The 115343-nt window shown below is 66.4% G+C and carries 107 protein-coding genes, 1 tRNA gene and 1 riboswitch (2 of these 109 cut by a window edge); of the genes, 43 read left to right on the top strand and 65 right to left on the bottom strand.

Annotation, left to right across the window (positions count from 1 at the left end):
- Positions 1-355, top strand: the 3' end of a protein-coding gene (locus AC3IMC_RS07215; RefSeq protein WP_490917705.1) for an AMP-dependent synthetase/ligase. It extends 1475 nt beyond the left edge of the window; the window shows 355 of its 1830 coding nt (coding positions 1476-1830); the start codon falls outside the window, past its left edge; the stop codon is at positions 353-355.
- A 4-nt stretch (positions 356-359) separates the two neighbouring features.
- Here the strand turns inward: AC3IMC_RS07215 and AC3IMC_RS07210 are convergent, their stop codons facing one another.
- Both AC3IMC_RS07210 and AC3IMC_RS07205 read right to left on the bottom strand, forming a co-directional pair.
- The gene (locus AC3IMC_RS07210) at positions 360-1574 is read right to left on the bottom strand and encodes a TIGR01906 family membrane protein (RefSeq protein ID WP_490917704.1); all 1215 of its coding nucleotides are present in this window, start codon (positions 1572-1574) and stop codon (positions 360-362) included.
- Positions 1575-1699: 125 nt separating this feature from the next.
- Positions 1700-2692, bottom strand: coding sequence for a stage II sporulation protein M (locus AC3IMC_RS07205; protein ID WP_490917703.1), 993 nt, complete (start codon positions 2690-2692; stop codon positions 1700-1702).
- Positions 2693-2763: 71 nt separating this feature from the next.
- Between AC3IMC_RS07205 and AC3IMC_RS07200 the strand changes: the two genes are divergently transcribed.
- Complete coding sequence (locus AC3IMC_RS07200) at positions 2764-3564, top strand: RDD family protein (RefSeq protein WP_490917702.1); 801 nt, start codon at positions 2764-2766, stop codon at positions 3562-3564.
- 1 nt (position 3565) lies between these two features.
- Here the strand turns inward: AC3IMC_RS07200 and AC3IMC_RS07195 are convergent, their stop codons facing one another.
- From AC3IMC_RS07195 to AC3IMC_RS07180, 4 genes are all read right to left on the bottom strand, one after another.
- Positions 3566-4804 (bottom strand): L,D-transpeptidase, encoded by a 1239-nt coding sequence (locus tag AC3IMC_RS07195; protein WP_490917701.1) that lies wholly within the window; start codon positions 4802-4804, stop codon positions 3566-3568.
- Positions 4805-4868: 64 nt separating this feature from the next.
- Positions 4869-6335, bottom strand: a complete 1467-nt coding sequence (gene ahcY, locus AC3IMC_RS07190; protein ID WP_490917700.1) for an adenosylhomocysteinase — start codon at positions 6333-6335, stop codon at positions 4869-4871.
- Between the two features lie 72 nt (positions 6336-6407).
- Positions 6408-6653 (bottom strand): Trm112 family protein, encoded by a 246-nt coding sequence (locus AC3IMC_RS07185; RefSeq protein ID WP_490917699.1) that lies wholly within the window; start codon positions 6651-6653, stop codon positions 6408-6410.
- Positions 6654-6731: 78 nt separating this feature from the next.
- A complete protein-coding gene (locus AC3IMC_RS07180) occupies positions 6732-7118 on the bottom strand; it encodes a DUF3499 domain-containing protein (protein WP_490917698.1) in 387 nt (128 codons plus the stop codon).
- 117 nt (positions 7119-7235) lie between these two features.
- Between AC3IMC_RS07180 and AC3IMC_RS07175 the strand changes: the two genes are divergently transcribed.
- Complete coding sequence (locus tag AC3IMC_RS07175; protein ID WP_490917697.1) at positions 7236-7748, top strand: metallopeptidase family protein; 513 nt, start codon at positions 7236-7238, stop codon at positions 7746-7748.
- A gap of 39 nt (positions 7749-7787) precedes the next feature.
- Here AC3IMC_RS07175 and AC3IMC_RS07170 read toward each other — a convergent pair whose 3' ends face one another.
- The 3 genes from AC3IMC_RS07170 to AC3IMC_RS07160 are packed head-to-tail and all read right to left on the bottom strand — an operon-like array spanning position 7788 to position 13412.
- Positions 7788-9497, bottom strand: a complete 1710-nt coding sequence (locus AC3IMC_RS07170) for a DUF5719 family protein (protein WP_490917696.1) — start codon at positions 9495-9497, stop codon at positions 7788-7790.
- The gene (locus AC3IMC_RS07165; RefSeq protein WP_490917695.1) at positions 9490-12849 is read right to left on the bottom strand and encodes a glycosyltransferase family 2 protein; all 3360 of its coding nucleotides are present in this window, start codon (positions 12847-12849) and stop codon (positions 9490-9492) included. The genes AC3IMC_RS07170 and AC3IMC_RS07165 overlap by 8 nt, the downstream gene beginning before the upstream one ends.
- Before the next feature lie 29 nt (positions 12850-12878).
- Positions 12879-13412, bottom strand: coding sequence for a WhiB family transcriptional regulator (locus AC3IMC_RS07160; protein WP_490917694.1), 534 nt, complete (start codon positions 13410-13412; stop codon positions 12879-12881).
- A 392-nt stretch (positions 13413-13804) separates the two neighbouring features.
- On the opposite strand from AC3IMC_RS07160, the gene AC3IMC_RS07155 reads away from it, so the two are divergent.
- Positions 13805-14506: a TIGR03089 family protein gene (locus AC3IMC_RS07155; RefSeq protein WP_490917693.1), complete on the top strand. Its 702-nt coding sequence runs from the start codon at positions 13805-13807 to the stop codon at positions 14504-14506.
- A gap of 37 nt (positions 14507-14543) precedes the next feature.
- On the opposite strand, the gene AC3IMC_RS07150 is transcribed toward AC3IMC_RS07155, so the two are convergent.
- On the bottom strand, positions 14544-15095 hold the full coding sequence (locus tag AC3IMC_RS07150; protein WP_490917692.1) for a GtrA family protein: 552 nt from the start codon (positions 15093-15095) through the stop codon (positions 14544-14546).
- 174 nt (positions 15096-15269) lie between these two features.
- Between AC3IMC_RS07150 and AC3IMC_RS07145 the strand changes: the two genes are divergently transcribed.
- From AC3IMC_RS07145 to manA, 4 genes are read left to right on the top strand one after another with little or no spacing between them, the layout of a single operon-like run.
- A complete protein-coding gene (locus tag AC3IMC_RS07145) occupies positions 15270-16466 on the top strand; it encodes a 5-(carboxyamino)imidazole ribonucleotide synthase (RefSeq protein ID WP_490917691.1) in 1197 nt (398 codons plus the stop codon).
- On the top strand, positions 16463-17035 hold the full coding sequence (gene purE, locus AC3IMC_RS07140) for a 5-(carboxyamino)imidazole ribonucleotide mutase (RefSeq protein ID WP_490917690.1): 573 nt from the start codon (positions 16463-16465) through the stop codon (positions 17033-17035). The genes AC3IMC_RS07145 and purE overlap by 4 nt, the downstream gene beginning before the upstream one ends.
- A 10-nt stretch (positions 17036-17045) precedes the next feature.
- Entirely contained in the window at positions 17046-18710 is a 1665-nt protein-coding gene (locus tag AC3IMC_RS07135) for an LCP family protein (protein WP_490917689.1), read from the top strand.
- 36 nt (positions 18711-18746) lie between these two features.
- Positions 18747-19991 carry a mannose-6-phosphate isomerase, class I gene (gene manA / locus AC3IMC_RS07130; RefSeq protein ID WP_490917688.1) on the top strand — a complete coding sequence of 415 codons (1245 nt, stop codon included), beginning with the start codon at positions 18747-18749 and terminating at the stop codon, positions 19989-19991.
- Positions 19992-19997: 6 nt separating this feature from the next.
- Here the strand turns inward: manA and AC3IMC_RS07125 are convergent, their stop codons facing one another.
- Positions 19998-21041 (bottom strand): lipid II:glycine glycyltransferase FemX, encoded by a 1044-nt coding sequence (locus AC3IMC_RS07125; RefSeq protein ID WP_490917687.1) that lies wholly within the window; start codon positions 21039-21041, stop codon positions 19998-20000.
- An 89-nt stretch (positions 21042-21130) separates the two neighbouring features.
- Complete coding sequence (glpX, locus tag AC3IMC_RS07120) at positions 21131-22153, bottom strand: class II fructose-bisphosphatase (RefSeq protein WP_221384065.1); 1023 nt, start codon at positions 22151-22153, stop codon at positions 21131-21133.
- Positions 22154-22375: 222 nt separating this feature from the next.
- Here glpX and AC3IMC_RS07115 point away from each other — a divergent pair, with 222 nt between their 5' ends.
- The 4 genes from AC3IMC_RS07115 to AC3IMC_RS07100 all read left to right on the top strand — a co-directional run bounded on the left by AC3IMC_RS07115 (position 22376) and on the right by AC3IMC_RS07100 (position 26381).
- Positions 22376-23056, top strand: a complete 681-nt coding sequence (locus AC3IMC_RS07115) for a DUF4245 domain-containing protein (RefSeq protein WP_490917716.1) — start codon at positions 22376-22378, stop codon at positions 23054-23056.
- 10 nt (positions 23057-23066) lie between these two features.
- Positions 23067-23681, top strand: a complete 615-nt coding sequence (locus AC3IMC_RS07110; protein ID WP_221383980.1) for a carbonic anhydrase — start codon at positions 23067-23069, stop codon at positions 23679-23681.
- A gap of 87 nt (positions 23682-23768) precedes the next feature.
- Entirely contained in the window at positions 23769-25196 is a 1428-nt protein-coding gene (locus AC3IMC_RS07105; RefSeq protein ID WP_308931630.1) for a class II fumarate hydratase, read from the top strand.
- A 147-nt stretch (positions 25197-25343) separates the two neighbouring features.
- Complete coding sequence (locus AC3IMC_RS07100) at positions 25344-26381, top strand: AAA family ATPase (RefSeq protein ID WP_490917686.1); 1038 nt, start codon at positions 25344-25346, stop codon at positions 26379-26381.
- Between the two features lie 60 nt (positions 26382-26441).
- Here the strand turns inward: AC3IMC_RS07100 and AC3IMC_RS07095 are convergent, their stop codons facing one another.
- Both AC3IMC_RS07095 and AC3IMC_RS07090 read right to left on the bottom strand, forming a co-directional pair.
- Positions 26442-26912: an NUDIX hydrolase gene (locus AC3IMC_RS07095; protein ID WP_490917685.1), complete on the bottom strand. Its 471-nt coding sequence runs from the start codon at positions 26910-26912 to the stop codon at positions 26442-26444.
- 29 nt (positions 26913-26941) lie between these two features.
- Entirely contained in the window at positions 26942-27490 is a 549-nt protein-coding gene (locus AC3IMC_RS07090) for a prepilin peptidase (RefSeq protein ID WP_490917684.1), read from the bottom strand.
- Positions 27491-27550: 60 nt separating this feature from the next.
- Here AC3IMC_RS07090 and AC3IMC_RS07085 point away from each other — a divergent pair, with 60 nt between their 5' ends.
- Together AC3IMC_RS07085 and AC3IMC_RS07080 are read left to right on the top strand one after the other, a co-directional pair.
- A complete protein-coding gene (locus tag AC3IMC_RS07085) occupies positions 27551-28342 on the top strand; it encodes a hypothetical protein (protein ID WP_490917683.1) in 792 nt (263 codons plus the stop codon).
- A 53-nt stretch (positions 28343-28395) separates the two neighbouring features.
- Positions 28396-29043, top strand: coding sequence for a GNAT family N-acetyltransferase (locus AC3IMC_RS07080; protein WP_490917682.1), 648 nt, complete (start codon positions 28396-28398; stop codon positions 29041-29043).
- Positions 29044-29088: 45 nt separating this feature from the next.
- Here the strand turns inward: AC3IMC_RS07080 and phoH2 are convergent, their stop codons facing one another.
- Together phoH2 and AC3IMC_RS07070 are read right to left on the bottom strand one after the other, a co-directional pair.
- On the bottom strand, positions 29089-30507 hold the full coding sequence (gene phoH2, locus AC3IMC_RS07075) for an RNA 5'-3' helicase PhoH2 (protein WP_490917681.1): 1419 nt from the start codon (positions 30505-30507) through the stop codon (positions 29089-29091).
- A gap of 238 nt (positions 30508-30745) precedes the next feature.
- Positions 30746-31507: an isoprenyl transferase gene (locus AC3IMC_RS07070; protein ID WP_454481612.1), complete on the bottom strand. Its 762-nt coding sequence runs from the start codon at positions 31505-31507 to the stop codon at positions 30746-30748.
- Positions 31508-31656: 149 nt separating this feature from the next.
- On the opposite strand from AC3IMC_RS07070, the gene trhA reads away from it, so the two are divergent.
- Positions 31657-32403 (top strand): PAQR family membrane homeostasis protein TrhA, encoded by a 747-nt coding sequence (trhA, locus tag AC3IMC_RS07065; protein ID WP_490917680.1) that lies wholly within the window; start codon positions 31657-31659, stop codon positions 32401-32403.
- A 50-nt stretch (positions 32404-32453) separates the two neighbouring features.
- Here the strand turns inward: trhA and AC3IMC_RS07060 are convergent, their stop codons facing one another.
- Complete coding sequence (locus tag AC3IMC_RS07060) at positions 32454-32792, bottom strand: hypothetical protein (RefSeq protein ID WP_490917679.1); 339 nt, start codon at positions 32790-32792, stop codon at positions 32454-32456.
- A gap of 97 nt (positions 32793-32889) precedes the next feature.
- On the bottom strand, positions 32890-33795 hold the full coding sequence (gene mca, locus AC3IMC_RS07055; protein WP_490917678.1) for a mycothiol conjugate amidase Mca: 906 nt from the start codon (positions 33793-33795) through the stop codon (positions 32890-32892).
- Positions 33796-33927: 132 nt separating this feature from the next.
- Between mca and AC3IMC_RS07050 the strand changes: the two genes are divergently transcribed.
- Both AC3IMC_RS07050 and greA read left to right on the top strand, forming a co-directional pair.
- Complete coding sequence (locus AC3IMC_RS07050) at positions 33928-34386, top strand: DUF4307 domain-containing protein (RefSeq protein ID WP_490917677.1); 459 nt, start codon at positions 33928-33930, stop codon at positions 34384-34386.
- Between the two features lie 151 nt (positions 34387-34537).
- The gene (gene greA, locus AC3IMC_RS07045; protein WP_490917676.1) at positions 34538-35032 is read left to right on the top strand and encodes a transcription elongation factor GreA; all 495 of its coding nucleotides are present in this window, start codon (positions 34538-34540) and stop codon (positions 35030-35032) included.
- A gap of 90 nt (positions 35033-35122) precedes the next feature.
- On the opposite strand, the gene AC3IMC_RS07040 is transcribed toward greA, so the two are convergent.
- Genes AC3IMC_RS07040 through AC3IMC_RS07025 form a run of 4 tightly spaced genes read right to left on the bottom strand, consistent with a single transcriptional unit; the run spans position 35123 to position 39315 of the window.
- Entirely contained in the window at positions 35123-35740 is a 618-nt protein-coding gene (locus AC3IMC_RS07040; protein ID WP_490917675.1) for a rhomboid family intramembrane serine protease, read from the bottom strand.
- Between the two features lie 8 nt (positions 35741-35748).
- Positions 35749-36987, bottom strand: a complete 1239-nt coding sequence (gene ilvA, locus AC3IMC_RS07035) for a threonine ammonia-lyase (RefSeq protein ID WP_221383994.1) — start codon at positions 36985-36987, stop codon at positions 35749-35751.
- 3 nt (positions 36988-36990) lie between these two features.
- The gene (locus AC3IMC_RS07030) at positions 36991-38316 is read right to left on the bottom strand and encodes an AI-2E family transporter (protein ID WP_490917674.1); all 1326 of its coding nucleotides are present in this window, start codon (positions 38314-38316) and stop codon (positions 36991-36993) included.
- A gap of 36 nt (positions 38317-38352) precedes the next feature.
- Positions 38353-39315 (bottom strand): aldose 1-epimerase family protein, encoded by a 963-nt coding sequence (locus tag AC3IMC_RS07025; protein WP_490917673.1) that lies wholly within the window; start codon positions 39313-39315, stop codon positions 38353-38355.
- Positions 39316-39417: 102 nt separating this feature from the next.
- Here AC3IMC_RS07025 and galT point away from each other — a divergent pair, with 102 nt between their 5' ends.
- Together galT and galK are read left to right on the top strand one after the other, a co-directional pair.
- Complete coding sequence (galT, locus tag AC3IMC_RS07020) at positions 39418-40575, top strand: galactose-1-phosphate uridylyltransferase (protein ID WP_490917672.1); 1158 nt, start codon at positions 39418-39420, stop codon at positions 40573-40575.
- On the top strand, positions 40572-41759 hold the full coding sequence (gene galK, locus AC3IMC_RS07015) for a galactokinase (RefSeq protein WP_490917671.1): 1188 nt from the start codon (positions 40572-40574) through the stop codon (positions 41757-41759). The genes galT and galK overlap by 4 nt, the downstream gene beginning before the upstream one ends.
- 105 nt (positions 41760-41864) lie before the next feature.
- Here galK and AC3IMC_RS07010 read toward each other — a convergent pair whose 3' ends face one another.
- The 28 genes from AC3IMC_RS07010 to AC3IMC_RS06875 all read right to left on the bottom strand — a co-directional run bounded on the left by AC3IMC_RS07010 (position 41865) and on the right by AC3IMC_RS06875 (position 70922).
- Entirely contained in the window at positions 41865-42791 is a 927-nt protein-coding gene (locus AC3IMC_RS07010) for a Bax inhibitor-1/YccA family protein (protein ID WP_490917670.1), read from the bottom strand.
- Positions 42792-42998: 207 nt separating this feature from the next.
- Positions 42999-43712 (bottom strand): ABC transporter ATP-binding protein, encoded by a 714-nt coding sequence (locus tag AC3IMC_RS07005; protein ID WP_490917669.1) that lies wholly within the window; start codon positions 43710-43712, stop codon positions 42999-43001.
- A complete protein-coding gene (locus AC3IMC_RS07000; protein WP_454481300.1) occupies positions 43699-44664 on the bottom strand; it encodes an ABC transporter ATP-binding protein in 966 nt (321 codons plus the stop codon). Before AC3IMC_RS07000 ends, AC3IMC_RS07005 begins: the two co-directional genes overlap by 14 nt.
- A complete protein-coding gene (locus AC3IMC_RS06995) occupies positions 44661-45908 on the bottom strand; it encodes a branched-chain amino acid ABC transporter permease (RefSeq protein ID WP_490917668.1) in 1248 nt (415 codons plus the stop codon). The genes AC3IMC_RS07000 and AC3IMC_RS06995 overlap by 4 nt, the downstream gene beginning before the upstream one ends.
- Complete coding sequence (locus AC3IMC_RS06990) at positions 45905-46912, bottom strand: branched-chain amino acid ABC transporter permease (protein WP_490917667.1); 1008 nt, start codon at positions 46910-46912, stop codon at positions 45905-45907. Before AC3IMC_RS06990 ends, AC3IMC_RS06995 begins: the two co-directional genes overlap by 4 nt.
- A gap of 153 nt (positions 46913-47065) precedes the next feature.
- Positions 47066-48301 (bottom strand): branched-chain amino acid ABC transporter substrate-binding protein, encoded by a 1236-nt coding sequence (locus AC3IMC_RS06985; RefSeq protein WP_490917666.1) that lies wholly within the window; start codon positions 48299-48301, stop codon positions 47066-47068.
- A gap of 245 nt (positions 48302-48546) precedes the next feature.
- Positions 48547-48620 (bottom strand) — tRNA-Leu (locus AC3IMC_RS06980).
- Between the two features lie 111 nt (positions 48621-48731).
- Positions 48732-50195, bottom strand: a complete 1464-nt coding sequence (locus tag AC3IMC_RS06975) for an NAD(P)/FAD-dependent oxidoreductase (RefSeq protein WP_490917665.1) — start codon at positions 50193-50195, stop codon at positions 48732-48734.
- A 59-nt stretch (positions 50196-50254) separates the two neighbouring features.
- The gene (locus AC3IMC_RS06970; protein WP_490917664.1) at positions 50255-51649 is read right to left on the bottom strand and encodes a S8 family serine peptidase; all 1395 of its coding nucleotides are present in this window, start codon (positions 51647-51649) and stop codon (positions 50255-50257) included.
- Between the two features lie 4 nt (positions 51650-51653).
- Complete coding sequence (locus tag AC3IMC_RS06965) at positions 51654-52601, bottom strand: Ppx/GppA phosphatase family protein (RefSeq protein ID WP_490917663.1); 948 nt, start codon at positions 52599-52601, stop codon at positions 51654-51656.
- On the bottom strand, positions 52598-53269 hold the full coding sequence (locus tag AC3IMC_RS06960; protein WP_490917662.1) for a DUF501 domain-containing protein: 672 nt from the start codon (positions 53267-53269) through the stop codon (positions 52598-52600). The genes AC3IMC_RS06965 and AC3IMC_RS06960 overlap by 4 nt, the downstream gene beginning before the upstream one ends.
- Before the next feature lie 27 nt (positions 53270-53296).
- Entirely contained in the window at positions 53297-53974 is a 678-nt protein-coding gene (locus tag AC3IMC_RS06955; RefSeq protein ID WP_490917661.1) for an FtsB family cell division protein, read from the bottom strand.
- 123 nt (positions 53975-54097) lie between these two features.
- Entirely contained in the window at positions 54098-55378 is a 1281-nt protein-coding gene (eno, locus tag AC3IMC_RS06950) for a phosphopyruvate hydratase (protein ID WP_490917660.1), read from the bottom strand.
- Positions 55379-55496: 118 nt separating this feature from the next.
- Positions 55497-56069, bottom strand: a complete 573-nt coding sequence (locus AC3IMC_RS06945; protein WP_490917715.1) for a MazG nucleotide pyrophosphohydrolase domain-containing protein — start codon at positions 56067-56069, stop codon at positions 55497-55499.
- Between the two features lie 61 nt (positions 56070-56130).
- Complete coding sequence (locus tag AC3IMC_RS06940; protein WP_221384010.1) at positions 56131-57264, bottom strand: adenosine deaminase; 1134 nt, start codon at positions 57262-57264, stop codon at positions 56131-56133.
- Between the two features lie 52 nt (positions 57265-57316).
- Positions 57317-58054: a DedA family protein gene (locus AC3IMC_RS06935; protein ID WP_490917659.1), complete on the bottom strand. Its 738-nt coding sequence runs from the start codon at positions 58052-58054 to the stop codon at positions 57317-57319.
- Between the two features lie 135 nt (positions 58055-58189).
- Positions 58190-58819, bottom strand: coding sequence for a DedA family protein (locus AC3IMC_RS06930; RefSeq protein ID WP_490917658.1), 630 nt, complete (start codon positions 58817-58819; stop codon positions 58190-58192).
- A gap of 6 nt (positions 58820-58825) precedes the next feature.
- Positions 58826-60142, bottom strand: a complete 1317-nt coding sequence (locus AC3IMC_RS06925) for a thymidine phosphorylase (RefSeq protein WP_490917657.1) — start codon at positions 60140-60142, stop codon at positions 58826-58828.
- Positions 60139-60546, bottom strand: coding sequence for a cytidine deaminase (locus AC3IMC_RS06920; protein WP_490917656.1), 408 nt, complete (start codon positions 60544-60546; stop codon positions 60139-60141). The genes AC3IMC_RS06925 and AC3IMC_RS06920 overlap by 4 nt, the downstream gene beginning before the upstream one ends.
- A gap of 5 nt (positions 60547-60551) precedes the next feature.
- The gene (locus AC3IMC_RS06915; protein WP_490917655.1) at positions 60552-61877 is read right to left on the bottom strand and encodes an ABC transporter permease; all 1326 of its coding nucleotides are present in this window, start codon (positions 61875-61877) and stop codon (positions 60552-60554) included.
- Entirely contained in the window at positions 61874-63265 is a 1392-nt protein-coding gene (locus tag AC3IMC_RS06910; protein ID WP_490917654.1) for an ABC transporter permease, read from the bottom strand. The genes AC3IMC_RS06915 and AC3IMC_RS06910 overlap by 4 nt, the downstream gene beginning before the upstream one ends.
- A complete protein-coding gene (locus AC3IMC_RS06905; RefSeq protein WP_490917653.1) occupies positions 63258-64832 on the bottom strand; it encodes an ABC transporter ATP-binding protein in 1575 nt (524 codons plus the stop codon). Before AC3IMC_RS06905 ends, AC3IMC_RS06910 begins: the two co-directional genes overlap by 8 nt.
- Positions 64833-65010: 178 nt before the next feature.
- On the bottom strand, positions 65011-66120 hold the full coding sequence (locus AC3IMC_RS06900) for a BMP family lipoprotein (RefSeq protein WP_490917652.1): 1110 nt from the start codon (positions 66118-66120) through the stop codon (positions 65011-65013).
- Between the two features lie 252 nt (positions 66121-66372).
- The gene (locus AC3IMC_RS06895; protein WP_490917651.1) at positions 66373-67389 is read right to left on the bottom strand and encodes an NADP-dependent oxidoreductase; all 1017 of its coding nucleotides are present in this window, start codon (positions 67387-67389) and stop codon (positions 66373-66375) included.
- Positions 67386-67817: an organic hydroperoxide resistance protein gene (locus AC3IMC_RS06890; protein ID WP_490917650.1), complete on the bottom strand. Its 432-nt coding sequence runs from the start codon at positions 67815-67817 to the stop codon at positions 67386-67388. The genes AC3IMC_RS06895 and AC3IMC_RS06890 overlap by 4 nt, the downstream gene beginning before the upstream one ends.
- Before the next feature lie 62 nt (positions 67818-67879).
- Positions 67880-68314, bottom strand: coding sequence for a MarR family winged helix-turn-helix transcriptional regulator (locus tag AC3IMC_RS06885; protein WP_490917649.1), 435 nt, complete (start codon positions 68312-68314; stop codon positions 67880-67882).
- 176 nt (positions 68315-68490) lie between these two features.
- Complete coding sequence (locus AC3IMC_RS06880; protein ID WP_221384020.1) at positions 68491-69690, bottom strand: amidohydrolase; 1200 nt, start codon at positions 69688-69690, stop codon at positions 68491-68493.
- A 98-nt stretch (positions 69691-69788) separates the two neighbouring features.
- Positions 69789-70922 carry a mannose-1-phosphate guanylyltransferase gene (locus tag AC3IMC_RS06875; RefSeq protein WP_490917648.1) on the bottom strand — a complete coding sequence of 378 codons (1134 nt, stop codon included), beginning with the start codon at positions 70920-70922 and terminating at the stop codon, positions 69789-69791.
- Between the two features lie 265 nt (positions 70923-71187).
- On the opposite strand from AC3IMC_RS06875, the gene sdhC reads away from it, so the two are divergent.
- From sdhC to AC3IMC_RS06850, 5 genes are all read left to right on the top strand, one after another.
- On the top strand, positions 71188-71568 hold the full coding sequence (sdhC, locus tag AC3IMC_RS06870) for a succinate dehydrogenase, cytochrome b556 subunit (protein WP_221384022.1): 381 nt from the start codon (positions 71188-71190) through the stop codon (positions 71566-71568).
- Between the two features lie 3 nt (positions 71569-71571).
- Positions 71572-72033 carry a succinate dehydrogenase hydrophobic membrane anchor subunit gene (locus AC3IMC_RS06865; protein WP_221384023.1) on the top strand — a complete coding sequence of 154 codons (462 nt, stop codon included), beginning with the start codon at positions 71572-71574 and terminating at the stop codon, positions 72031-72033.
- A gap of 108 nt (positions 72034-72141) precedes the next feature.
- Positions 72142-73941: a succinate dehydrogenase flavoprotein subunit gene (gene sdhA / locus AC3IMC_RS06860; RefSeq protein WP_490917647.1), complete on the top strand. Its 1800-nt coding sequence runs from the start codon at positions 72142-72144 to the stop codon at positions 73939-73941.
- 1 nt (position 73942) lies between these two features.
- On the top strand, positions 73943-74725 hold the full coding sequence (locus AC3IMC_RS06855) for a succinate dehydrogenase iron-sulfur subunit (protein WP_221384025.1): 783 nt from the start codon (positions 73943-73945) through the stop codon (positions 74723-74725).
- A gap of 166 nt (positions 74726-74891) precedes the next feature.
- Entirely contained in the window at positions 74892-75662 is a 771-nt protein-coding gene (locus AC3IMC_RS06850; protein WP_490917646.1) for an alpha/beta hydrolase family protein, read from the top strand.
- Here the strand turns inward: AC3IMC_RS06850 and AC3IMC_RS06845 are convergent.
- From AC3IMC_RS06845 to glyA, 10 genes are all read right to left on the bottom strand, one after another.
- Positions 75619-76707, bottom strand: a complete 1089-nt coding sequence (locus AC3IMC_RS06845; RefSeq protein ID WP_490917645.1) for a YihY/virulence factor BrkB family protein — start codon at positions 76705-76707, stop codon at positions 75619-75621. The genes AC3IMC_RS06850 and AC3IMC_RS06845 overlap by 44 nt on opposite strands.
- A 58-nt stretch (positions 76708-76765) precedes the next feature.
- Entirely contained in the window at positions 76766-77464 is a 699-nt protein-coding gene (locus AC3IMC_RS06840; RefSeq protein ID WP_490917644.1) for a 2'-5' RNA ligase family protein, read from the bottom strand.
- Between the two features lie 4 nt (positions 77465-77468).
- Positions 77469-78512 (bottom strand): tryptophan--tRNA ligase, encoded by a 1044-nt coding sequence (gene trpS, locus AC3IMC_RS06835; protein ID WP_490917643.1) that lies wholly within the window; start codon positions 78510-78512, stop codon positions 77469-77471.
- A 19-nt stretch (positions 78513-78531) separates the two neighbouring features.
- Positions 78532-79365 carry an exodeoxyribonuclease III gene (locus AC3IMC_RS06830; protein ID WP_490917642.1) on the bottom strand — a complete coding sequence of 278 codons (834 nt, stop codon included), beginning with the start codon at positions 79363-79365 and terminating at the stop codon, positions 78532-78534.
- Positions 79366-79375: 10 nt separating this feature from the next.
- Positions 79376-79939 (bottom strand): hypothetical protein, encoded by a 564-nt coding sequence (locus AC3IMC_RS06825; protein WP_490917641.1) that lies wholly within the window; start codon positions 79937-79939, stop codon positions 79376-79378.
- 78 nt (positions 79940-80017) lie between these two features.
- Positions 80018-80860 (bottom strand): ABC transporter permease, encoded by an 843-nt coding sequence (locus tag AC3IMC_RS06820; protein WP_490917640.1) that lies wholly within the window; start codon positions 80858-80860, stop codon positions 80018-80020.
- The gene (locus AC3IMC_RS06815; protein WP_490917639.1) at positions 80857-81693 is read right to left on the bottom strand and encodes an ABC transporter permease; all 837 of its coding nucleotides are present in this window, start codon (positions 81691-81693) and stop codon (positions 80857-80859) included. Before AC3IMC_RS06815 ends, AC3IMC_RS06820 begins: the two co-directional genes overlap by 4 nt.
- The gene (locus AC3IMC_RS06810) at positions 81686-82663 is read right to left on the bottom strand and encodes an ABC transporter ATP-binding protein (RefSeq protein ID WP_490917638.1); all 978 of its coding nucleotides are present in this window, start codon (positions 82661-82663) and stop codon (positions 81686-81688) included. The genes AC3IMC_RS06815 and AC3IMC_RS06810 overlap by 8 nt, the downstream gene beginning before the upstream one ends.
- Positions 82664-82793: 130 nt before the next feature.
- Entirely contained in the window at positions 82794-83693 is a 900-nt protein-coding gene (locus tag AC3IMC_RS06805; RefSeq protein WP_490917637.1) for a bifunctional methylenetetrahydrofolate dehydrogenase/methenyltetrahydrofolate cyclohydrolase, read from the bottom strand.
- A gap of 3 nt (positions 83694-83696) precedes the next feature.
- On the bottom strand, positions 83697-84995 hold the full coding sequence (gene glyA / locus AC3IMC_RS06800) for a serine hydroxymethyltransferase (protein ID WP_454481265.1): 1299 nt from the start codon (positions 84993-84995) through the stop codon (positions 83697-83699).
- A gap of 148 nt (positions 84996-85143) precedes the next feature.
- Positions 85144-85229, bottom strand: a riboswitch (ZMP/ZTP riboswitch).
- A 43-nt stretch (positions 85230-85272) separates the two neighbouring features.
- On the opposite strand from glyA, the gene purU reads away from it, so the two are divergent.
- The 3 genes from purU to AC3IMC_RS06785 all read left to right on the top strand — a co-directional run bounded on the left by purU (position 85273) and on the right by AC3IMC_RS06785 (position 87478).
- Entirely contained in the window at positions 85273-86133 is an 861-nt protein-coding gene (purU, locus tag AC3IMC_RS06795; RefSeq protein ID WP_490917636.1) for a formyltetrahydrofolate deformylase, read from the top strand.
- An 83-nt stretch (positions 86134-86216) separates the two neighbouring features.
- A complete protein-coding gene (locus AC3IMC_RS06790) occupies positions 86217-86888 on the top strand; it encodes a class I SAM-dependent methyltransferase (protein ID WP_490917635.1) in 672 nt (223 codons plus the stop codon).
- Between the two features lie 71 nt (positions 86889-86959).
- The gene (locus tag AC3IMC_RS06785; RefSeq protein ID WP_490917634.1) at positions 86960-87478 is read left to right on the top strand and encodes a gamma carbonic anhydrase family protein; all 519 of its coding nucleotides are present in this window, start codon (positions 86960-86962) and stop codon (positions 87476-87478) included.
- Here the strand turns inward: AC3IMC_RS06785 and AC3IMC_RS06780 are convergent.
- On the bottom strand, positions 87475-89205 hold the full coding sequence (locus AC3IMC_RS06780; RefSeq protein WP_490917633.1) for a flavin monoamine oxidase family protein: 1731 nt from the start codon (positions 89203-89205) through the stop codon (positions 87475-87477). The genes AC3IMC_RS06785 and AC3IMC_RS06780 overlap by 4 nt on opposite strands.
- Positions 89202-90728, bottom strand: a complete 1527-nt coding sequence (locus AC3IMC_RS06775) for an amino acid permease (protein ID WP_490917632.1) — start codon at positions 90726-90728, stop codon at positions 89202-89204. The genes AC3IMC_RS06780 and AC3IMC_RS06775 overlap by 4 nt, the downstream gene beginning before the upstream one ends.
- A gap of 98 nt (positions 90729-90826) precedes the next feature.
- On the opposite strand from AC3IMC_RS06775, the gene alr reads away from it, so the two are divergent.
- The gene (gene alr / locus AC3IMC_RS06770; protein ID WP_490917631.1) at positions 90827-92086 is read left to right on the top strand and encodes an alanine racemase; all 1260 of its coding nucleotides are present in this window, start codon (positions 90827-90829) and stop codon (positions 92084-92086) included.
- A complete protein-coding gene (locus AC3IMC_RS06765) occupies positions 92079-93671 on the top strand; it encodes a PucR family transcriptional regulator (RefSeq protein ID WP_490917630.1) in 1593 nt (530 codons plus the stop codon). Before alr ends, AC3IMC_RS06765 begins: the two co-directional genes overlap by 8 nt.
- Before the next feature lie 18 nt (positions 93672-93689).
- Here AC3IMC_RS06765 and AC3IMC_RS06760 read toward each other — a convergent pair whose 3' ends face one another.
- Positions 93690-94514 (bottom strand): nitrilase-related carbon-nitrogen hydrolase, encoded by an 825-nt coding sequence (locus AC3IMC_RS06760; protein WP_490917714.1) that lies wholly within the window; start codon positions 94512-94514, stop codon positions 93690-93692.
- Positions 94515-94762: 248 nt separating this feature from the next.
- Here AC3IMC_RS06760 and AC3IMC_RS06755 point away from each other — a divergent pair, with 248 nt between their 5' ends.
- From AC3IMC_RS06755 to AC3IMC_RS06705, 11 genes are all read left to right on the top strand, one after another.
- Complete coding sequence (locus tag AC3IMC_RS06755; protein ID WP_490917629.1) at positions 94763-95953, top strand: ROK family transcriptional regulator; 1191 nt, start codon at positions 94763-94765, stop codon at positions 95951-95953.
- A 130-nt stretch (positions 95954-96083) separates the two neighbouring features.
- Complete coding sequence (gene mmsA, locus AC3IMC_RS06750) at positions 96084-97643, top strand: multiple monosaccharide ABC transporter ATP-binding protein (protein WP_490917628.1); 1560 nt, start codon at positions 96084-96086, stop codon at positions 97641-97643.
- 44 nt (positions 97644-97687) lie between these two features.
- Positions 97688-98971 carry a multiple monosaccharide ABC transporter permease gene (mmsB, locus tag AC3IMC_RS06745; protein ID WP_490917627.1) on the top strand — a complete coding sequence of 428 codons (1284 nt, stop codon included), beginning with the start codon at positions 97688-97690 and terminating at the stop codon, positions 98969-98971.
- Between the two features lie 49 nt (positions 98972-99020).
- The gene (locus AC3IMC_RS06740; RefSeq protein ID WP_490917626.1) at positions 99021-100118 is read left to right on the top strand and encodes a substrate-binding domain-containing protein; all 1098 of its coding nucleotides are present in this window, start codon (positions 99021-99023) and stop codon (positions 100116-100118) included.
- A 199-nt stretch (positions 100119-100317) separates the two neighbouring features.
- Positions 100318-101748 (top strand): ABC transporter permease, encoded by a 1431-nt coding sequence (locus AC3IMC_RS06735; protein ID WP_490917625.1) that lies wholly within the window; start codon positions 100318-100320, stop codon positions 101746-101748.
- Between the two features lie 2 nt (positions 101749-101750).
- The gene (locus tag AC3IMC_RS06730) at positions 101751-102458 is read left to right on the top strand and encodes an ABC transporter ATP-binding protein (RefSeq protein ID WP_490917624.1); all 708 of its coding nucleotides are present in this window, start codon (positions 101751-101753) and stop codon (positions 102456-102458) included.
- Between the two features lie 143 nt (positions 102459-102601).
- Positions 102602-103672 carry a Gfo/Idh/MocA family protein gene (locus AC3IMC_RS06725; protein ID WP_490917623.1) on the top strand — a complete coding sequence of 357 codons (1071 nt, stop codon included), beginning with the start codon at positions 102602-102604 and terminating at the stop codon, positions 103670-103672.
- A 210-nt stretch (positions 103673-103882) separates the two neighbouring features.
- The gene (locus tag AC3IMC_RS06720; RefSeq protein ID WP_490917622.1) at positions 103883-104815 is read left to right on the top strand and encodes a hypothetical protein; all 933 of its coding nucleotides are present in this window, start codon (positions 103883-103885) and stop codon (positions 104813-104815) included.
- A gap of 89 nt (positions 104816-104904) precedes the next feature.
- On the top strand, positions 104905-106395 hold the full coding sequence (locus AC3IMC_RS06715; protein WP_490917621.1) for a hypothetical protein: 1491 nt from the start codon (positions 104905-104907) through the stop codon (positions 106393-106395).
- A 283-nt stretch (positions 106396-106678) separates the two neighbouring features.
- Positions 106679-107902 carry a serine/threonine-protein kinase gene (locus tag AC3IMC_RS06710; RefSeq protein ID WP_490917620.1) on the top strand — a complete coding sequence of 408 codons (1224 nt, stop codon included), beginning with the start codon at positions 106679-106681 and terminating at the stop codon, positions 107900-107902.
- Positions 107899-108426 carry a hypothetical protein gene (locus AC3IMC_RS06705; RefSeq protein ID WP_490917619.1) on the top strand — a complete coding sequence of 176 codons (528 nt, stop codon included), beginning with the start codon at positions 107899-107901 and terminating at the stop codon, positions 108424-108426. The genes AC3IMC_RS06710 and AC3IMC_RS06705 overlap by 4 nt, the downstream gene beginning before the upstream one ends.
- Before the next feature lie 119 nt (positions 108427-108545).
- On the opposite strand, the gene AC3IMC_RS06700 is transcribed toward AC3IMC_RS06705, so the two are convergent.
- Positions 108546-110765 (bottom strand): NADP-dependent isocitrate dehydrogenase, encoded by a 2220-nt coding sequence (locus tag AC3IMC_RS06700; RefSeq protein ID WP_490917618.1) that lies wholly within the window; start codon positions 110763-110765, stop codon positions 108546-108548.
- 328 nt (positions 110766-111093) lie between these two features.
- Here AC3IMC_RS06700 and AC3IMC_RS06695 point away from each other — a divergent pair, with 328 nt between their 5' ends.
- The gene (locus AC3IMC_RS06695; protein WP_490917617.1) at positions 111094-112062 is read left to right on the top strand and encodes a trypsin-like serine peptidase; all 969 of its coding nucleotides are present in this window, start codon (positions 111094-111096) and stop codon (positions 112060-112062) included.
- On the top strand, positions 112046-112234 hold the full coding sequence (locus tag AC3IMC_RS06690; protein ID WP_490917616.1) for a hypothetical protein: 189 nt from the start codon (positions 112046-112048) through the stop codon (positions 112232-112234). Before AC3IMC_RS06695 ends, AC3IMC_RS06690 begins: the two co-directional genes overlap by 17 nt.
- Positions 112235-112373: 139 nt before the next feature.
- Here the strand turns inward: AC3IMC_RS06690 and purH are convergent, their stop codons facing one another.
- On the bottom strand, positions 112374-114059 hold the full coding sequence (gene purH / locus AC3IMC_RS06685; protein ID WP_490917615.1) for a bifunctional phosphoribosylaminoimidazolecarboxamide formyltransferase/IMP cyclohydrolase: 1686 nt from the start codon (positions 114057-114059) through the stop codon (positions 112374-112376).
- A gap of 142 nt (positions 114060-114201) precedes the next feature.
- Between purH and AC3IMC_RS06680 the strand changes: the two genes are divergently transcribed.
- Positions 114202-115343, top strand: partial view of an MFS transporter gene (locus AC3IMC_RS06680; protein ID WP_490917614.1) — the 5' portion only. Its footprint extends 211 nt past the window's final position; 1142 of the gene's 1353 nt are visible here — the first part of the coding sequence; its start codon is at positions 114202-114204; the stop codon falls past the right edge of the window.

Raw genomic sequence — 115343 nt, 5'->3', positions numbered from 1 at the left:
ACGGCTCCGCGCCCACCAGCTGGTGGGGCACGCCGTCGTCGTCGGCGACGGCAGGCCGTTCGTGTCAGCCCTGCTGACCCTGGACCCGGAAGGCGTCGCCAACTGGCGGTCCGAGCGGGGGCTGCCCCCGCTCGCCCTCCGGGACGCCACCAGCGATCCCCAGATCCTTGCAGCCGTCCAGGAGGCCGTGGACCACGCCAACGAGCTGGTATCCAAGGCGGAATCAGTGCGAACGTTCGCGCTCCTGGACGCCGACTTCAGCGTGGAGTCCGGGCACCTGACGCCGTCCCTGAAACTCAAGCGGGCCGTCGTCGTACAGGACTTCCAGGCGGAGATCGCCAAACTGTACGGCTGAGCCGCTACGCCTTTTCCGCGGCCTCCGGGCGCTCCTGGGCTGCCTGCCGCTCCTTGGGAGCCAGGCCCCGGCGCCGGCGCGTGGGCCAGGTCAGCACCAGGGTCACCAGCGAGGTCACCAGTACAAGGCCGGCGATGGCGATGCCCGCGTCGATCCAGAACTGGCCCGGGAACAGCCTGATCAGCGTGTCATCGAGGCTGAATGTCCAGGACCCGTCGGCGAAGAACATTCGGTGGAATTCTGTGAAGAACTGCTGCCAGCCCAGGGCGGCCAGCGTACCGAGGCCAAGAATCAGGACCAGCGTGATGACCGATCCCGCGAACAGTCCGCGGCGGGTTCCGCCAGTGCTCCGCCTGCGCAGGTAGAGCACGGCAATAAGTGCCAGGAGCAGCAGCGCCGCTCCGGCACCGAAGGTGGAGAGGATAACCACCTTCACGTCCGCCATGTGGCTGACTTCGCCGTCCTTGAACAGTTTGTCGCCGCTGCGGTGCACCAGGTCGCCCAGGTAGCGGGGGCCCGCCCAGTTGCTAAGGTAGTCCACCGCGTAGGAGCCGTACGTCATCCGGTCGTCGGTGCTGAAGCCGTAGCCGTCGCCCGGGAAACCGGGACGGTTGTACTCCACCCACAGGAATAGTGGGCTGGTGACGGCCCGGACGGCCAGGATCAGGAGGATGAACGGGTAGGCAATGGCCAGCAGGACCTGCATGACGCGCGGGGCTACGGGCCGGGCGTTCGCGGCGCTCTCCCGCTGGGCGTTGCGGCGTTCCACCTCTTCCTCGGGAGGACGAACGTGCAGCGCTGATGTGGGCAGGGGCTCCCGGAACACGGAAGAACCGGACTGGTCATCAGGGGCATCCTTGGCGTGCGCGGCGCGGGAAGACACGGTACCGGAAGGTTCGACGGCGGCTTCCGCGGCTTTGCGGTCAGCCCTGCTTTCTGGCTGGGCTGCCTTGCGCACGGCGGCACCGTCCTGCGTGTGGTCCGGGCCGGGCGCCTCCGTCCGGGTAGTGCCTGCTGCGGAGGCAGCGGCGGTGGCGGATGATCCGGCGACGGGGGCCGCGCCGGCTTCGGCGGAGCCTCCGGAGTCCTCGCCGGAGGCTTCGCCACCGGCGGGCTTCAGCCAGGAAAACGCGGGTTCGTCGGAGTCCCCGGATGTGTCCAGGAAAGGTTCCGGCTGCGGCGCAGCGCTTTTGGCGCGGGCCGGTGTTTCGTCGTTCACAGCAGCGTCACTTCCGTTGGGTTCCACGCCGGACCCAGTCCGCCGGCGCCATTCGTTTCTGTTGACGAGCCTACCGTCAGGGACTTCGGCACGGCGAGGAACCACCCCGGCTGGATTACAACGATTCAGGCAGCGATTTCCGTGTAGCCGGAATCCTCGGGCCGAAGATCCCCCCGCTCCCCCGCCAGGTACGCCTTCCTCCCCCACACCAGGACGTAGGCCCAGTACGCAGCCAGCACCGACGCACCGATGCCGATCCGGGCCCAGGCAGGCAATGGGCTGGGGGTAATGAATCCTTCCACCAGTCCCGAGACGAACAGGACCAGGACCAGTCCGAGGGCCACGGTGACCAGGGAGCGCCCCTCCTCCGCCACCGCGCGGCCCCTGGTCCGGACCCCCGGGGAGACCATTGCCCAGAAAATCCGCAGGCCGGCGGCACACGCAACAAAGACCGCGGTGAGCTCCATGAGGCCATGGGGCAGGATGTAGCTGAAAAAGACGTCGGATTTGCCCGCTGCGGCGAAAATTCCAGCAGCAATTCCCACTCCTTGGGCGTTGCTGAACAGGATCATCGGCACCCAGATCCCGGTGATTCCCAGGGCCACGGCCTGCGCGCTGATCCAGGCGTTGTTGGTCCACACGGCGCCGGCAAATGAGGCCGCCGGGTTTTCGGAGTAGTAGCCAACGAAGTCTTCGTCGACATATCGGGCGGCCTCCGCCTCGGATGCAACTGCCCGGAGCGCTTCAGGGGATGTCCCCAGCCAGGCGGCGTAGGCCGCGGCAATGAGGACAAAAGTGGTTCCGCAGGCCAGGGTGAGCCACGTCAGCCGGTACAGCGCTGCCGGCAGGGCCACCAGGAAGAACCGGGCGAGGTCCGCCATCATGTTGGACCTCGCACCGGTGAAGCGCGTCCTGGCGAGGGCGAGGGTGGCGGAAAGTGATGCGGACAGCCCGCTTTCCGGAGCCACGGAGCGGATCAGGGACAGGTGGCCGGAGGCGGCCTGGTACAGCGCCAGCAGCTCATCGGCTTCGCGGCCCGTGAGCCTGCCCTTGGCGGCCAGATCGTGCAGCCGCGCCCATTTGTCCGCGTTGACTGCGGAAAAGGCGTCCATATCCACGGCCTCAGCCTAGCGTCCCGCATTAGACTTTGACCGTCCACACCACCACCGCGAAGAACTTAGGACGCAGCGTGAGCCTGATAGTCACCGGTGAGGCCGTAGTCCTGGATCTGCGGCCTGCGTCCTTTGCGGCGCGGGCGCTGGGCCTGGCCATCGACGTCGTGTTCCATGCGGTCCTGCTCGTGGCAGTCCTGTTGGGCTTGTCGGCGGCCGGGCGGGACCTCGATGACGCGGCCGGGCGCGCCCTGGTCCTCACCGGCGTCGTGTTTTGCCTGGTGGTGGTGCCCGTGGGACTGGAAACGCTGACCCGGGGCCGCTCCCTGGGCAAGCTCGCCACCGGCTTACGGGTGGTCCGCGACGACGGCGGCGCCATCCGGTTCCGGCATGCCGTGATCCGCGGACTGACCGGTTTCCTCGAGATCTATCTGACGTTCGGCGGCCTGGCACTCGCCGTCGCGCTCTTCAATGACAAATCCCGGCGGCTCGGAGACCTGCTGGCCGGGACCTATTCCATCCGCGTCCGGGTTCCGGCCGAGGCCGCTGCTGCAGTCTTCGTTCCGCCAGCCCTCCTGCCGTGGGCTTCGACGGCGGACATCGGCAGGATCCCCGACGCCACGGCGCGCCGCGCCGCACAGTTCATCCGGCAGGCAGGCCGCATGGCGCCGCCATCCAGGGCGGCGATGGCAGCGTCGGTCGCCGTGGAACTGTCAGCGCACGTGGCCCCGTCTCCGCCGCCGGGGACAGGGCCGGAGGATTTCCTGGCCGCCGTCGTCGCCGAACGCCGGAACAGGGACTTCGGCAGGCTGGCCCAGTCCCGCCGCCGGAACAGCGCGGTGGGCGAGCGGCTGCAAAAGCTGCCCTTCAGCGACTGACTTAGTTGTCGTACTCGTTCCAGGGGATGTTCCAGTCCCCGTAGCCGTCGTCAAGGGCTGCGAAGTCGCCTTCGGTATTGATGATCTGGACCACGTCACCGGTGCCCATGTTGTCAAAGACCCAGGCAGCGCCGTCGGGAGCGAAACCTATGCAGCCGTGCGAGACGTTGGTGTTCCCGATGTAGGGGAAGGCAGACGGAAGGGCCTGGTGGATATAGGCGCCGCTGAGGGTGAGCCGGATGGTGTATTCGACGTCCACGTCGCCGTAGTAGGCCGGATCATCCGGCTTCAGCCCGATGCTGGAGGCCCTGAAGTGGTCATAGCGGTTCTTCTCCATCAGCACCGCGTAGCCCTTGGCCGACGGGAAGCGCTTGTCCCCCATGCTGACGGGCAGCGTCTTGACGGGCTGGTCGTTGACGCTGAGCGTGAACGTGTGCGCGGTGGCATCGGCGACCGCCACCTTCTTGTCGCCGATCGAGACGTTGACCTTCTTGTTGAAATTGGCGATCTGCCCGTTGCCCAGGTCCACGCCGAACAACTGCATGTCCATGGAGATGGTGGAGTTTGCGGTCCAGAAGTTCTCAGGCCGGTACCGGACCATGGTGTCGCTGTGCCAGTGGAACGCTCCCGTCTGGCCGGCGCTGCTGGTGACCTTGATGGCCTTTTCCACGGCCTCGCGGTTGACCACCGGCTCGCTGAAGATGATCTGCAGGGGCTGGCCGACGCCAACCTTCATGCCGTTCAGTGGGTAGACCGCGGCATCTGCCTCATGTGAGCTGGACACGGTGCTGAAGGACTGGGTGGTGCTGGTTTCCCGTCCGGCGCCGTCCTTGACCACGTACGTGTAGCTGTACCCGGTGTTGAATTCGAGCGGGCCGGCCGCGGACCATGCGGTCCGGTTCGCATCGATGCTGCCCTGGACGGTCTTGCCGGCGGTGCTGGTCAGGGTGACGCGTTCAATGGTGCCGTTGCCTACCTTCAGGGAGACAGGAGCAGCCGGATTCACCTGCTTGGCGCCGTTGGCGGGTGCGGCATCCAGGCTCACCGGCGGCACCACGGGCGAAGCGATGCCTGGCGAAGTGCGCAGCGCCGATCCGGCCTCGGATTCCACGGGCCCGCCTGCCAGGCCGGGAGCGACGGCGGCGAAAACCCCGCCAACCGCAGCCAAGACGCAGACGGCGGCCACGGCAAGGATCTTCTTCACGGTCCCCCGGCGCCGGGGCTTCACATCAGGCTCCATCTTTCCGATCCTAGGCGCAAAAAATGACGGCCCGGGCGCGTTGCCGCGCCCGGGCCCTCACATCTCAGTAACGGTAATGCTCCGGCTTGTACGGACCGGCGACGTCGATGTCCAGGTATTCAGCCTGGTCCTTCGTCAGCTCGGTGAGTTCAACGCCCAGCGCGTCCAGGTGCAGTCGGGCAACCTTTTCGTCCAGGACCTTGGGGAGGACGTAAACCTCGTTGGCGTATTCCTTCTGGTCCTTCTTGGTCCAGAGCTCGATCTGCGCGATGGTCTGGTTGGCGAAGGAATTGCTCATCACGAAGGACGGGTGTCCGGTGGCGTTGCCGAGGTTCAGCAGGCGGCCCTCCGACAGGACGATGATGGAGCGCTCGGCATCGGTGCCTTCGTCGAAGACCCACTCGTGGACCTGCGGCTTGATTTCCACTTTCCTCACGCCGGGAACGCGGGCCAGCCCGGCGATGTCGATTTCGTTGTCGAAGTGGCCGATGTTGCCCACGATGGCTTTGTTCTTCATGCCCGCCATGTGCTCGGCCATGATGACGTCTTTGTTGCCGGTGGTGGTGATGAAGATGTCGCCCTGCGCCAGGACGGACTCGAGCTTGGCCACCTGGTAGCCGTCCATGGCCGCCTGGAGTGCACAGATCGGGTCGATTTCCGTGACGATCACGCGTGAACCCTGCCCGCGCAGGGCTTCGGCAGCTCCCTTGCCGACGTCGCCATAACCGCAGACGACGGCGACCTTGCCTCCCATGAGCACGTCGGTGGCCCGGTTAATGCCGTCCGGCAGGGAGTGGCGGATGCCGTACTTGTTGTCGAACTTGCTCTTGGTGACGGAGTCGTTGACGTTGATGGCGGGGAAGAGCAGCTTGCCCTGGTCCGCCAGCTGGTAGAGGCGGTGGACACCGGTGGTGGTTTCCTCGCTGACGCCCTTGATCCTGGCTGCCGTCCGGGTCCACTTCTGCGGGTCGGCAGCAATGGAGCGGCGGAGCACGTCGAGGAAGATGCCGTATTCCTCGGAATCCTCGGGGTTGGCGGAGGGGACGTTGCCAACCGCCTCGAATTCGACGCCCTTGTGGACCAGCATGGTGGCGTCTCCGCCGTCGTCCAGGATCATGTTGGGGCCCAGCTCCGGGTTGGACTCAGCGCCCGGCCAGGTGAGGATCTGTTCCGCGGTCCACCAGTATTCCTCAAGGGTCTCGCCCTTCCAGGCGAAGACCGGAACGCCCTGGGGGTCCTCGACGGTGCCCTGGCCCACGACGACAGCGGCTGCGGCCTCGTCCTGCGTGGAGAAGATGTTGCAGGATGCCCAGCGGACCTCGGCGCCCAGCGCGGTGAGGGTCTCGATCAGGACCGCCGTCTGCACCGTCATGTGCAGCGAGCCTGCGATGCGGGCACCCTTGAGCGGCTGGCTGGGGCCGTATTCCTCACGCAGGGACATCAGTCCCGGCATCTCGTGCTCGGCCAGGCGGATCTGGTGCCGCCCGGCTTCCGCCAGGGAAATGTCGGCAACCTTGTAGTCAAACGTCATGGGTGGTCCTTTGCTTCATCCGGGTTCCGTCCGGTTCCCGTGCTGCTGAGTCTGAAAATCGTGCGGGCTGAACTATTCCCTGGCGGCGCCACTGTTGCCTGGGGCGCCGGGATCGTGCTGGTCCGATCCGGCCGTGGCCGCTGCGGCCAGCAGTTCCGGTGGCAGCAGCAGGGGGATTCCATCCTCGATTGCGTAGCGGTTCTTCACGCCGTCCTCGCCGGCCGTGGTGGCCACCAGCTCTTCGCCCTCCTGGACCAGGGGCGAGCCGGTCACGGGGCAACGCAGGACGGACAACAGCTCGGAACTGATCTTTGGCATTAGTTCATGCTCCCTGGCGGGCGCGCTCGCGCCGGTAGCGGAAAGATGTGCAGCTTCAAGCCTACCGCCAGATGGACGTCAGGACGGTTCGCGGAGGATCCTCAGATGCCCGCGGCGGGCCCCTTCAGCACCCGGCGGCGCCTCAAGCGCGGAGTGGTGCCCGCGCTGCGCCGGCGGCTGCACCTCCGGGGGAAGGGCTGCGGCATCCCGTACGGCGTTGGCGAGGGCCAGCAGGTCGTCCGGCCCGGGCTGCTGCGGCGTTGACGGCATTGCCAGGCGGAGGACTTCCCAGCCCCGGGGAACAGTCAACGAGTCGGCATGCTGTTCACAGAGGTCGTAGCAGTGCGGCTCGGCATAGGTGGCCAGCGGACCCAGGACTGCGGTGGAATCCGCGTACACGTACGTCAGGGTGGCCACCGCTGATTGGCGGCATGCAGACCTTGAACACTGACGGATAGCTCCCACGACATCCCAGACTACCCCGTCGCACCAGTGAACCAGCGCATTGGCGCCCGGTTGGACACGTCTTTGCTGCCCTGGGGATGTATCGCGTAAATCCACGCCCGGGTTTAGAGTCGATGTATGCAGTCATCGAACCATGAATCAGGTTTTTCGGTCCGGTTGGCTGACCCGGATGCCCCGGTTGCTCCGGGCACGGAGCCCGCGCGCCGAAGCTTCTCAAGGCGGCGCCGCAACCGCCATGGACGGGGCCTTCGCGGTGAGGTGGTTCTTCCCACCCACCCCGGCCACCGGACACGGTCTGACCGTTTCGACGACATGGTGCTGGACTCCGCCCAGCGACTGCACGATATCTGGGGTAAGACCCTTGACGGCGTACGGTTCGGCGTCGATGAGATTCCGCCGGAGCTTGAGGAACTGGCAGCCAATGCAGCCCCGGTTCCCATGGGCTCCTACACCCCCGCCGCCGGAGGGGAAGGACCAATGATCACCGTTTACCGCCGGGTGGTTGAGCAGGCATGCTCAAGCGTGGAGGAACTCCAGGACCTGGTCCATGACGTGGTGGTGGAACACACCGCAGAGATGCTGGGCGTGGCTCCCGAGACCCTCGACCCCGTCTATCGCCGGCGTTACTGACCAGGGCCGCAGGCCAAGCCTCTGGCGGGTGGGACAGCGCTAATAGCCCAAACGGACGGGAACTGTTTCCTGGCCCGCGGCCGCCGGCAGGAACGCCAGGGCCGAGACATCGTTCCGGCCGTCCTGCCCCAGCAGCACCGCTCCGTACGCGGCGTCTCCGGAGGCGGACACCACATAACCCACGACGTCTGATTCTTCCGACTTTTCCGGGATCGCGATGGCAGCGGTGGTTCCGCCGGCGATATCGGCGGTGGCAGCCGCCCTGACCTTTCCGTCGGCGGTAATCGGGGCGTAGGTGATGGTGGCCCTGGTATCCAGTGCGCCGAACACCAGCTGGCGAAGACCGCCCTTGGGGACAGGGACGACGTGCTGGCTGCCCAGCCGTACGCCGGCCGGCACCCAGGCCACATCTGAAGCCTGGCCGGGCTGCAGCCCCCGGCTCATGCGCGCCCCGGCGATGAAGGAGACATCTGATGAGGCCGCAATGGTGTACTGCCCGGCCGGGACACCCGCCAGCGAAACCTCGGTCACGGCGCCGGCTTTCGCCGTGACGACGCCGCCAGACGGCAGGGCCTTTTGGCCGTCCCGCCCGTACAGCTTGACTTCCACCACCGCATCGGAGGCGCCCGGAACCGTCAGCTGCAGGGAGGGCCCGGCGTCTTCGTATCCGGGGCGGCCGGTCAGGGCTGAAATTCCGGCCGGGTCCTGGATGTCGACGCCGGTGACGACCTGGCGGACGGCCGGGGCAGTGCCCGGCGCGATGAAGTCCACCCCGCCCGGGGTCAGGCCCCGCAGGACGCTTTGCTGGATGGACGCGGCCACCGGGCCGCCGGCGCTGCGCACATGCACACTGAGCTGGGATTGGTTTGCCGCGAGCCCCGCCAGGACAACCGACCGGGTGGTTCCCGGGGCAACCAGCAGGCCGCGGCTGGCGGGCGCCTGGATTTGTCCGTCAGGACCAAACAGTTCAAGACTGACCGTCGCCGGGGTGCTGGACGCATTGGTCAGCGCCAGCACCGACGTGCGCCCCACAGTAGTACTCGCTCCGGCGAGCCATTGGTCGTTGGAGGGCTGCGCGCAACTGGCCGCGGCACTGCCCTGCAGGTCACCGTCGCCCGCAGTGTATTTCATGGCAGCCGCTGCGGACGCATTCTGGTTTGCCACCGCGTTCGCGCTGAGGACACCCACTTGATCCGCCGGCTTGTCCGCTACAACCCCGGCGCGGAGTTCCTGTGGTGGAGCGGTGGCGGGCGCCGCCCCCGGATCCTTGGCGATCTCTACTGCGCCGCTTCCATCAAGGCGCGCGAGGCGGCTTCCCGGCACCACACCGCCGGCACCGAGCACGGCGGCGGTCACCGTGGTCGCGGCGGTCGCCGACTCCGGCCGGAACTGGGCGTCTGTGCCTGCTCCTGTGCCCTCCAGCAGCCTCGCCGGGCCGGGACAGACTCCAACGCTGGCGCCGGCGGGAACAGCGGCTGCCGCCGCCGGAAGGCTCCTGCTTGACTCCGGAACGGGGAGCAATGCGCCGGCCGCCACCAGGGCGGCGCCGCCCGCAAGGATGATAACGCCCGCTGCCACACCGGCAACTGCTGCGGAGCGGGTCCTGCCCATGGGCAGCGCGGTGGCACCGCTGCCGGCGGTCTTGCCGCTTCCGCCTTTCCCGGCTTCGGCGGCCGCCGAAGCACTGGCCGGGAGCTCCGTTGCGGCCGCGCCCGGCTTTTTGGCGGAGGCCGGTGTCTGCTCATGCATTCTGGTGTTCCTTACGCAGGGAGCCCTCATCGCGTGAGAGGCCGGTCCGCGGCCTTTGCGCGGGCATGGGAATGGCCAGGATGACCGTCAAACCGATCACGGTTATTTGGGCAGCGGCAGCCCACCATGCCCAGGGATTCTCGTAGCGAATGCTGAGTTGGCCGCCCGATGCCGGCAGGGTGAACGCCTGGGACCAGCCGGAGGTGGTTGACGTCAGCTTCCTGCCGTCAAGCCAGGCGCTCCAGCCGGGATCGGCACGCTCGGCCAGAACCACCAGGCGGCCTTCCGGCCCCGCCGGGACAGGAGCCTCGACCTCGTCCCTGTTCGAAAGGACCTGCCCCACTGTGGCTCCCTGCGCATCGACAATCCGTACGCGGTGGGCGACATCGGCGGCCTGGACCGCGGGCTGGTTGAGCGGGCTGATGCGCCAGAGCCAGCCAACGTCCGTCTGCCCCACGGCAACCAGGCCGGGCACGGCATCCATCCGGCTGGCTGTGAGCTGGGCTGCGGTATCGGCAGACCGGAGCACGACAAAACCGGCGCCGAGCTGCTCAAGGTCACGTCGCGGGTCCACGCCCTGGCCGGCCACCAGGGTTGCGACAACCCGGCGGATGGAGGCAGTCACGTCGTCGTCACTGCGCACTTCCTCGGCCCCGGGGGCACCGAGGATATTGCGTGCGGATGCCACGGCGGAGAGGCTGTCCAGGGTGGTTCCTGCACCCCGGACGAGGGACGCGGAGAACGTGCCGTCGGCACCTGTGCTGACCAGGAGCGTGCGTGTCTGTTCCGGACCGGTGCCACGGTCGATGGCGGTGGCAGGAAGGGTCCGCGCCGTGCCGGCTTCAACCAGCCGCGGTGTACCCAGCGCTCCCCCGGCGCCCGCTTCCGCTGCGGACCGGCCCTCGCCCGTCCCCCCTGCGGAAGTGGCAGACGTGGCAGCCGGGCGCAGCACGTTCTGGGCGGACCAGACAGCCATGCCGGCGAGCGGGCCGGCGAGCAGTAACGCCATAGCCAGCGCGGCGCCCGCCCTCACGGCCCTCCGCGGCTTTGCCCCCCGGGCAGAGGTGGCGTCCCCCCGGGCCAGCAACTGCTCAGCCCCGAGGAGCGCGGCCGCAAGAAGGGCGAACCCGGCTGCGGACACGGCAGGCCCGGTAAAGGGTGTCACTAAACTGTCCGCGTTCATGCCCGTGACGACGTGGCTGGCGAGCCAGCCCGACGCCAACGCGATGACCGCTGCGATCCAGAACCACCTGGCTGCGCCGTTCCGGCGCCCTGGGATGAAAAGGCCGACGATGGCAAGGACCAGTACCGGCGCTGCCACGAGAACGGCCAGCAACAGGGCCCATGGCCCTGTCCCGCCGGCAAAGGCGGCCAGTCCCTGCAGGCCGGCCGCCGGATCGAATTGCAGTGGCTGGCCCAGGAACTGCTGCCACAGCGGGGCGGCGCTGAACGCCAGCGGCAGCCCCGGGTCTGCCAGGAGTGCGCGGGGCCGGTCAAGGGCGGTGAGTGCAAACGGGATGAACAGTGCGGCACTGGGCAGCAGCGCCCACCACACGGTACGGCCGCGCCGGCCCAGCAGCAGGCCGCAGAGCACGATGAGGACGGTTGCGGGAATGAGCAGTGAGGGCGCCGACGCCGTAGTGGCCGCCAGCGCCAGGCCTGCCGCTGCGGCGGCCGTCCAGGATGGCGTCCCGTTGACGCCGGGTTTGCCGGCAGAGGGTTCGGCCGCTCTCTGCTCTCCGGAGGACGACAGGAGGAAGCGCCCGTGGCCTGTTGCCGAACCTGTGGCACGCAGCAGGCCAAGGACTACCAACGGGATCATGACGTGGGCAACCAGGGCACCTGCACGCCCCTGGTTCAGGGCAGCCTGCAGGGCGGGGGCAGCCGCCCAGAAGAGGGCGGCCGTCAGGCGAAGGCGGCGCCGGACGGTGAGCCCGCCGGCGGCAAACCAGGCAGTGAGCGCCGAGAGCGGCGCCGCCAGCAGGAGCAGCCAGGCCATGGCAGCGTTGGCATCTCCGCCGCCGAGGACGCCGAGGATCCAGAGCACGTAGCCGAACGGATCCCCCCGTCCGGGAAGCCCGGCGCCAAGGCTCACCCACCAGCTTGAGGCGTTGTGCCAAATGTCACCCAGCGTTGCCGAGACCGGAATCAGGGCACCGCCGGTGACGGCATCGGCACGGAACAGGCCTGCCAGAGCCAGGAGCGAGGCTACTGAGGCGATGATAATGGCCGCCAGTGCACCATTGCCCACCCAGCCCCGTTTGCTTACTGCCAGGGATGCAAAGTCGTCTGCAGCGTCGCCGGTGGGCTGGTGGGCCAGGGGATCCTGGACGAGGTCATCGGCGCTCGATCCGTCCGATCCGAGCGCCTCCATCAGGGACCGGCGGTGGCTCCAGACCTCGCGGCGGGGGGTCTGCAGCTTGCGGATGACGGACCTGCGGATCCGCCGGGTCCGGCGCGCTGCCAGCCTTGCCTTGGTCACGGCCCGCGGCCGGCCGAGGGCAGCGCAGGTGGCAAGGAGTTGGCTGATGCCGTGCCCCGGATCCTTGACGACAATGCTCAGAATGACTTTGAAGAGACTGCCGAGAAGCGCGCCGACGGCATGGACGGGGACCATCCATGGTGTGCTGTGCTTCAGGCGCAGGTGGACCTGGGCCTTGCGTGCCGCCGCGGGGTTCCCCAGTGCATGCGGGCGGTGGGCCACATGGAACATCCGGGCGGCCGGGACCACCACCACGCGGTGGCCCGCTAGCCGGTTCCGCCAACAGAAGTCGACGTCGTCGCCGCTGCCTGGCAGGGCGGGGTCGAAGCCGCCGAGGTGTTCCCAGACGTCCCGGCGTACCAGCATCCCCGCGGAGTTAACCGCGAAAGTGTCCGTGCGGCCGTCGTACTGTCCCTGGTCCAGCTCATCAGCGTCAATGAGGGTGAGCCGCTCAGCCCAGCGGCTGGTGGATAGTCCTACGTCTATCAGCTTCCGGGGTTCGTGCCAGTCGAGTTGCTTGCAACCGGCCACGGTGACCGAGGGAGCCCGCTCTACTGCGCCCAGGAGTTCAGCGAGGGCTTCCGGCGCCGGGGCGGCGTCATCGTGGAGCAGCCAAATCCACTCGGTCCTGTCTTCCAGGGTTCCGTGGGACTGCGCAAGGGTTTCAAGGGCAGCCGAGACGGCCGCCCCCATGCCGCCCTTGCCCCGGTGCTGGATAACACTGGCTTCGCCCAGGGCTTGCCCGAGCAGGGCCATCGACTCATCGGCGGACCCGGTGTCAACGCCGATGGTACGGTCAACCGGCCGGGTTTGATTCGCCAGGGCTGACAAAGTTCTGGGCAGATAGGCACTGCCGTTGTGGGCAACCACAACGGCAGTGACGTGAACATCCTGAAGAATTAGATTGCTCGCTTCCTTAGCCGCCGGCGCTCACGCTCGGAAAGGCCACCCCAAATACCGAACCGCTCATCGTTGGCCAGGGCGTACTCGAGGCACTGGGACCTAACGTTGCAGGCACCGCATACCTTCTTGGCGTCGCGGGTGGAGCCGCCCTTTTCCGGGAAAAAGGCCTCCGGGTCGGTCTGGGCGCACAGGGCATCCGTTTGCCAGCCCAGTTCGCCCTCGTCGTCGAAATCCTGCTGGAGGGGCAGGCCGATCCATACCGGCTGGGCCGGTCCACTGGCAGGCAATTCCATGGGCGGGTCGAGGTCGTCCTCAAGGTCCCCGCCGCCTTCCAGGAGTGCCTCATGCGCTGCCAGGAACGCAGTGGCCTGATCCTCCAGGACGCTGCTGGAGTTCCTGTTGTAGCGCTCTGCCGCATCAGGATCCGCGGGGTCCACATACCAATCGCTTGGCACCCCCCGGGCACGGTATTTCGCCGTTGCCTGACCGGCTACGACGGCATCTTCCTGGATACGCTCTGCTTGCCCCATGGCGACCCTCCTGATGTTGCAGCCCTTGCCTGGATACGTGGACACTCGGTTTGTGTGCCGGTATTTACGCAATTGCTTTAGTTACCTAATTACACGTGTGTAACTAGGGCGAGTCAAGCCGTGGCCGGGATAATAATCAGTGGAACCTGGGAACATCCGGCACGCCACGCCCGGGAATTTTTGAGACCAGGCGCAGGCATGGAGCCCAGCCAGGGGCAACCGGGGACTTTTACCCCGAAAAAACGCTCAATAGCGGGAAAATACCCGCTCCGCCAGAAAATAGCAAGCACGCTTAGCATCGGATGTGATAAGAATCACTTCGCCTTCGCTCCGTCCCCGGCAGGCATGCGGACCGCAGTGACGTCCCACGGTGCCAATGGCAGGATGGAGCCATGACGACTATCCCCGCCACCGACCTGACGGCACTCCTGCGCTCGGGCAATTCCACCGCACCGCGCCTCACCTGGTACGGCCCCGACTCGGAGCGCGTGGAGCTTTCCGGCCGGGTGCTGGACAACTGGGTGGCGAAGACCAGCAACCTGCTGCAGGACGAGCTCGACGCCGAGCCAGGCATGCGGCTCCGGCTGGGCCTTCCGGCCCACTGGAAATCCATGGTGTGGGCGCTGGCCGGCTGGCAGCTTGGACTCGAACTGATACTTGACGACGCCCCGGCGGATTTCCTGGCCACGGATGAACCGGCCCAGGTTAAGGAACAGTACGGCGCCGTCATCGCCGTGGCGCTGCCCGCACTCGCCATGAGGTGGACCGGGGACCTTCCGCACGGCTGCATCGACTACGCAGCAGAGGTACGTTCGCACGGCGACGTGTTCATGCCGCACGGCGATCCTGATCCGGAAGCCTGTGCACTGGTGACCCACGACGGGCGCAGGATTACGCACGCAGATCTACTCAGCGGCTTTGCCCTCCCCCACGAGGAGGGGGTCCGGCTGCATGTCTCCGCGGAGCGGGGGCTCGAGTCAGCGCTGTCCGATGCCCTCGGGGTGTGGCACCAAGGGGGCTCCGTAGTACTGACGCACCCTGACGTGCCGCTCACGGACAGACTGCTGGCCGACGAGCGCATCCACGGCAGCTAAGCGCTCCCGGCTGCAGCCGGGCACCCCGCCCCTGGGCTTAGGCCTGCGGCCTTCGGTCGGCGGTCGGCTGGCGCTCGGCGGCCGCATGTTCCTTATGCGGGTGCGCTTCGATGAGTTCGTGGTCGTGGGAGAACTCCGGTTCCTGGTCCAGTTCCTGGTTGAAGACAAGGAAGCGGTAAGCAAAGAAGCGGACCACGGTAGCCACGAGGATGCCGGCCACGCCGGCCAGGAACAGCAGGTTCTTGTTATCGATCCCGAGCCCGTACTTGGCCAATGCCGTGAAGCCGGTCGAAATACCGATGCCGATGCCATTGATAAGTACGAACATCGCAAATTCGCGGAGGATGTTGGCCTGCCGCCGGTGCCGGAAGGTCCAGAAGCGGTTGGCAATCCAGGAAAAGACTGTGGCGACGGTGGCGCCCACAAAACGGGCTTTGGCCTCGCTGTCGGACATGGGGCCATGCATGAGGTAGTACGTCAGACCGTTGTCGATGACGAATGCCACACCGCCTACGGCGCCGAATTTTGCCACTTCGCGCCAGAAGAGTGAGGCAAGCCCCCGAATACGATCTGCAAGTGTGCTAAACATGACCCTCCATGGCCGTGACGAACTGTGGGCCACTTGGCCAAAGACCCATTTTAGCTCCCAAACCTTGGGGCTTCCCCGGCGACCGCAGTTGGCGGGCGCGGCAATACGGGAAATGTCTCCCCCGACAGAGCCCAAAAGCGGGATACCCTTGCCGACTTCGGTAGGCTGGCACATGTGACTTTTCCAGTGATAGGTGTAGTTGGCGGCGGCCAGCTCGCGCGCATGATGGCCCCGGCCGCGACAGCCCTCGGTTTTGAACTCCGCGTTTTGGCAGAGGGCCACGACGTCTCCGCGGTTTCCGCTGTACCGGAGACCCCGGTGGGTGACTACAAGGACCTGCAGACCCTCCTGGACTTCGCCCAGGGCCTGGATGTGCTGACGTTCGACCATGAGCACGTGCCGACGGAGCACCTGCGCGCCCTCCGGGAGGCGGGCGTCAACGTCCAGCCCGGACCCGAAGCCCTTGAGCACGCGCAGGACAAGCTGGTCATGCGTGCGGCTGTGGACCGGCTGGAGTTGCCCAATCCCGCCTGGGCTTCGGTCGACGATGTCCCGGCCCTGGTCCGCTTCGGCGAGGAGACTGGGTGGCCGGTGGTGCTGAAGATGCCGCGCGGCGGTTACGACGGCAAGGGCGTCCGCATCATCTCCTCCGCGGAGGAGGCGGAAGGCGCCGCGGATTGGTTTGCCGCGATGAGCCCACTGCTGGCCGAGGCAAAGGTGGAATTCACCCGCGAGCTTTCAGCGCTGGTTGCCCGGACGCCGGACGGCGAAGCCCGGGCGTGGCCGGTGGTCCACACCGTCCAGGTGGACGGAGTCTGCGACGAGGTCATCGCGCCGGCCCTGGACATCCCGGTGGAAGTGGCCGCAGCTGCAGAAGACGCCGCCCTGCGCATCGCCGCCGAACTGGACGTCACCGGCGTCCTGGCCGTGGAACTCTTCGAGACGCCCGGCACGGGGGCCGGCTTCCTGATCAACGAACTGGCAATGCGCCCCCACAACACAGGCCACTGGACCCAGGACGGCTCCATCACCAGCCAGTTCGAGCAGCACCTTCGCGCGGTCCTTAATCTGCCCCTGGGCGCCACCGATGCGCTCGCGCCCGTGACGGTCATGAAGAACTTCCTGGGCGGCGGGAACCAGGACCTGTATGCCGCCTTCCCCTTGGCCCTGGCCAGCGAACCGGCCGCCAAGGTCCACTGCTACGGCAAGTCCGTTCGTCCCGGCCGCAAAATCGGCCACGTCAACCTGGTGGGAAGTTCGACGGCGGATGTCGACTCAGTGCGCCGGCGGGCGGCTGCGGTGGCAGCCATCATCCGGGACGGACGCCCCGGGACAGAGGAACCGCCCGTAATTTTCGAGGAGAACGCATGAGCGCCGAAGCCGCCCCCGCAACCAGTCCCCTGGTCGGCCTGGTGATGGGTTCCGACTCCGATTGGCCCGTCATGGAGGCTGCGGCGGACGCCCTGGCCGAATTTGGAATCCCGTTCGAGGCGGACGTGGTCTCGGCCCACCGGATGCCCACAGAGATGATCCGGTATGGCCAGACGGCGCACGAGCGCGGCTTGCGGGTGATCATCGCGGGTGCCGGCGGTGCCGCGCACCTGCCGGGCATGCTGGCCAGCGTGACGCCGCTCCCGGTCATCGGGGTTCCGGTGCCATTGAAGACCCTGGACGGCATGGACTCCCTCCTTTCCATTGTCCAAATGCCTGCCGGAGTTCCAGTGGCAACCGTGTCCATCGCAGGGGCCCGCAACGCAGGTCTCCTGGCCGTGCGCATGCTTGCCTCCGGCACGGATGAGCTCGCCGCTTCGCTGCGTGCGGATCTCCTGGACTTCGCCGCCGACCTGAATGCCGTGGCCAGCCGCAAGGGCGCCAACCTCCGGCAGAAAGTGAGCGAGGTCTTCGCCGAAGGCCCGGGCACCCTCCGGGGCAGCCGTTAGGGCGGCGGGCATGGCCAGCAGCAACGTGCCGCAGACCGGGCCGGGAGCGCTCCTGACGGACCCCGTACGGTATCCGGCCAGCGCCTCCCCCAAGGTCCGAACCAAACGCGCGTTCGTGCTGGTCCTGCTGACGCTCCTGGTCCCCGGCAGCGCCCAGCTGGTGGCCGGCGACCGCAGGCTGGGCCGGATCGCACTGCGCGTGACGCTCTGCGCCTGGGTGGCCCTTCTCCTGGCACTGGTCCTGCTGCTGCTTAACCGCACCCTGCTCATCAGCATCATCACCAACCCTGTCACGTCGCTGCTCGTGGTGCTGCTCCTGGCGGCCCTCGCTGTGGGCTGGACGGTCCTGTTCGTGAACACCCTCCGCCTGATCCGCCCCGTCCTGCTGGCACCGTCGGCGCGGCCCGCCGTCGGCATAGCCCTGGTGTTGGCGCTGGTCCTGGGCAGCGGCTCCCTGGGTTACGCGGCCTACTTGCTGAACGTGGGCCGGAACGCGATTGGCAGCATCTTCTCGTCGGGCCCCGCCATCGAACCGGTGGAGGGACGCTACAACTTCCTGATGATCGGTGGTGACGCCGGTGACGACCGCACCGGGCGCCGCCCGGACAGCCTTTCCGTGTTGAGCGTGGACGCCAAGACCGGCCAGACAGCCATTATCTCCATCCCCCGGAACTTCCAGAACGCCCAGTTCAGCGCTGATTCGCCCATGCGCAAGATCTACCCCGACGGGTATGACTGCGGAGACGAGTGCCTCATCAACGCCATAAACACAGAGGTCACCAACGAACACGCCGACCTCTACCCCGGCGTTGCCGATCCCGGCGCACAGGCCACCCTTGAGGCCGTGTCCGGAACGCTGGGCATGGACATCCAGGCCTACGTCCTGGTCGACATGGATGGCTTTTCCAAGCTCATCGACGCCATGGGCGGTATCCGGATCAAGGCCGGCGGCTGGGTCCCGATCAGCGGCGAGACCATCGATGAGGTCAACGGCATCCACGGTATGCCCCTGGGCTGGATCCCTGCCGGCGACAACACGCTGGACGGCTACCACGCCCTCTGGTACGGCCGCTCCCGGGAATTCGTGGATGATTACGCGCGGATTGCCCGCCAGCAGTGCGTCCAGCAGGCCATGCTCAAGCAGCTTGACCCCGCCACTTTGCTGGCCAAGTTCGAAGACATCGCAGATGCCGGAACCAAGGTGGTGGATTCCAACATCTCCTCCTCACAGCTGGGCAGCTTCCTTGACCTGGCCATGAAGGCAAAGGGCAAGGAGGCCAAACGGCTCACCCTTGGGCCGCCGGACTTCGATCCGACGTTCTCCACGAACCCTGATTTCGACGAGATCCACGCACGCGTTGACCAGCTGCTGGCCTCCGCCTCCGGGCCGCAGGCTTCCGGCCCGGCTTCCGGGGTGCAGGACGACGCCATCGTGGCGCCGGCGGCGGGTGCGGGACACCTGCAGGCGGCCGGCCGCGCCCCCGCGCTCCTCCCCCGGCCCTACACGGGAGGCCTTGCGCAGGAGTCACCGGCGCCGTCGGACTTCACGCCCGTGACCACCACCCCCGACGGCGAGCCCATCACCGAGGAGATGCTCAACGAGCTCAAGCGCGAGGGCAACGAGCAGGCCATCCGCGACCTCGTGGCCACCAACGGGCAGTGCGCCGCACTGTAACAGCACCCATGACAAGCTAGGGAAACGGAACCATCCTTGTACGAGATTGAGAACGTCCTCCGGAACTACGCCTGGGGTTCGACGACGGCGATCGCCTCGCTGCTTGGCCGGCCCGAATCGGGACAACCGGAGGCGGAGCTTTGGATCGGGGCGCATCCCGATTCGCCCTCGGTGGCGCAAGTGCCGGAGGACGGGACGCACAGGCCGCTCGACGCCCTGATCGCATCCGACCCGGAACACTTCCTGGGAGCCGAATCAGTGGCCGCTTTTGGCCCCCGGCTGCCCTTCCTGGCCAAGATCCTGGCCGCCGCCCAGCCGCTTTCCCTCCAGGTCCACCCCAGCCTGGAGCAGGCCAGGGCCGGTTTCGCACGTGAAAACGAAGCGGGGGTGGATCCCCACGCCGCGAACCGGAATTACCGGGATGACAACCACAAGCCCGAGATGATCTTCGCCCTGACGCCCTTCGAGGCACTGTGCGGGTTCCGGTCGGCGGCTGAGACCCGGAAGATCCTGGTGCATGTTGCGGAGGCACTCACCGGGGGCGGCCAGTCCCCGGCGCTCATCCAGGCCCTCCTTGACGATCTCTCCGCCGAGGACGAGGGCGAGGGCCTGCACCGGGCCTTTGAACGGCTGATCACCGGCGGCCAAGCCGTGGCGGAGGAAACCGCGCTCGTGGTCGCCGCCCTGCTCTCAGGGGCGCCGCTGGCTCCGTATGAAACCGAGCTGCGGACCGTCATCAGCCTCAACGAGAAGTACCCTGGCGACCCCGGGGTCCTGATCTCGCTGCTGCTGAACAGGATCTCCCTGCAGCCGGGAGAGGCGGTCTACCTGCCGGCAGGGAATGTGCACGCCTACCTTCACGGTTTGGGCGTGGAGGTCATGGCGTCATCGGACAATGTCCTGCGAGGCGGCCTGACACCGAAGTTTGTCGATGTTCCCGAGCTCCTGCGCACCATCGACTTCCACCCCGTGGCCGTGCCGATGGTCAGTGCTGAAAGGACCGTCATGGACCAGGAGCTGTTCCGTCCGCCGTTCGGGGAGTTCCAGCTGCAGCGCATCGAGCTGGGCCCGGAGGCCGGCCCCGTTCCGCTGGCCCAGGCCGGTCCGGCGGTAGTCATCGTGCTCGATGGTGCCGTTTACCTTGACTCCCCCAAGGGCGACCTGGAGCTCGCACGCGGCGGCAGCGCCTTTGTGGCGGCGGCGGAAGCGCCGGTCAACGTGCACCGGGTGGCCGGCAGCACGGGACCGGCCCTCGCCTTCGCGGTGACCACCGGGCTTTAGCCCGGCTTAGCCGCGCCGCAGCAGGGCAGTGGCGCGCCCTGCCGCGCCTTTGGCGAGCCGGCGGGCCGTCTGCAGCCCCTTCCGGGCCAGCGGCATGGCCTGCGCGTATGCGGGGTAGAACGGCGACAGCGGCTTCTCCCACGTCCCCAGCAGCATGTCTTCGTGCTTGGCGAACTGCTTCTTGAAGTCGGAAATGCCGTCGTTCAGCAGGCCGTTGAAGTCGTAGCGGCGGCAGCCGTCCTCCCGCATCGACTGCAGTGCCGCCCACTTCACGCCGTAGTTCACGCGCTGTTTCTGCCCTTCGGAGGACACCCCGCCGTACAGCTCGAAGGCGGTTGAGGCGCTGCGGGAGAGCCAGGTGAACGCCAGCATCTGCTCGCCGTCGAACGCTGCAATGATCGGGGATGCGTCCCCCAGGTTCCGGAAGATGTCGCGGTAGTACTGGTCTTCGTGGATGCCGAAGCCGGCCCGTTCCGCCGTTTCATGATAAATGGCCAGCACCTGCGCCAGTTCGGAGTCGTTTTTGACCTTGCGGAATTCCACGTCGCTGCGCATCGCCTTTCGGATGTTGGCGCGGGTGGATTTTGACATCTCTGCCATCAGCTCGTCATCGGACCGGGTGAGGTCAAGGATGAGCGTGCGGGGAATGAGCACCGTGTTGGTCGTCTCCCGGAAGCCCGCGGCGGCGACGGCCCCGGCAAAGGCAGACCCGCGGTCCCAATCGGGTTCGATGCTCAGGGCGACACCGTGGTGGCGGGATGCGGCGTATTCGGCCAGGCGGTTGAGCACCACCTGGGCGTTCTCCACCGTACACATCGGACCACGGGGAACGTAGACCAGCGCCTTGAACGGGAACGGAAGCCGGCGGACCAGGAGCTGGGCGCAGCCAATGGTCTCATCGCCGGCCTGGACGAGCACGCGGTCTACGGACCAGCCGTGTGCCTCCTTGGTCTCACCCCATCCCCACAGCTGTTGCGGATGCCCCTGGAACCGGTCGACGTTTTCGTCCCAACGGGCGCGGTCAGTACAGGGCACAACAGCAGGAATCATGGCTTAAACCCTATACCAAGCCCTTAACGCCAAAGCCCCCGGTGCGCACCAGGCGCACCGGGGGCTGCCGCAACCAGCGGGAGCTGTGGCTAGTTCTTGCGGGCGTAGCCTTCCCACTTGCTGGCCTGGTGCTCGCCCTCAACAAAGCGGATGGTCCCGGACTTGGAACGCATCACGATGGACTGGGTCAGGACCTTGTCCTTGGAGTACCGGACACCCTTGAGCAGGTCGCCGTCCGTGATGCCGGTGGCCGCGAAGTAGCAGTTGTCGCTGGAGACGAGGTCGTTGGTGGAGAGCACCCGCTCCAGGTCGTGGCCGGCGTCGATTGCTTTCTGCTTCTCTTCGTCGCTGGTGGGCCAGAGGCGGCCCTGGATCACGCCGCCGAGGGACTTGATGGCGCAGGCCGCCACGATGCCTTCAGGGGTGCCGCCGATGCCCATCAGGGCGTCCACACCGGTACCTGAACGTGCTGCGGCAATGGCACCGGCGACGTCGCCGTCCATGATGAACTTGGTGCGTGCACCGGCTTCCCGGATCTCCTCCACCAGCGGGCGGTGGCGGTCACGGTCCAGGATCATGACATTGAGCTGGTTCACCTTCACGCCCTTGGCCTTGGCGATCAGGTGCAGGTTCTGCTTGACAGGCAGGCGCAGGTCCACCATGTCAGCTGCTTCGGGTCCGGTGACGAGCTTTTCCATGTAGAACACCGCGGAGGGGTCGAACATGGAGCCGCGCTCGGCAACAGCCAGCACTGCAAGCGCGTTGTTGATGCCCAGGGCGGTCAGCCGGGTTCCGTCGATGGGGTCGACGGCGACGTCCACCTCCGGGCCGGTGCCGTCGCCGACGCGTTCGCCGTTGAACAGCATGGGCGCTTCGTCCTTCTCGCCTTCACCGATGACCACGACGCCGTTGAAGTGGACGGTCTGCAGGAAGGAGCGCATGGCGTCCACGGCGGCGCCGTCGGCCTTGTTCTTGTCACCGAAACCGACCCAGTGTCCGCCGGCGATGGCCGCGGCCTCGGTGACGCGGACCAGTTCCAAGGCAAGGTTGCGGTCGGGCTCATCAATGCCGACGGCGAGCGACGGGGAAAGCGTGGAGTACTTCTGGGTCATGGACGCTGGTGACACGTGAACCTCTTCTTCGAGTGGCGATCATTGAACCCGCCAGCCGGGAGCTGAGCGGTGATTCCTCTGTTACCGATCATAGTCGCGGCGCCGCGGCGCGGGGCGGTGCATGACGCGCCCGCGCAATGTGCGCACTGCAGCCCGCCGGCGCGGGATCCGGCCGAATGGAAGTCATGGTCCCCGATGGGGGACTATGGAGGGGTGAATGACATGCAGGAAACCACCAGCCCGAACACCGGCCAGCCAGGGCCGGAAGGGCGATCCCGTTCCGCCGGCAGCAGGGCGGATGCGCCGGTAAAGCCTGTCATTCCGGCCGCAGCGGCCAAGCGTGCCAACGCTTCCGTGATCGGCATGATCATTGCCCTGGTCCTCAGCATCGCCGCCTTCCTGCCGGTCGTCCTGATGAATCCCCAGCCCAAGAGCGAGGGCTACCGGCCGGACATCGACGTCGCCGCTGTCGCCCGGAACGCCGCGGATGTGGCAGGATTCACACCCGTTGCCCCGGATACCGGCAACGCGTTCCGGGCAAACTACGCCCGCTGGGAGGCCGGGACAGGCAGCGGGGTGGCCGCCTGGGAGGTTGGGTACCTGACGCCCAAGGGCTCCTTCATCGGCCTGGTCCAGACCAAGAGCGCCAACCCCACCTGGTTGCTGCAGCAGACAAAGAACGCGCCCGTCACAGGTTCCCGGAACGCGGGCGGGCAGGAGTGGGAGCTGCGGGACACCGGCAAGGGTGAAAAGTCGCTGGTGCTCGCCTACCGGGGCACCACCGTCATCCTCTCGGGCGCCGCACAACTGGACGAATTCGCCACCCTGGCGGACGCCGTCGTGAAGTCCATCGACAGCGGCCCCACCGTCACAGTTTCCCCTTCGGCCAGCGCCACGCCGTAAGGTAAGGGCCGTGACGACTTATCTGACTCCTGCACTGGCCTGGCGCCGTTTGCGCGAAGGCAACGAACGTTTTGTCAACGGCGAATCCTCCCACCCGAACCAGAACGCCTCCCGGCGGTCGTCGCTGGTAGAGACGCAGAACCCTTTCGCCGTCATCTTCGGCTGCTCCGATTCCCGGCTCGCGGCCGAGATCATTTTCGACGTCGGCCTGGGCGACGTCTTCGTGGTCCGCACCGCCGGCCAGGTCATTGACGACGCCGTCCTGGGCTCCCTGGAGTACAGCGTCGGAGTACTGAACGTACCGTTGATCGTCATCCTCGGGCACGACAGCTGCGGCGCCGTCACGGCCACCAAGGACGCTGTGGAGACAGGCGAGATGCCGGCGGGCTTCATCCGGGACCTCGTGGAGCGCATTACTCCCTCCGTGCTGACGTCCCTGCGCAACGACCAGCCCGAGGTCAACGACATGGTGGTGGAGCACGTCAAGCAGACGTCACAGCGCCTTGCGGACAGCTCCCGTGTGATTTCGGACGCAATCGAGGGCGGCCGCACCGCCGTCGTTGGACTTTCCTACCGGCTGGCAGAAGGCCGCGCGGACCTGGTTTACGGAATCGGCGAGCTCTAGGAGCCACCTGCCGGCGGTCCAGCGGACCGCCGGCAGCCCCCACTTAACGGTTTTCGATGCGGCGCCCCTCCGCCATAAGCTAGCCCCATGACTTCCACTGAAGAGTTCCGCATTGAACATGACACGATGGGCGAAGTCCGCGTCCCCGTGAACGCACTGTACCGCGCGCAGACGCAGCGGGCAGTGGAGAACTTCCCCATCTCCGGCAAGACGCTGGAGCGCACCCACATCGAGGCCCTGGCCCGGGTCAAGAAGGCCGCTGCCCAGGCCAACGCAGAACTGGGCGTGCTCGACGGCGAGCTGGCCAAGGCGATCGCAGACGCAGCCGACGAGGTGGCCGCCGGCAAGTACGACGGCGACTTCCCGATCGATGTGTTCCAGACCGGCTCCGGCACGTCCTCGAACATGAACACCAATGAGGTCCTGGCCGAACTGGCCACCCGTGCGCTCAAGGCCGCCGGCAGCGACAAGGTGGTCCACCCCAACGACCACGTCAACGCCTCGCAGTCCTCCAACGACGTGTTCCCCACGTCCGTGCACGTTGCGGCCACCTCCGCACTGATCAACGACCTCATTCCCGCCTTGGGCTACCTGGCCGAATCGCTGGAGCGCAAAGCCGTCGAGTTCAAGGACGTCGTCAAGTCCGGCCGCACCCACCTCATGGACGCCACCCCGGTGACCCTGGGCCAGGAGTTCGGCGGCTACGCAGCCCAGGTCCGTTACGGCATCGAGCGCATCAACGCCTCGCTCCCCCGCGTTGCGGAGGTCCCGCTGGGCGGCACCGCCGTGGGCACCGGCATCAACACCCCTGCCGGCTTCCCCGAGCGCGTCATCGAGCTGCTGGCCACGGACACCGGACTGCCGCTGACCGAGGCCCGCGACCACTTCGAGGCCCAGGCAAACCGTGACGGCCTGATCGAGGCCTCCAGCCAGCTGCGCAACATCGCCATCTCGTTCATGAAGATCAACAACGACCTTCGCTGGATGGGTTCGGGCCCCAACACGGGCCTCGGCGAAATCGCCATCCCGGACCTGCAGCCCGGCTCCTCCATCATGCCCGGCAAGGTCAACCCGGTCATCTGCGAAGCCTCCATCATGGTCGCCGCCCAGGTCATCGGCAACGACACGGCCATCGCCTGGTCCGGCACCAACGGCGCCTTCGAGCTCAACGTGGGCATCCCGGTCATGGCCGCCAACCTGCTCGAGTCCATCCGCCTGCTGGCCAACACCAGCCGCGTGATGGCGGACAAGATGATCGACGGCATCACGGCCAACGTGGAACGCGCCCGCTTCCTGGCCGAGGCTTCGCCGTCCATCGTGACCCCGCTGAACAAATACATTGGCTACGAGAACGCCGCCAAGATCGCCAAGACCGCCGTCAAGGAGGGCCTGACCATCCGCCAGGCCACCGAAAAGCTCGGCTTCGTCGGCGAAGGCGACGGCAAGGTCTCGGAGGCCGACCTCGACAAGGCACTGGACGTCACCACCATGACGTCCCCGGCCCACAAGGCCTGAGCCCCATCGCACTAACCGCTTAGCGTCCGACGGCGGCCGGTACCTTTCGCACGGAAGGTACCGGCCGCCGTCGTACTTAAGCTCGGATGGCGGCCGCTGAGCTGCAGTTTCTGCCCCGCCCTTGCATTTGGGTACTACAGTGGATGCATGGCTCCCAGCCGCCATCCGCTTGACGACCTGCGCGAAACCATCGGCCACCTTGCCGATCAGCTCAAGCTGCCCGGATCGGAGCGGGTCGATGACCTGGTCGGCGATTTCATCGGTGCCAGGCCCGGACCGGCCCGGCCGCTGTCCGAGGTCCAGGCCGAGCTCGACGCCCTGGTCGGGCTGGAGACCGTGAAGGAACAGGTGCGGGCCCTCGTCGCACTGCTCCAGGTCCAGGCCCGCCGTAAGGCGCACGGCCTGCCGGAGGTGGCCACGTCACAGCATCTGGTGTTCCTCGGCAACCCGGGCACTGGCAAGACCACCGTGGCGAGGCTCCTGGCCGAGATGTACCGCGCGGTCGGCCTGCTGCAGAAAGGCCACCTGGTCGAGGTCGACCGTTCAGGCCTGGTGGGACAGTACGTCGGTCAAACCGCCATCAAGACCGACCGGGTGATCCGGCGTGCCCTGGACGGTGTCCTGTTCATCGACGAGGCCTACGCGCTGGCTCCCGAGGACGGCCGGATGGACTTCGGCCCCGAGGCGATCGAGGTCCTGCTCAAGCGGATGGAGGACCACCGCCATCGCCTGGTGGTGATCGTGGCTGGTTACCCGCAGCTGATGGAGTCCTTCCTGCTCTCGAACCCCGGGCTGCGCTCACGGTTCGCCCGCGAGATCACGTTCCCCGACTACTCCGTCGACGCGCTCCAGACGATCTTCCACCAGATGCTGGCCCAGCACGAGTACACCCTGGAGCCGGGTGCGGACCAGATGCTGCGCCGCATCTTCACCGGGCTCCACGCGGGCGAGGACTCCGGCAACGCACGGTTTGCGCGCACACTGTTCGAGCAGGCGCTGAACCGCCAGGCGTTGCGGCTCTCGCTCGACGAGGAACAAAGCCTCGACGCGCTCGACCGTGAGGCCGTGATGACGCTTACCGCGGACGATATCGTCGAGGCCGCGCTCGCCCTGGGCGAAGAGCCGGAACCGGAACCGACGCCGGAACCGGAGCAGCCGCGCTGGTGGCGCTGGCTGCAGGTTTGACCGGATCCGCGGCGGGGAGAAGTTCAGTTCCGGCGCCCTGTCCGGTTCGAGCTGGCCGGCTTATGGCTCGAAGTGCACGTTTCCTGACGGCGCCAGCGCCTGGCGGATGCTGGTGAGGTGCCCGGGCATCAGGTCGGGGAGTTCGTCGAGGCCAAACCAGCCAACCGCCAGGGATTCATCGTCATTGACCCTGGCTTCGCCGGCCACGTAACGGCACAAAAACACCACGTCCAGGAACTCGCAGACATCACCGTTGGGGTAGGTCACAGGGCCTACTGCGCCCACTGACACCACGCGTTCGGCTTCCGCTATAACCGCCGTTTCCTCGAAGATCTCCCGCACCAGGCCGCGGGCAGGCTGCTCCCCCGGGTCCAGCATGCCGCTGATGAGTGCCCATTGCCGGTTGTCTGCCCGCTGGGCCAGCAGGATCCTGCCGGTATCGTCGATCACCACGCCCCGGACGCCGGGAACCCAGAGGGGGTCATTGCCAATCTTCTTGCGAAGCTTCAGGACATATTCGGGTGCAGGCATACCGCCAGCCTACCGAAGGCAAAAACCTTTCAGGCCGGCAGCAGCATGGCGGCGGCCGTTCCAGCAAGCATGAACGGACCGAACGGGATGGATGATTTCAGTGTTCCCCGCCGGGCCCCAAGGAGCGCCAGGGACCACAATCCGCCCAGCAGGAAGGCAAGGAAGGTCCCCGCGAACAGGTGGCCCCACCCGAGGTAGCCAAGGTACAGGCCCAGCACTCCGGCGAGCTTGACGTCGCCGAAACCCATTCCCGCGGGATAAACAAAGCGCAGGATGAAGTAAAAGAGCCACAGGGTCCCCGCTCCGGCCAGGACGCGGAGCGCCGGAACGGCCAGGAATCCGGCCGTGCTGTCCACTGTTGCCTGGGCGGGGCTAGCCCACGCAACGGCGGCGGCCGCCAGCAAAAGGACTCCTGCCACTGCATAGGAGGGAAAGACAATCCGGTTGGGCAGCAGGTGGTGCCGGACGTCGATGATGGTGAGCCGGACCGCCATCACGGCAAAGTAGAGGCAGGCCGCCAGCACCAGCCAGAAGGCAGGCGGACTGTACTGCCAGAGCTCACCCAATCGTCCAATCACCCCTCGGATGCTACTGGATCCGGCCATTCCCGCCGTATCACGCCCGCGTAAAATGTGGATATGTCGACCTGGGACGCCCGTCACGGGGCGCAAGCCGAGACCGCCGCCCCCGCGGACCTCGCAACCATGTTCCGGAACCTGTGCCGGTCCTCGCCTTGGAGATGGCAGTCGCTGCGCTTCGAATACTGGGACCAGCCCTTTGACGGGGCGCCGGATCCCGCCGCTCCCTTTGTCCGGGCCTGGCTGCGCCGCCCGGGGGCGCTGCGGCTGGAAAGCCCCGACGGGCAGATCCTTTACAGCACAACGGGCATCAACGATTCCCGGGACATTTTCTACGTCAGCGCCACCCGGAAGTCCTGGCTCCTGCCCCCGCACCTGGTGACCCCCGTGTACGACGACGCCGGGCTGGTGCGGCGGCGGCCAGAGGCAGCCTACGGCGAGCCCGGCTTCGGCAACGGGCGTTTCTCGGCTGCGCTCGACCCCGTGGAGCTCGCCGGCAACGCCCCAGTGCCCCTCGAGTTTCCCGGGAGCAATGCCCTGGACATACTCCAGGTCCGGTTCGCCGAGCACGAGGGCCGGCGGGTCCTCGAGGCTGAGGCGGCTGCCAATCCCGCCTACCATCCCGGCGACCCTGCTGCTCCGCTCTGTCTTGCCGGCCGGTCGCGGCTTCGCCTGGACGTCGGCACGGGGGTTTGCGTGTCCAGCCAGTCGCTCGAGCCGGAAACGGCGGAACACGGGCACTGGTTGCGCATCATCGCCGTGGATGAATACATGCTGGACGACCTGTTCCTGGCGGAATCCATGAACCTCACCGACGTCCGCAGGCACATCACCTGGGACATTCCCGCTTGAGTACATCACCCGTTGACACGGCCCGACCAGCGCTGATCGGCTAGGCTTCGCGGATGACTACGCTGAGCTCCGTCTGGCCCTTGTTCGATCTAAGGCTGGCTACCCCGCGCCTGGAGCTCAGGCCCATCACTGACCTGGACATTCCTGCGGCTGTGGACGCCGCCCGCAGCGGCATCCATGAAAACGGCAGGAACCCCTTCAGCACGCCCTGGACCGGGTTGCCGGAGGATGAGCTGGGACCGAACATGGCCCGCTGGTACTGGCGCTGCCGGGCCGGATGCACGCCCGAATCCTGGACCTTGTTGCTGGGGATTTGGCATGATGCCGAATTTGTCGGCTGCCAGGACGTCGGTGCCAAGGACTTCGCGTCCCTCAGGACAGTCACTACCGGCTCCTGGCTCAGGCAGTCCGTCCAGGGCCGCGGCCTGGGCAAGGAGATGCGTGCCGCCGTCGCGCTCTGGGCCTTCGATTGGCTGGGCGCCGAGGTTGCCGAGTCGGAAGCAGCCGACTGGAACGCAGCCTCCCTTGGCGTCTCCCGGTCACTCGGCTATGAGCTGAACGGCACCTCCCGCAAAATGTGGGGCACCGAAGTCCAAACAGTGCAGCACGTCCGCCTCACCCCGGAAAGGTTCAACCGCCCGGACTGGACACTCGAGGTCCAAGGCCACGAAGCGGCGGCGCGGTTCCTGCACATAAGGTAGGGCCGTGGCCCGGCGAGCCCGGCCACGGCCCCTTTCGCAGGTGACCTACCCTTCGAGGAGTTCCGTCACCAAGGCTGCGATCGGCGAGCGCTCCGAACGGGTCAGGGTGATGTGGCCGAAGAGCGGGTGACCTTTCAGGGTTTCGACGACGGCGGCGATTCCGTCGTGCCGGCCGACGCGGAGGTTGTCGCGCTGGGCGACGTCGTGGGTGAGCACGATCTTGGAGTTCTGGCCGATGCGGCTCATGACGGTGAGCAGGACGTTCTTTTCCAGGGACTGGGCCTCATCGACGATGACGAAGGCGTCGTGGAGGGAGCGTCCGCGGATGTGGGTGAGGGGCATGACCTCGAGCATGCCGCGGTCCATGACCTCTTCCACCACTTCCTGGCTGACCAGGGCGCCCAGGGTGTCAAACACCGCCTGCGCCCAGGGGTTCATCTTCTCCGACTCGGATCCCGGCAGGTAGCCCAGTTCCTGCCCGCCAACGGCGAACAGGGGCCGGAAGACAATCACTTTGCGGTGCTCACGGCGTTCCAGCACAGCTTCCAGGCCTGCGCAGAGGGCGAGCGCGGACTTTCCGGTGCCGGCCCGGCCGCCGATGGAGACGATGCCGACGGAGGGATCCATCAGCATGTCGATCGCCAGCCGCTGCTCGGCAGACCTGCCGTGCAGGCCGAACACGTCACGGTCGCCTTTGACCAGGCGTACCTGCTTGTCCGCCCCCACGCGGCCCAGGGCCGAGCCCCGGTTGGAGAGCAGGACAAGGCCGGTGTTGACGGGCAGTTCAGCGGCGGCCGGAATGAAGACGGGCTCGTGGCCGTACAGGGTGGAGATTTCCTGTTCGTTGGCTTCGAGCTCGGCCACTCCGGTCCAGCCGGAGTCCTTGACCAGTTCGTTGCGGTACTCATCCGCCGTCAGGCCCATGGCGGATGCCTTGACCCGCATCGGCAGGTCCTTGGAGACCACCGTGACATTCCTGCCCTCGTTGGCGAGGTTCTTTGCGACGGCGAGGATCCGGCTGTCGTTGTCCCCGCTGCGGAACCCCAGGGGCAGCACTTCCGCGGAGATGTGGTTGAGCTCCACGGTGAGCGTCCCGCCCTCGTCGCCGATGGGAATGGGCTCGTTCAGGCCGCCGTGCTTGACCCGGAGGTCGTCAAGGAGCCGCAGGGCCTTGCGGGCAAAGTACCCCAGCTCGGGGTCGTGGCGTTTGGCTTCGAGTTCGGTGATGACCACTACGGGGACGATGACTTCGTGTTCCGCGAACCGGAGCAGCGCGCGCGGGTCGGACAGGAGGACGGAGGTGTCGATCACGAACGTGTGGATGAGGGTTTCCCTTCCGGAGACGGCAAAACCGGCCTCAGCATCAATTGCTGAACCGGTTTGTGTAGTGGCTCGCGCGGCGCGAGAGGTAGCTTTTCCTGCCTGGTCGGAAAGGACCTCGTGCAGTTTTTCAGAAGTAGCCACATCGACTCCAGCCCCGGGCCCAGCCCGGCTTTGTTATTGGTGAGGCGGCTCGGCCACGAGGCCGGGTCCGGCCTCCCATACAACCGGTGCGATGTTTCGCTCCATGTACTGGCCTCCCCGATCAGCCGGCGGTTTTGCCTGCTGATGGATATAACCTAAATCCACTCCAGGTAATTTCCGCAATCATTGCCCGGCGATTCCTGTTACGGCGGCGTGAAATTGCGGTGAACCGCCGACGTCAGGCGCCGAAGCGCCGCTGCCGGCCGGCGTAGTCCCGGAGGGCGCGGAGGAAATCCACTTTGCGGAAGGCCGGCCACAGGGCCTCGCAGAAGTAGAACTCGCTGTAGGCGCTCTGCCACATGAGGAATCCGGACAGCCGCTGCTCCCCGGACGTCCGGATCACCAGGTCCGGGTCAGGCTGGCCCCGGGTGTAGAGGAAGCGCGAGATGTCATCGACGCAGAGGTCGTCGGCAAGTTTGGAGATATCCATGCCCTTGGCGACGGCGTCGTGCAGCAGTTCACGGACGGCGTCGACGATCTCCCTGCGGCCGCCGTACCCTACGGCGACGTTGACGTGCAGCTTTTCCCGCACTGGGGTCCTGGCCGTCAGCTTGGTGAGCCGCTCGGCGAGGTAGTCGGGCAGCAGTTCGGGCGCACCCATGGCGTGCACGGAGATATTTGCGTCCTCGTCCAGCCGGTCAAGGGTGTTGGCGATGATGCCCATCAGGAGGTCCAGCTCCTCGCTGGAGCGGTTCATGTTGTCCGTGGACAGCATGTAGAGCGTGACCACCTTGACGCCCAACTCCTGGCACCAGCCGAGGAACTCGTGGATCTTGTCAGCCCCCGCCTGGTGACCCTGGCTGGTGGGGGCGTTGAACTGCTTGGCCCAGCGCCGGTTGCCGTCAACCATGACGCCGATGTGCCGGGGAATCCGGTCCCGGGGGAGATCCTTGAGCAGACGGCGTTCGTAATAGCCGTAGAGGAACCCGGGCAACTCCACGCGTCCACTCACCTGACTTTCCTGCCGAACGTACTTGCACATCCTAGGCTACCGCCCGCCGCGGGCCGGTACTTCCCGCAATGCCAGGGGATGGCGTCCGCGCGTGCTACTCGCGAGTAACTTACTGGGCCGTAAGTTATTCTGGATTTATGAACAGCCACTCTCCGAAGGCTCCGCTGACACCCCAGCCGGAGGACAGGAACAGTGCCGGGACAGGTCCCGGGCCAAGCGCGGTTGATGACGCCGCCGTCAGGCTTGCCGAACTGCTGATGATCAAGCCCAAGTGGCGGGGCTGGATCCATACCGTCACGGCGCCACTGGCCCTCGTGGCAGGCATCGTGCTGGTCGCCCTTGCCCCGACGACGGACCGTAAGATCACCTCTGCGGTTTACGCTGCCACCGGTGTCCTGCTGTTCGGCGTCAGCGCCGTCTATCACCGCGGCAACTGGTCTCCAGGGGTGAAGCTGGTCCTGAAACGGCTGGACCACACCAACATCATGCTGGTCATCGCCGGCAGCTACACGCCGCTGGCGTGGACCCTCCTGGAGCGTCCGCAGGCTGTCCTGCTGCTGTGGGTCATCTGGACCGGGGCCATCCTGGGCGTCCTGTTCCGGCTCCTGTGGACGGACGCTCCGCGGTGGCTCTACGTGCCCATCTACATTGCCCTGGGCTGTGCCGCACTGTTCTACCTGCCGCAGTTCTTCCAGGCCAGCATCCCGGCAGCGGTGCTGATTTGCGTGGGCGGCGTCCTGTACATCACGGGGGCCGTCTTTTACGCCCTCAAGAAGCCCAACTTCAGCTACCACCACTTCGGCTTCCACGAGCTGTTCCACGCGTTGACCGTCTTGGCGTTCGCGGCGCATTTCACGGCGATCGCCATCGCGGTCCTGCGCTGACCGTACGCCTCCGCCGGCCACGCTGCCCGGCAACCGGAAGCGGTTGCGGACTAACCGCGGGGGCGGGGAAGTCCGGGACCGGAGGCGTCGCCATTGGAGTCAGGCGCGGCGTGCCGGGGGCTGTCGATCCCCTCCTGCGCGTCAGCAGCCTCCACATCCGCGGCGGCCGCAGCCGCCATGCGCTCCTCCTCAACCTGGGCCCGGTAGCGGACCCGGCGGATCCGGCGCACCATGTCGACGATCAGCAGCGCCGTGGCCACCACAAAGAAGGCGGTCATGATGAACCCCAGCAGGCCCGGGGTTACCTGGTCCTCCGAGATTCCGTCCCGGAGTGTGGGAGTGGGCAGCGGGGTCGGCGTGGTGGCGAGGCTGAGGAGCAGAGAATGCACGGTGGATACCTTCTGGTGGAACGGATGCAGCAGGAAGCGGACAGCGCCGGCCGGGGCCGCGGGTGTCTTCTACGCCAGATAGAAATTGCCTGCCTGTCTATCTTAGCCCGGCAAACAGGTCCTTCTCCGGGAGTTCGGACGGCACCCGCGAAGAGATCAGGGAGTAGTCCTCCCAGGGCCAGGCGCGTCGCTGCATCTCCGGCGAGACGGCAAAGAAGAACCCCAGCGGGTCAACCTGTGTGCGGTGGGCGCGCAGTGCGTCGTCGCGCACTTCGAAGAAGTCCCCGCAATCGATCTGGGTGGTGGTCGGGTGGGGCGCCGGTGGCGGGGTGTGCCCTTCCGCGTCGGACTCCAGCCACGCCGCCAGCCGCTCCGCGTACGGGGACTGGAGCCCGGCCTCTTCCAGCGCAAAATGCAGGGCACGGAAACGTTCCGGGCTGAACGCACGGTCGTAGTAGAGCTTGCTGGGTTCCCAGGGCTCCCCCGCTTCCGGGTAGCGCTGGGGGTCCCCGGCGGCGTCGAAGGCTTCCACCGCAACCCGGTGGGCCATGATGTGGTCCGGATGGGGGTAGCCACCGTTCTCGTCATAGCTGAGGATGACGTGGGGTTTGAACGAGCGGACCAGCCGCACCAATGGCGCGGCCGCCTGGTGCAGGGGCAGGGTCGCGAAGGATCCGGCCGGAAGGGGCGGCAGCGGGTCGCCCTCCGGGAGCCCCGAATCAACGAAGCCCAGCCACCGCTGCCGGATGTTGAGGATGGCCGCTGCCTGCTCCATTTCCAACCGCCGGGCACCGGCCATGTCCCGCTTGGGGTGCGGCTCCCCCTCCACTGCGGAATTCTGGATGTCGCCACGGGAGCCGTCCGTGCACGTCGCCACGAGGACGTCCACTCCTGCCGCCGCGTACATGGCCATGGTCGCAGCACCCTTGCTCGACTCGTCATCCGGGTGGGCATGGACTGCCAGCAGCCGGAGCGGCATCTGGGCTTTGCTGGACGCTGTCATGGCTGGGACTGCTCCTGGTTCTTCTGGAAGCGGCGTGTGGCGGCGCCGCGGACGGTGGCCGTGCGGTGCTGGCCTGTACGGCGGCTGCTCGCCCCCGCAAAGCGCAGGCGGAAAGGGCACTAAACTGGTCTGGTGACTTCCCCGGACCAGCCGGCCCATCCCGCGCCCGCAGACACTAGCCTAGCCAATCGGTATGGTGCTAAAAAGCGCAGGCTCACCCCCACTGCAGCCCGCACCGCTGTCGGGGTTGCGCTGGCGGTGGGAATAGGTTTCCTGGCGTGGGTTTCAACATCGAATTCGCTGTCCGGCGTGACGTTCAAGGACATCGGCTACAGCACCACCGACTCCACGCTGGCGGAAGTGGATTTCCAGGTGACGCGCGAGCCTGCCAAGACGGTTAAGTGCGCGGTCAAAGCCCTGGATTCGAAATTCGCGGTGGTGGGCTGGAAGGTCGTGGACATCCCGCCGTCCGTGGCAGATGGAACGCCCGACGGCGGCAGGACGGTCGCCCAGCGGGTCACGGTACGCACGGAGTCAGCGTCCGTATCCGGCGTCGTTGACAGCTGCTGGATCCCCGGGGATGGGCAATGAAACATGTGACGTGCAACGCTTCGAGGTTGGGTTAACTCCAGAGGATTGACTACAATAGAGAGATACCTTCACCCCGCTGAGCTGGTTACTGTTCCACAAGTGGCCACCGTGGCGGGGTCTTTTGCATGTAGGACCACTAGAGGAGAAGTCCGTGTCTACCACCAACAGCGCATCTGCAGCCTGGCTCACCCAGGAGGCTTTTGACCGCCTGAAGGCAGAGCTGGACCACCTTTCCGGCGCTGGCCGGGCGGAGATCGTCCAGAAGATTGAAGCAGCCCGGCAAGAGGGGGACCTCAAGGAAAACGGTGGCTACCACGCTGCCAAGGAGGAACAGGGCAAGATCGAGGCCCGTATCCGCCAGCTGACGGTACTCCTTCGCGACGCACACGTGGGCGAAGCCCCTGCTGATGACGGCATCGTGGAGCCCGGCATGATCGTGGTGGCCAGGATCGCCGGCGACGAAGAGACCTTCCTGCTCGGCTCCCGTGAAATTGCCGGCGGCTCGGACCTGGACGTGTTCAGCGAGAAGTCCCCGCTTGGTGCTGCCATCCTTGGGCACAAGGAGGGCGACACCCTCAGCTACGTGGCGCCCAACGGCAAGGACATCAAAGTGGAGATCCTCTCCGCCAAGCCTTACACGGGCTAGCACCAGCGCAACGAAAACGGCGGCCTCCCTCCCGGGACGGCCGCCGTTTTCGCTGTGATCCCGGTGCCTGCGGCGCACCGGGATCCTGTGTCAGAATCCGCTGCCTGCCCGTGTGTGGCGTGGACGAAGAAGAAGCGCTGCCACCACTCCCCCGGCAGCACCGCCAAGGTGGGCCTGCCAGCTGACGTAGCCTGCTACGAATGGCAGGACTCCCAGCAGGATGCTCCCGTAGCCCATGAAGAGGACCACGGCGAGCAGGATCTGCCGCCAGCTGCGGTTGAAGAAACCACGCACCAGGAGGAACGAGAAAAGCCCGAAGACCAGGCCTGAGGCGCCCACGGTCACGCCGTCGCCGATCAGCCACACGGTGAGCCCGCTGCCAAGCCAGCTGAAGGCCAGGGCGGTCAGGAACACCCGCAGCCCCGAGAGGAACACCAGGAAGCCGAAGATGATCAGCGGCAGGCTGTTGGAGAGCAGGTGGTTCAGGTTCGCGTGCAGGAGCGGAAAAGTGAGGATATCCAGCAGCCCGTCCGCACTCCTGGGCCGCAGCCCGAATGTCCGGTTGAGCGCACCCAGCATCAGGCTGTTGGCCAGCTCGAGGACAAAGAGCAAAGCCACGAACCCACCCAGCACGAGCAGCCCGCCCCTGGCCCGGGAGGCGACTTCCTGCCGTTCCGGAAGGCGCCCGTTACCCATCGGTCCGGCCACGGCCGCTCCTAGTGCACGACGATCGGCTGGAAGCCTTCGGCGCGGAGCGCGCTGAGGACCTGCTCACCGTGCTGGTGGCCCTTGGTTTCCAGGTTCACGGTGATGGAGACGTCTCCCATGCTGATCGATCCGCCCACCCGGGTGTGGTCAAGCCCGGTGACGTTGGCGTCGTTTTCGGCGATGATGCGGGCGATCGTGGCGAGCGAACCGGGACGGTCATCGAGCATCATCCGTACAGTCATGTAGCGGCCTGCTGCGGAGAGGCCGCGCTGGATGACCTTGAGCATCAGCATCGGGTCGATGTTGCCGCCGGAGAGGACCACCGCGGTGGTGCCCGGGTTCTCAATCTTCCCGTCCATCAAGGCGGCGACGCCCACGGCGCCGGCAGGCTCCACCACCATCTTTGCCCGCTCGAGCAGGAAGATCAGCGCGCGCGCCAGCGAGTCCTCACTGACGGTGACAACGTCGTCGACGAGTTCGCGGATGATGCTGAACGGCAGCTGCCCGGGGCGTCCGACGGCGATGCCGTCCGCCATGGTGGACACCTTTTTCAAGGGCACCAGCGCGTCTGCTGCCAGCGACGGCGGGTAGGCAGCGGCGTTTTCGGCCTGCACACCGATGATGCGGATCTCCCGTCCCAGCTCCCTCGCCCTTGCCTTGATGGCGACGGCGACGCCAGCCAGGAGCCCGCCCCCGCCAACACCCATCAGGACGGTGTCCACGTTGGGCACCTGCTCGAGGATCTCCAGTCCCAGCGTGCCCTGGCCCGCCACGACGTCAACATTGTCGAAGGGGTGGACGAACACCGTTCCCGTCTCGTTGCTGTAGCGCTGGGCTTCCGCGAGGGCCTCGTCCACGTTGTGGCCGTGCAGGACCACTTCAGCGCCATGGCTGCGGGTTGCGGCGAGCTTCGGCAGCGCCACACCCAGCGGCATGTAGATGCGGGCCTTGATGCCCAGGCTCTTGGCGGCAACGGCGACGCCTTGCGCATGGTTGCCGGCGGAAGCTGCCACCACCCCGCGCTTTTTCTCTTCGGGCGACAGCCGTGCCATCCGCACATAGGCCCCGCGCACCTTGAACGAGCCGGCGCGCTGCAGGTTTTCGCATTTGAAGTAGACGTCCCCGCCCACCATGTTTCCCAGCGCCCGCGAAGACTCCACGGGCGTACGCGCAATAATCCCGTCAAGCAGCTTCTGCGCCTCCAGGACATCGTCCAGTGTGACGGGAAGGGTTTCAAGGATTTTCACGGACTATTCTCCTCTGGGTTCGGCCCCGTTGCCCGGTCGGGAGGCGGTGCGGGCATCACGGTGTTCACTTGTGGTGCCGGCCGTCTGGTCCTTCCCGGGGCCGGAGGCGGCCGGCGGTTCAACGTCCTCGATGGTGTTGTCCGGGCCTGCTCCGGCTGTAATGGGCTTTCCGGCAATTACCGGCACCTGTTCATGTTCCCACGTTCTCGCGGCGATGTAGCGAACGGCCGAGTTTGCTACGGCCAGGATGGGCACAGAGAAGAGCGCGCCCGGGATGCCGGCGAGGTAGGAGCCCGCCGCCACGCTCAGGATCACGGCAACGGGATGCAGCGAGACCGCCTTGCCCATGACCAGCGGCTGCAGGATGTGTCCCTCAAGCTGCTGGACCAGCAGGACGATTCCCAGCATGATCAGCGCGTTGACCGGACCGTTGGCCACCAGGGCCAGCAGCACGGCAACGACGCCGGTGACCAGGGCGCCGACCACAGGGATGAAGGAGCCGAGGAAAACCAGGACGCCCAGGGGCAGTGCCAGGGGAACGCCGATGATCGCAGCACCCACGCCGATGCCGACGGCGTCGACCGCTGCGACGAACATCTGGATGCGCGCATAACTGACCATGGATGCCCAGCCCTTGCGGCCCGCGCCAAAGGTAGCCGCCCGGGCTTTCCGGGGAAGCAGCCGGACCAGGAAGGCCCAGATCCGGTCCCCCTCAAGGAGGAAGAAGATCAGGATGAACAGCGCCAGGAGCATTCCGGCCGCGAAGTGTCCGGCGGTGCTGCCGAAGGACAGGGCGCCGCTGAGGATGCTGCTGCTGTTGTTCTGCAGCGCATCGCTGGCTTCCTTGACGTACTGGTCAATCTGGGCGGCGGTCAGGTGGAGCGGGCCGGCCGACAGCCAGTCCTGGACCTGCCGCACGCCTTCAAGCGCCTGGGACCAGAGCTCGCCAAAGCCGACGACGAGTTGCCGCCCGACCAGCGCCAGCGCCCCTGCGATCACGCCGATGAAGCCCAGGACGGTCACAGCCACGGCCAGGCCGGCAGGCAGGCCGCGCCGCTTCAGCCACGCGGTGACCGGGCTCAGCAGCCCGGCCAGCAGCGCAGCCACCATGACCGGGATGAGCAGGAGGGTGACGTGGCTGAGCAGCCACACCACGGTTCCGGCCATCAGGAGGATCAGCCCCAGGCGCCAGGACCAGGACGCGGCAATGCGCACGCCGTACGGTATGTCCTTGTCGAGTTCACGGTCCGTCAGGACCCGCAGCGGCGCAGCGGAAACCTGCGCGGAAGATTGCCTTGCCTGGGTAACGTCGTCCTCGTTTGGCCTCATACGCCAATACTTCCGCAGCCGTCGGCTAATGGGAAACTAGCGGCCGCCCGTGGCGGGCAGGTAATCGATCCCCCATTCCATGCTGAAGGACTCCCCCGGCGGAAGCCACCTCAGCCCATCACCGGAGTTGAAGGCGTTCGCCGGCCCTGTCATGGGCTCCACAGCAACGGCACGGGTCCGGCCGGGAAAGACCGTACTCACGTAGATGTGGACGTAACGGCAGGACTCGTCCTGCCACAAAGCCACCTGGCTGCCGTCTGCGGCAGCCAGCACGTGCCGGGCCTTGCCGGCCTCAAATCGAAGATCCGTGAGGGCGACGTCGATGGCCAGGTCGGCAACCCGCCCGCCCGAACGGAAATCAGCGTCACCCTCGACCGGCGCTGAACTGCGGGGAATCAGTCGCTCGTCGGTGACGAGGCGGGTGCCGGCAGCGACCGTCAGGACCAGTTCCTCGACCGGAGCCTCCCCCAGCCGCAGGTAGGGGTGGGCGCCCAGGACAAACGGCGCCGGCGCCGCCGAGTCGTTTGCCAGGGTCTGCCGGACCCGCAGGCCCAGATCCTCCGTCAGCTGGTAGTCAACCCGGTGCCGGGCGCGGAACGGGTAGCCATGCTGCGGAAAAATCGTGGCTTCCAGCGACACCGAATGCCCAGACTGCCCAAGGGGCGTGTATCCGGTGTTCCGCAGGAGGCCGTGGCTGGCGTTGTTGCGGCTGACTTCGGTGATGTCCAGTTGCTGTTTCTTGCCGTCCAGGAACCATTGCCCGTCCTCCACCCTGTTGGCCCAGGGCGCCAAGGTGATGCCGGCTCCTCCGGGCGGGATCTCGTCGTCGCCGTAGGTCTCGGTGAGCAGGACCCCGGCGCGGCTGAAGGAGCGGAGACCGGCCGCGAGTTCGGTGACCACCGCCACGGCGTCCCCGCGGCGAAGCTCGTACTGGTGGCCCGTCGCGCAGGTCGGGGGGCTGGTGGGGGCTGGAATTTCCGGATTGGAAGACGCTGTCATGCGCCTTACCGTACAACGGGCAGCGCCGCTCCTCCACCAAACCCGCTTGTTACTTTTTGTTGTTAACTATTCATTGTTGATCGCTTATGGGAAGATTTCTGCATGACAGGGATCACCAGTACCAAACTCTCGGACGGCCGCGAGCTGATCTACTTCGACGACGCCGGCAGCAATGCCTCCCGCGCCGCCCACCTGACGACGGACCACCGCGGCCTGCCGGCCCGGGGCGAACCGGGCGAGATCCGTTTCGATGCGTTGACGGAAGAGTGGGTTGCCGTTGCCGCGCACCGCCAGACCCGCACCCACCTTCCCCCGGCGGACCAGTGCCCGATTTGCCCCACCACTGCCGGCAATGCATCGGAGATCCCTGCAGGGGACTATGACGTCGTGGTGTTCGAAAACCGCTTCCCCTCCCTTGGGCCGGCCCTGGGTCCGGTTCCCGCGGACGCGGTCTGGGGAACGAAGGGACCTGCCTATGGGCGCTGCGAAGTGGTTTCCTTTACCCCGGAGCACACAGGTTCCTTCAGCGGCCTGAGCCCGGAACGGTCCCGCACGGTCATTGAAGCCTGGGCCCAGCGCACGGAGGCGCTGAGCGCCATGGCCGGGATCAAGCAGGTGTTCCCGTTCGAGAACCGTGGCGCGGATATCGGCGTCACGCTGCACCACCCCCACGGGCAGATCTACGCCTACCCCTACGTCACGCCCCGCGCCGGCGTCCTGGGTGCAGCGGCACGTAAGTACTATGACTCGAAAGACGGCAAGGAAACCCTGACCGGTTCCTTGCTGCGGGCCGAACGCGAGGACGGCAGCAGAATGGTCCTGGAAGGTGCCAATTTCAGCGCGTACGTCCCCTTCGCAGCGCGCTGGCCGCTGGAAATCCACCTGGTGCCGCACCGCCACGTCCCGGACCTTGCCGCGCTGGACGGCGAGGAAAAGGATGAACTCGCGCACCTTTATCTGGACCTGCTCAAGCGCGTCGACGCCCTCTACCCAACCCCCACCCCGTATATCTCCGCCTGGCATCAGGCACCCCTGGATGATGCCCTCCGGCCGGCCGGTTACCTTCATCTGCAGCTGACGTCTCCACGCCGTGCCGCCGATAAGCTGAAGTACCTCGCCGGTTCGGAAGCAGCGATGGGCGCGTTCATCAACGACACCACGCCGGAGAGCGTAGCGGAGCGGCTGCGCAATGTGGCCGTCCCGCCGTCGTCCCAGCCCGTTGCCGCCGTGGCGGCCGCAACCGAAGGAGCCTCCGCATGAGCAAAGCCCCCAGCCCTGGCGCTGGTCCCGCCCCCGCCGGCACCGAAGAGCTCACCGATCGCTTCAGCCGCGAGTTCGGTGGACGGCCCGACGGCGTCTGGCAGGCCCCCGGCCGGGTGAACCTCATCGGGGAACATACCGACTACAACGAGGGCTTCGTCCTTCCCTTCGCCATCGACCGCACGGCGCGCGTTGCGGTCGCAGCCCGCCCGGACTCCACCGTCCGTCTGCTGTCCACCTACGGGGACCAGGGTGTCGTCACCGCTTCGGTGGAGTCGCTGCAGCCGGGAACCGCCAAGGGCTGGACCAAGTACCCCCTCGGTGTCATGTGGGCCTTGCGCGAGCGCGGCATCGATATCCCCGGAGTGGACCTCCTGCTGGACTCCAACGTGCCGCTGGGCGCCGGCCTGTCGTCGTCGCATGCCATCGAGTGCGCCGTCATTTCGGCCCTGAACGACCTCACGGGCGCCGGCCTGGAAGCGGAAGACATGGTCCTGGCCACCCAGCGGGCCGAAAACGACTTCGTGGGCGCGCCCACCGGCATCATGGACCAGTCAGCGTCCCTGCGGGGATCGAAAGGGCACGCGGTCTTCCTGGATTGCCGGAACCAGCAGGCCAGCCTGGTTCCGTTCGAGACCGAACCGGCCGGGCTGGTGCTGCTGGTCATCGACACGAAGGTTTCACATTCCCATGCCGACGGCGGTTACGCTTCCCGGCGGGCATCGTGTGAACTCGGCGCCGAGGTACTGGGCGTCAAGGCCCTGCGGGACGTGGAGGTGGCTGACCTCGAGGAGGCGTCCGGGCTGCTGGACGAGGTCACATTCCGCCGGGTGCGCCACGTGGTGACGGAGAACGACCGGGTGCTGCAGACGGTGGAACTGCTGGGCCGCCAGGGCCCCTCAGCCATCGGCCCGTTGCTGGACGCCAGCCACGCCTCCATGCGCGACGACTTCGAAATCTCATGCCCGGAACTGGACCTGGCAGTGGACACCGCCCGGGCCAGCGGCGCCATCGGTGCCCGGATGACCGGGGGCGGCTTCGGCGGGGCAGCCATCGCGCTCACTCCGGTGGATGCCGAACAAAAGGTGCGTGGCGCCGTCGCCAAGGCTTTCGCCGACGCGGGATATGCGGCGCCGGACATCTTCACCGTCTCCCCCGCCGCGGGAGCCATGCGCATTGCCTAGGCGCGCCTGCTCCCTGCTGCGGCGGCGCTTTAAAGACTGTGGGCCCCACCAGCTTGGTGGGGCCCACAGTTGTTTGATGTACGACGGCGGGAGCTGCCGCAGTGCCTAGTCGTCGCCCCGGAGGATGGCCAGCAGGCGGATGATCTCCACGTAGAGCCAGATCAGCGTCACAGTCAAGCCGAAGGCTGCAGTCCAGGAGAAGCGCTGCGGAGCGCCGCTGCGGACGCCGGCCTCGATGCTGGTGAAGTCCATGACCAGGGAGAACGCGGCCAGGCCAATGGCCAGCAGGCCGATGAAGACGCCCAGCGGAATGCCGAAGATCTCAACGCTGCGCAGGCCGAAGGGCTGCTGCAGGACACCGGTCCACATCATCACCATGTTGACCAGGGCGAACACGGCATACCCGATGACGGCGATCATGAAGAAACGCATGGCCTTCGGGGTGGCGCGGACTTTGCCGCTCTTGAAGAGCACCAGGGTCACGGCGAACACTGACAGCGTGCCGATGACAGCCTGCAGGCCGACGCCTGGGAACTGCGTGTCCAGGATCCGGGTCAGGCCGCCGAGGAAGAGTCCTTCCAAGGCTGCGTAGGCCAGGATCAAGGCCGGGGACGGCTGCTTCTTGAAGGTGTTAACCAGGGCGAGCACGAAGCCGCCCAGGGCGCCGACGATCATGAGCATCGATGCCAGGCCCAGTCCGACCGTGAGGGTGATGGCGGCGCCCACCAGGACGGCCCCGAGGCACGCTGCGGTCTTCATGATGACGTCGTCGAACGTCATTCGGCCGGTGTCTGCAGGCCCGGCCGAAGGCTGGCTGTACATCTGGCGCAGCTGCTCGTCCGTCATGCTCTGCGGCTGCGCGCTCCAGCCCTGCTGGCCGTACGGCTGGCCGTAGGGTGCCTGGCTGTACGGCTGCTGGCCATACTGGGCCTGGCCGTAGGGAGCACCGTAAGGAGCCTGCGGTACAGGCGGTGCCTGGGTGGCTCCACGGAAACTCTTTCCGTTGAAGATCGGGTTGCCGCCAAGTGCCATTGCGGGGTTCCTCCATGTTGGGTGTGGGTGATGTACTTTTCGTTACGCTACCAATTCCCACGTCGGGCTTCTCCCGAAAGTTCCCGCAGCAGCCTCTCCGCAACCTAACCGTGACTCTTGGTCCGGTGGACAGCGGCGGTGGACACGGCCGGTGGACACGGCCGGTGGACAGGGCGGGGGCCGGGCGGCTGCCCGGCCCCCGGCCCTCTACCCGACGCCCAGGTAGGCCTCCTTCACGGCGGGATCCTCCAGGAGTTCCTTGCCGGTGCCGCTGTGCGTGATCTCGCCGGTCTCCAGCACGAACGCCCGGTGGGCTCCGGCCAGCGCCTGGTTGGCGTTCTGCTCCACCATCAGGACCGTGGTGCCCTGGTTGTTGATTTCCTTGATGATCTTGAAGATCTGGCGGATGAACTGCGGCGCCAGGCCCATGGATGGCTCATCGAGCAGCAGCAGCTTCGGGTTGGACATCAGCGCCCGGCCAATGGCGAGCATCTGCTGCTCACCGCCGGACATGGTGCCGCCGAACTGCTTTTCCCGCTCCTTCAGCCTGGGAAACAGGTCGAAGACCCGTTCCAGGTCCTTGGCTACGCCGCTCCTGTCCTTGCGGCCAAAAGTTCCCATGTCCAGGTTTTCCATGACGGTCATGCCCGGGAAGATGCCGCGCCCCTCCGGGGCCTGGGAAATGCCGTGCACAACCCGGATGTGCGCCTTCATCTTGGTGATGTCCTGGCCGGCGAAGGTGATTTTGCCTTCCGAGCAGTTGAGCAGGCCCGAGATGGTCCGCATGGTGGTGGTCTTGCCCGCGCCGTTGGCCCCGATCAGGGCCACCACTTCCCCCTCATTGACCGTGAAGGACATGTCCCGCAGGGCCTGGATGCGTCCGTAGTGGACAGACACTCCTTTAAGTTCAAGCAACGTCATCTTCGGGCTCTCCCAGGTAGGCGGCGATAACACGCGGGTCTTCACGGATTTCGCGGGGCAGTCCGTCCGCGATCTTCTTGCCGAATTCCAGCACGACGATCCGGTCCGTCACTCCCATGACGAGCTTCATGTCGTGCTCAATCAGCAGTACCGTGTAGCCCTCATCCCTGATGGTGCGGATGAGGGCCATGAGCTCCTCTTTTTCCGCGGGGTTGAAGCCGGCCGCGGGCTCGTCAAGGCAGAGCACTTTGGGATCGGTGGCCAGGGCCCGGGCGATTTCCAGCCGCCGCTGGTAACCGTAAGGCAGCTGGCGGGACAGCACATGCGCATGGCTGCCGATGCCCACGAAATCCAGCAGGGCCATGCCGCGCTCAATGGCCGACTTTTCCTCCCGGATGTGCGTGGGCAGGCGAAGCAGGGCTCCGCCCACGCTGGTGCGGTGCCGGGCATCCAGGCCCACCACCACATTCTCCAGCGCGGTCATCTCGCCGAACAGCCGGATGTTCTGGAACGTGCGTGACAGGCCCAGGCGCGTGATCTTGTGCTGCTTGATGCCGTTGAGGACCTGGCCCTCCAGCACCACCTTGCCGCTGGTGGGCTTGTAGACACCTGTCATGGCGTTAAAGCAGGTGGTCTTTCCCGCACCGTTGGGGCCGATAAGCCCCAGGATCTCACCGCGCTTGATGTTGAAACTGATATTGTCCAGGGCCACGAGGCCGCCGAACTTGATGGTCAGGTTCTGCACCTCCACGATGTTGTCGCCTACTTTGACCGCGATGTCGCGGTCAGGCGCCACCTTCTCAGCCAGTTCCTGGTCGACCCCGGCCTCCGCGAGGGCCTCCATGTCCAGTTCCGGGGCGACGGGGGCCCCTGGGCTGTCCTGTGCCGCGGCACCGTGTGCCGGCTGCTCTTCCACGCTGCTGGAGCCGGCGTGCCTTTCCTCGGAGCTCATGCCTCCGCTCCTCTCTCGCCGGTCACGCGGGAATCCGTGCCCGCCGGCGGGTTGTCAGTGTCCTTGGGTTCCATGGCGTCCCGGCGGGTGACCTTGTTCAGGGCCGTCCGGCCATAGGCCAGCAGCCTCTGGCGGGCAGGAAGCAGGCCCTGGGACCGGAAGATCATGATCAGCACCAGCGCGATGCCGAAGATCAGGTACTTGTATTCGGCGATCGCGGTGAAGCGCAGCGGAATGTAGCTGACCAGGGCACCGCCCAGGATGGCTCCCACCTTGTTGCCGGCGCCGCCCAGCACCACGGCGGCGAGGAACAGGATGGAGGTGGTGACATCGAACTTCTGGTTGTTGACGAACCCCACCTGCCCGGCGAAAAGAGCCCCGGAGAGGCCGCCGATTGCGGCGCCAATGGCGAAGGCCCACACCTTGTACTTGAAGGTGGGAACACCCATGATTTCCGCGGCGTCCTCATCTTCACGGATGGCGATCCAGGCCCGGCCCACCCGGCTGCGTTCCAGGTTGCCGACCAGGAGGGTGACGATGATGATGATGGTCAGCGTCAGCCAGTACCAGGGCACGCCGTTTGAGTTGGAGAAGATTGGCGTGCCGTCAGCCTCGGTACCCGGCGGGTGGCCGACGTTCTGGAAGCCGACCTGGCCCTTCATGGCCGGGATGATCGTGGCCAGGATGCGGATGATTTCACCGAAGCCAAGCGTCACGATGGCGAGGTAGTCGCCCCTGAGGCGCAGGGTGGGCACGCCCAGCATGACGCCGAAGAACATGGTGACCGCCATGGCCACGGGAAGCGTCCACAGGTACGGGATGTGCAGGTAGGGCGAATCCGGGCTGGTCAGCATGGCGGCAACGTAGGAACCCACCGCGAAGAAGGCCACGTACCCCAGGTCCAGCAGCCCGGCGTAGCCCACCACGACATTCAGTCCGACGGCGATCAGCGCAAAGCGTGCCATATCGAAGCAGGCAAGGGCGAAGTTGTTGCCCGGCTCGGTGGTGATGATCGGCGGGTTGATCAGCGGAAGCAGGTAGGCCAGTACTACAACGATCGCCAAGAAAGCCCACTGCTGCTGGCGGGACAATGCGTGCCAGCGGTCGGAGAAGTAGCCGGGCTTGCGTTTCCCCCGTTGGCCCATGTCGCTTCTTCCTGCGGCCTTCAACGAGGCTTCGCGGTCCTCTGCTGCCTGCTCGGCTGCAGCTGTCTGCAGCGGCGTGGGGCCGTCCGTCATACTCATGCCTTGCTCCTTCCAAGGGAGGTTCCCAGGATGCCTTCGGGGCGCAGCAACAGCACGAGTACCAGCACCACGAACGCTACGACGTCGGTCCACTGCGAGTTGCCCAGCAGAATCTGGCCGTAGTTGCCGATCAGGCCGAGCAGCAGGCCGCCCAGCAAAGCCCCGCGAACGTTGCCGATGCCGCCGAGCACCGCCGCCGCGAATGCCTTGATACCCAGGACGAACCCACCGCTGTACTGGACACCGGACGGGATTTTCATGACGTAGAACAAGGCGGCGGCTCCCGCGAGCAGGCCTCCGATCACGAAGGTGGTAATAATGATGCGCTCTTTGTTGACGCCCATCAACGTTGCCGTGTCCGGATCCTGGGCAACGGCCCGGATGCCGCGGCCGGTGCGTGACTTGCTGATGAACCGGTCAATGCCCACCATCATGATGACTGCGGCGATGATGATCACCAGCTGCTGCGAATCAATGATGGTGCCGAAGACGTCGAAGATGGGGGTGGGCCGGAACATCGTCAGCGCCAGTTCGGGGCTGGGTCCGCGCCACAGGTAGATCAGGTACTGGATGGTGAAGGAAGCACCGATGGCAGTGATCAGGAACACCAGGCGGGGGGCGTTCCGTTTGCGCAGCGGCTTGTAGGCAATGCGCTCCAGCAGGAAGGCCGTCACGGCCGAGGCAACCATGGCCAGGACCAGCGCCAGGAGCAGGTTGAGAATAATGGCCCAAATGTCCAGCCTGGGGACCGATGGACCGAAGCCAAGGCCGCTGAGGGTGAAAAAGACGGCGTAGCAGCCGACGATGAACACTTCCGAGTGGGCGAAGTTGATCAGGTTGAGCACACCGTAAACCAGCGTGTAGCCCAGCGCTACGAGAGCATAAATGGCACCGAAGGTGAGGCCGTCAAAGGTGGCACTCCAGAAATTCTCGGCCAGCGACGGTACGTCGAAGGTGATCCAGTCGTTTTCCGTCGGGAGTAGTGGGATAAGAGAGGGAAGCATGGGAACATCCTGATCCAGTTGCACGCGGCCTTGTGGGCCCGGCCGTGGGACTTATGTCTATTGACCTGGTTTGGTCATGGGCTGCTGCCGAGCGAAGAAAAGGCTGTGGGGGCCTGCTGATGCTGGCCCCCACAGCCGATCCTGCCGTTCCGGCTACTCCCCGATCGGGCCGACGGGAACGATCTTTCCGTTCTCCACCTTGTAGCCGTATACCGTTGGGGCCTGGAGCTCGCCCTTGGCATCCCACTTGTAGTGCTTGCTCAGGCCGTCCTTATCGTAGGACTTGACCCAGGAGAGCAGGTCCGCGCGGCTCTGCTTGCCCGCATCGATACCGGACAGGAGGACGGTGGCGGCGTCGTAGCCCTCGATGGAGTAGGTACCGGGCTCCGCACCCTTGGAGACTTCCTTGTAGGCCGAGGCGAAATCGGGGATCAGTTCACCCGGGAGGCACGGGCAGGTGAAGTAGGCGTTGTTCGAAGCGTCGCCTGCCTGCTTGATGAACTGGTCGTCCTTCACGCCGTCAGGGCCCACGAATGTGCCGGTGAAGCCCTTGCCCACCAGCTGCTGGGCAAACGGTGCACCCTCAGCGTAGTAGCCGGCGTAGTAAACCGCGTCGGCCTTGGCGTTCATGATCTTGGAGATGACGGCCGAGAAATCCTTCTGCCCGGTGGTCACCTTCTCCGTACCCGTCAGGGCGCTGCCCAGGCCGCCAGAGGTAGAGGTTCCCAGGCCGATGCCGTAGTCGGAGTCGTCCTGGACCAGGTACACCTTCTTGGCTCCGAGCTTGCCCGTGAGGAACTTGGCGGCTGCAGGGCCTTGGACGGCGTCGTTGCCGAGGCCCCGGAAGAAGGTGGTCCAGCCATTCTCGGTCAGGCTGGGGTTGGTTGCCGACGGCGTGATGTGGACCAGGCCCTTCTGCTCGAAGATGTTGCCCGTGGCCTTGGACTCACCGGAGAACGGGAGGCCGATCACGCCGATGATGTCTGTCTCGCTGACCATCTGGGTGACTGGGCCGGTGGCCTTGTTCGGGTCGCCTTCGGTATCGAACTTCTTGAACTGGACCTGGCAGCCGGGGTTGGCCTTGTTGTGCTGGTCGATGGCCAGCTGGATGCCGTTGAAGATGTTGACGCCGAGCTGGGCGTTGGGGCCGGTCTGCGCGCCGGCATAGGCGATCGTGGTGCTGGCCGGGCAGGTTGCCTTGCCGTCGCCGGCCGGCCGGACTGCGTTGGCTGGAACGTCGACTTTCGAGATGGCAGGGATGTTCACCTTGTTGGACGAGCCGGAGCTCTCACCGCCGGTGGTGGGACCCGATGGGTTGGCGCAGGCCGACATCAGCAAGCTGAATGCGCCTGCCGCTGCCAACGAGGTGAGGACTTTCTTTCGGTACATGTGTCTGCCTTCCGAAACAGGGCCATGCGATGCAAGTGCGGAAACGTAGGGGCGCATCGGCGCCCATAGTGAAACCAGGTATTCCTGATTTAGCTTCAAGCTAATGCATAGACAGCAGGGAAACTAAGTGACTGAGGTCACAGCCTTATAACAGTCGTTTCCTATCCGGAATTAAATGGCGGAAGCCGCCTGCAACGCAGGCGGCTTCCGGGCGGGCGGGCCCCTTGAGGGCTCCGGCCGCGATGTACCCCAGGTGGGACTCGAACCCACAACACGCGGATTTTAAGTCCGCTGCCTCTGCCAATTGGGCTACTGGGGCGCCGGGTCAATGGTACCTGCCCAAGGGGCCCGGGCCGGAAACGCCGACGGCGGCCTGCCCCCACAAAGGGACTGGCCGCCGTCGTACGTCTTATGGAACCTGCAGCGATGGCTACTTGGCGCTGGCGGGCACCGTTTCCTTCGGCGCGGCAGCCGTTGAACCGGAGCCGCCGGCGGGGACGGCCGCCGGGGCAGCAGCCGGCTTAGGAGCCGGGGTGGCGGCGGCCACGAAGGCACCGCGCGGGTTGTCCAGGTCCAGCAGCTGGGTGGTGTCGCGTCCGGCGAAGAAGCTGATGATCCAGTTCAGGATCACGCGGAACTTGCGCTCGAAGGTGGGCATCGCCATGCCGTGGTAGCCGCGGTGTGCCAGCCAGGCCAGTGGACCCTTGAGGCCGATGCGGCCCAGGAGGTTGATGTTGGCCACGCCCTTCCATTCGCCGAAGCCGGCCACTGCACCCAGGTTCTTGTGCTTGTAGTCCGCCAGCGGCTTGTCCCAGCGCGAGGCCCACAGGTTCTTGGCGAGGCGCTTGGCCTGGCGAAGGGCGTGCTGGGCGTTCGGGACGCAGGTGCCGTCCGGCAGTCCCTTGCCCGTGAGGTCGGGAACGGCGGCGATGTCGCCGGCGGCCCAGGCGTTCTCCACGATGCCCTCGTCACCGGCGATGCGGAGGTCGGGCAGGACGCGGACGCGGCCGCGGGGTTCGAGCGGGAAGTCGGTGGAGCGCACCATCGGGTTCGCCTGCACGCCGGCCGTCCACACCAGGGTGTCAGCCTCGAACTCCTGCGCGGGGGTCTTGTCCGGGAGGTTGATCAGCTTGAGGGTGCCCTCTGCGCTGTCCAGGGAAGTGTTCAGGAGGACCTCGATGCCGCGGCTGCGCAGGTGCTCAACCACCCAGTCGGCCTGCGTAGCGGTGACCTCGGGCATGATGCGGCCCATGGCTTCGACCAGGACGAAGCGGACTTCCTCCTGCTTGATGCGCGGGTTGTTGCGCACGGCGGCGCGGGCAAGGTCTTCCATCTCGGTGATGCATTCGATGCCGGCAAAGCCACCGCCGACCACCACGAAGGTGAGGGCCCGGGCACGGGCCACGGGGTCGGTCATAGTGGAGGCAACCTCGATGCGCTCCAGGAGCTTGTTGCGCAGCGCGACAGCTTCCTCGATGGTCTTCAGGCCGATGCCCTTGTCCGCAAGGCCCTTGATGGGGAAGGTGCGGGTGATGGCGCCGGCCGCGAGGACGACGTCGAAGTAGGGAACCTCGAAGTTCTCCCCACCGTCGGCCGGAGCCACGACAGCAGTGCGGTTGACGTGGTCGATGGAGGTGACGCGGCCCTGGATCAGTTCCGTCTGCTTGAGGTGCTGGCGGTGGGACACCACAGCGTGGCGGGCTTCGATGTTGCCGCCGGCCACCTCGGGAAGGAAGGGCTGGTAAGTCATGTAGGGCAGCGGATCGACGACGGTGACGATGCCGCCGGCGTTTGCGATCTTCTTCTGGAGTTTCAGTGCTACGTACAGGCCGACGTACCCGCCGCCGACGACGAGTACCCGGGGACGGTCCTGGAGCTGTGGGGTGGTTGCCATAATTTAAGGATACAGGAGTTTGTGAAAGTCTTCACTAGCCCCTGCCCCTCCTGCGTAACCTAGGGATTGCGGCGGGAATCGACTCTTTCCACTACTCCTGTGTCGGGTTCTTCACGGGCGAGGGCCGGGTTGCGTGCAGCCCGGCGGAGCTGGACGGCGGCCGCCGCGATGATGGCCAGGAACAGGATGGCAAAACCGATCACGACGGCGGCGCCGATGGCACTGTCCCGCTGCGAGGGAGCCTTGGCAGCGGGAACGGTTGCTTCCGGCAGCGTGGGTGCAGCGCTTGGCACTTGGGTGGGCGCGGGCTGAGCGGTTGCCGGTGCCGCCGGATTCCCCCGCCTGTGGACGCGGATCCATTCGGCGATCGAGCCCAGCGGGTTGGCCGTCACCTCGGGGACGTCGGCTTTGAGGGCGGCCTCGGCGTTGAGGATGCCGTAGCCGTACAGCGGGTCCTTGCCCGGTGCACCGGCATCCTTTGCCGTCGAAACGATCCGGTTGATCACCTGTTCGGAGGTCATGTCCGGCCATTTGGAACGGATCAGCGCGGCCACGCCGGCGACGATGGGAGTGGACCCTGAGGTTCCGGCCCATTCGGCGTAGCTGCCGCCCGGAAGGCCGCCCACCAGGTTTTCGGCAGGCGCGGCGACGCCGATGCTGATTCCCTGGGAGGACGCGTCCACGCTTGCCACGTTCTTGCGGTCCAGTCCCGCCACGGTGAGCACGCCGGGAATGGTGGCCGGAGCGCCCACCTGGGTGTTGCCGCCCACGCGGTTGCCGGCAGCGGCGACGATGACCACGTCCTTCTGCTCGGCGTAGAGGAAGGCGGCGTCCCAGCTCTGCGGCCACTGGGGGGTGGTGCTGCCGAGCGATATGTTGATGACTTTGGCGCCGTTGTCCACGGCCCAGCGGACGGCTTCCGGGATTTGGTCCTGGTCGCTTTTGCCGGCGGGGTTGGGCGAGCCCAGCCACGTGGACACGGACAGGATCTGCGCCTCGGGGGCCACACCCATGATGCCGTCCGGCAACGGGGCGGAGGGACCCGGGCTCGGGCTGGGGCTGGGGGTGGCGTTGGCAGGCTGGTGGCCCCGGCCGGCCAGCATGGTGGCGACGAGGGTCCCGTGCTCGGGCTTGGAACCAACACTCTTCTGCCCGTCGGGCTGGCCGGAACCCGAGGCGTCGTAGCCGCCGGCGACCGCGCCCTTCAGGTCCGGGTGCTGGGCGTCGACGCCGCTGTCGATGACCGCAACCTTGACATTGGCGCCCTTGGACACTTCCCAGGCCTTGGTGATGCCGGAATCAGCCAGCCAGTACTCCTTGTCCCGCCATTCGTCCGCCCTCGCCTGGGGGGCGGTGAACAGGCCGGCGAACAGGCTGCAGGCAGCCAGGAGCAGGGCCAGCAGCCCGGCCCCCAGCCGGCGGAGGACTGCCGGTGCCAGTGAGGTGGTCTGCATCCGCTTAACCGATGCTCAACGCGATGCCGTCGAGGATGTCGTGCTCGCTTGCGGTGGCCGCCGTGATCCTCCCGCCGCTGAGCGCACCCATGTGTTCCAGGATGCGGCGCCACACGAGTCCCCCGGCGCCGATGACATCCACCCTTCCGGGATGCATGTATGGCAGCGCGGCGCGTTTGTCCCGGCTCATGGCCAGCAGGTCGGTGGCGGCAGCCCGCACCTCGTCGATGGGCAGTTCGGCGCCATGAATGACGTCCGGGCGGTATTCCGGCAGGCGGAGCGCGTGCGCGGTGATGGTGGTGATGGACCCGGCAACACCGACGACGGCGGTGGCGCGTTCCAGCGGCACGTCGCGTCCGGCGCGGGCAATGGCGGCGTCGACGTCCGCTTCTGCGGCGGCGATCTGTTCGGCAGTCGGAGGATCGTCCCGCAGGTGCCGTTCCGTCAGGCGCACGCAGCCGATGTCCACCGATTTTGCCGCCGTGACGCCGGCGGCGGTGCCGAGCACAAACTCGGTGCTCCCTCCGCCGAGGTCGACCACCAGCACTTCATGGCCGTCGAGTATGGGCAGCACGCTGCTGGCCCCGGCGAAGGACAGCGCGGCTTCCTCGTCCCCGGAAATGACTTCCGGCTCCACTCCCAGCAGGTCCCTGATTCCGGTCACGAAGACATCGCGGTTGCGGGCATCGCGGCTGGCGGAAGTCGCCACGAACCGGATCTTCGATGCGCCGTGCTCCCGGATGAGGCGGGCATAGTCGGCGGTGGCCGCGAAGGTCCGTTCCAGTGCTTCGGGCGCAAGTTCGCCGGTGGCATCCACGCCCTGGCCCAGGCGCACGACGCGCATCTCCCGCACGACGTCGGTCAGGGCGGTGCTGCCGTTGCTGCGGTCGATGTCCGCGATCAGGAGCCGGATGGAGTTGGTGCCGCAATCGATGGCGGCGACGCGGGTCATTGGGCCGCCTTGCCGGAGCCGGCAGGCTTCCGTACGGGAGCCGGCCGGCCAACGATATCCGGCAGGCCCTGGGGCCCGTGCCGGCTGAGGTCCTTGGACGGGGCCTCGCCGGTGGTGTCCCAGGCTCCGTCGCAGTAGCACTTGTCGGCGGTCCACCATTCGCTGATCAGTTCCAGCGCCCTGTCCCCCAGCGGGTTGACGCCGGTGCCGGCGGCCAGGGAATGGCCCACCAGTACGTGCAGGCATTTGACGCGGGTGGGCATACCTCCAGCGGAGACGCCGTCGATTTCCGGAACCGGGCCGATGCCGGAACGCCGGCCGATCGCCTCCCGGGCGGCGAGGTATTCCTCATGGGCCGAGCGGTAGGCCTCCGCAAGCCCCGGATCGCCGGCGAGCTGATCGTTCATGTCATTCATGACTCCGGCCGCTTCCAGCCGGGAAACAGCGGAGGTGATGACGGGGTGCGTCAGGTAGAAGGTCGTGGGGAACGGCGTGCCGTTGCTGAGCCGGGGTGCCGTGGCGGCCACCAGCGGGTTGCCGCAAACGCAGCGCGCCGGAATCTCCACGACATCGCGGACGGGACGTCCCAGTTGCCGGCTCAATACTTCAAGGTCGCGTGCTGTCGGTTGGCGGGATTCGTCCCGGGCGGCTGCCGTGTTGTCTTCCACTGTCGCGGGCCGTCCTTCCTGTGCGGTTCAGTCTGTGGCCGCGCGCCTGATGGACTCCCACAGGGAATCCACCCACGGCAGATCGGCGGGGTCTTGTGCTGCTGCGCCGGTAGGGCTACTGCTTTCTCCGGCCGGCAAATCGCTGCCGAAGACCCAGTAGCCGGTTTCGCCCGGCATAACCATGTTAATGCGGTCGCGGGCCTGCTGCTTCACGTAGTTGGGGTCCTGCCAGCGTGACACCTGCTGCCGGAGGACGTCACCTTCGGCCTGGCGAGCGGCGATATCGGCATTCAGGGCGTCGATTTCCGCCTTCTTGTCGAAGAAGACCTTGACCGTGGGCGCAAGCATGATGGTGATGGCAATCATGACCACGGCCAACGCCAGCATCCGCCCTGAGAAGGCCTTTGCCGGAACGGGCTGCGGTGCATCGTCCGCCTCGGCGGGGGTACCGCCCGCGACGCTGCTCCCCTTGCCGCTTCGCTTGCCGGTGCTTCGCGCGGCCTTGCCGTGCCCCGCCGTCGAGCGTTCCGCCGTCGACCTTTCCGCAGCAGGACCCCGTGCGTTCCCCGCACGTTCCTTGGATTCCCCGGCCGTGCTTTCCTTGCCGGCGCCGAAGTGGGCGCGGATGACGTCGGCGCCCTCGGCGGACTCCCCGGCAGAACGGTTGGGGGCGGCCTTGGGAACTTTGGGACGGCGGGTAGCCATGACTCTCCTGAAACGCAGCCTGCCTGGGCCGCCAAAATCTGGGCTGGGACTAATGCTGCCGGAAACGACAGCGGTGGCTATGGTCTTCCAACCATAGCCACCGCTGAAGGTATTACGCGGCTACTAGCCCTTGAAACGCGGGAACGCGCTGCGGCCGGCGTAGCGGGCAGCGTCATCGAGTTCCTCTTCGATGCGCAGCAGCTGGTTGTACTTGGCGACGCGCTCGGAGCGGGCCGGGGCGCCGGTCTTGATCTGGCCGGCGTTGGTGGCCACCGAGATGTCGGCGATGGTGGTGTCCTCGGTCTCGCCGGAGCGGTGCGAGGTGATGGTGGTGTAGCCGGCGCGCTGGGCCAGGCTGACGGCGTCAAGGGTTTCGGTCAGGGAACCGATCTGGTTGACCTTGACCAGCAGCGAGTTGGCGGTCCTGGTGTCGATGCCGCGCTGCAGGATGGAGGGGTTGGTGACGAACAGGTCGTCGCCCACCAGCTGGACCTTGTCGCCGATGGCGTCGGTGAGGGTCTTCCAGCCTTCCCAGTCGTTCTCGTCCAGCGGATCCTCGATGGATACCAGCGGGTAGTCCGCAACGAGCTCGGCGTAGTAGGCGCTCATCTCGCTGGCGGACAGGGCCTTGCCCTCGAACTGGTACGCGCCGTCCTTGTAGAACTCGGAGGAGGCGACGTCCAGGGCCAGTGCGATGTCCTTGCCAGGGGTGTAGCCGGCGTTCTTGATGGCTTCGGTGATGAGGTCCAGGGCTGCGCGGTTGGACGGGAGGTTCGGGGCGAAGCCGCCTTCGTCGCCAAGGCCGGTGGACAGGCCCTGCTCCTTGAGCACGGACTTGAGGTTGTGGTAGACCTCGACGCCCCAGCGCAGGCCCTCGGAGAAGGTCTCGGCGCCGATCGGGGCGATCATGAATTCCTGGATGTCGACGTCGGAGTCGGCGTGCGAGCCACCGTTGAGGATGTTCATCAGCGGCACGGGCAGGACGTGCGCGTTGGGGCCGCCGAGGTACTTGTAGAGGGGCAGGTCAGCGGAGGCTGCTGCTGCGTTGGCGACGGCCAGGGAGACGCCGAGGATGGCGTTGGCGCCCAGCTTGCCCTTGTTGGGGGTACCGTCCAGGTCCAGCATGGCCTGGTCGATGCTGCGCTGGTCGGTGGCGTCGAAGCCGGTCAGGGCGGGGGCGATCTGGTCGATCACGGCGTCGACGGCCTTCTGGACACCCTTGCCGAGGTAGCGGCCCTTGTCGCCGTCGCGCAGTTCGACGGCCTCGTGCTCACCGGTGGAAGCGCCGGAGGGAACTGCTGCGCGGCCGATCTGGCCGTCCGAAAGCAGGACCTCGACCTCAACGGTCGGGTTGCCGCGGGAATCGAGGATTTCGCGGGCGTGGATGGCATCGATAAGCGCCATGAATTTGCTCCTTATGGGCGATTAACGGGGGGATGTGGCAGAAAAACTCGACGTACTCGTCACGGACAAGCGTAGTCGAGAGTGGTGCGGGTTACGGAAACCTGTCCAGGCCCCGGCGTCATGATGGTGCGGCGTTGGACTGGTACCGGAGGATGGCGGCCCGCAGTGCGCGCTCGGCGTCCATGCCCGCGTCCCGGGCGGATCGTACGACGGCGAGCAGCAGCCCGCCGAGCTCTTCCTCGCTTTCGGGGACGGGAACCCCCGCGGGCAGCCCGAGCCCGGCGCGCTGGGCCCGGTCCAGGGACTTCTGGGCCCTGGCCAAGGCCGGGAGCGCCTGCGGGATCCCTTCGAAGGGATCTGCCCGGTCCGGTTTCTCGGCCCGCTTGACGGCGTCCCACTTCTGCTCGATCTCCGCAACGGTGGCGGGGAAGCTGTCCTGCAGGGTGCCGTCAGGCCGGAACACGTGCGGGTTGCGGCGGACCATCTTGGCAGCCAGGCCGCTCGCCACGTCGTCGAACGTGAAGGCACCACGCTCCTGGGCGAGCCGGGCATGCAGCACCACTTGGAGCAGGACGTCGCCCAGCTCGCCCTGGAGTTCGGCGTCGGGGTGGCCTTCCTCGATGGTCTCGGCGACTTCGTAGGCTTCCTCGAGGAGGTACTCCACGAGCGAGGCGTGGGTCAACGCGCCCATCCAGGGGCAGTGCTCACGCAATTGGGCGAGGACCGCGACCAGGCGTTCGATGGGTGCCTGGTCAGCCAAGGTTGGCGTAGGAGTCGTTGATGTACTCCACCAGCGCTTCCTTCTCCTCCAGGGGCAGGAAGGAGGCCTCGGCCGCGTTCAGGGTCAGCTCCAGCAGGTCGTCGAGGTCGTAGTCGAAGGTTTCCACCAGCAGGTTGAACTCGTCCGTGAGGGTAACGCCGCTCATCAGCCGGTTGTCGGTGTTGATGGTGACGTTGAAGCCCAGCTGGTAGAGCATGTCCAGCGGGTGGCTTTCGATGCCTTCGCCGAAGCCGGCGATCGCGCCGGTCTGGAGGTTGGAGGACGGGCAGATTTCCAGCGGGATGCCGCGGTCGCGGACCCAGCTGGAGAGGTCGCCGAGGGTCACCAGGCCCACGGTTTCGCCGGCCTCGTCGTCGTCGAATTCCACCATGATGTCCTCGGCGATGCGGACGCCGTGGCCCAGCCTCAGGGCACGGCCGTCCACCAGGGCGGACTGGATGCTCTCCAGGCCTGCCGCTTCACCGGCGTGGACCGTGGCGGGGAAGTTGTGCTGGGCGAGGTAGGTGAAAGCGTCCCGGAACCGGGAAGGCAGGAACCCGTCCTCTGCCCCGGCGATGTCAAAACCGACGGCGCCCTTGTTGCGGTGGCGGACGGCGAGCTCGGCGATTTCCTGGCCGCGGTCCGCATGCCGCATGGCGGTGATGAGCTGGCCGACCTGGATCTCGCGGCCGCTCTCCCCCACAGCCTCGACGCCGGCTTCCAGGCCTTCCTGGACGGCTTCCACCGCTTCGTCGAGGGTGAGCCCCTTCTGGAGGTGCTGCTCCGGCGCCCAGCGCACTTCGCCGTACACCACGCCGTCGTCCGCCAGGTCCTCGACGAATTCCTTGGCCACCCGGAACAGGCCTTCGTGGGTCTGCATGACGGCGACGGTGTGGTCGAACGTCTCCAGGTAGCGCACCAGGGAGCCCGAGTCCGCGGACTCGCGGAACCACTGCCCAAGGGCCACCGGGTCCGTGGAGGGGAGTGTGTGGCCAACGGCCTCGGCCAGTTCGATGATGGTGGCCGGGCGGAGTCCGCCATCCAGGTGGTCGTGAAGGGAAACCTTGGGAAGGTTCTTCAGGTCAAAATCGATGGCAGGGGCGGCGTCAACAATAGGCTCAGTCACGTTCCCACCTTAGGGTGGGCCGGTGTCCAAAGCCAGCCGTCCGAGCCAGCCGCTAGCTGGCGGTGGGGCCGGCCTCGGCGGAGGGCACCACCAGCGCCACCGTTCCGGAACGGCCATCCTGGCCGCCGCCGGCGGAGGAACCGTCCGCCCATCCGTCCGTGCCGGGGTCTTCGGGGGCGTCATGGCGGCCCAGGCGCTTGTGCCACCAGCGGAGCAGGTGGTCGATGACGACTCCCAGCACGATCGCGAAGACGACGGCGATGCCGGCGCTGAGCAGGGGGTTGTTGTGCAGCCAGGGGAAGGAGCTAGCAAGCAGGCCGATGCCGATGGAGTAGCCCACCCAGGTGAAACAGGCGGCGGCGTCAAGGACGAAGAACCTGCGGTGCGGGAAGCCGGTGCTGCCCGCCACGTAGTTGACTGCCACGCGGCCCCAGGGGATGTAGCGGGCGGTGAAGATCAGCACGGCACCGCGTTTGTCCAGTTCGTACCGGGCCCAGCCGAAGACTTTGCGGACTTTGGGGCGGCGCATCCAGCCCCAGCGTTCGAGTCCGATCTTCCGGCCGAGCATGTAGGCCATGTTGTCACCGCAGATGGCGCCGACCAGAGCCGTGAGGCCCAGGAGCCAAAGATTGGGCTCTCCACTGTGCCGCGAGAAGGCCGCGAGTGCCACGATGAGGGTCTCGCTGGGGACCACCATGGCGAAGCCGTCCACGAAGAAGAACAGCAACAGCACGGGGTAAATCCACCACTGGCCCGCTGCATGGAGCACGGCCTCATTAATAAACTCCACGCAGTGTTGCTCCTGTACCAAAATGACACAGCCAATGTGTCACAGCCATAGCGGAAAATCGTTCCTAAGTGTCCCATGCGGGAGGCGCAGTGCGCTACGCCTTTAATGTTCGGAACGACGCGTTAAACGCCTTGGTCAGGTCCCTGGTTCCCGGATCCGTTCCACCACGTTGGGATTGCCCCGGAATTTGTTGATCGCCAGGTCCACCACGATGCCGAGCGCCACGGCGCAAACAATGGCAATTGCGGCACCGAGGAGGTGGTTGTCTTCGAACCACTGGCCAAAGAAAAGTCCGATCGCGACCGAGTAAGTGGCCCACAGGGTGGCAGAGAGGACGGTCAACCCGACGAACCGCAGATGGGGGTAGTGGGTACCGCCTGCGGTCAGGTTCACCGCCACCCGGCCGATCGGCACGAACCGGGCCACCAGGATCAGCGAGGCCGGCCGTTTCCGCAGCTCCCGTCCGGCCCAGCGGAAGGCGCTCTGCATCCGCGGCCCGCGCATCCACGCCCACCTGCTGGTGCCCACGCGGCGCCCCAGCAGGTAGGCAATGTTGTCCCCGGCGAAGGCACCGCCGGCCGCCACGAGTGCCAGGATCCAGGGGTTGGGAACATCGGCGGTGGCGGCCACGGCAGCAAGGCCCACCACCACGGATTCGCTGGGGACCGGCGGGAAGAAGCCGTCAATGACGCAGCAGGCCAGCACCAGGACCAGCACCCACGGCTGGCCGGCGGCGGCGAGGATGAAGTCATTGATGGCCTGCATGGGTACCTATGCTATGCGGTCGATAATGAGCTGCTGGGCGGGCCGCGACCCTTCCGGGGCGATGACCACCGCGTGCTCCAGCGCCTCCCTGGCGCGGGCGAAACGTTCCGGGGTATCCGTCAGCAGCGTCATCAGCGGCTCGCCGGCCCGGACAGTGGCCCCGGGCTTGGCGTGCATGCGCACGCCGGCCGCTGCCTGCACGGAATCCTCCTTGCGGGCCCGGCCGGCACCGAGCCGCCAGGCGGCCACGCCCACGGCGAGTGCATCCAGTTCCACCAGCACGCCGTCGGCGGGGGCGTAGACGACGTCGGATTCCCTGGCGACGGGCAGCGCGGCGCGGGGGTCGCCGCCCTGGGCCGAGATCATCCTGTTCCACACGTCCATCGCCCGGCCGTCCTTCAGTGCCGCGGCGGGGTCGGCGTCGTGCACTCCTGCACACGCGAGCATCTCTTCGGCGAGCCGGACGGTCAGTTCGACGACGTCTTCCGGGCCGCCGCCGGCCAGCACCTCCACCGATTCCTCCACCTCGATGGCATTGCCTGCCGTGAGGCCCAGCGGGGTGTCCATATTGGTGAGCAGTGCGACGGTGTTGACGCCCGCGTCCTTGCCCAGGGCCACCATGGTTTCGGCCAGCTCCCGTGCCTTGGCTTCGTCCTTCATGAAGGCGCCGCTGCCCACCTTGACATCCAGGACCAGCGATCCGGTGCCCTCGGCGATCTTCTTGCTCATGATCGAGGAGGCGATCAGCGGGATGGCCTCGACGGTTCCGGTGACGTCGCGCAGCGCGTAGAGCTTCTTGTCCGCGGGTGCCAGGCCCGCACCGGCGGCGCAGATGACGGCGCCCACGTCCTGAAGCTGGGCGAGGATTTCCTCGTTGCTGAGGTTTGCGCGCCAGCCGGGGATGGATTCCAGTTTGTCGAGCGTGCCGCCGGTGTGGCCAAGGCCCCGGCCGGACAGCTGCGGGACGGCGACGCCGAACACGGCCACCAGGGGTGCCAGCGGCAGCGTGATTTTGTCCCCCACCCCGCCGGTGGAGTGCTTGTCCGAGGTGTACTTGAGCCCGCCGTCAGGGCGGCGAAGGCTGGAGAAATCCATGCGCTCCCCGGACGCGATCATCGCAGCGGTCCAGCGGGCAATTTCCACCCGGTCCATGCCGTTGAGCAGGATGGCCATGTTGAGGGCCGCCATCTGCTCGTCCGCGATCGCTCCGCGGGTGTACGCGTCAATGGTCCAGTCGATCTGGTCGGGGCTCAGCGTGCCTTTGTCGCGCTTGATGCGGATGATGTCCACGGCGTCGAACGCCTCGGCCTTGTTGTCGGTCACGGGGTTTCCTCCAGGTGGTGGGGGCCAAAGGCGTCGGGCAACATCTGGTCCATTGTCTTGATGCCACGGCTGGTCATCAGCTGCATGTCCGGCGCATGGAACTCATACAGCAGTTGCCGGCACCGGCCGCAGGGGACCAGGACGTTGCCCGCGCCGTCCACGCAATAAAAGGCGCGCAGGAGCCCGCCGCCGGTCATGTTCAGGTTTCCCACCAGGACGCATTCGGCGCACAGGGTCAGGCCGTAGCTGGCGTTTTCCACGTTGCAGCCGCTGACGATCCGGCCGTCCGCGGTGAGGGCCGCAGCCCCCACGGGGAATTTCGAATACGGGGCGTAGGCACTTTTCATCGCTGCGACGGCGGCTGCCTCCAGCGCCGGCCAGTCCACAGGCTGCGGGGTGTCCACGCCGGTCAGCCCTTCACGTAGGGAATGCCGCTTGCCGCCGGCCCCCTGGATTTGCCGACGAGTCCGGCTACCGCAAGCACGGTGACCAGGTAGGGCAGCATGGCCATGAACTGGCTGGGCACCGGGGTGCCGATGATGGTCACGATGCTCTGCAGGTTGTCCGCGAAGCCGAACAGGAGAGCGGCGAAGAAAGCTCCGATCGGGTTCCAGCGACCAAAGATGAGCGCCGCGAGGGCGATGAATCCTCGGCCGCCGGAAATTTCCTTGGTGAAGCTGTCGATCGCCACCAGGGTGAAGAACGAGCCGCCGATGCCGGCAACTGCACCGCCAAGGGTGACATTCCAGAACCGGGTGAGGTTGACGTTGATGCCAAGGGTGTCCGCCGCCTGCGGGTGCTCCCCCACGGCCCGGACCCGCAGGCCCCACCGGGTCTTGAACAGGCCCACCCAAACGACGGCGACAGCGATGTACATGAGGTAGCCCACCAGCGACTGGCGGAACAGGATGGGGCCGATGACGGGGATGCCGGACAGCACCGGGATGTCGATGACGTCCAGGCCCGGCGGGGAGTTGAACTGGGCCTTGTTGGCCTGCATCACCGTGCTGAACAGGAAGCCGGTGACGCCCGAAACCAGCACGTTCAGGACGACACCCACGATGATCTGGTTGACCAGGTATTTGATGCTGAACAGGGCCAGCACCATGGAGACGACGGCGCCGGCAACGGCAGCTGCGACCAGGCCGATGAAGGGATTCCTGGTCATGCTGGCCACAATGGCGGCCGTGAACGCGCCGCCCAGAAGCTGCCCCTCGATGGCGATGTTGACCACACCCACGCGTTCGCACAGGACACCGGAGAGGGACCCGAACACGAGCGGGACGGCGAGGGTGACGGACCCGGCGATCAGGCCCGCCAGCGAGATGGCCGGGGTGCGGGCCCCGCCCACCACCCAAATCAGGAACGCGGCGACGAAAAGGACGATGAAGGTTACCGTCAGCCAGCCCGGGGCCGGTCGGTTTTTGAGCTTCAGGTAGACCGCGTAGGCGGCCAGCGCCAGCAGGAGCACGGACAGCACGATGCCGCCGGCAGCCGCGTTGATTTCCACTGCGGGCAGCTGGAAGAAGTCGCTTCCGGTGGAGATGCCGAAGCTGGCGGTCTGGTTGGGGGCCAGGAAGCCGAAGAACACCAGCGATATGACGGCGAACACGGCCAGCAGGACCGGCGTTTTCCAACCTACCGGCTTCGCGGACAGCGGCGTGGCGGATGAACCTGCGGTGGTGCCGCCGCCTTGCGGGTTGCCCGGCCGGGGCGAGGAAACTGTTGTGCTCATGCTGCACCTCCGGTAGTGGCTGCCTGCTTGGACCTGGCGGTGCGCGCGGGCTTCCGGCGCCGGGGGTTGAGTCCGAACACCGCGCGTACCAGCGGCGGAGCGGCGATGAACAGGACAATCAGGGACTGGACCACCAGGACGATGTCGATCGGAGTGCCGGTCTGGATCTGCATCTGGACCGCGCCGGCGCGGAAGGCACCGAACAGCAGGCCGGCGGCAAAGGTGCCCCACGGCGTCGAACGTCCCAGCAAGGCGACCGTGATGGCGTCGAACCCGTAGGTGGCGGCGACGCCGTCGGTGAGGACCTTCTCGGTGCCTGCCACCTGGGCCACGCCGGACATGCCGGCGAGGGCACCGGCGAGGGCCATGACGAGGATGGTTGCGCGGGACACGTTGATGCCGGCAGTCTGGGCTGCCTTCGGGTTGGCCCCCACGGCGCGGAACTCGAAGCCCACGGTGGACCGGTTGAGGATCCACCACACCAGGAGGGTGGCGCCGATGGCGAGGATGAAGCCGAGGTGCAGCCGGTATTGGGTGCCAAGGATCTGCGGGTACACGGCGCTGGGGTCCAGGATCGGGGAGATCGGGTTCGACTCCCCCGGACGCTGGAACGCCGGGGTGTTCAGCAGGTAACGCAGGAAATAGAGCGCAATGTAGTTGAACATGATGGTCAGGATCACCTCATGGGCGCCGGTCCGGGCCTTCAGCAGGCCAACCAGCCCGCCCCAGAACGCGCCGCCCACGATGCCGGCGACGAGCACCAGGAGCAGGTGCAGGCCCATCGGCAGGTGGAGCGCGAAGCCCACCCAGGCGGCCAGGACGCCTGCGACGATGATCTGGCCCTGGGCGCCAATGTTGAACAGCCCTGCCCGGAATGCCAGCGCCACGCCCAGGCCGGCAGTGATGAGCGGCGTGGCGATGGTCAGCGTCTCCATGAACGGGGCGAACTGCGCGGCCGCGCTGCTGCCGCGGGGGTTGAACGCCGAGCCCTGGAAGAGGGCGATGTACGAGCGGGTGGCCGCGTTCCACACCGCCGTGAAGAAGTCCGACGGGCGGGCGAAGAAGTAGGTGGAGGTGGTGGCGACCTGTTTGTCGGTGGTGGCAATCAGCAGGCCGCCGATAACCAGGGCCAGCAGTACCGCCAGGACCGAGACCATCCCGCTTCCGGTGAAGATCCTGCGGAGCAGGGTGTCCGGGCCGCCGGGCAGCTTCCCGCTTTGGGCTGTTGCCGGTACCGCGGAGGGTTCCATTACTCCGCCGGCCGTATCAACGGAGACGACGGCGGCCGTTTCCTCCTCGGCCAGGCTGGTGCGGTGGGCGGTGCCGTGGTGTTTGTCGGCGGCGCCGGGGCTCTCTGCGGCGTGCTTGGGGGGATGCTGCTCAGGCATGGTCGGCTCCCTCGGCGTTGGTGGCGGGTGCCGGACTGGTGCCGGCTTGTGGGGTGGGTGCGTGTTCCTCCGGCGGGATGCCCGCCATCATCAGGCCGAGGACGTCGCGGCTGGTGCCGGCGGGGACGGTGCCCACCAGTTTGCCCTTGTAGAGCACCGCGATCCGGTCTGCCAGCTCCATGACTTCGTCCAGTTCGGTGGAAATGATCATCACCGGTGTCCCCTGGTCACGCTCGGCGACGATTCGCCGGTGCAGGAACTCGATGGAGCCGACATCCACACCGCGGGTGGGCTGGGACGCGATGAAAAGGCGCAGCGGGCGCGAGAGCTCGCGGGCCATGACCAGTTTTTGCTGGTTGCCGCCGGAGAGCGTACCTGCCGCGGCCGCTGCCGACGGGGTGCGGACGTCGAACTCGCCGATGCGGGCCTTGGCATTCTCCATGACCTTTGCGGGGCTCATGCTGATGCCCTTGGCGAAGGGCGCTTTGTCGTACAGATCGAGGATCAGGTTTTCGGCGACGGAAAAGGTGCCCACCAGGCCGTCCACCTTGCGGTCTTCGGGGACGAATCCGACGCCGGCCTCCAGGACTTCCTTGACCGAACGGCCCAGCAGTTCCTTTCCGTCCAGGACGATCGAACCGGTGACCCGGTCCTGCAGGCCCAGAATGGCCTCGGTGAGTTCAGTCTGGCCATTGCCCTGGACCCCAGCCACCGCCAGGATCTCGCCGCGCCGGATCTGGAAGCTGAGGTGGTCAACCACGTGCTGGCCGTTGGCGGCGATGACGGTGAGGTCCCGGACTTCGAAGGTCGTTTCCCGGGGCTGGGCCGGAGCCTTGTCCAGGTTCAGGCTGACGGCGCGGCCCACCATCATCGAGGCCAGCTCTGTGGTGGAAGCCGCGGGATCGGCGGTGCCCACCACCTTGCCGCGCCGGATGACGGTGATGGTGTCCGAAACTTCCTTCACCTCACGCAGCTTGTGCGAGATGAACACGATGGACGTGCCGCCGGATTTGAGCTGGCGCATGATGTCCAGGAGTTCGTCTGTCTCCTGCGGCGTCAGGACGGCGGTAGGTTCGTCGAGGATCAGGACCCTGGCGTTGCGGACCAGGGCTTTGATGATTTCCACCCGCTGCTGGACGCCGACCGGCAGGTCCTCCACCAGCGCGTCGGGGTCGACGTCGAAGCCGTACTGGTCCGAAATCTCCCGGATCCGGCGCCGTGTCTGGTCCAGGTCCAGGAACCCGGCGGCCTTCGTGGGTTCGGCGCCGAGCGCAACGTTCTCCGCCACGGTGAAAACCGGCACCAGCATGAAGTGCTGGTGCACCATGCCGATACCCGCTGCCATGGCATCGCCGGGACCGCGGAAGGTGACGGGTTTGTCATCAAGCAGGATCTCGCCGTCGGACGGCTCGTACAGCCCGTACAGCACGTTCATCAGGGTGGACTTGCCTGCCCCGTTTTCACCGAGCAGGCAGTGGATCTGTCCGGGCTCAACCACCACGTCGATGTGGTCGTTGGCCAGCAGCGTGCCGAAGCGTTTGGTGATCCCTCGAAGTTCAAGTTTCAAAACTGACGACCAATCTCGAAGCGTCCGGTGATCAACCGGACGGGATATGTGGCTGCAGCACCAGCCTAGTGGGTGCAGTCGGAGGTTGGGCCGGTCCCATGCGGTAAATGGGCGGCCAGCAAAAAGCGCCACCGGCCGGCCAGTGGGTGGGGGTCCGGCGGTGGCGCTTCCTGGCGGGTCAGGCCTTCGGGCTTGCTGCGGACTCGACCTTCAGCTTGCCGTCGACGATGTCCTTCTTGATCTGCTCGAGCTCGGATTTGAGGTCTGCGGGAACCTGGGAGTCCAGCCCGTGGAAAGGCGCCAGCTTCACGCCGTCATTGGCGAGGGTGCCCACGTACGGGGTGTTGTTGAACTTGCCGTCCTTGTCCTCGGTGACCACGGTTTCCACGGCCTCGCCCATCTGCTTCATCACGGAGGACAGCATGATGTCCTTGTAGTCCGGGGCCGTCAGGTAACCGTCGGAGTCAACCCAGATGAGCTTGACGTCCTTGCCTGCCGCCTTGGCTTCGTTGAGCGCCGCACCCGCACCCTTGCCCACGGGACCCGCCACGGGCATGACGATGTCGGCGCCCTGGTCCAGGAAGTTCTTGGTCAGCTGCTTGCCAACATCCTGCTTCTCGAAGTCGCCGGTGAAGCTGCCGTCCTGCGCGTCCTTGTTCCAGCCGAGCAGCTTGACGTTCTTGCCCTTCTGCTGGTTGTAGTACTTCACGCCGTCGGCGTAGCCGTCCATGAAGATCGTCACGGTGGGGATCTTGATGCCGCCGAAGGTGGCCACGGTGCCGGTCTTGGTGGTTCCTGCGGCGAGGTAGCCGGCCAGGAACGCGGCCTGCGCGGTGTCGTAGATGATGGGCTTGACGTTGCTGATCGGCTTGTCGTAGCCGAAGTCGATGATGGCGAAGTGCTTGTCCGGGTTGGCGGTGGCCTGGGCCTTGGTGGCGTCACCGAGCAGGAAGCCGACCGTGATGGTCAGGTTGCAACCGGCGGTGACCATCGCCCGCAGGTTGGGCTCGAAGTCGTTGTTTGTCTTCGACTCCACCTGGTTGACCTTGATGCCCAGGTCCTTTTCGGTCTTCTTCAGGCCCTCATAGGAGGACTGGTTGAAGGACTGGTCGTCGAACCCACCGGAGTCGGAGACGATGCAGCCGGTGTAGTCGCTGGCACCGGCGGACTGTGTGCTGCCGGCTTCGGGGGCGGCACCGCAGGCGGTGAGCACAAGCGCGGACGCACCGAGGGTGGCCACACCGGCCATTGAACCGCGCTTGAAGCTGGCACGCAGTGATTTCTTCAATTTTCCTCCAGGGATGATGCGAGTGGCGCTACGGGCTGGAATTCAATGAGTGTCCATTTCGGCGCTGAAATTCTGTTTTCACTGAAGGCACGCAGCACTGCGCCGGAGCGCACTGATGGCATTACTTTAGTGGCCTGCGCCACGTGCCAATAGCACGCCGGAAGCCGTTCCCGGAGATTGTTTACAAGTTGTTACCAAGCAGTAGGGGCGCCCTTGCGGGCGCCCCTACTGCTTCCGGACGGTGGTGCGGAGCTACAGCCGCACCAGCATTTTGCCCGTGTTGGCGCCGTCCAGGAGGTCGATAAAGGCCTGCGGCGCGTTTTCGAGCCCGTCAACGATCGTCTCGTCATACTGGACGGTGCCGTCGGCCAGCCAGCCGGCCATCTTCCCGGCGAACTCCGCCGCGTGCTGCCGCTGCCCGCCCACCAGGAAGCCGCGGAGGGTCAGCTGCTTGCCGATCGCCTGCATGAGGTTGTGCGGCGCGGGGGTGGGTTCGGTGGAGTTGTACTGGGCGATGGCGCCGCACATGGCCACCCGGCCGCCGACGTTGAGGACGGACAACGCTGCCTCCAGGTGGTCTCCGCCCACGTTGTCGAAGTAGACATCGATGCCGTCGCTGCCTGCGGCCTCCTGCAGCTGCACCACGACGGGGGCGTCGTGATAGTCGAAGGCAGCGTCGAAGCCGAGCTCCAGGAGGCGGGCCACCTTGGCCGGCGAGCCGGCGGAACCGATGACGCGCGAGGCACCCATGGCCTTGGCAATCTGGCCCACGAGTGATCCCACGGCACCCGCAGCGCCGGACACGAACACGGCGTCGCCGGGCTTGAATTCGGCAACCTTCAACAGGCCGGCGTAGGCCGTGAGGCCGGTCATGCCCAAGGCGCCAAGGAACGCCGAGGCAGGCGCCAGGTCCGTGCGGGCAGCGGTAGCAACCTCGCCGCTGACCACGGAGTATTCCCGCCAGCCCAGCGGATGCACGACGACGTCCCCTTCCTTGTGTGCGGCGGAACGGGACGCGATCACCTCACCTACCGCACCGCCGTCGAGCGCTTTCCCCAGGGCGAAAGGCGCTGAATAGGACTTCACGTCCTTCATCCGGCCACGCATGTACGGGTCGACGGACATGAAGAGGTTGCGGACCAGGAGCTGGCCGTCTTCGAGCGCGGGCAGCCGGGACTCGGCGAGCTGGAAGTTGTCGCTGGAGGGGCGGCCCACCGGCCGGGAGGCGAGCCGGATTTCGCGGGTGGTGTCGGGAAGAACCGTACTCATGCTGCATACTCCAGGATCTTGAGGTCGACGTTGATGTTGCCACGGGTGGCGTTCGAATAGGGGCACACCTGGTGCGCCTTGGCCACGAGATCCTCTGCGGCAGCGAGGCTGAGCGCGGGCAGGGCGATTTCAAGTTCGGCGGCCAGTCCAAAGCCGGTGCCGCCGTCCAACTGGCCGAGGTGGACCTTGGCGGCAACGGCGGAGTCGGTCAGGTCCGCGCCTGCCTTCCGGCCCACCAAGCGGAGGGCTGAGTGGAAGCAGGCAGCATACCCGGCGGCGAACAGCTGTTCGGGGTTAGTGCCCTGGCCGTCTCCACCCAGCTCAACCGGGCTGGCCAAATCCACGGCAAGCCTGCCGTCACTGCTGCGGGCCGTGCCGTCCCGGCCTTCGCCCGAGGCCAGTGCCTCGGCGGTGTAGAGGGTCTTCACAGAAATTTCCGTCCTGTTGTTGGGTTTGTTCTGTTGCGGGTTCGTTAGTGGCGCGGGCGCGCTCACAGGGAATCGTGGAGGGCAGCGGTGAGCTTGCCCAGGGTGCTGCGCAGTTGCTCAAGCTCGTCAAGGGAAAGCCCGGCGGCGTCGGCCAGCCGCTGCGGGATGGCAGCCGCAGGGCCGCTGAGGCTGCGACCCGCCGGCGTGAGGTGGACGGCGACGCGGCGCTCGTCCTCCCCCGACCTCTTCCTCTCCACGAAGCCAAGGGCCTCCAGGCGCTTGAGCAGGGGTGACAGGGTGCCCGAGTCCAGGCCGAGTTCATCGCCAAGCTCCTTGACGCCCCGGGGCTCGCTTTCCCACAGGACCAGCATGACGAGGTACTGGGGATAGGTCAGGCCGAGCTCATCCAACACCGGTCGGTAGACCGCGGTGGCGGCACGGGAGGCCGAGTACAGCGCAAAACACACTTGCCGGTCGAGGCGGGGAGCTTCAGTCACGGTAATAACCGTAGTACGCAATTCAGTTGTGCACAACTTACCTTGGATGGCGCACCCATTTCGGGGATGGCATGGGGCGCAGTGGAATCAGGGCTCCGTGCGCAGGGACTGTCCCTGCGCGGCCAGCCCGCGCTTCGCTGCGCAGCCGGGCACGACGGCGGAGCGCGCCGGGGTTGCTAGAGGTCGCGGATGGTACGCAGTGCGGCAGCGGTCAGGACCCGGATGCCCAGGCCCAGCGCGCGTTCGTCCACAATGTAGTCGCCGCGGTGGAGGTCGTAGTCCTCGCCGCCGGGCGTTTTGGTCCCCAGGCGCATCATGGCGCCGGGAAGTTCCGCCAGGAACCAGGCGAAGTCCTCGCCGCCCATGGACTGCGGCGTCAGCACCACCGCGCTCTCGCCGATCTCGGCACGCGCCGAGGCTTCGATAAGGGCCGTCTCATGCTCGGAGTTGACCACGGGCGGCACTCCCCTGGTGTGCTCCAGGTGGACGTCCACCCCGTACGGGGCAGCCACCTGGTGCACCACCTCGTCGAGGAGTTCCCCCGCGGCATGCCACGCGTCCCGGTCCAGGCAGCGCATGGTCCCGGCCATGTAGCCCGTGCCGGGAATGGCATTAGGCGCCGAACCGGCCGTGATTTGCCCCCACACCACGGACACGCCGCTGCGGACATCCACGCGGCGGGACAGCACGGCGGGGACGTTAACCGCGATTTGGGCCAGTGCGAACACCAGGTCCTCGGTGAGGTGCGGGCGCGACGTGTGGCCACCGCGGCCGGACAGCTCAATGCGGATGGTGTCCGAGGCGGAGGTGATGGCGCCGATGCGCGTCCCGATCTTCCCCACTTCGATCCGGGGGTCGCAGTGCAGGGCCATGATCCTCGGCACGCCGTCCAGGACGCCTTGCTCAATGCAGGCGTGCGCACCGCCGGGCATGGTCTCCTCGGCCGGCTGGAAAATGATGCGGACCCGCCCGCCGAGGGGGCTTTCCTGGTGCATCCGGTGCAGGACCAGGGCAATGCCCAGCATGGTGGTGGTGTGGACGTCATGGCCGCAGGCGTGGGTGACGCCATGGTTCCGGGAGGCGAAGGCCAACCCGGTCTCTTCGATAATGGGAAGGGCGTCGATATCGCCACGCAGCGCGGTGGCAATGGGACCCTCCCCCACATCGACCGTGAGTCCAGTGCCCTCAAGCCGGCGGGGATGCAGGCCAGCGGCTTCGAGCCGCTCGGCCAGCTTGTCCGTGGTGCGGAACTCCTTGAAGGACAGCTCCGGATGCGCGTGGAGGTCCCGGCGGAATTCGATCAGTTCCGGCAGGAGCGGCTCGAGCCAGGGAGCCACCAGGGCGGTGGGCTCGGCTTCAGTAGTGTAGTTGCGCACTGCTTCACTCTAGCGAGCGTGGCCGCAATAGGAGCCATTCCCGGACGTCCCGTTACATCCGGTTTCCTGCCGGCACTGCCCGCGCCGGCAGGAAACGGTCAGAGGACGTCCGTGTCGCCGCTGGCCTTGAGGGCGTCAACAGCAGCCTTGACACGCTGCGAATTGGCCATGGTGGTCACCAGCAGGGCGTCCGGAGTGTCCACGATGACGACGTCTTCGATCCCGATCAGGGCGATGACGCGCTTGGTGTCGGTGACGACCACTCCGCTGGAGTTCTCCGTGAACACGCGGGCGCCTTCACCGAGCACGGTGACAGCATCGACTTCCTTGGCACTGTTGAGCCGGCCAACGGAAGCGAAGTCACCGACGTCGTCCCAGCGGAAGGTCCCGGGCACGACGGCGACGTCCCCGGCTTCCGCGGCAGGCTCGGCCACGGCGTAGTCAATGGCGATCTTCGGCAGGGTGGGCCAGACCCGTGCCGTGACCTCATCACGTTCGGGGGTGTCCCATGCCCGCGCAATCTCCTGCAGGCCCTGGAACAGCTGGGGCTGGTTGGCTTCCAGGTGCTTGAGCATCAGCGCAACCGGTGCCACGAACATGCCGGCGTTCCACACGTAGTCACCGCTGTCCACATACTGCTGCGCCACGACCTCATCCGGCTTTTCGACGAACTCGACCACGTCGTGCGCGCTGGGCGCACCGTCTACATGGAGCGCTTTTCCGGAGCGGATGTATCCGAACCCGGTGGAAGGGTGCGTGGGTTTGATGCCGATGGTCACGATCTTGCCTGCCGCGGCAGTGTGGATCGCCTCCCGGACCGCCTGCTGGAAGAGGTGGTCGGGGCTGATGACCTGGTCCGCCGCGAAGGACCCCATGATCGTGTCGGGGTCGCGCTCATGCAGGATGGCTGCCGCAAGGCCGATGGCGGCAGCCGAATCCTTGGGCTCGGATTCCAGGACAAGGTCGGCATCGTGGATCTCGGGAAGCTGCCGGCACACCGCCTCGCGGTGGGCCTGGCCGGTGACGACCAGCATCCGGCTGGCCGCCAGCGGGTGCAGCCGGTCATACGTGGCGCGCAGCAAAGTGCTGCCCGAGCCCGTGAGGTCGTGAAGGAACTTGGGAGCTGCTGCACGTGACAGGGGCCAGAGGCGGGTCCCCACTCCGCCTGCCGGGATCACCGCAACGAAGCGGTCAAGGGGCGATACCGGGCTTGTCACTTTGTCTGTACTCATCACCGCTACTTTAGCCGACGGGCACAACGGCCTCCCTTTGCCACTGCTGCCGGGACACACTGTCGCACGAACGCACCCGCACAGTGTGGCGTTCGTCTCATAAATTCGGAAAATCCGCGCCACTATTGGGCAGCAAGGAACTCCCAAATTGAATAAGCTGTTAGCGGAGCCTAGATTTAGGCCTGAGCTACGAGTGCTCTCGCAGCAGGCGTTCCCCCCGCGTGGATCTCATGCCAGCGCCGCTGTGTTGCAGGGAGGTTTATCAGTGCCGACAAAACCAGCTGGCACCTTGTACCGCGGCCGTGAAGGCATGTGGTCCTGGGTAGGACACCGCATTACCGGTGTAGTGATCTTTTTCTTCTTGTTGGTCCACGTTCTGGACACCTCCTTGGTGCGTGTGTCACCCGAGGCCTACACCGCTGTAATCGGTGCATACAAGAATCCCCTGATGGCGCTGGGCGAGACCGGCCTCGTTGCCGCCATCGTGTTCCACGCCTTCAACGGCCTGCGGATCATTGCGGTCGACTTCTGGAAGAAGGGCGCCAAGTACCAGCGGCAGATGCTGTGGGCAGTGCTGGCCCTCTGGATCGTGACCATGGTCGCCTTCTCCATCCGCCACCTGTCCCTCGCCCTCGGAGGTCACTAAGCCATGACTGCAACGATCGAGAGCCCCCGCAGCGGGCGGATCGCGCCCCAGTACCGCCGCAGCGGTGGTTCCAAGGGCAACTTCGAGATGATCGCCTGGCTGTTCATGCGCCTGTCAGGCGTGGTCCTGGTGGTCCTCATCTTCGGCCACCTCTTTGTGAACCTGATGGTGGGCGAAGGCATCCACGCCATCGACTTCGGCTTCGTGGCCGGCAAGTGGGCGGACCCGTTCTGGCAGTTCTGGGACCTTGCCATGCTGTGGCTGGCCATGCTGCACGGCACCAACGGCGTGCGGACCATCATCAACGACTACGCCGAGAAGTCTTCAACCCGCCGTTGGCTGAAGACCGTTCTCTACGCAGCCGCCGTGGTCATCATCCTCCTGGGCACCCTGGTCATCTTTACCTTCAACCCCTGCCCCGTCGTCGACGGTGTTGCCCTTCCGGGTGGATTCTGCCCGGCCTAGCACTGGCACAACCCCGGGCCCGCGGGCATTCCCGCGGGCCCTGTTTTGCGGAGCAGGCAACGCCGCCCCGTTGTTTTATTGCGAATTTTGAGAGAAAGAGCGTCTGGTATGCAGGTCCATAAGTACGACGTCGTCATCGTCGGTGCCGGTGGCGCTGGCATGCGCGCCGCGATCGAGTCCGGTCAGCGCGCGCGCACAGCAGTACTGACCAAGCTCTACCCCACCCGCTCGCACACCGGTGCGGCGCAGGGTGGCATGTGTGCAGCCCTGGCCAACGTCGAGGAAGACAACTGGGAATGGCACACGTTCGACACCGTTAAGGGCGGCGACTACCTGGTGGACCAGGACGCCGCCGAGGTCATGGCCAAGGAAGCCATCGACGCCGTGCTGGACCTGGAAAAGATGGGCCTGCCGTTCAACCGCACGCCCGAAGGCCGCATCGACCAGCGCCGCTTCGGCGGCCACACCCGGGACCACGGCAAGGCACCGGTCCGCCGGGCGTGCTACGCCGCGGACCGCACGGGTCACATGATCCTGCAGACCCTGTACCAAAACTGCGTCAAGCACAACGTTGAGTTCTACAACGAGTACTACGTCCTGGACCTGCTGACGGTCGAAGAGGATGCTGTCCGTGAAGACGGCACCCCCTACAAGCAGAAGCGCGTGGCCGGCGTCGTGTCCTACGACCTCGCCTCCGGCGAACTGCACGTATTCCAGGCCAAGTCCGTGGTGTTCGCTTCCGGCGGCGCGGGCAAGGTGTTCAAGACCACCTCCAACGCGCACACCCTGACCGGTGACGGCATGGGCATCGCCTTCCGCCGGGGCATCCCGCTGGAGGACATGGAGTTCTTCCAGTTCCACCCGACCGGCTTGGCCGGCCTGGGCATCCTGCTCTCCGAAGCCGCCCGCGGTGAAGGCGCCATCCTGCGCAACTCCGAGGGTGAGCGGTTCATGGAGCGCTACGCCCCCACCATCAAGGACCTGGCGCCCCGCGACATCGTGGCACGCTCCATGGCCAACGAAGTCCGCGAAGGCCGCGGCTGCGGCCCGAACAAGGACTACGTCCTCCTCGACCTGACCCACCTGGAACCGGCGCACATCGACGCCAAGCTTCCGGACATCACCGAGTTCGCCCGCACCTACCTGGGCGTGGAACCGTACACCGAGCCCGTCCCGGTGTTCCCCACCGCCCACTACGCCATGGGCGGCATCCCCACGAACATCGAAACCGAAGTCCTCCAGGACAGCAACACCGTTGTTCCCGGCCTCTTCGCGGCCGGTGAAGTGGCCTGCGTTTCGGTCCACGGCTCCAACCGCCTCGGCACCAACTCCCTGCTGGACATCAACGTGTTCGGAAAGCGCGCCGGCATCGCCGCCGCCGAGTACGCCAAGACTGCCCAGTTCGTGGAACTGCCGGAAAACCCCCTGGCCTACACCACCGAACTGCTGGACATTGCCCGCAACGGCACCGGCGACGAGAAGGTGGCGCAGATCCGCAAGGAACTGCAGGACACCATGGACGCCAACATGCAGGTGTTCCGCACGGCGGACACGCTGAACCAGGTGCTGCGCGACATCGCATCCTTCGAGGAGCGGTACAAGCGCATCAACGTCCAGGACAAGGGCAAGCGGTTCAACCTGGACCTGCTGGAGGCCGTTGAGCTTGGCTTCCTGCTGGAACTGGCCAAGGTCATGACCGTGGCCGCCCTGCACCGCGAGGAATCCCGCGGTGGACACTTCCGCGAGGACTTCCCCGAGCGTGACGACGAGAAATTCATGAAGCACTCCATGGCGTACAAGGATGACCACGCGCCGGCGGACGGATCGGCGGAAGCAATCGCCGGAATCCGGCTTGCCACCAAGCCGGTTGTCTTTACCCGCTACGAGCCGATGGTGAGGAAGTACTAAGATGTCCGCTGAAATCGCTGAGCCAGCCTCCAAGGTTGAACTGCCTGCCGGCGTCGGCGGGGGCGGGGAAATCCCCACCTTCGATGTGCACCTGCGGGTCCGCCGCTACAACCCGGAAGTATCCGGGGAAGCTACCTGGGACGACTTCCACCTCACCATGTACGGCACGGACCGTGTCCTGGATGCCCTGCACAAGGTGAAGTGGGAGATGGACGGAAGCCTGTCCTTCCGCCGCTCCTGCGCCCACGGCGTGTGCGGGTCCGACGCCATGCGCATCAACGGCCGCAACCGCCTCGCCTGCAAGACCCTCCTGAAGGACCTGGACACCTCCAAGCCCATCACGGTCGAACCCATCAAGGGCCTGCCGGTGGAGAAGGACCTCATCGTGGACATGGAGCCGTTCTTCCAGTCCTACCGCGAGGTCATGCCGTTCCTGATCAACAAGGGCCACGAGCCCACCCGGGAACGCCTGCAGTCCGCCGAGGACCGTGAGCGCTTCGACGACACCACCAAGTGCATCCTGTGCGCTGCGTGCACGTCCTCCTGCCCGGTGTTCTGGACCGACGGCCAGTACTTCGGCCCCGCCGCCATCGTCAACGCCCACCGCTTCATCTTCGATTCCCGTGATGACGCCGGCGACATGCGGTTGGAAATCCTCAACGACAAGGAAGGCGTGTGGCGCTGCCGCACCACCTTCAACTGCTCCGAAGCATGCCCGCGCGGCATCCAGGTGACCCAGGCCATCGCCGAAGTCAAGCAGGCCATCCTCTCCCGCAAGATCTGACCAAGGATCGCAGCGGACGACGGCGCCCTCCCCCACCCGGGGATGCGGCGCCGTCGTCGTATCCGCACCAAATCCGCCGGATGCTCTATCAGTTCTGGCCCCCAAGAAGGCCTTTTAGGGACCACAACTGATAGAGCAAGCCGAACGTCGATAGAAAGGGGACACCGTGTCCCGCTCGGAAAAAGTCAGCTTCGAAGGCTCCACGGGGGAGATGCTTTCCGGCATCATTGACGTGCCGGAGGGGCCCGTCAAGGGCTGGGGTGTCTTTTCGCACGGTTTCACCCTGGGCAAGGACAGTCCTTCAGCGTCCCGCATGTGCAAGGCACTGGCGAACAGCGGCGTGGGCATGCTGCGCTTCGACAACCTGGGGCTCGGCGGCTCGGCCGGCGAATGGTCAGCGGGCTCGTTCAGCCACAAGGTGGCGGACACCGTGAAGGCCGCCGAGTTCATGCGCAGCCAAGGCAAGGAAATCTCGCTGCTGGTGGGCCACTCCTTCGGCGGTGCTGCCGTGCTCGCTGCCGCGCGGGAGATTCCCGAGCTCGACGCCGTCGCTACCGTTGGGGCGCCCTTCTCGCCGAAGCATGTGGCCCACGTCTTCGATGCCGCGCTGGACAGGATCCTGAGCGAGGGCAGCGCGGAAGTGGACCTGGGCGGGAAACGGGTGGAGATCCGCCGCCACTTCGTCGAGGACCTGGAGAATGCGGACCTGACGGACTGCATCCGTCAGTTGCACAAGCCGTTGATGGTGCTCCACTCCCCCACCGACAACACCGTGGGCATCGAAAACGCCAGCACGATCTTCCAGACAGCCCGGCATCCACGGAACTTTGTCTCGCTCGAGGGAAGCGACCACCTGCTGACGGGCAAGGGCCAGGCCGCCCGCGCCGCCCGCATTATCGCCGCCTGGGCCGACCAGTACCTCGACGCCGAACAGTAGCTGCGGTCCCGTTCTCCGGCAGGACGGGCACCTGCCCTGGCGGCAGCGGCAGCCTGCCGGGCTGCACGGGCACCTTGCCCGGCTGGACCTGGCGTGCACCCCACATGGCTTTGTCCTGCCGTGCAGGCGAATTGCGGAGATCCGCCTCCCGCACCGCTGCCCAGCCACCCGAGACCAAATAGACCTGGCTGACCAGGTTGAACCAGATCAGCAGCCCGATAACGATGGCAAAGGGTGCCAGAATCGGGTTGCGGCTGGCGCCGGCGAGCAGTTCTGTGCTGAACACCTGCAGGACGGTGGTGCCCACCGCCGCCAGGATGGTTCCCTCCAGGAGGGCCCTCCGGGACAGCTTCAGTGCAGCAGCCAGCCGGTACATGACCAGTGCCGTCACCCAGTTCAGCACCAGCGGGACGGTGATCTTCACCGAGGTGGTCAGCGGGCCTGCCACTGTTTGATCCAGGTGCAGGAAGTCCGAGACCCAGCCGGCGGCGGTGCCGAACACCAGCGAGGCACCGGCGCTGGTGACCAGGGCCAGGCCGAGGATGAGGAGGGTGCCGGCGTCGCGCAGCTTCAACAGGACGGGGTTAACCAGTACAGGGGGCAGTTCCAGCACCCCGCGGAGCCCCTCCCGGACCCCCGCGATCCATCGCAGCGAGGTTACTACCGTGACCAGGGAACCGATCACCGCGGTCCAGCCGAGCCCGTTTGGATCCAGCAGGTCCTTGGGGTCCACCAGTCCCGGCGCGCCGTTGATCTTCAGCAGCCCCGGGGCACTGGTGGCCACGCTGCTGATAATCGTGTCCAGCAGTGCCGGCTGGCCGCGCAGCACCAAGCCTGCCACCGAGAAGCCCGTGGCGAGCAGGCCGGTGATGGAGAAGAACATGTTGAAGCCGATGCCTGCGCTCAGCAGCGGACCGTGCTGGAGGCTGTAGTGCCTGAAGGCGCGCATAGGCCGGAGGACATTCAGGCGGGCCGTGATCCACTGGACCAGGGCCATCAGGGCCGGGAATTTGCCGCCGTCCCTGCGGGCCCGGTTCCATTCCATCTGCTTTTGGATGACTGCCAGTTTCAGCCGGGCATGGTCCGTGGGAAGCGGCTGCTGGTCAGCCGGCGTCGGTTGTCCTGTCCGCGGTGGCACCGGTGAAGCGGGTGCGGGCGTCGTTGTCAGTTTCGGTCCCAAAGTCCAGCTCTTCCCGTAGCTGCCAGATGCCCTCGGCATCGTGCTCGTAAAGTCCCATGCTAACCACGGGGAAGGTAGCCTTGTAGGTTTTCAGCACCGTTTCGGCCTCGTCCAGGCTTTGGGGTGCGACATCGTGGGCGATCGTGACGTGGGGGTGGTAGGCGAAGGGCAGATCCCGGTGGAGCGGACCCTGCTGGAGCTTGCGGTGCAGCTCCACGCACTCCTCGAAGCCGTCCTCCACCTTGATGAAGACGACCGGTGAGACGGGCCGGAAGGTTCCTGTCCCTGCGATCGTGACCATGAACGGACTCTGGCACCGGGCCACCTCGCGGACGTGGTGGAGGGTGGCTTCCCAGTCCCGGGTGGGGGTCGTGGTGACGAGGGTGATGTGTGCCGGTACCACCTCCGCCAGCGGGTCCCCGAAGGAAGCCCGCCAACGCTGCAGTTCCTCGGCTATCCGGGGTGGAAAACCGAGGATGACGCCAACGCTGATCTCTTCATGTCCGGCCGGCTTTGCCGCCGCGCTCTGACCCGACTGCTCCGGGTACGGGGTGGCGGGTTCCTGCTCGGCCTGGCTGGCCTGGCAGGCGACTCCCCTGGCGGTGACATTCCTCGAAGCCATGACGCTAGCGGACTCCCGCAAGGCTCATGGATGGCAGGAACCCCATGCGGTCATACACCTGGCCCAGGGTGACCGAGGCGATCTCGCGGGCCCGTTCGGCGCCCAGTGCCAGCAGCCGGTCCAGCTCAGCTGGGTCGGCCATCAGTTCGTTGGTCCGGTTCCGGAGCGGGGTGATGAAGTCCACCAGCACCTCGGCGAGGTCCACCTTCAGGTGCCCGTACATCTTCCCCTGGTACTCAGCCTCAAGTTCGGCCACCGACTTCCCGGTCAGGGACGAGTAGATGGTCAGCAGGTTGGAAACCCCGGGCTTTTCCTCGGCATCGAAGCGGATATCAGTGCCGGCGTCGGTCACGGCGGACTTGATGCGCTTGGCCGCGATCTTGGGATCCTCCAGCAGCTGAATGGACCCGTTGGGGGACTCTCCCGTCTTGGACATCTTGGCGCTGGGGTTCTGCAGATCGTAGATCTTGGCGCTTTCCTTGACGATGGTCGCCTCGGGAACCGTGAAGGTGTGCCCGAACCGGGTGTTGAAGCGCTGTGCCAGGTTCCGGGTCAGTTCAAGGTGCTGGCGCTGGTCCTCGCCCACAGGCACCAGGTCGGTCTGGTACAGCAGGATGTCCGCCGCCATCAGGGTGGGGTAGGCGAACAGTCCCAGCGTGGCGGCATCGGCGCCGGACTTCTGGGTCTTGTCCTTGAACTGGGTCATCCGAGAGGCCTCACCGAAACCGGTGATGCAGTTCAGCGCCCAGGCCAGCTGCGCGTGCTCCGGCACGTGGGACTGGACGAAGAAGATGCTCTTGTCGGGGTCGATGCCGGCGGCGATGTACTGGGCCGCCACGGTGCGGGTGCGTTTGGCCAGCTCAGTGGGGTCGAAGTCGACCGTGATGGCGTGCAGGTCCGGGATGAAGAACACGGCGTCGTACTCGGCCTGCATGTCCACCCAGTTGCGGACGGCGCCGATGTAGTTCCCCAGGTGCAGGGAGTCGGCAGTGGGCTTGGCACCGGAGAGGATGCGTTTCTTGGTGGCCGGTGAAGTCTGGCTGGTCATGGGGAGGAAACCTTCGGGCTTAGAGCTGGTAGTCCACTACGAGCGGGGCGTGATCGGAGAAGCGGGTGTCCCACGTGGCTGCGCGGTCCACGACTGCCGAGATGGCTGATGCGGCCAGTCCCGGGGTGGCCATGTGGTAATCGATGCGCCACCCGGTGTCGTTGTCGAACGCCTTGCCGCGCCAGGACCACCACGTGTACGGACCGTCAACGTCGCCGGAGAGCTTGCGGTGGACGTCATGCCAGCCAATCTCCTCTCCGAAGAAGCGGTCGAAGTAGGCCCGTTCCTCCGGCAGGTGGCCGGCTTTCTTCACGTTGCCCTTCGAGTTCCGGATGTCCTTGGGGGTGTGGGCGACATTGAGGTCCCCCACCACCAGGGCATGGTCGCTGTGCTTGGTCAGCTCGGGCAGCCGCGTGCTCATGACATCCAGGAAGCGGAACTTGTCGTCCTGCTTCGGCGTGCCCACTTCGCCGGAGTGGACGTAGGCGCTGGCAACGGTGAGCTGGACGGGATTTCCGGCGGCGTCGGGCACGCGGAAATCGGCTTCGACCCAGCGGCCGGCGGTGGCGAAGTAGTCGTCCCCAATGCCGTTCCGGGTCTGCAGCGGTTCCTGCCGGGAGGCGATGGCGACGCCGGCGCGGCCCTTGGCTTCGGCCTCGGCGTGCAGGATGTGCCACCCCTCCCCCAGCAGCTGCCGGACGATCGCGTCGGGTGCGCGGACTTCCTGCAGGCAGAGGATGTCGACGTCGCGCGGTTCCAGCCACGCCGCCATGCCGTTCTTGTAGGCAGCCCGGAGGCCGTTTACGTTGACGGATGCGATGCGAAGGTGGTCCTTGTTCAATGCCGAGCTCACCCGCTCCACTCTAGTCGATGATGGTTCCGGTCACCGGTTCTCCGCTGCCGCCGGAAGACTTGATCATGTCCCGGGCGTTGGTGGCTGTAATCTCGATGGTCTCGAGGGCGCGGTTGATGGTGTCCTGGTTCGCGGCGGCGCCCTTGGCGCGTTCCTCCTCCACCACCCGGATCTGCACCTGGACAATCTTGAACGAGTGGTCCAGCTTCAGGTCGCGTACCTCGTCGGCTTCGCTGCGCTCGTAGAGGACACGCGTTCCGCCCTGGTCGGCGGAGGAGCGCGACGGCGCACGGCCGGTGGCGGTGTTGAAGGCGCTCTGGGCCTCGGAAAGCTTTGCCCCGGCCTTCTTTGCTGCCTTCTGGATGCTGAAGACCACGAACGCGGCCAGCGCGAGCCAGAAGGCGGCGATGACGGCAACAACCCAGCCCACGACGTCGTTCTGGTTGGCCGCGAAGATGACGGCCACGATGAACGCAGTCACCAGGACCATCAGGCCCGGCCCGCTGATCCGGAACATGGAAAAACCGGCCCTGGCGGGTTTGGAGGATGACGAGGAGCTGCCCAAAGTTCGCATGCAGCTATTCTCTCAAACCGTCCGGGATGCTCCGTCCCGCTTCCACCGGCGGCGAACAGCCGCGGACGGGGACCTGCCCTACTTCAGGAACAGGCCGCGCAGGCGGAGTGTGGTCAGGAGCATGCCGACGGCGGTCATCGCCAGGTAGTAGCCGATGTGCAGCGGGGTGGCGGCCGTGAAGCTGCCCACGCTGATCTGGCGCAACAGTTCAACCCCATGCCACAGCGGCATGGCCTGGATGAACCACTGGATGGGATCCGGGTACACGCTCAAGGGGTAGAAGGTGGCGCTGAACAGGAACATCGGCAACAGGATGAAGTTGATCCAGTCCATCTGTTGGAACGTCTTGAGGAAGCTGGTGATGCCCATGCCCAGGCTGGCAAAGCCGAAGGCGATCAGCACCGATGCCGGGATCATCAGCAGCGCCCAGGCCGTAGTGAGCAGCCCCATGGCGCCCATGACGGCGGTGAAGCCGGTGGCGTACAGCATGCCGCGCAGCAGGGCCAGGACGATCTCCCCCAGGGCGACGTCCAGCGGGCCAAGGGACGTGTACAGCATGCCCTGGTACAGCTTGGCGAAGTTCATCTTGAAGAACACGTTCCAGGTGGAGTCGTACACGGCGCCGTTCATGGCCGAGACGGCAAGCAGGGCCGGGGCGATATAGGCCGCGTAGCTGATGGGTGTTCCATCCGGTCCCTGGACGTCGCCAACGATCGCGCCCAGCCCCACTCCCATGGAGACGAGGAACAGGACCGGTTCAAAGAACCCCGACACCATGACCAGCCAGTTGGTGCTCCGCGTGGCCATGAGCCCGCGCGAGATCACGGCCCTGGCGTTGCGCGAATACAGCGCGCCAAAGGTCCGGTTCCGGGCCTCGTCCGGGACGGAGCGCTGCCCGGTCCCGGACGCGGCCGTGCTCACTGTCCCATCCTTCGGGCGAACCTCCGCCGGGTCATGAGCCAGCCCAGCACGGCAAGGAGCGAGAGGACCGCGCCGTGGACGACCGTCAGCAGCGGGGGCTCGGCGTAACCAAAGCTGAACACGCGGCCCAGTTCCGTGCCGTGCCAGATGGGTGAGAGCCACCCGATCCAGCGGACGGCAGGCGGAAGGTTGTCCAGCGGGAAGAACGTCCCGGAGAAGAGGAACAGCGGCATGACGATGAACCGCATCACCAGCGCGAACTGGCCTTTGTCCTCGGTGATCGAGGCGGAATAGGCCATCAGCGGCAGTCCGAAGGCCAGTCCCGCCAGGGTGGCGACCAAGACTCCGGCCCAGCCCCAGCCCGACGGCGAGGCGCCGAACAGTGCCACGGCGGCGAAGTAGACAGCCGACTGCAGCAGCAGTCGCAGGGTCACGGCCATGATGTGTCCGGCGGCGATCTGTCCCGGCGTCAGCGGTGAGGCGTGTGGGCCGAAGTAGGTCCGGCGCCACTTAAACCCTGCCATCACGGGGAACGTGAATTCATTTGCCGCCGTCATGACCGCCGCTGACACCAGCAGCGCAGGTGCGATAAAGGCGAGGTAGGTAACCCCGCCAAAGGCCACGCTGCCCGTATCCACGAGCGAAGCCAGGCCCACCCCCATCGCGAAGAGGTATGCCACCGGCTGGCCGACGCTGTACATCAGGATGGACCACGTGTAGCCCTTCATCACCCGGAGCACCTGCTCCGCATAGTAGAAGGCGCCCCAGCGGCGCGCCCTGGCAGCCGCCACCGCAGGACTGTGTGCCCGCGGCACACGATGCACGTCAGTCAACGAGGCTCCGTCCGGTAAGCCGGAGGAACACGTCCTCCAGCGACGACCTTCGGACCAGGGATGTCAGTGGCCGCAGGCCGCGGGACGTTGCCTCCTCAAGGGCCGACTCGCCGTCGTCCGCGTACAGCAGCACCCGGTCGGGCAGCACCTCAAGGCGCTCCCCGATGCCCTCCAGACGGGAGCCGACCGTGGAGTTGCGTTCCGAGCCGAACCGCAGCTCCACCACCTCCCGGGTGGAATGTTCGCGGATCAGCTGTGCGGGCGATCCCTCGGCCATGATCCGGCCCTTGTCCACCACGATCAGCCGGTCACAGAGCTGCTCGGCTTCGTCCATGTAGTGGGTGGTGAGGATCAGCGTGACGCCCTGTTCCTTGAGCCGGAACAGCCGGTCCCACAGAATGTGGCGTGCCTGCGGATCCAGGCCGGTGGTGGGTTCATCCAGGAGCAGGATGCGGGGTTCGTTGATGAGCGACCGGGCGATCGTGAGCCGCCGCTTCATGCCGCCGGACAGGGCGTCAACTTTGGACCTGGCTTTGTCCGTCAGCTGCGCGAATTCCAGCAGTTCGTCCGCCTTGGGCTTCAGGTAGCTCATGGGAAGCCCAAAGTAGCGGCCGTACACCAGCAGGTTGTCCCGGACCCGCAGTTCCTCGTCCAGGTTGTCCTGCTGCGGCACCACACCCAGGTGGGCCCGGACCTCGGGCCCGTGCGTGTCAGGGTCCAGGCCCATGATGCTGAGCCGGCCGGACGTGCGCCGGGTGACGCCGCCGATCATCTTCATGGTGGTGGACTTGCCGGCGCCGTTGGGCCCAAGCAGCCCGAAGGACTCCCCCGCCGTCACCGTGAAGGAGATGCCGTCCACGGCCGCCACGTCCCCGTATGTCTTGGTGAGGCTTTCCGCGGTGATGACGGCCGTGCGCGACAATGGGCTGCCGGACCGGGTGCCGGACGGCAGGATGGCTTCGTTGTGCACCCTCCGCACACTAGTGGAGCGGCCCCGCACGTGGAAGTGGGCTCGCAGTTTCCGGGGTTTAACGGCCGACGGCGGCACGGCGCCTTTCGTGCGAAAGGTGCCGTGCCGCCGTCGTACTTTTTTGGCGTGCCTAGGCGATGCCTGCCTGGCGCTCCGCCGCTTCGACCACGTTGGTCATCAGCAGCGCAACCGTCATGGGACCGACGCCACCAGGGTTCGGCGAGATCCAGCCGGCCACCTCGGCGGCGGCGGGATCGATGTCACCATAGACGCGGCTCTTGCCCGTCTCCGGATCCGTTTCGCGGGTGACGCCAACGTCCAGCAGCGCCGCGCCCGGCTTGACGTCCGCAGCCTTGACGATGTGCTTGACGCCGGCCGCACCCACGATCACGTCGGCCTGCCGGAGCAGCTCCGACAGGTTCGTGGTGCCGGTGTGGGTCAGGGTCACCGTGGCGTTGACGTCCCGCCGCGTGAGCAGCAGGCCGATCGAGCGGCCGATCGTGACGCCGCGGCCCACCACCACAACGTGCTTGCCGGCAAGGCTGTACCCGTTGCGCTCGAGGAGCTCGATGACACCGCGCGGAGTGCACGGCAGCGGCGTGGTGATCTTGTTGTTGACGTTCAGTACCAGCCGGCCGAGGTTGGTCGGGTGCAGGCCGTCGGCGTCCTTGGCGGGATCGATGCGCTCCAGGATGGCGTCCGTGTCCAGGTGCTTGGGCAACGGCAGCTGCACGATGTAGCCGTGGCAGGCCGGGTCCGCATTGAGTTCGTCAATGAGGGCCTCAACCTGCTCCTGGGTGGCATCCGCCGGAAGCTCGCGCTGGATGGAGTTCATCCCGATCTGCACAGACTGCTTGTGCTTCATGGACACGTACAGCTGTGAGGCAGGGTCCGCGCCAACGAGCACAGTGGCGATGCCTGGAGTGACGCCCTTGGCCTTGAGTGCGGCCACGCGTTCGGTCAGCTCGGCCTTGATGGCGGCGGCGGTGGCCTTGCCGTCAAGGATCTGTGCGGTGGTGGTTTCAGTCATTGCTTACCACTGCTCGTGCTGCGGGTAGAGCGGGAAGTCGGCAGCCAGCTTGTCCACGCGGGCCTGCAGGGCCTCGACGTCGGCGCTGGTGCCTGCCTTGAGGGCGGTGGCGATGATCTCGGCGACCTCGGTGAACTCGGCAGCGCCGAAGCCGCGGGTGGCCAGTGCCGGGGTGCCGATGCGCAGGCCGGAGGTGACCATCGGCGGGCGGGGATCGAACGGAACGGCGTTGCGGTTGACGGTGATGCCAACAGAGTGCAGGAGGTCCTCGGCCTGCTGGCCGTCCAGCTGGGAGTTGCGCAGGTCAACGAGCACCAGGTGCACGTCGGTGCCGCCGGTGAGGACGGAGACGCCTGCCTCGGCGACGTCGGCCTGGTTCAGGCGGTCGGCGATGATCCGCGCGCCTTCCAGGACGCGCTCCTGGCGCTCCTTGAATTCCTGGGTGCCGGCGATCTTGAAGGCCACGGCCTTGGCGGCGATGACGTGCATCAGCGGCCCGCCCTGCTGGCCGGGGAACACGCTGGAGTTCAGCTTCTTGGCCCACTGCTCCTTGGCCAGGATCACGCCCGAGCGCGGACCGGCCAGGGTCTTGTGCACGGTGGAGGTGACGACGTCGGAGTGCGGCACCGGGCTCGGGTGCAGTCCGGCGGCCACCAGCCCCGCGAAGTGTGCCATATCGGTCCAGAGGAGCGCGCCCACTTCATCGGCGATGGAGCGGAAGGCAGCGAAGTCCAGGTGGCGCGGGTAGGCGGACCAGCCGGCGATGATGACCTGCGGCTTCTCGGCGATGGCCTGCTCGCGGAGCTTGTCCATGTCGATGCGGAAGTTGTCCTCTTCCACCTGGTACGCCGCCACGTTGTACAGCTTGCCGGAGAAGTTCAGCTTCATGCCGTGGGTCAGGTGGCCGCCGTGTGCCAGGGACAGGCCCAGGATCTTGTCACCGGGGGTGATCATGGCTGACAGCGCCGCAGCGTTGGCCTGCGCGCCCGAGTGCGGCTGGACGTTGGCGAATTCGGCACCGAAGAGAGCCTTGACCCGGTCGATGGCCAGCTGCTCTGCGACGTCGACGTACTCGCAGCCGCCGTAGTAGCGGCGGCCCGGGTAACCCTCGGCGTACTTGTTGGTGAGGACGGAGCCCTGGGCTTCCATCACGGCGCGGGGCGCGAAGTTCTCGGAGGCGATCATTTCCAGGGTGCCGCGCTGGCGGCCGAGCTCCTGGTCCAGGACCGCGGCGATTTCGGGGTCAAGCTCAGCCAGCGGCTGGTTGCTGACGTCTGTGGTTGAGGTGGCTGTAGTAGTCACGAAGAACTCCTGGCTAGGGATACGGGCACTGCTTAGGTCAGGCTACCGGCTGGCGCACTTCCCCACCGCGTCGATGACACGGCATGGAAACGCACGGGATGGTGCTGCGGTGCTGGCGCAGGTGCAGCCCCAAATCCGGCAAGACATGACCCTCGGCCCAGGCGTACGATCCGTGGTCTTCGTGATTGCCGCTCCCTGGTGGTTAGCCACCCAACGCCAGTTGCGACCATTCCAGCCTACCAAAACCACCGTCCACCGCGCGGGTAGGCTATTACGCGTGAATCAAGAGCAGCTGAACCAAGCGTACGTCCTCACCCTGTCCTGCCCGGACCGCCCCGGAATCGTCCACGCGGTGGCCGGAGCCCTGCTGGTGGCGGGGTGCAACATTATGGATTCGCAGCAGTACGGCAGCCCGGCCACCGGCAACTTCTTCATGCGCGTCGAAGTCACCACCGCCGCACCCAAGTCCGAACTCCGGGCAGCGCTGGAGCCCGTCGCGGAGGCGTTCTCCATGCAGTGGAGCCTCAACACCGTTGGCGAGAAGGTGCGCACCCTGGTGATGGCAAGCACCTCCGCCCACTGCCTCAACGACCTGCTCTTCCAGCAGCGCTCGGGAACCCTTCCCATCGAGATCCCGGCGATCGTGTCCAACCACCGGGACCTGGCCGGGCTTGCGGAGTTCTACGGCATCCCGTTCCACTACATCCCCGTGACCAAGGACACCAAGGTGCAGGCCGAGGACAAGCTGCGCGCCCTGATCGCCGAGCACAACATCGAGCTGACCGTCCTGGCCCGGTACATGCAGATCCTCTCCGACGAACTCTGCACCGAACTGACCGGCAAGGCCATCAACATCCACCACTCCTTCCTGCCGTCCTTCAAGGGCGCCAAGCCCTACCACCAGGCCCACGCACGCGGCGTGAAGCTGATCGGCGCCACCGCCCACTACGTGACAGCCGCACTGGATGAGGGGCCAATCATCGAGCAGGAAGTCATCCGGGTGGACCACGCCCGCACACCGGAACAGTTCGTCCAGATGGGCCGCGACGTTGAGGGCCGCACCCTGGTCCAGGCGGTGCAGTGGCACGCCGAGCACCGGGTGCTGCTGGACGGCAACCGGACTGTGGTCTTCAACTGACGGCGGTCTTCAACTGACGTTGGTCTTCAACTAGGGGACCTCCTGCCCTTGGGCCTGGCACGGCCCGGTCCTACGCTGGTGCCATGCAGGGCATTCCGGACTCCGGGGAGCATGAAGCGGACCTGGCGGTCTTCTACGACCGGCATGCCGCCGCCCCCAACATCCGGTCCCACACACGCCACCGTTTGGAATGCCGGGAGTGGTTCGTCCGGCTGCTCAAGGATGAACACCGGCATTCCGTGTTCGAACTGGGCTGCGGCACCGGCGACGAGGGCCTCGAGTTCGTCCGCGCCGGGCTGCACTACTGCGGCGTGGACCTGTCCGGGGAAAGCGTCCGCCGGGCGCGCGCCAAAGGCCTTGATGCCAGTGTCGCCAGCGGGCGGAACCTGCCCTTTCCGGACGCCTCGTTTTCCGCGGCGTGGACCATGAGTACCCTCCTGCACGTGCCCAACAGCGGCATCCACGGCGTGGTCAGCGAGCTGGTACGGGTCTGCGCACCCGGGGCGCCCGTCGCCGTCGGCCTCTGGTCCGGCGGGGACGAGGAAGTACTGAACCCGGAGGACGACGAGGAGCCGCGGCGGTTCTTCAGCCGGCGCACTGACGCCACGGTCCGGTCGATCTTCGGTGTGCACGGCGAGGTGGAGCATTTCCGCACCTGGCCGGAAGGCAACGGTGACGAGTCAGGCCCTGGGCGCGGTGCGTGGAGCCAGCACTACCAGTTCCTGGTCCTCCGCACCCCTGCATCCCCCAAATAGGTAGCGTGGGGACGCGGCAGTCATATCGGACGCCCAGGCCGGGGCAGGCAGGGGTGGCTTAGGGTGAACCTATGGCTCCTCTCTACCCTTTCGGCGGCGACTCCCCGGCCGTCCATGATTCAGCGTTCATCGCCCCGTCGGCGTCGATCATCGGCAACGCCACCCTGGCCGAGAACTCCAGCGCCTTCTACGGCGTCTCGGTCCGGGCGGACACCGCCGCCATCACGGTCGGCGCCGGCAGCAACCTGCAGGACAACGTGGTGCTGCACGCCGACCCCGGCTTCCCCTGCACGGTGGGCGAGCGGGTCAGCGTGGGGCACGCCGCCGTCGTCCACGGCTGCACGGTTGAAGACGACTGCCTGATCGGCATGGGCGCCACGGTCCTCAACGGCGCAGTGATCGGCGCCGGCTCGCTGGTGGCGGCCGGCGCCGTCGTCCTGGAAGGAACGGTTGTTCCGCCCCGCTCACTGGTGGCAGGGGTGCCCGCCAAGGTGCGCCGCGAACTGACCGAGGAAGAATTCGACGGCGTCCGGGACAACGCGGCGCGCTACGTGGAGCTCGCCGCGAAGCACCGGGACCTCCATGGCTAATCGAGGCTGATCGGGCCGTACTCATCCAGCAGGTCGCCCGGGCCGGGGTTGCCCGGGGCGGACGAGCCGCCCAGGTGGTTCACCACGCCCCACACCGCGTTCAGTCCCGTGGTGATGGCGCCTTCCGCCCAGCCCGCGGTGAAGGAGACGTCGTCGCCGGCCAGGAAGATGCCGCGCTGGGATTGCGGCAGCCTGTCCTGCTTGAAATGCGTGAACAGCCGCTGCTGGTAGCGGTAGTGGCCGGGCAGGTTAGCCTTGAAGGCGCCCATGAAGTTGGGGTCGGCCTCCCAGGACACGGTGATGGGCTGGCCCACAATGTGGCCGGCGATGTCCACGCCCGGGTAGATCTGCTCGAGCGAGTGCAACATCAGTTCCACCCTTTCGTCGGCGTCCAGCGCCAGCCACTTCAGCGCATCGTCATTCCACGTATAGGAGAGCAGGATGACGGCAGGCTGGTCCGGGCCGTTGTCCAGCAGGTACGTTGCGCGGTTCAGCCGGTCCGTCAGGGTCATGGACAGGACCTCGTTGCCGGTTTCGGGGTCGATGTCCTTCCAAAACGGCCGGTCCACCATGACGAAGGTTTTGGAGGACTGCATGTAGTGCGATTTCTCCATGGCGGTCCACAGCTCGGCGGGGAACAGCGCCTCCTCGGTGTGGATCCGGGTGGACAGCAGCCAGGATTGGCAGGTGGTCACCACGGCCGGGTAGCTGGCTTCGCGGCCCCAGCGTTCGCGGACCCGCAGGTTTCCGTCCGGGTCCCGGCTGATCCTTCCGACGGCGCCGCGGGGGGAGCCGGAGTGGAGCGAGGCAAGGGAGGTGCCGGCCGGCCAGTGCACCAGGTCCGACGGCGCGTGCTGCCACAGTGCCTCGGGCAGACGCTGCGCTCCCCCACGGATGAAGCGGTGCTGGTCGTCCGCGTCGGTGTACACCACGCGGAGGATTTCCAGGATGGAGTTGGGAAAGTCGGTGTCCCAGCCGCCGGTCCCGAAACCCACTTGGCCAAAGGCCTCCCGGTGCGCGAACCCCGCTTTCTTAAAGGCGTCGCTGGCGGCGATGAAGCCGTAGAAGGTCTGCTCGTCCATCAGCGGGAGCATTTCGTTCCACAGCTCCTTGATCCGCGCGGTGTCCCGTGAACGGATAGCATCCTGCATCTCCGCGAATTTGGCGCCGTCGTTGACGGCCGCTTTCCACGCATCCGCCACTTCGCGGAAGAACGGTGGAAGGTCGCTGGACTTTTCCGCGTAGTGCTTCTTGCCTGCCAGTTCGATCACGGTACTGGAGGTGGCTTCGGCGAGGGGGTTGGGAAAGTCCTGCGTTTCCAGCCCCAGCAGGTCCACGTAGTGGTAGAAGGCCCTGCCCGAGACCGGGAACCGCATGCCACCCAGGTCCGCCACCACTCCGGGCGCGGCCGGGAAGGCGGCGGTGCGGAGCCGTCCACCGATCTGGTCTGCCTCGTACACCACGGGCCGCAGTCCCAGTTTCATCAGTTCATAGGCCGTGACCAGGCCGGAGAGCCCGGCGCCGATGACGGCAACTTCGGTGCCATACAGTTCCGGCGGCACGGATCCCAGGCCGCCGGGGTGCGCCAAGTAGTGGTCGTAGCTGAACGGGAAGTCCGGATTCAGCATGGTGATGGGGGCTGCCTGGCCCTCGCGGCGCGGCGCTTCCGCCGGCTGCGTGGAAGTGCTGGACGGGTCGAAAGCCGGCAGTTCGGTGGCGATGGTCATGATTGTTCTGCTTTCACAGGTTCCTGGCGCGGGGCCATGGCGGTCAGTTCACGGTAGTCCAGCTCGCTGAGAGCCGCTACCTTGGAGTTCCGGCGTCCATAGCCGAAGTAGATGGCGGCGCCCACCAGCATCCAGGCGCCGAAGACGAACCAGGTGTCCGCTCCCAGGTTCGCCATCAAGTAGGCGCACATGAGTGTGCCGAGGACGGGCGTGAACGGGTACAGCGGGACCCGGAAGCTCCGCACCAGGTCCGGCCGGTTGCGTCGCAGATAGATGACGGCAACGTTGACCAGTGCAAAGGCGAACAGGGTGCCGATGCTGGTGGCGTCAGCGAGCGCACCGAGCGGGACCAGGCCAGCGGTAAGCGCGACGGCGGTGCCGACGATCAGCGTGCCGGCGGCCGGGGTGCCGGTCCGCGGGGAAACGCGGCCGAAAACCTTCGGCACGAGGCCGTCGCGGGACATCGACAACAGGATGCGGGTCTGGCCGTACAGGACGGTCAGCACAATGCTGGCGATCGCCAGCACGGCACCGGCAGAGAAGACGAGGGCGATCCACGGCTGGCCGGTGAGCTCCTCCAGGATCTGGACGAGGGCGGCTTCGGTTCCGTCGAACCAGCCCCACGGCCGGGCGCCGATGGCCGCCACTGCCACCAGGACATAGATGCTGGTGACGATCACCATGGACAGGAGGATGGCGCGGGGAAGGTCCCGCTTGGGGTTCTTCGCTTCCTCACCCGCGGTGGAGGCGGCATCGAAGCCGATGTACGAAAAGAAGACGCGGGAGGCGGCGGCGGAGACGCCCGCGGCGCCCATGGGCAGGAGCGGTTCGAAGTTGCCGGCATTGAACGCGGTGAAGGCAACGGCGCAGAAGAACAGCAGGATGCCCACCTTGATAACGACGATGGCAGTGTTGATCCAGGCGCTTTCGCGGGCGCCGCGCACCAGCAGGACCATGGCCAGCACCACGATGGCAACGGCCGGGATGTTCACCAGGCCGCCGTCGCCGGGAGGCTGGGACAGTGCGTCCGGCAGCACCTGGCCGAAGGCAGCGAGTGCCTCGTTCACATATTGGCCTGCCCCTACCGCGACGGCAGCCACGGATACTGCGTATTCCAGCACCAGGCACCAGCCGCAGATCCAGGCCATCCCCTCTCCCATAGTCGCGTAGGAATACGAGTAGCTGGATCCCGCCACCGGCACCAGGCCGGCCATTTCGGCGTAGGACACCGCGGACAGCAGGGCTGCAAGGCCGGCGATCACGAAGGAGATCCAGATGGCCGGGCCGGCCAGCGGAACCGATTCGCCGAGGATCACCAGGATGCCGGTACCGAGAGTGGCGCCGACGCTGATCATGGTCAGCTGCAGGACGCCGAAGCTGCGCACCAGCGGCGTACCGCCGTCGCTGCCGTCAGCTTCCCGGACCATCTGGCCGATGGGTTTGCGGCGCAGGAGCTGGTCAGCCAGGCGCGGCCGGGGCGCGGCCGGCGCAATGGATTTTTGAGTGGTCACAGGCACGGTCACCGTTGACGTCCCTTCAGAGTAGTTTCGGTTTCCCCTCCTCAAGGCTGGCATGTGAGTCAGCTCTCAACCCGGTGCAGTTTGCCCTATAGTTGTCACCCATGAGACTTATTGCACAATCGGGCGCCGGCATTCCCGCGGCGCTTTCGGGACAGGTCACCGTCGATCTTTCCGCCATTTCAGACAACATCGGGGCACTGAAATCACGCAGCAAGGCGCATTTCTTCATGGCCGTGGTGAAGGGCAATGCCTACGGCCACGGGCTCGTGGAGGTGGCCCGCACCGCGGTTGCATCCGGCGCGGACTGGCTGGGGACAGCACCGCTCCGGGAGGCCATCGAACTGCGCAAGGCAGGCATCACCGCCCCCATTCTGTCCTGGCTGTATCTGGCGTCCCAGACCAGCGCTGACATTCTGGAGGCAGTCAGGAACAACGTCGACGTCTCGATCGGCAGCGTCCCCCAACTGGAGGTGCTGGCAGGTGCCGCCAGGCAGTTGGGGCGTGCCGCCGTCGTGCACCTTGAACTGGACAGCGGCCTGAGCCGCGGCGGGGCCCGCAAGGAAGACTGGGCGGGGTTTGTTGCCCGGGCACGGGAGGGGGAACGTGACGGGACCCTCCGCGTGCGCGGCATCTGGACGCACCTTGCCTGGGCGGATGTGCCTGCCCATCCAGCCAATGCCGCCGCGGTGGCCAGCTTCGAACACGCGGTGGAGGAAGCGGAGGCGGCCGGGCTCACGCCTCAACTCCGGCATGTATCCAGCTCTGCCAACATCCTCGACCGCCCGGAACACCACTTCGACATGGTGCGGGCCGGCCTGGCCATGTATGGACTGGCGCCGGCCGACCACCTGCATCCGGCCGACTTTGGCCTGCGGCCGGCGCTCAGCGTCACGGCTCCCCTGGTCATGGTCAAGAAGGTTCCCGCCGGCACCGGCATCAGCTACGAGCACCAGGCCATTACGTATGAACCGCGCTACCTGGGCCTCATCCCGCTGGGCTATGCGGACGGCGTTCCCAAGGGCATCAGCGGACGCCCCCTGGTGACGGTTGGCGGCCGGCGGGTACCCGTGATCGGAAAGGTTTGCATGGACCAGTTCATGGTGGATCTTGGACCCGATCCCCTGGGCATAGCCGTGGGCGATACGGCGGTGCTGTTCGGGGACCCGGCCGCCGGTGCAGCCAGCGCCGACGACTGGGGTGCCGCGATCGGCAGCCACGGGGACGAGATCATCAACAGGATCGCCCCGCGCCTGCCGCGCTCCTATACAGGCAGTGCGGGTACAGGCAGTGCGGGCCATGGCGACGCCAGCGAATGCCCGGACTACCAGGAGCCGGCCGCGGCCGGGCTCGCCAATGCCTGAGCCCGCCGACGCCGGACGGCTGAGCTTCGTCACGCTCCAGCAGTTCCTCGAGCAATTGCCGCCGTTGTTGAAGACGCTTCACGACGGCGGCAGCGGCGGGCGGCTGCTGCGCTGGGTTGAACCCAGCGAACTGGAGGACCCCACCCCCTACCTCCCCGAGGGAGAGTTCCTGCTCACCGCCGGCCTGCCCTTCCTGGGCGACGGCGGTTCCCCCGCCAACGTGGACGCGTACGTCCGGCGGCTGGTGGAGGCCAAGGTGGCCGCGCTCGGGTTCGGTATCAGGCCCTACTTCGATGCCGCTCCGGACGTGCTGGTGGCCGCGTGCCGCCGGCATAACCTCACGTTGTTCGAAGTGCCGGAGTCGCTGCCGTTCGCTGCGATCGGCCTCCAGTTCTCCCAGTTGCTGGAAACCGACAACGCCCGGGTCTTCCGGCAGCTGGCCGAAACGAACCGGCAGCTCATGCGGGCCGTCCTCTCACCGAAGCCGGAGCATGAACTGCTGGCCGCCCTGGTGCAGCGCGTGCCCGTGTGGGCACTGCTGGTGGGGGCCGACGGGCGGGTGCGGGCACGCGGCACCAGCGCCGGCGGCAGCACCGCCGTCGAACTGTCCCTCCTGGAGCCCATGCTGCAACGGCTGCTCTCCGGCAGTGGCCCGCGCGTGGAGATGGACGGCTTTGACCAGCCCGGCTCAGCGCTCGTTGTTGGCCACCCGCTGCGCAGCACCAGGGATGCCAACCTGGGTGCGCTGATCCTCGGTTCCGACGCGCCGCTCACCCCAGCGCAGAACAACGTGGTCCAGACCGCCGTCGGACTGCTGGAGCTGCTGGTGCGGCAGCGGACCAGCGGGTCTCTGGCTCCCAGCCAGCTGGCAACCGCCGTGCTGCTGCATCCGGAAAGCCTTGCCACCGGCGGGACCAGGCAGATCAACGGGCTGAAGGACCTCCTGGCACAAAGCCTCTCGTCCACAAGGTCAGCGCCCGTGCGCGTGGTGCAGGGCATCAAGGTGGAAGCCCCGGAATGGCCGGCCGGGGACAGCCCGGTGCGCGAACTGCTGCAGTGGCGCAGGATGTTCGATACGAAGCTCGTGGAGATCACCGACTACGGTTTCGCCGCCGTCACCCGCCTCAAGGTGGACGATTCCCTGCTCGCCGAGGTCGAAAAGCTCGGCTGGCGCCTGGTGGTGGGCGAACCGGCGGAGCTCAGCGGCCTCCCCGCCGCCTACCAGCGCGCCAGCTCACTGCGCAGCCAGGTGCAAAGGAACGGCCAAAGCGTCCGGGCGGACGAGGTGACCTGGTCCGTGGCCGGGCTGCTGGGCCGGGAAGCCGGAACCATGCTTGCCGGGCGGCTCCTGCGGCCGGTTTTGGAGCTGGAACCGGACCGCCGGGAAGCGCTGCTCACCGTGCTGCATGGATGGCTGAGCGAAAACGGCAGCTGGGACGGCTCGGCGAAGCGGCTTGGACTGCACCGCAACAGCGTTCGACGGCAGATAGGCGTCCTTGCCGAGGTCCTCGGGATGGACCTCAACCAGGCCCAGGTGCGGGCAGAGCTGTGGTTTGCGCTGCAGTACGCGGATGCCTTGGCGTAAGTTACAGGCTGCCTGCGGTCAGGCCTGGTTGTCCCAATCCCGGTAGAGCGCGGGCCGGCGGTCCCGAAGGTAGGGCACCTCGTCCCGCGCGGCCCGGACCAGTTCCGTGTCCACCTCGGCGAACAACAGGTCCGCCTGCTCCCCCGCCTCAGCGAGAAGGGAACCGTCCGGCCCCGCCACCACGCTTCCCCCAAGGAACGTGTAGGCATCCTCCACTCCGCAGTGGTTGGCGTAGGCCACGTGCAGTTGGCTTTCCAGCGCCCGCGCCCGGATCAGGACCTGCGGCACCTCGTCAAACCCAGCGGAGAGGGCCGTGGGCACCAGGAGCAGTTCGGCGCCACGGGTGGCCGCCGCGCGGGCAGCCTCGGGGAACTCGATGTCGTAGCAGATCAGCAGGGACGTCCGGATGCCCTTGAAATCCACGACGGCGGGAGGCTCAGCCGCCGCCACAAAGGCCTGGTGTTCCTCCGCGCCAAAGAGATGCACCTTGGCGTAACTGAGGACGTCCGCGCCCTCGGCGTCCACAAGCGTGGCGCCGATGTGCCAGGAAGCGCCGTTGTCCGGGCTGTCTCCGCCCGCTGCGACGGCGGGAAGGCTGTAGACAAGGGCAATCCCGTTCCGCCGCGCGATCCCCGCGAGCCGGGCACGGATGGCGGGAAGTCGTGCCGGGTCCAGTTCGTTCCGGAGCCTGAGCGGCGCGTAGCCCACCGGAAACAGCTCCGGGGTCAGCAGCAGTGCAGCGCCTGCCCGGGCGGCGCGCCCCGCGGCGTCGTCGATGGTCCGAAGATTGGCCTCGACGTCCAGCACCACAGCGTTTGCCTGGAGGACGGACAGCAGCATCATCGCCACCTTCCCTTCGACTGTCACCGGCCCGGAGTGGTGCGCGGTTCGTTCCTGTCTTCCAGCGTAGCCAGCCGCCATGGGCGGGCCGGTGGTCGTTTGGACCCGGCAGGGACGGCCCCGGGACGTAATGCACCGGCCACCGGCCAGGGTATCCGGGCGCCCGTCCTGGCGGCTTGCACCAGGGCGCTCAACGGGCTCATGCGTTAACTTCTTGACTCCAAGAGCGGCGATAGGGCAATGTTCTTAGCATGTCCGCAACCCCGCGCTCAACGAGGAGCAAACCCAAGAATCCCGGCTCTCAATCTGCCCTGCGGCAGCTGAACCAGCAGCGGATCATAGAGACCCTGATGGGCGGCCCCTCCACCCAGGCCGAACTGGCGCGCCAGACCGGGCTGTCCACCGCGACGGTCTCGAACATCGTCAAAATCATGCTGGACTCCGGCCTCGCGTCCACCGAACCCATCACCAGTTCCGGCAGGCGCGCACTCAATGTCCGGCTGAATTCCAACGGCGCCGTGGCGGTGGGCATCGACTTCGGACGGCGGCACCTGCGCGTGGTCCTCGCGTCGCTGAGCTACCACGTCATCGCCGAGGAATCGGTCATGCTTCCCCTCGGCCACCAGGCGGACGAAGGCATCCAGGCGGCGGTGGCCCTGCTGGACAAACTGCTGCTCGAAAGCGGCGTGGAACGCAGTGCGGTGGTGGGTGCCGGCGTCGGAATTCCAGGCCCCATCGACAGGCGCACCGGCACCGTGGCGCAGGGTGCCATCCTCCCCGAATGGGTGGGCATCAACATCCTGCAGCATCTTGAGGAAACCTTGAGAATCCCCGTCTTTGTTGACAACGACGCCAACCTGGGCGCCTGGTCGGAGGTCACCTGGGGACAGCACACAGGGGTCAGCAACCTGCTGTTCCTGAAGATCGGTTCGGGCATCGGCGCAGGCCTGATCCTCAACGGCGCACCCTACTACGGCAACGTGGGAATCACCGGCGAAATCGGCCACGCCACGATCCATGAACAGGGGCTTGTGTGCCGCTGCGGGAACCGCGGCTGCCTGGAAACCATCGCCTCCACCACTACCATGATCGAGTTGCTCAGCCGCGGCGAAGACCCGCCGCTGACACCGGCGGACATCGTCAGGAAAGCCTTGAACCGGGACTCTGCCACGCTCCGGGTGGTAGACGATGCCGGCCTGGCGGTGGGACGCGCCCTGGGCAATGTGGCCAACCTGATCAACCCCGAAGTGATTGTGGTTGGCGGGCCGCTGGCAGGTTTGGGTGACATCCTCCTGGACCCGATCCGGCGCGGGCTGATCCGGCACGCGGTGCCGGTCATTGGCGAAACCACCACCCTCGCCATGTCCTCCCTGGGGGACCGGGCAGAGGCGCTCGGGGCGGCGGCACTGGTATTCCAGCACGCCGGAATCCGCAAGTCCTAACCATTTCGTTATCCGGCAATTGCGTTAAAGACTTGACGACAATAGCTGTGATCCAGTTTACTTTTGGTTCAGACGGCCCTGCGCTTTGCCGGCCGGACAAAGAAGTCATTGCATTGGAGGGTTAGGGTTCATGACGTCCCAGACCACGCAAGCGGAGCCGATCATCCTTGAGATGCGCTCCATCACCAAGGAGTTCCCGGGCGTTAAGGCCTTGTCGAACGTCAACCTGCGGGTGAAGGCCGGCGAGATCCACGCCATTTGCGGCGAGAACGGCGCTGGCAAGTCCACCCTCATGAAGGTCCTTTCCGGGGTGTACCCCTACGGCAGCTATGACGGCGACATCGTCTACCAGGGGCATGTCCAGCAGTTCCGGGACATCCGGGCCAGCGAGCACGCCGGCATCGTGATCATCCACCAGGAACTGGCATTGATCCCGGAACTGTCCATCATGGAAAACATCTTCCTGGGCAACGAACCCACCAAGCGCGGCATCATCGACTGGTCCGAAGCCCGCCTGCGGTCGTTGGACCTGCTGGCACGCGTTGGCCTGCGGGATGACCCGGACACCCCCATCAAGGAAATCGGCGTCGGCAAGCAGCAGCTGGTGGAAATCGCCAAGGCGCTGAACAAGTCGGTGAAGATCCTTATCCTGGACGAGCCGACGGCAGCCCTGAACGAATCGGATTCCCAGCACCTGCTGGACCTGATGCTGGGCCTGAAGGCCAAGGGCATCACCTCGATCATCATTTCGCACAAGCTCAACGAGATCGAGCAGATCGCCGACTCCATCACCATCATCCGCGACGGCAAGTCCATCGAGACACTGGACGTCAAGAAGGACGGGGTGGACGAGGACAGGATCATCAAGGGCATGGTGGGGCGCACCCTCGAGTCCCGGTTCCCGGATCACACCCCCAAGATCGGCGAGGTGTTCTTCGAAGTCAAGAACTGGACTGTGGGCCACCCCAATGTCCAGGACCGGCTGGTCTGCAAGAATTCCAGCTTCTACGTCCGCCGTGGCGAGATCGTTGGCTTCGCCGGACTCATGGGCGCCGGCCGCACCGAACTGGCACGCTCTGTCTTCGGCCGCTCCTACGGACGCTTCATCGACGGCCACATCTACAAGGACGGCAAGGAAGTGGTCCTGAAGAACGTCCGCCAGGCCATCGACGCGGGCCTGGGGTACGTCACGGAGGACCGCAAGTCCCTGGGCCTGAACCTGCTGGATGACATCAAGACCACCACCGTTTCAGCTGCCCTGAAGAAGATCAGCCACAACTCCGTGGTGGATCCCAACCAGGAGTTCACGGTGGCGGAGCAGTACCGCAAGTCGCTGCGCACCAAGACCCCGTCGGTGGAGGAAGGCGTCGCCAAGCTCTCGGGCGGCAACCAGCAGAAAGTGGTCCTCGCGAAGTGGATGTTCACCGACCCGGACCTGCTGATCCTGGACGAACCCACCCGTGGCATCGACGTCGGAGCCAAGTACGAGATCTACGGCATCATCCAGCAGCTGGCCAACCAGGGCAAGGGCGTGATCGTCATCTCCTCCGAACTGCCCGAACTCCTGGGACTGTCCGACCGCATTTACACCATCTTTGAAGGCGCCATCACCGGTGTCCTGAACAAAGACGAGGCCAGCCAGGAAAGCCTGATGAAGCTGATGACCTCCGCCACCCGAAAAGCCGCCTGACCCTCTGGACCACCCAGAACCTTCCGGACACAAGGACTGACACCATGAACGCCCTCAAAAAGCTGTTTGGCGGCAACACCCGCCAATTCGGCATGATCTTCGCCCTCGTGGCCCTGATCATCTTCTTCCAGTTCGCCACCGACGGCCGGACCCTGACCCCCGGCAACGTCATCAACCTCTTCAACGGCAACTCCTACATCCTGATCCTGGCCATCGGCATGGTCCTGGTGATCATCGCCGGCCACATCGACCTCTCCGTGGGTTCGGTCGCAGCGTTCGTGGGCGTCACCGTGGCCCTGGCCATCCGCGACTGGGGCATCCCCTGGTGGGCAGGCGTCCTGCTGGGGCTGGTGCTCGGCGCCGTGATCGGTGCCTGGCAGGGCTGGTGGACAGCGTATGTGGGAATTCCCGCCTTCATCGTGACCCTGGCCGGCATGCTGCTGTTCCGCGGCTTCAACCAGTTCGTGGGCAAGTCCAACACCATCCCGGTTCCGGGCGATTTCCAGTACCTGGGCTCCGGCTACCTGCCCGAGGTCGGCCCGAACATCGGCTACAACAACCTGACCCTGCTTCTGGGCATCGCCGTCGCAGCGTTCGTGGTGGTGGGCGAACTGCGCTCCCGGGCCAGGGCCAAGGCGCTGGGCGCAGAAGTCCCCGAAATGTGGGTCACGGTTGTGAAGCTGGTGCTGATCTGCGCAGCGATCCTCTACGCCACGTACCTGTTCGCCACCGGCCGCCCCGGCACCTCGTTCCCCATCCCCGGGCTGATCCTGGCCGTCCTGGTGCTGATCTACGGCTTCATCTCCTCCCGCACCATCCTGGGCCGCCACGTCTACGCAGTCGGCGGCAACCGCCACGCAGCCGAGCTCTCCGGCGTCCAGTCCAAGAAGGTCAACTTCCTGGTCATGATGAACATGTCCATCCTGGCCGGCCTGGCCGGCATGATCTTCGTGGGCCGCTCCACCGCGTCCGGCCCGTTCGACGGCGTGGGCTGGGAACTTGACGCCATCGCCGCAGTCTTCATCGGTGGCGCGGCCGTCACCGGCGGCGTGGGAACCGTGGTCGGCTCCATCATCGGTGGCCTGGTCATGGCAGTGCTCAACAACGGCCTGCAGCTCCTTGGCGTCGGTGCCGACCTTACCCAGATCATCAAGGGCCTGGTCCTGCTGATCGCGGTCGCCTTCGACGTCTACAACAAGAGCCAGGGCAAGCGCTCCATCATCGGCATGCTGACCAGGAACATGGGCCGCCCGTCCTCCGGCCCCAGCGGCCCCACCCAGCCCGACGAAACAACCTCCACCAAGGAAGCGATCGCCAGGGAAGCCTGAAGTTTGCAGCCTGAAAACTGTTCCATCACACAAAGAAAGAGAACCAACAATGCGAATGTTTGGTAAAGCAGGAAAGGCCGCAGCGGTTGCTGCCATCGCAGCACTGGCGCTGACGGGCTGCGGCCGCTCGGAAACCCCCTCGGGCGGAGCCAGCGGAGGCGCTGGAGGATTCGAGCAGAACTCCTCCATCGGCGTCGCACTTCCGCAGAAGACCAGCGAAAACTGGGTCCTCGCCGAGAAGCTCTTCAATGACGGCCTCAACGGTGCCGGATTCAAAGCTGACGTCCAGTTCGCCAACGGCGGCGTCTCCGAGCAGCAGAACCAGATCAGCGCCATGGTCACCAAGGGCGCCAAGGTCATCATCGTGGGTGCCATCGACGGCTCGCAGCTGGGTACCCAGCTCAAGCAGGCCAAGGACGCCGGCGCCACCGTCATTGCGTACGACCGTCTCCTCCTGAACACCGACAACGTGGACTACTACGTGGCCTACGACAACTTCAAGGTCGGCGTGCTCCAGGGCCAGGCGCTGCTGGACGGGCTCAAGGCCAAGAAGCCCTCGGGCCCCTACAACATCGAACTGTTTGCCGGCTCCCCCGACGACGCCAACGCCAAGGTCTTCTTTGACGGCGCCATGAGCGTCCTGAAGCCCAAGATCGACGACGGCACCCTCAAGGTCGTCTCGGGCCAGACCAGCTTCGAGCAGGCCGTGACCCAGGGCTGGAAGGCCGAGAACGCCCAGCGCCGCGCCGACACGCTGCTCACCGGCAGCTACACCAGCGCCAACCTGGACGGCGTCCTCTCCCCCAACGACACCCTGGCCCGTGCAGTCCTGACCTCCGTCAAGGCCGCCGGCAAGCCGGTTCCCGTCGTGACCGGACAGGACTCCGAGGTTGAGTCGGTGAAGTCGATCATGGCCGGGGAACAGTACTCCACCATCAACAAGGACACCCGGAAGCTCGTTGAGCACGCCGTCACCATGGTGAAGGACCTGCAGGCCGGCAAGAAGCCCGAGGTCAACGATGACAAGTCCTACAACAACGGCAACAAGGTTGTCCCGGCCTACCTGCTGGAGCCGGTCATCGTCACCGCTGCCAACGTGAAGACGGCTTACACCGACGATCCGGTACTCGGCCCGATCACCAAGTAACACCACTCAGTAACAGCCGGAACCACCGGCACCTGGAAAGCCCGGCCCCCTCGTGGGGCCGGGCTTTCCGGCGTTTGCGGACCAAGTCAACGCAGTTCACAGCCCAAACACAGGCAGGGCCGGATTCCTGCACAGCAACCCCCGTGAAGGTGGAGGCGAAGCCGGCCTTCCGCGCCGGCGCCTGAACCATAGGAGTAACGTGAGCGTCCTCGCCCGAAGCGTAGGCAATGCCTTCAGAAACAAGGTCCGCACCGCAGCCGTCGTCGCGGTGCTGGCAGTCGCCATCGGCCTGGCCCTGGCCATGTTGGTGGCCAACCAGGCCGTCGGAGCGAAAGTGCAGGAGCTCAATGCCTCCGTCGGCACCGTCCTGACCGTCAATCCCGCGGGCGGGCAAGGCTTCGAAGGCGGTGGTGAGCCGCTCACCGCCGACCAGGCAGCCACGGCCAGCGGCGTGGCGAACGTTAGTTCCGTCGTCGGAACCTCATCCTTGAGGCTCCGGAACGCCACCGAGGCAGCAGCGCAGGCCGCCGCCGGGGCCCAAGCCGGCCCCGGCGGCCAGGGCGGACCCGGTGGCCAGGCGGCCGCGACCCTGACCACCAGCCTCACCGCCGCCGTCGACGCCGGGACCCTGGGCAACCGCAACCAGCAGTCCAACGGAACGACGGGCACCACGGGAACCGCGCAGCCCGCCCGGTCCCTGCCGATCACCGCTACCGGCATCGGCGCGGAAGTCGACACCACGGGCAAGGCCCTGGACATCACCCAGGGCGCCGGGCTGGGTGACTACTCGGCAGCATCGACCAGTGCCCTGCTTGGCAGCACCCTGGCCGAAAAGAACAACCTGGCCGTCGGATCAACCTTCACCATCAACGGCCAGACCTACACCGTCGCGGGCCTGTTCGACGCCGGCACCGCCTTCGGCAACAACGCCGTCTACGTCACGCTCCCCACCGCCCAGGCCCTCGCCGGAACGCCGGGCGAACTGTCCAGCATGATCGTCACCGTCGACTCCCTCGAAAACGTCGCCGCCACCAAGACGGCCCTGCAGTCCGCCCTCGGCACCGACAAGGCAGACGTCACCCAGGGCCAGAACCTGCAGACCGCCCTTAGCTCCCTGGGCAGCGTGAAGAACATTTCCTTCATCGCCTTCATCGCCGCCCTGGGCACAGCCGGGATCATCATCCTGCTCATCATGGTGATGCTGGTCCGCGAGCGCCGCCGCGAAATTGGCGTTCTGAAGGCGATCGGCGCACCGAACCGCACCATCGGCCTGCAGTTCGTGCTCGAAGCCCTGGTCCTGGCAGCCCTGGGCAGCGCGGTGGGCGCAGCCATTGCCTCCTTCGCCAGCGGCGGCATCGCGTCCGCCCTCATCAGCAGCAACACGACCACGACGCCGACCGCCGCCAGCGGCCGCGGCTTCCCCGGTGGAGCGGGTGGCGGCTTCCCCGGCGGCCAGGGCGGCCCGTTCGGCGGCGCCTCCCAGCTGCTGAATTCCGTCACGGCAAGCGCCTCCCCCGCTGTCATCGCCGGAGGCATCGCTGCCGTCTTCGGCGTCGCCATCATCGGAGCCCTGGTTCCCGCGCTGCTCACCGCGCGCATCCGTCCCATCGAAGTCCTGCGAGGAGAATAGCCATGATTGAAGTCAAAAACCTGGTCCGCACCTTCAACTCCGGTGACCGCACCATCAAGCCGGTGAATGACGTCAGCTTCGTCCTGGAGCAGGGCACCCTGGCCTCCATCGTGGGCAAGAGCGGCAGCGGCAAGAGCACGCTGCTTTCCCTGCTGGGCGCCCTGGACAAGCCGACCAGCGGGGACGTGGTGGTCAACGGCGTCAGCCTGGCCAGCATGCCCGACACCAAGCTGACCGAGTACCGCCGCAGCGACATCGGATTCGTGTTCCAGCAGTTCAACCTGATCCCCAACCTGTCGGCGGTGGACAACGTCATGCTGCCGATGGAGTTCGCCGGCATGCGCAAGGCTGCCCGGCTGCAGCGCGCCAGGGAGCTGCTGGAGCAGGTCCAGCTGGATTCGTCCAAGCATGAGCGGCGCATCAATCGGCTCTCCGGCGGCGAGCAGCAGCGGGTGGCCATCGCCCGGGCACTGGCCAACGAGCCCAGGCTGATCCTCGCCGACGAACCCACGGGCAACCTGGATGAGCAGACGGGTGACCACATCATCGAGCTCCTCAGCTCGCTCAGCCGGGAGCACAACACCACCATCCTGGTGGTGACGCACGACCGGGCCCTGGCGAACAAGACGGACCGCCGCTTCCGGCTCCAGCAGGGCAAGCTCACGGAGGAACCGGTCCGGGGACGGACCGCCGTCGCGCCTACGGTCTGACGCCTGCTGGGCCTGACGCCGGACGATGCCGACGGTGGGGGAACTGCCCTGCGGTTCCTGCCGCCGTCGGCCTCTGTTGGTGGCCCCCGCCCCGGGAGCCGGAATTCCCAAACCGTCCCCCAGGCTGTGACAGGATGGCATCCATGAGTGCCCCCATCGCCACCCCGTGGCTTTTCAGCCAGCCGGACAAGGACCCCCGCTCCGCCACTGGTGCTCCACTGCGCTGGGGCGTCATCTCAACTGGCAGCATCGCCCGCGCCGTCTCGCAGGAGTTGGCGCTGCTCGCCGACGCCGAACTGTATGCGGTCAGTTCCCGGACGCAGGACGCGGCCGATGCTTTTGCCGTGGCCTACGACTTCGCCAAAGCCTACGGGGACGACGACGGCGTACCCGGCTACCAGCGGCTCCTCGCCGATGAGGCCGTGGACGTGGTGTACGTTGCCACCCCGCACGCACAGCACCATGAGATCGTCCTTGCCGCGCTCCTTGCCGGCAAGCATGTGCTCTGCGAAAAGGCCTTCACAGTCAACGCCCGCGAAGCCTCGGAGCTCATCGAAGTGGCGCGCAGTCGCAACCTTTTCCTCATGGAGGCAATGTGGAGCCGGTTCCTGCCCTCGATGCAGCGCGCCTTCCAGATCGTGGCCTCGGGGGAACTTGGGGATGTCCACTGGATCACCGCCGACCTCGGGTTTCCCGCTCCGTACTCGCCGACCGCCCGGCTGTGGGCCCGGAAGGACGGCGGCGGCGCGCTCCTGGACCTCTCCGTCTACCCCCTGCTTTGGGCGCTTGGCACCCTTGGCTTTCCACAGACCGTGAGTGCCACGGGCTTCGTTAATGATGACGGCGTGGACGCCCAGAACACCATGACGCTTGGCTACAGCCACGCTGCCCAGGTGCAGCTCACTTCGTCCCTCCTGGCCCACGGGCCCCGGACAGCCACCGTAGCCGGGAGCCTGGGCTACCTGCAGAGCATCGGCTCCATCAACAATCCGCAGGAGCTGGTCATCGCCAAAGGCTGGGAGGACCGCCGGACGGAAACGTTCGATGTGGTGGGCAAGGGATACTCCTATGAACTGCGCGAAGTGACCCGCTGCATCCAGCAGGGGCTGACGGAGAGCCCGGTGATGCCTCTTGAGGATTCGTTGAACACCATGCGCCTTTTCGATGGGGTGCGTGCCCAGTTGGGCGTCACCTATCCCAACGACAGCCACTGATACGACAGGGTTTGGGGTGCGACGCCGGGGACAGCTTTCGCTGGTACGGCGCCGGTGTGACGGCTTGGGTTTGGGAGTTGACGCCTTTCGAGCGTCCTCTTCCCGTTTGTAAATTTGTTTTAGCCGCTTCTGGACTTCCAGTAATAAGCAGTCTTACGATGTAGGCAGCGTCGATTGCAACAGTCACTGGGGGTGGTATGCATGGCTCGAATGAGTGCGCCGTTGCGTGCCCTGCGCCCAGTGCTCCTTGCGGGAGCCGCGGCGGTCACTTGGCTGACGCTCTCTTCGACTGCCGCCACTGCGGATGCCGGTCCTGACTCCTCGGCCCTGTTGGGCGGCGTCACCAGTCCGGTCTCCTCCCTGGCCGAAAGTGCCACCGGCCCGGCGCCGTCCACTCCTACAGCTTCCGCGTCCAATGCCGCGTCTACCGGGCTGCTGCAGCCCGTGGTCGCCCCGGTTTCCACCCTGGCGGATGATCTTATTTCGTCGGTGCCGGCCATCAACGAAGTGGTTCCGGCCGGGCCCGTGTCAGCCGTCTCCGTTCCGATCACCGGCGCTGCGGACAGCCTGACAGCGCAGGTGGTGCAGGTGGCTGCCGCCCCTGTGGCCGAATCAGTCCCGGCGCTCGAACCTGTCGTCCAGCCGGTATCCGACCTTCTCCCCGGGGCTGATGCATTGCCGGTTGAGCTGCCCGCTACTGTTCCGGGCCCGGGACTGCCGGCAGCTGCGGATGCTCCTGCAACGGCACTGCCACAGGCCATCACTGCAGCTTCCGCGGCTGCTGACATGAGCTCCGGGGCGGACGAGTCCGCTCCTGAATCCTCCCTTCAGGACACCACGCCGCAGTCGGCAGGCCAGGGCACTGCACTGCTGCCGGCTACTGCCGTCGATCAGTCCGCGGCAGCTGAAATCTCCGTGGAGGAGCCGCTCCCCCTCGATCCTTCACCGGCCCCTGCCCAGGCGCCTCCGGCCCCTGGTTCGGGCACGGGCTCTGGGGGATCGTCTGCCGGACCTTCCGGGGCTGCTGCGTGGCTTGATTCTTTCGGTTATTACTTCCGCATTGCCGGCGCGGTGCCGGGTCTTGAAGACCCCGAACGTGCGCCCGCACCGGTGTCGTTCGACCCCGGTTCTTCTCCTGACTAGTTGAGACCCGTCTGCCCTTGTCGGGCAGCACGTGGCCACGAGGGCTGCTGAACAGCGCCCTAACCTCAACTTTCTCAGGAGAATCCACCATGAGTTCCAACCTTCGCAGGGGCCTGTTTGGCACCCTCTTTGCCGGGGGCCTTTTGGCCTTCGGATGCACGGCCGCGAATGCCGCGGATACCACCACTGGAGCGGATCTCTCCGCTTCGGCACTGATCTCGGCGGCGGCTCCCGCTGACTCGACGTCGTTGGGCCTGCTGGGTGGCTCAACGCCGGCCGACTCAACGGGCGTCGCCGCCGCAGCTGACGTGAACGTCGGGCTGGGCACGGTAAGCGCCACAGATCCGGCGGCCAGCACAACCACGGATGTGGCAGCGGCAGCCGCCGTCGACCTCGGCCTGGGCACCAACAGCACCGGCACCACGGACGGTACCACCGCCGACCTCACCGCCGGCACAGCCGTTGACCTGGGGGTTGGTCCCGGAACGGTCACCGACCCCGCAACCACCGGGACCACCGACGTTGCGGCAGCAGCCGCCGTCGACCTCGGCCTGGGCACCAACAGCACCGGCACTACAAACGGCACGACGGCGGATATCACCGCCGACGCAACCGTTGACCTGGGGCTTGGTACCGGAACGGTCACCGACCCCGCAACCACCGGAACCACCGACGTTGCAGCGGCAGCCACCGTCGACCTCGGCCTGGGCACCAACGGCACCGGCACCACGGACGGGACTGACGCCGCCGCTACCGTCAACCTCGGCACCGGAACGGTCACCGACCCCGCAACCACCGGAACCACCGACGCCGCAGCGGCAGCCGCCGTCGACCTCGGCCTCGGCGTGGGCACCAACAGCACCGGCACTACAAACGGCACGACGGCGGACCTCACCGCCGACGCAACCGTCGACCTCGGGCTCGGCACCGGAACGGTCACCGACCCCGGAACCGCCGGAACCACCGACGTTGCAGCGGCAGCCGCCGTCGACCTCGGCCTGGGCACCAACGGCACCGGCACCACTGGTGGGGCTGACGCCGCCGCGGACCTTGGCGCAGATCTGGGCACCCCTACCTCCGGCACCGGGGGGCTTGATGCCGTGGTCGACCTGGCCGTTGGCCTGGGCCTTGGTCTTGGAAGCGACACCGGCGCCAGCACTCCTGGCACCACTGACCCGGGAACCTCCACCCCCGGCGACGGCACCATCGGTGACGCCGGCACCGTCGACCCGGGAACGTCTGGTCCCGGCACAGCCAACCCTGGCACGGACACCCCTGCTGGCACTGGCGGTGACAACTCCACCGGAGCAGGCGGTGTCGCCGGCACCGCAGGCGCTGGCGGCCTTCCGGCAGCAGGTGCCGGTTCCACCGCGGTAAGCGGCGCCATCGCGACCGTTGAGGTCCCCCGGAGCAGCTCCGCGAATGGCAACGCTGCACAGGGCAACACGGGACTTAGCAGCAACACAGGTCTCGCCGGCACCGGCCTCGCGAAGACCGGCTGGGACGCCTCACTGGTGCCCCTGGCCCTGCTGCTCCTGATCTCGGGGGTCCTTTTCCTCCGCAAGCGCAGGATGTTGTAGCAGCCGTCCACGCATTATCCGCACTCCCGCAGACATGCGCCTGAAGCGGCAGCATCCAGCGAGCTAACGAAAGGAGGACCCGCCCGGAAACTACAAAAAGAGATACAAAACATGTCCAGCACACATGTCCTTGTAGCCAATGGTCCGGCGGCGGACCAGCTCTGATTCGCCGCCGGGCCGTCGGCGTGCCACGGATATGGGGCACCCCCCAATCGTCGGCATTACTCCACCGCCCGTATAATTTGAGGTACGAGAGTGCCGCGGCGCACCGGGAGGAACGGTCATGGTGGCGGAATCGCCTAGCTCCATCAAGAATGAAGTGGTCGGCGGACGTTATCGGCTGGGGGATGTCATAGGCCGCGGCGGGATGTCCTCGGTGTATTGCGCCCGGGACGAAAACCTGGGCCGGGATGTGGCGTTGAAACTTTTCGCCCCCCAGGCTCCGGACGCGGAAGAACTCAAGCGGCAGGAAGCCGAGATCCAGCTTCTCGCCACCTTGAACCACCCCGGTCTCGTCACACTGTTCGACGCTGGCATCGACGACCGCATTCCGGACGAGCCCAGGCCCTTCCTCACCATGGAACTTGTCGAAGGCCAGGACCTGCGCAGCCGGATCCGGCACAGCCGTGTCCCCCTGGAGGAGCTGTCGGTCATCGGCGCCGGCATCGCTGATGCGCTGGCCTACGTGCACGGCCTCGGAATCATCCACCGGGACATCAAGCCCGGTAACATCCTGCTGGTCCAGATCCGCCCTGGCGAGCCGCTGCGTCCCAAGCTCACCGATTTCGGTATCGCCAGGATTGTCGACTCCACCCGGCTGACCGCCACCGGCACCATGGTGGGCACCGCCGCCTACCTCAGCCCGGAGCAGGCCCTCGGCAAGCCCCTCTCCCCGGCCACTGACATCTACTCGCTGGGACTCGTGCTGCTTGAATGCATCAAAGGCACCGTGGAGTACCCCGGCAGCCCGGTTGAATCCGCAGTTGCCCGGCTTCACCGAGCACCAGAGATCCCCGAAGACGTACCGTCGGAGTGGGCCGACCTGATCCGCTCCATGACCGCCATCGAACCGTTGGAGCGGCCCACGGCCGCCGACATCGAAACGGCATTGCGGCAGGCACTTGTCTCCCCCGCGTCCACACCTGGCGAACTCGCCCCCGAAACCACCCGCGTCCTTCCGGCCATGCCTTTCCACCCGCCCTCCATCACCGCGGAGGAATCCGTGGATGAGCTGCGGGAAGCGGCCGGAACAAAGGGCATTGCGGGAAGCAGCGAAGCGGCAATCGAAAAGCCCGCTGCCGCGCCCGCCCGGAATCTTCATCCGCAAACACGGACAAAGCGTTTCTGGCTGGCGCTGGTCCTGGGCCTCGTGGTGGTGGCCGCCGCGGTCGCGGCTGTCATGATGACCGTCTCGGCACAGGCGCCTGCCGACGTCGTCCCTTACCCAACGGTGACCGGCGTCCTGGGCGACCATCTTCAGGAACTTCAGAAGAGCGTGGAGCCGTGATCCTGTCTCCGCGCCGCTACGCGAGGCTGTTCTTCGGCGGCTCCGCGCTGGTGCTTTCAGCCGTTGTCCTCAGCGCCTGTGCCCCCTCCAGCAACGGACTGCAACGGGACGTCGCCACCCAGCTTCAGGCGCGGGTCCTGGAGGTCACCCAGGCGTCGTCCCAAAACGATCCCGCCTCAGCGTTGAAAGCACTGGACGGACTCGAGTCCGACCTCTCGGCCGCGCAGGCGAAAGGCCGGGTTTCAGAGGACCGGCGGCGCAGCATCACCACCGTGGCAACGGCCGTCCGGGCAGACCTTAACGCGGCCCTCTCCGCTCAACAGGCCAAGGCCGCGGAGGACGCCCGGATCGCCGCAGGGCAGGCAGCCGCGCAAAGCCCCTCCCCCGCCCCGGAAGCAACCGTGCCGCAGCCCGCACCGGCTCCCGCGCCGGCCCCGGGCAATGCCTCCGGCAACGGCACGGATGCCGGCAACGGCACGGACGCGGGCAAGAACAATGGTGACAAGGGCAAAGGCAGGAACTGAGGCAGGGCCTGCCGTGCCACAACCGAACCTTATCGAAAGAGGCGGTGCTCCGGGATTCCGGAGCACCGCCTCTTTTTGGCCCGCAGCCAAGCACCGCAGGTGCCGGGCCGCTGCGATGGCTAGCTCAGGCTGGCGATGACCTTGTTCAGGGTGGCGGAAGGACGCATCACCGCAGAGGCCTTGGCATCCTCGGGGTGGTAGTAGCCTCCGATGTCCACCGGCGAGCCCTGGACCTCGGCCAGTTCGCCCACGATCGTTTCCTCCTTGGAGGAAAGCTCGCTGGCGACCGAGCCGAAGGCGGCGGCGAGGTCGGCGTCGTCCGTCTGCTTGGCCAGCTCTTCAGCCCAGTACCGGGCCAGGAAGTAGTGGCTGCCACGGTTGTCCAGCTCGCCGGCGCGCCGGCTCGGGGACTTGTTCTCCAGCAGGAACGTGCCGGTGGCGCGGTCCAGCGTGTCGGCCAGGACCTGGGCGCGGGCGTTGCCCGTGGTGGTGGCCAGGTGCTCGAAGCTGACGGCCAAGGCCAGGAATTCGCCCAGGCTGTCCCAGCGCAGGTGGTTTTCCTTCAGCAGCTGCTGGACGTGCTTCGGGGCGGAGCCGCCGGCACCGGTCTCGAACAGTCCGCCGCCGTTCATCAGCGGAACAACGGAGAGCATCTTGGCGCTGGTACCCAGTTCCAGGATGGGGAACAGGTCCGTCAGGTAGTCGCGGAGCACGTTGCCGGTGACCGAGATGGTGTCTTCGCCCTTGCGGATGCGTTCCAGGGTGAAGGCGATGGCCTTCACCGGGGACATGATCTGGATGTCCAGGCCCTCGGTGTCGTGCTCCTTCAGGTACTCGTTGACCTTGGCGATCAGGTTGGCGTCGTGGGCGCGCTCCTCGTCCAGCCAGAACACGGCCGGGGTCTGCGAGGCGCGGGCGCGGGTGACGGCGAGCTTGACCCAGTCGCGGATAGGGGCGTCCTTGGTCTGGCAGGCGCGCCAGATGTCGCCCACGGAAACCTCGTGTTCGATCAGGACGTTGCCCGAGCCGTCCACAACCTGCACGGTGCCGGCTTCCTGGATCTCGAACGTCTTGTCGTGGCTGCCGTACTCTTCGGCTGCCTGGGCCATGAGGCCAACGTTCGGCACAGTTCCCATGGTGGTGGGGTCGTAGGCGCCGTTGGCGCGGCAGTCATCGATGACCACCTGGTAGATGCCCGCGTAGGAGCTGTCCGGCAGGACGGCCAGGGTGTCCGCTTCCTTGCCGTCCGGGCCCCACATGTGGCCGGAGCTGCGGATCATGGCCGGCATGGAGGCGTCGACGATGACGTCGCTGGGGACATTCAGGGTGGTGATGCCCTTGTCGGAGTCCACCATGGCCAGGGCGGGGCCGTCTTCCAGGCCCTTCTTGATCAGGTTCTGGACGCCGTCACGGACATCCGCGGGCAGGTCCTCGAGGCTGCTGAGGATCGCGGCGAGGCCGTTGTTGGGGCTGATGCCGGCTGCGGCCAGCTGCTTGCCGTAGGTCTCGAACAGTTCCGAGAAGTACGCCTTGACCACGTGCCCGAAGATGATGGGGTCAGAGACCTTCATCATGGTGGCCTTCAGGTGTGCGGAGAACAGCACGCCTTCTTCCTTGGCGCGGGCAACCTGGGCCTTGAGGAACTCGTCCAAGGCAGCAGCGCGCATGACGGTGCCGTCGATGACCTCGCCGGCCAGGACGGGGAAAGCCTTCTTCAGGACCTTGACGGAGCCGTCCTCGCGGACCAGCTGGATGGCGATGGTGCCCTCGTTCTCGATGACCACGGACTTCTCATTGGAGCGGAAGTCGTTCTGGCCCATGGTGGCCACGTTGGTCTTGGAGTCGGCGGTCCAGGCGCCCATGGAGTGCGGGTTCTGGCGGGCGTAGTTCTTGACGGACAGGGGCGCGCGGCGGTCCGAGTTGCCTTCGCGCAGGACCGGGTTCACGGCGGAGCCCTTGATCTTGTCGTAGCGCGAGCGGATGGCGGTTTCCTCGTCGGACGTGGGGTTGTCCGGGTAGTCGGGCAGTGCGTAGCCCTGGCCCTGCAGCTCTGCAATGGCGGCCTTCAGCTGCGGGATGGAGGCGCTGATGTTGGGCAGCTTGATGATGTTGGCTTCCGGCGTCTTTGCCAGCTCACCGAGTTCAGCAAGGGCGTCACCGATCTGCTGCTCGGGGGTCAGGTAGTCACCGAAGACGGCGATGATGCGGCCGGCGAGCGAGATGTCGCGGGTCTCCACCTCCACACCTGCTGTCGAAGCGAACGCCTCGATGATCGGCAGGAACGAATAGGTAGCCAGCATCGGCGCTTCGTCGGTGTGGGTGTAGATAATCTTGGACATGCGCGGGCGTCTCCCTGTGGGTCGGCTTGGTTGTGAAAAATTCGGTCTATTTCACCATGTACAACTTACCCGAGGACGCCCGTTCAAACCTCAACGTGCACCGCGCATTACCGCGGTGAGAGCAGGATTACAGCGATAGAGAACGCTCGACGGCGGATTGGGGCACCCGGGTGCGTGGCGCCGTCGTCCTCTGCCTCTGCCCTGGGGGCGGCAGGGGTCTGCAACCTCCTACATGAGACGTCACTACTGTTTACAAACTTGTCATATGACGATAAATTCGCTACGTCACTCCCTACCCCGGGCCCAACCCCGTTACGACAGGACAACAATGACACGTACCAGGTCTCTGGCTTCCGGCCTCCTGGCCTTCTCGGCAGCCGCCGTGCTGGCACTCACCTCGGCAGGCGGAGCTTCCGCGGCACCGGCACCGTCCGGGGACCAGGCGGACCCCTCGGTCACCAAGGTGGCCGTGGAGGCTGCAGGTGCCGCCGACTACTGGACCGCCGAGCGGATGCAGAGCGCCATCCCCGGAGACGTCCTGGCCGGCAAAGCCCTGGAACGCGGCAACCGCTCCAGCACCGACATCGTGGAAAAGGGCAGGCCCAGCACCACCAAAGCCACCAAGGGCAAGCAGACCATCGCCAAGAGCGAAGTTCCCGTCTCCCACATCGGCAAGGTCTTCTTCACCCTCGGCGGCTCGAACTACGTCTGCTCGGGCAACGCCGTCTCCTCAACCAACGGCAGCACGGTGTCCACGGCCGGACACTGCGTGAACGAAGGCCCCGGCGCGTACGCCACCAACTTCGTCTTCGTCCCCGCCTACGAGAACGGGAACGCCCCCTACGGCAAGTGGGCCGCACGTGCCCTGTACGCGCCCACGCAGTGGGTCACCAACGGGGACATGACCTACGACACCGGGTTCGCAGTGGTGAACCGCAACGCGCAGAACCAGACCCTGACGTCGGTGGTGGGCGGCTCGGGTGTCGCCTTCAACCAGGCCCGCGGATTGACCTACAAGTCCTACGGCTACCCCGCCGCGGCGCCGTTCAACGGTGAGACGCTGAAGAGCTGCACCGGGACGGCGACGAACGACCCCAACAACCCGCAGTTCAACAGCCAGGGCATTCCCTGCGATATGACCGGCGGCTCCTCCGGCGGCCCCTGGTTCATCGGCACCAGCTCCGATGGCCTGCAGAACTCCATCAACAGCTACGGCTACAACCGCTCCGCCGTGATGTACGGCCCGTACTGGGGCGCCGTCATCCAGGCCACCTACAACAGTGCAGCAGCAGCCTAAGGAACCAGCGCGGGGCCAAGGCGGGGAGAGCCAGGGCGACGTCAGCCATGTCGACCTGGACCAGTCACCCGACGAGGCCCTTGAGTACTGGACAAAGGAACGGATGGCGGAAGCCAAGCCCCGGGAGCTCCGGCTTCCGGAGCCGACGCACGGCCCGGATGACCAGGACTAAGCCAGCACAACGACGACGGCGCCCGTCCCCAGCGAGGGGACGGGCGCCGTCGTCGATATGTCACCATCCACTGCTCCCCACGTAGATGTCGTTTCCACGAGGGAAAACGGCATCTACGCAGCAATCGATGGGTGATGGGCTAGTGGAAGAAGTGGCGGGCTCCGGTGAAGTACATCGTGATGCCGGCCGCGTTGGCGGCGGCAATGACTTCCTCGTCGCGGACGGAACCGCCTGGCTGGACCACCGCGCGGACGCCGGCATCGATCAGGATCTGCAGGCCATCAGCGAACGGGAAGAACGCGTCCGAAGCTGCCACGGCACCGCGGGCCCGCTCCGGTGCGCCGGCACCGCTGGCGTTGGAGGCACCGCCGGCACCTTCGACGTCGGACTCCACCGTCACGCCCAGCGTGTTGGCCCGCTCCACGGCCAGGCGGCAGGAGTCCAGGCGGTTGACCTGGCCCATGCCGATGCCCACCGCGGCGCCGTTCTCCGCGAGGAGGATGGCGTTGGACTTCGCGGCCCGGCATGCGGTCCACGCGAACGCGAGGTCCGCAAGGGTCTTCTCGTCCGCGGCTTCGCCGGCGGCGAGGGTCCAGTTGGCAGGATTGTCGCCGTCGGCGTCCACCTTGTCGGAGACCTGGACCAGCATGCCGCCGGAGACCTGGCGGAACTCCGTGGGGTAGCGGCCGTAGCCTTCGGGCAGGGCGAGGAGGCGGATGTTCTTCTTCTTGGACAGGATCTCCACGGCCTCCGGCTCGAAGCCGGGCGCAATGACTACTTCGGTGAAGATGTCCTTGACGGTGTTGGCCATGCCCGCGGTCACGGTGCGGTTGGCAGCAATGACGCCACCGAAGGCGGAGACGGGATCGCAGGCGTGGGCCTTCGCATGGGCGTCGGCGATAGGGTCGGCTGCATCCGCGGAACCGACGGCCACACCGCACGGGTTGGCGTGCTTGATGATGGCCACGGCCGGCTCGCTGAAGTCGAAGGCGGCGCGCAGGGCGGCGTCGGCGTCGACGAAGTTGTTGTAGCTCATGGCCTTGCCGTGCAGCTGGTCCGCCTGGGCGATGCCCACGGGAGCGGCGTTGTCCACGTAAAGGGCAGCCTGCTGGTGCGGGTTCTCGCCGTAGCGGAGGACCTCCGAGCGCTCGAGGGACAGGCCGGCGTAGGCGGGCCAGTCGATGACGCCGTCACCGTCCTCGTCCAGGAACTGGCTGGCGGTCCAGGTGGCAACTGCGTTGTCGTAGGACGCGGTGTGGGCGAAGGCCTTGGCGGCGAGGCGGCGGCGGGTCTTCAGGTCAAAGCCGCCCGCGGCAGCGGCCTCAACCACCTGGCCGTAGAAGTTGGGGTCCACCACAATGGCGACGGCGGCGTGGTTCTTCGCAGCGGAGCGCACCATGGCGGGGCCCCCAATGTCGATCTGCTCGACGACGTCATCCTGCGCCGCACCCGACTTAACGGTCTCCACGAACGGGTAGAGGTTCACCACCACCAGGTCGAAGGGCTCGATCTCCATTTGCGTGAGGGTCTCCATGTGCGCCGCCACGCGGCGGTCGGCCAGGATGCCGCCGTGCACACGCGGGTGCAGGGTCTTGACCCGGCCATCCAGCATCTCAGGCGAACCGGTCACTTCCTCCACCTCCTGGACGGGGATGCCCGCGGCGGCGATCTTCTTGGCCGTGGAGCCGGTGGACACCAGCTTCACGCCCGCCTCGTGCAGGCCCTTGGCGAGCTCCTCCAGGCCGGTCTTGTCGTAAACCGAGATCAGGGCCCGGCGGATGGGTACACGGTCAATGGATACGCGCTCATGCTGCGTGAAGCTCACAAATGTCTCCGTCTTATCTCGCGGACGAGTGCCGCGGTTGGTGGGGATAGGGCCAGTTTATCGCGAAGCGCAGCGTCGGCCGGTGTGTCCGCCCGAGTATGAACACCCGGGGCCGGGCTAGAGTTTTGAGAAGGAGGCGGCGATGAATACTTACACCACTGTGCCCAGCGGCGAACAGGTGGTCCAGGAACTGCCCTGGCGATGGAAAGTCCAGGGCAGGATCTTCCTGATCGGGGGCCTGGGCTTCATGTTCGACGCCTGGGACGTGACCCTGAACGGCATCCTGATCCCGCTGCTGTCCAAACACTGGTCCCTGACCGCCGGCGACGCGGCCTGGGTGGGCACCGCCAACCTGATCGGCATGGCGCTGGGCGCCTTCGTTTGGGGCACTATTGCGGACACGGTAGGGCGCAAGAAGGCCTTCACCGCCACGCTGCTGCTGTTCTCCCTGTTCACCGTGCTCGGTGCGTTCGCTCCGGACTTTGCGTGGTTCTGCATCTTCCGGTTCATGGCCGGCTTCGGACTGGGCGGGTGCATCCCGGTGGACTATGCCCTGGTGGGTGAGTTCACTCCGCGGAAGCAACGCGGAAAGGTGCTGACGGCGATGGACGGCTGGTGGCCCATCGGCGCCGCCCTGGCAGGGTTCGTCTCCGCCGGGCTGGTGGCCCTGTACGGTGACTGGCGCCTAACCATGCTGGTCATGGTGCTGCCGGCACTGCTGGTGTTCTGGGTCCGGCGCAGCGTGCCCGAATCGCCGCTGTTCCTGATCCGGAAGGGCCGGCGGGAGGAAGCGGCCCGGATCATTGACGGGTTGGTGGCGGCCACCGGCGCGGAGGCGCGCGCCTACAGCCTCCCCGACGCCAGGGACGTCCCGCGGCTCTCCGCCGGCAGCGCCTGGACCCAGCTGCGCTCCGTCTGGCAGTTCAACTGGAAGATCACTGCGGCGGCCTGGTCGCTGTTCTTCAGCATCCTGCTGGTCTACTACCTGTCCCTGACGTGGATGCCGCGGATCCTGATCGGAGCCGGGTTCGCCGAATACAAGGCGTTCGTGACCACTGCGTCCATGGCCGCCGTCGGCTTCCTGGGCGTGGTGGTGGCTGCCCTGCTGGTGGAGCGCGTGGGCCGCAAATGGATCCTGGCCATCACCGGCCCGCTGTCGGCGCTGACCCTGGTCATCGTGGCGATCGTGGTGGACATCCCCACGGCCGCGGTGTTCTGGCTGCTGGTGTTCGGGTTCGTGGTCCAGGTGGCCATCCCGGTGCTCTACGCATATGTGTCAGAGCT

The organism is Arthrobacter sp. E70 (genome assembly GCF_058266945.1).
The sequence above is the reverse complement of the archived record's forward strand: the minus strand, read 5'-3'. Positions and strand labels throughout refer to the sequence as shown.

Excerpts from the sequence above, each read along its gene's own strand:
- AC3IMC_RS07185 (WP_490917699.1), bottom strand. The coding sequence starts at position 6,653 with ATGCCAAAGATCAGTTCCGAGCTGTTGTCCGTCCTGCGTTGCCCCGTG.
- galT (WP_490917672.1), top strand. The coding sequence starts at position 39,418 with ATGACAGGGATCACCAGTACCAAACTCTCGGACGGCCGCGAGCTGATC.
- AC3IMC_RS06895 (WP_490917651.1), bottom strand. The coding sequence starts at position 67,389 with ATGAGTACGGTTCTTCCCGACACCACCCGCGAAATCCGGCTCGCCTCC.
- AC3IMC_RS06985 (WP_490917666.1), bottom strand. The coding sequence starts at position 48,301 with ATGTACCGAAAGAAAGTCCTCACCTCGTTGGCAGCGGCAGGCGCATTC.
- AC3IMC_RS06725 (WP_490917623.1), top strand. The coding sequence starts at position 102,602 with ATGAGTGCCCCCATCGCCACCCCGTGGCTTTTCAGCCAGCCGGACAAG.
- AC3IMC_RS07135 (WP_490917689.1), top strand. The coding sequence starts at position 17,046 with ATGGCCAGCAGCAACGTGCCGCAGACCGGGCCGGGAGCGCTCCTGACG.
- AC3IMC_RS06875 (WP_490917648.1), bottom strand. The coding sequence starts at position 70,922 with ATGAGTACAGACAAAGTGACAAGCCCGGTATCGCCCCTTGACCGCTTC.
- AC3IMC_RS06975 (WP_490917665.1), bottom strand. The coding sequence starts at position 50,195 with ATGGCAACCACCCCACAGCTCCAGGACCGTCCCCGGGTACTCGTCGTC.
- AC3IMC_RS07175 (WP_490917697.1), top strand. The coding sequence starts at position 7,236 with ATGCAGTCATCGAACCATGAATCAGGTTTTTCGGTCCGGTTGGCTGAC.
- AC3IMC_RS07170 (WP_490917696.1), bottom strand. The coding sequence starts at position 9,497 with ATGCATGAGCAGACACCGGCCTCCGCCAAAAAGCCGGGCGCGGCCGCA.
- AC3IMC_RS07125 (WP_490917687.1), bottom strand. The coding sequence starts at position 21,041 with ATGATTCCTGCTGTTGTGCCCTGTACTGACCGCGCCCGTTGGGACGAA.
- AC3IMC_RS07080 (WP_490917682.1), top strand. The coding sequence starts at position 28,396 with ATGACTACGCTGAGCTCCGTCTGGCCCTTGTTCGATCTAAGGCTGGCT.
- AC3IMC_RS06990 (WP_490917667.1), bottom strand. The coding sequence starts at position 46,912 with ATGCTTCCCTCTCTTATCCCACTACTCCCGACGGAAAACGACTGGATC.
- AC3IMC_RS07105 (WP_308931630.1), top strand. The coding sequence starts at position 23,769 with ATGACTTCCACTGAAGAGTTCCGCATTGAACATGACACGATGGGCGAA.
- AC3IMC_RS06970 (WP_490917664.1), bottom strand. The coding sequence starts at position 51,649 with ATGCAGACCACCTCACTGGCACCGGCAGTCCTCCGCCGGCTGGGGGCC.
- AC3IMC_RS07005 (WP_490917669.1), bottom strand. The coding sequence starts at position 43,712 with ATGACGTTGCTTGAACTTAAAGGAGTGTCTGTCCACTACGGACGCATC.
- alr (WP_490917631.1), top strand. The coding sequence starts at position 90,827 with ATGAGACTTATTGCACAATCGGGCGCCGGCATTCCCGCGGCGCTTTCG.
- AC3IMC_RS06695 (WP_490917617.1), top strand. The coding sequence starts at position 111,094 with ATGACACGTACCAGGTCTCTGGCTTCCGGCCTCCTGGCCTTCTCGGCA.
- AC3IMC_RS06955 (WP_490917661.1), bottom strand. The coding sequence starts at position 53,974 with ATGGCTACCCGCCGTCCCAAAGTTCCCAAGGCCGCCCCCAACCGTTCT.
- AC3IMC_RS06930 (WP_490917658.1), bottom strand. The coding sequence starts at position 58,819 with ATGCAGGCCATCAATGACTTCATCCTCGCCGCCGCCGGCCAGCCGTGG.
- AC3IMC_RS07000 (WP_454481300.1), bottom strand. The coding sequence starts at position 44,664 with ATGAGCTCCGAGGAAAGGCACGCCGGCTCCAGCAGCGTGGAAGAGCAG.
- AC3IMC_RS07025 (WP_490917673.1), bottom strand. The coding sequence starts at position 39,315 with ATGACAGCGTCTTCCAATCCGGAAATTCCAGCCCCCACCAGCCCCCCG.
- AC3IMC_RS06730 (WP_490917624.1), top strand. The coding sequence starts at position 101,751 with ATGATTGAAGTCAAAAACCTGGTCCGCACCTTCAACTCCGGTGACCGC.
- eno (WP_490917660.1), bottom strand. The coding sequence starts at position 55,378 with ATGGCGCTTATCGATGCCATCCACGCCCGCGAAATCCTCGATTCCCGC.
- galK (WP_490917671.1), top strand. The coding sequence starts at position 40,572 with ATGAGCAAAGCCCCCAGCCCTGGCGCTGGTCCCGCCCCCGCCGGCACC.
- sdhA (WP_490917647.1), top strand. The coding sequence starts at position 72,142 with ATGCAGGTCCATAAGTACGACGTCGTCATCGTCGGTGCCGGTGGCGCT.
- AC3IMC_RS06740 (WP_490917626.1), top strand. The coding sequence starts at position 99,021 with ATGCGAATGTTTGGTAAAGCAGGAAAGGCCGCAGCGGTTGCTGCCATC.
- AC3IMC_RS06755 (WP_490917629.1), top strand. The coding sequence starts at position 94,763 with ATGTCCGCAACCCCGCGCTCAACGAGGAGCAAACCCAAGAATCCCGGC.
- AC3IMC_RS06785 (WP_490917634.1), top strand. The coding sequence starts at position 86,960 with ATGGCTCCTCTCTACCCTTTCGGCGGCGACTCCCCGGCCGTCCATGAT.
- AC3IMC_RS07115 (WP_490917716.1), top strand. The coding sequence starts at position 22,376 with ATGCAGGAAACCACCAGCCCGAACACCGGCCAGCCAGGGCCGGAAGGG.
- ahcY (WP_490917700.1), bottom strand. The coding sequence starts at position 6,335 with ATGACGTTTGACTACAAGGTTGCCGACATTTCCCTGGCGGAAGCCGGG.
- AC3IMC_RS07010 (WP_490917670.1), bottom strand. The coding sequence starts at position 42,791 with ATGGCACTTGGCGGCAACCCGATCTTCAACGGAAAGAGTTTCCGTGGA.
- mca (WP_490917678.1), bottom strand. The coding sequence starts at position 33,795 with ATGACAGCGTCCAGCAAAGCCCAGATGCCGCTCCGGCTGCTGGCAGTC.
- AC3IMC_RS06855 (WP_221384025.1), top strand. The coding sequence starts at position 73,943 with ATGTCCGCTGAAATCGCTGAGCCAGCCTCCAAGGTTGAACTGCCTGCC.
- AC3IMC_RS06700 (WP_490917618.1), bottom strand. The coding sequence starts at position 110,765 with ATGTCCAAGATTATCTACACCCACACCGACGAAGCGCCGATGCTGGCT.
- AC3IMC_RS06760 (WP_490917714.1), bottom strand. The coding sequence starts at position 94,514 with ATGATGCTGCTGTCCGTCCTCCAGGCAAACGCTGTGGTGCTGGACGTC.
- AC3IMC_RS06845 (WP_490917645.1), bottom strand. The coding sequence starts at position 76,707 with ATGGAATGGAACCGGGCCCGCAGGGACGGCGGCAAATTCCCGGCCCTG.
- AC3IMC_RS06945 (WP_490917715.1), bottom strand. The coding sequence starts at position 56,069 with ATGGGCGCGTTGACCCACGCCTCGCTCGTGGAGTACCTCCTCGAGGAA.
- AC3IMC_RS06995 (WP_490917668.1), bottom strand. The coding sequence starts at position 45,908 with ATGAGTATGACGGACGGCCCCACGCCGCTGCAGACAGCTGCAGCCGAG.
- AC3IMC_RS07095 (WP_490917685.1), bottom strand. The coding sequence starts at position 26,912 with ATGCCTGCACCCGAATATGTCCTGAAGCTTCGCAAGAAGATTGGCAAT.
- AC3IMC_RS07195 (WP_490917701.1), bottom strand. The coding sequence starts at position 4,804 with ATGGAGCCTGATGTGAAGCCCCGGCGCCGGGGGACCGTGAAGAAGATC.
- AC3IMC_RS06710 (WP_490917620.1), top strand. The coding sequence starts at position 106,679 with ATGGTGGCGGAATCGCCTAGCTCCATCAAGAATGAAGTGGTCGGCGGA.
- AC3IMC_RS06715 (WP_490917621.1), top strand. The coding sequence starts at position 104,905 with ATGAGTTCCAACCTTCGCAGGGGCCTGTTTGGCACCCTCTTTGCCGGG.
- trhA (WP_490917680.1), top strand. The coding sequence starts at position 31,657 with ATGAACAGCCACTCTCCGAAGGCTCCGCTGACACCCCAGCCGGAGGAC.
- AC3IMC_RS06790 (WP_490917635.1), top strand. The coding sequence starts at position 86,217 with ATGCAGGGCATTCCGGACTCCGGGGAGCATGAAGCGGACCTGGCGGTC.
- AC3IMC_RS06840 (WP_490917644.1), bottom strand. The coding sequence starts at position 77,464 with ATGGCTTCGAGGAATGTCACCGCCAGGGGAGTCGCCTGCCAGGCCAGC.
- AC3IMC_RS06865 (WP_221384023.1), top strand. The coding sequence starts at position 71,572 with ATGACTGCAACGATCGAGAGCCCCCGCAGCGGGCGGATCGCGCCCCAG.
- AC3IMC_RS07160 (WP_490917694.1), bottom strand. The coding sequence starts at position 13,412 with ATGGGGCAAGCAGAGCGTATCCAGGAAGATGCCGTCGTAGCCGGTCAG.
- AC3IMC_RS06720 (WP_490917622.1), top strand. The coding sequence starts at position 103,883 with ATGAGTGCGCCGTTGCGTGCCCTGCGCCCAGTGCTCCTTGCGGGAGCC.
- AC3IMC_RS07100 (WP_490917686.1), top strand. The coding sequence starts at position 25,344 with ATGGCTCCCAGCCGCCATCCGCTTGACGACCTGCGCGAAACCATCGGC.
- AC3IMC_RS06825 (WP_490917641.1), bottom strand. The coding sequence starts at position 79,939 with ATGCGAACTTTGGGCAGCTCCTCGTCATCCTCCAAACCCGCCAGGGCC.
- AC3IMC_RS06765 (WP_490917630.1), top strand. The coding sequence starts at position 92,079 with ATGCCTGAGCCCGCCGACGCCGGACGGCTGAGCTTCGTCACGCTCCAG.
- AC3IMC_RS07030 (WP_490917674.1), bottom strand. The coding sequence starts at position 38,316 with ATGAGGCCAAACGAGGACGACGTTACCCAGGCAAGGCAATCTTCCGCG.
- AC3IMC_RS06910 (WP_490917654.1), bottom strand. The coding sequence starts at position 63,265 with ATGCCTGAGCAGCATCCCCCCAAGCACGCCGCAGAGAGCCCCGGCGCC.
- mmsB (WP_490917627.1), top strand. The coding sequence starts at position 97,688 with ATGAACGCCCTCAAAAAGCTGTTTGGCGGCAACACCCGCCAATTCGGC.
- AC3IMC_RS06965 (WP_490917663.1), bottom strand. The coding sequence starts at position 52,601 with ATGACCCGCGTCGCCGCCATCGATTGCGGCACCAACTCCATCCGGCTC.
- AC3IMC_RS06805 (WP_490917637.1), bottom strand. The coding sequence starts at position 83,693 with ATGACTGAAACCACCACCGCACAGATCCTTGACGGCAAGGCCACCGCC.
- AC3IMC_RS07085 (WP_490917683.1), top strand. The coding sequence starts at position 27,551 with ATGTCGACCTGGGACGCCCGTCACGGGGCGCAAGCCGAGACCGCCGCC.
- AC3IMC_RS06780 (WP_490917633.1), bottom strand. The coding sequence starts at position 89,205 with ATGACCATCGCCACCGAACTGCCGGCTTTCGACCCGTCCAGCACTTCC.
- purE (WP_490917690.1), top strand. The coding sequence starts at position 16,463 with ATGAGCGCCGAAGCCGCCCCCGCAACCAGTCCCCTGGTCGGCCTGGTG.
- glpX (WP_221384065.1), bottom strand. The coding sequence starts at position 22,153 with ATGACCCAGAAGTACTCCACGCTTTCCCCGTCGCTCGCCGTCGGCATT.
- AC3IMC_RS06915 (WP_490917655.1), bottom strand. The coding sequence starts at position 61,877 with ATGAGCACAACAGTTTCCTCGCCCCGGCCGGGCAACCCGCAAGGCGGC.
- AC3IMC_RS07150 (WP_490917692.1), bottom strand. The coding sequence starts at position 15,095 with ATGTTTAGCACACTTGCAGATCGTATTCGGGGGCTTGCCTCACTCTTC.
- trpS (WP_490917643.1), bottom strand. The coding sequence starts at position 78,512 with ATGACCAGCCAGACTTCACCGGCCACCAAGAAACGCATCCTCTCCGGT.
- mmsA (WP_490917628.1), top strand. The coding sequence starts at position 96,084 with ATGACGTCCCAGACCACGCAAGCGGAGCCGATCATCCTTGAGATGCGC.
- AC3IMC_RS07155 (WP_490917693.1), top strand. The coding sequence starts at position 13,805 with ATGACGACTATCCCCGCCACCGACCTGACGGCACTCCTGCGCTCGGGC.